Source organism: Endozoicomonas gorgoniicola, assembly GCF_025562715.2.
Classification (GTDB): domain Bacteria; phylum Pseudomonadota; class Gammaproteobacteria; order Pseudomonadales; family Endozoicomonadaceae; genus Endozoicomonas_A; species Endozoicomonas_A gorgoniicola.
In genome coordinates, this window is sequence record NZ_JAPFCC010000001.1 from 1,339,215 (window position 1) to 1,454,557 (window position 115,343).

Sequence of the window (115,343 nt, forward strand, 5' to 3'; positions counted from 1 at the left end):
TCTGGAGAATGCATCATAGTTGTCCGGGTTCCGACATTACCACTATTTTATCGAGAAGCTTTATAGAGCATCATTGTTTCTATTTTCAGGGGATTATACCTGCGGCGATGCGATAGTTCATGCACCGGTGAGAACAGTATTTATAATTAACACTGATAAACCCCCGGCTATGCCGGGGAGACTCTCATAGGTTTAACCGTAGCGACAGTAGCTAACCTTCAGTTTCCGACCAAGAAAATTGAAGGTAAAACCAATGAGAGACTACAAGAGTTTGGCTCATACGCGTTGGGATTGTAAGTACCATATTGTCTTTATCCCAAAGAGAAGACGAAAGGTAATCTATGGGAATTTGAGAAAGTTTCTCGGAGAAATATTTCATGAGCTTGCCAGAAGGAAAGGCTGCAAAATTCTCGAAGGGCATTTGATGTCTGATCATGTTCACATGTGCATCAGTATTCCACCCAAATATCCGGTATCTCATGTCGTTGGATATCTGAAAGGAAAGTGTGCAATAGAGATTGCGAAAAATTTCAAAGGCAAGCAGCGTAACTTTAACGGAGAGCATTTTTGGGCAAGAGGTTACTTTGTCTCAACAGTAGGACTTGATGAAGAAGTGGTTCGGGCATATATCCGAGATCAAGAAAAGAATGATGGAAATAGAGATCAGTATGATCTTGACTGGTAAGCGCCCTTGGGCGCAATAAAAGCCCTTAGAGGGCGTAATCTGATAAGCCTCCGGCTATGCCGGAGGTCAGTTAACTTTTTTAAAGACTGGGATTTAAAGATAAATCTGTCTGCCATGGGTAAGTGCGAATTAAGCTTGAGAAGGTGCTGGAGGGGGGTATGTATCCTGATTTAGAAAAACTGCTTAGCGACTTAAGCAAGATTAGCCCTTTAAAAGCACAGGGGGATCAGTTGCCCGGCGATGAGAACTGTATTTTTCAGCTGGAAAAAAGTGGTGAATACTACTTTCTGATGCAGTGTCCTTTTTTTGAAAATTCTGACAGAGTCGCTCCCCCGTTGCTTGATGGCTTTTTCATGTACGCCATTCTTGCGAGTTTTCCTCAGCAGGTCATGGTTGGGGCAGGTCATACAAACGAAAATTACAGGAAAGTGCAAAGAGTCAGGGGGCATGTCTCCATTACTCTTGGGGCGGATGCGTTATACGCTGGAGAGCTGGTTTTCAGCGGGCGAAGACTGGTCAGTTGGAATCATGTTTCAGGACATTTCCTTCCCACACCAGAGCAGCGCCACACTCAGCTGACGCCTAATGTTAAACGGCTGCTACCAGAGTACTTGTTTGTTGACCCTATTGCTGAAATGCACCGACGCAGGCATGAGCTTTTGCAAGAATTCATGGATGAAGAATGGTAATAAAATGGCACAGAGCCTGAAGCTTACTCATTCAATACCTGACAGTGTTTTTGTAGCTTAAGCTACGCCACCGATAAGAGTTTTGCTTTCACAAGTCTCAGCAGATTGCGTGTTTTCCAACATTGCAGTGGGAAGTAGCACGTAAGTTTTTATTTGAAAGCTGCCCTGAAGTGGGTTTGACTCGCAGTTTCAGGCTGGTCTGTGGTATTATTTCGCCTTTATTGACACCAAATTTTGTTGCCGGTCATCCAGGTCGGGTTTTGCCTCTGAAACCCCGATGACCGAATGAATCGGAACCGGAGTACCGACAGAAACGCAAAACTGTACCTTTTTTATCGTGATGCCGCTCTTGTTATAACGCTCTTGTTATAAATAGTTGGGTAAACACCGGGTTAAGCAGTTTTCATCTTTCGATCTCAGGGTTTCAAGTCTGCCGCACATAAGGCCTCTTTCACTCAATAGCTCTGAGCTGTCGGGTGAGCTGGGTTCGGAATGGATGCCAACAGGTGACAGGCAGGCGCAAGCAAAAGGACGACTGGGTTTCCATGACAGATATCGCTAAAGAGATTCTTCCGGTAAACATCGAAGACGAACTCAAGCAGTCCTACCTGGACTACGCCATGAGTGTTATCGTCGGGCGAGCCTTGCCTGATGTGCGTGACGGCCTTAAGCCCGTACACAGGCGCGTACTGTTCGCGATGAACGAACTGGGCAACGACTGGAACAAGCCCTACAAAAAATCCGCCCGTGTGGTGGGTGATGTAATTGGTAAATACCACCCACACGGTGACAGTGCGGTATACGACACCATCGTTCGTATGGCCCAGCCATTTTCCATGCGTTATATGCTGGTGGATGGTCAGGGTAACTTTGGTTCCGTTGACGGCGACTCCGCTGCGGCCATGCGTTATACGGAAATCCGTATGCAGAAGATCAGTCATGACATCATGGCCGATCTCGATAAGGAAACCGTTGATTACGTACCCAACTACGATGGCAGTGAGCAGATTCCTGCCGTTATGCCAACCCGTATTCCTAGCCTGCTGGTCAATGGTTCTGCGGGTATCGCCGTGGGTATGGCGACGAATATTCCACCTCACAACCTGACCGAAGTGATCAACGGCTGTCTGGCACTGATTGATGACGAAACGCTGTCTGTTGATGACCTGATGCACTACATCCCGGGTCCTGATTTTCCGACGGCAGCCATTATCAATGGTCGTGCCGGAATCCTGCAGGCTTACCGCACCGGACGTGGGCGGATTTATATCCGCGCCCGTGCGGATATTGAACATGATGAAAAGCGCAATAAAAGCACCATCATTATCACCGAAATTCCTTATCAGCTGAACAAAGCCCGACTGATCGAAAAAATTGCCGAGCTGGTAAAAGATAAGAAAATTGAAGGTATCAGTGAGCTTCGCGACGAGTCCGACAAGGACGGTATGCGCATTGTTATTGAGCTGCGCCGGGGCGAAAACGCTGATGTGGTTCTGAACAACCTGTACGCCCAGACTCAGCTGGAGTCCGTGTTTGGTATCAACACGGTGGCTCTGGTCGATGGTCAGCCTAAGATTCTGAACCTGAAAGAGCTGCTGGAAGCCTTTATTCGTCATCGTCGTGAAGTGGTCACCCGCCGAACTGTTTATGAACTGCGTAAGGCGCGAGAGCGGGGCCACCTGGTAGAAGGTCTGGCAGTTGCGTTGTCCAATATTGACCCGATGATCGAGCTGATCAAAGCCTCTCCGACGTCTGCTGAAGCCCAGGAAAAACTGATGGCGAAAGGCTGGGAGCCGGGTTATATGATGGAGATGGCAGCGCGTGCCGGTTCTGATGCCTGCCGTCCTGAAGACCTGCCGGAGCAGTTTGGCCTGCGTGATGGTCAGTACTACCTGTCTCCGGCCCAGGCCAAAGCTATCCTGGAGATGCGGCTGCATCGCCTGACCGGTCTGGAAATCGAAAAGCTGCTGGCTGAATATCGTGAGCTTATCGAAAAGATTGCAGAGCTGTTGCATATCCTTGCCAGTCCTGCCCGTTTGCTGGAAGTGATTCGCGAAGAGCTGGAGAAGGTGAAAGAAGAGTATGGCGATGAGCGTCGTACCGAAATCACCAGCTCCCGTCGCGACCTGACCGTTGAAGACCTGATTGATGAAGAAGACATGGTGGTGACCCTGTCTCACGGCGGTTACGCGAAAACAACGACACTGGATACCTATCAGGCTCAGCGTCGTGGTGGTCGGGGTAAATCAGCGGCTTCCGTGAAGGAAGAAGATTACGTTGAACATATGCTGGTGGCGAACACCCATACCCAGATTTTGTGTTTCTCCAGTAAGGGTAAGGTGTACTGGCTCAAGGTGTACCAGATTCCGGAAGCGGGTCGCACGTCCCGTGGTCGCCCGATTGTGAATATTCTGCCGCTGGAAGAAGGCGAGCGCATTACCGCTATGCTGCCAGTGGATGAATACACTGAGGGTCATTATGTCTTTATGGCAACGACCCGGGGAACGGTGAAAAAGACGCCGCTGGAACAGTTCTCCCGTCCACGCGGCAGTGGTCTGATCGCATTGGGTCTGGAAGAAGGTGATACGCTTGTTGGGGCTCAGATTACCGATGGTGAAAAGCAGGTTATGCTGCTGTCCAACGCGGGCAAAGCCATCCGTTTTGAAGAGACCGATGTGCGCCAGATGGGACGTACTGCCCGTGGTGTGCGTGGTATCAAGCTACAGGATGGGCAACGGGTGATCTCCCTGATTATTCCGGAGGAAGGCGCGCAGATTCTGACGGCCAGTGAAAATGGCTTTGGTAAGCGTACTTGTGTTGAAGACTTCCGAATCACCGGTCGTGGCGGTCAGGGAGTGATCTCCATGCAGTGTACGGACCGGAACGGTCATATTGTCGGTGCGATACAGGTGCAGGACGGTGAAGAGGTGATGCTGATCTCCGATCAGGGTACCCTGGTACGTACCCGTATTGATGAGATTTCTGTGATGAGCCGAAATACTCAGGGTGTTACCCTGATTAAGGTTCAGGAAGGTGAGAAGCTTGTGGGGGTTGCCAGGGTTGAAGAGCCTGAAGAAGGTGATGCCCCGGAAGCGGAAGCGGAAGAGCCAGGAGCTGAAGTGCAAAGTGCCGACGTGAAGACTGATGACAGTGCTACTGACACTGCCGACGTCAACGCTACTGAGCAGAATGACTGAAGGGTCTGATTGAATAAAACGCCAGCGCATCATGCTGGCGTTTTTGTCTGTCGCCGCAGGGGAGGTGGCGGATACCACAGCCTGAGAAGGCTGTCAGTCTGGAGAGTTAATGGTGAATAATATTATTGGTCCTATAGCTATGGATAAACCTGCAGCGATAGATAAACAAGTGTTCAACTTTTCTGCCGGCCCTGCGCCTATCCCGAGGGAGGTGCTGGAGCAGGCCCGGGAAGAACTTCTCGACTTCAAAGGGCTGGGTGCATCGGTGATGGAGATCAGTCATCGGGGTAAAGAGTTTACCAGGGTGGCAGAAGAGTCTGAGCAGGATCTGCGTGAACTGATGAATATTCCAGCCAATTACAAGGTGCTGTTTCTGCAGGGTGGCGCCCGTGGTCAGTTTGCGGCGGTCCCCCTGAACCTGAAAGGCAGTAAAAAAAGTGCGGATTATGTTAACAGTGGGTACTGGGCGCAGTCAGCCATTAAAGAAGCCCAGCGTTATCTGAATGTCAACATCATTGCTGATGGCAAACTGTCCGGGTTCCGGCAGATGCCTTCGCAGGAGCAGTGGCGCTTTAGCAGCGATGCTGCCTATGTCCATTACACGCCGAACGAAACCATTGGTGGTCTGGAATTTCCGTTTATTCCTGAGACCGGCGATGTGCCGCTGGTGGCGGATATGTCTTCAAACATTCTGTCGCGGCCCATTGATGTCAGTAAATTTGGTGTGATTTATGCAGGCGCGCAAAAAAACATTGGACCTGCTGGCCTGACCGTGGCGATTGTTCGTGACGACCTTCTGGAACAACGATCTTCAGCCTGTCCTGCGGTCTGGGATTATGCGACTCAGGCAGACAAGGACTCCATGTATAACACGCCCCCAACTTTTGCCTGGTATCTGGCCGGGCTGGTGTTTAAATGGCTGAAGCGACAGGGCGGGCTGGCAGAAATGGACAAGATTAATGAGCGTAAAGCGCGCAAGTTGTATGGTCAGATAGAAAGTACCGGGTTTTACCGCAATAATATTGATCCCTGCTGGTGCTCGCGTATGAATGTGCCGTTTACCCTGGCCGATCCGGAACTGGATTCTGTCTTTCTGGCAGAAGCTGGCAAAGAAGGTTTTATGTACCTTAAAGGGCATAGGGCTGTAGGCGGTATGAGAGCCAGTATCTATAATGCGGTTCCGGAAACTCATGTTGATGCGCTGGTTGGTTTTATGCAGGAATTTGAACGGCGTTATGGTTAACCCGGCGTGAATATTTAACCGACTTTCAGGTGGCAGTAACCGGATTGCCTGAAGGTCTTTGATTGCAGTATAAAGAGCTGAGAATAACTATGACAGATGACAAGCTGACCGGACTGCGCAAGAGTATTGATAAGCTTGATGGTGAAATCCTGAAGCTGATCAGTGACAGAGCCAGATGTGCTCAGGAAGTGGCGCAGGTTAAGCAGCAGGAAGACAGCGATGCTGTCTATTATCGCCCGGAGCGTGAAGCGCAGGTTCTGCGTCGTGTCATGGAACGTAACGACGGGCCTCTGGGCGACGAAGAAATGGCGCGCCTGTTTCGGGAAATTATGTCGGCCTGCCTGGCGTTGGAAGAGCCTGTTAAGGTAGCGTTTCTGGGGCCTGAGGGTACCTTTACGCAACAGGCGGCGGTTAAGCATTTTGGGCATTCGGCCGTTTGTGTCCCCATGTCAGCCATTGATGAGGTGTTTCGTGAGGTGACTGCCGGTGCAGTTAATTATGGTGTAGTACCGGTTGAAAATTCTACGGAAGGTGTCGTCAGTCATACGCTCGACAGTTTTATGGATTCCAACCTGAAAATCTGTGGTGAGGTGGTTCTGCGGATTCATCAGAATATGCTGGTGTCAGAGAATACCCGCCGGAATCATATTACCCGCATCTATTCTCATGCCCAGTCACTGGCTCAGTGTCGTAAGTGGCTGGATGCTCACTGGCCAATGGCTGAGCGTGTTGCCGTAAACTCGAATGCCGAAGCCGCCCGCAGAATCAAGGGTGAGTGGAATTCGGCGGCGATTGCAGGTGATATGGCCGCTGAAATGTACGGTCTGGAAAAGATTGCCGAGAAAATTGAGGATCAGCCTGACAACTCAACCCGATTCCTGATCATTGGCAATCAGGATGTGCAGATCAGTGGTGCTGATAAAACGTCTATCGTCGTCAGTATGCGTAACCAGCCAGGTGCCCTGCACGCTATTCTGGAAGTCTTTCAGGTACATAATATCGACCTGACCCGAATTGAGACGCGTCCTTCCCGCAGTGGTACCTGGAACTATGTATTCTTTATTGATTTTTCCGGGCATATTGATGACCCGGTGATCAAAATTGTGCTGGAAAGACTGGGAGAGCGAGCCAATGACCTGAATGTGCTTGGTTCTTATCCTAAGGGTGTGCTGTAAGAAACGTGAGCTGTAAAACAATTTAACAGGTGATTTATGGGATGTGATTTTGTCGAGCTGGCCGTTTCGGGTGTAAGGTCGCTGAGTCCTTATCAGCCTGGTAAGCCTGTAGAAGAACTGGCAAGAGAGCAGGGGCTTGACGTGGATGCCATTGTTAAGCTGGCCAGTAACGAGAACCCGCTGGGTCCGGCACCGTCTTCACTGGATGCTATTGGACGACATCTGTCAGAGCTGGCACGTTATCCGGATGGCAATCTGTTTAATTTGCGTGATGCGTTAAGTCAGAAACTGGCGATTCAGCCTGAGCAGATTACCTTCGGGAATGGTTCAAATGATGTGTTGGTGCTTCTGGCTCAGTCATGGCTGCAGCCAGGGGTGTCTGCCGTTTTTTCAGAGTATGCCTTTGTTGTTTATCCTATCGCTGTTACAGCGGCAGGTGCGGAGAGTATTGTGGTGCCTGCCAGAAACTGGGGGCATGATCTGGACGCCATGGCTGACGCTGTGCGGGACGATACCCGCATGATTTTTCTGGCGAATCCGAATAATCCAACCGGAACGGCGTTTACCCGGGATGAGCTGACAGGCTTCCTGAATAAGGTACGCAGTGATGTCATTGTGGTTCTGGATGAGGCGTATTTTGAGTATGTGCAGGACGAACGCTATCCGGATGGTGTCGCTTTGCTTAAGCAGTATCCAAATCTGGTGGTCACCCGGACGTTCTCCAAAGCCTATGGTCTGGCGGGAAGTCGGGTTGGTTACGCCGTTTCCAGTGTGGAGATGGCCGGTGTGCTTAATAAACTACGACAGCCGTTTAATGTAAATAATCTGGGTGAGTGCGCGGCGGTTGCAGTTCTGAATGACGATGAATACCTGCAGCGTTCCCGTGATGTGAATACGCAGGGGTTGCAAACGGTAGCGGCTGGCCTGCGGGCAATGGGTTTTGAATACATTCCTTCCATGGGGAATTTCATTACCTTTGATACGGGGGGCGATGCCAGGGTCTATTACCAGAAACTGTTGGAAAAAGGGGTGATTGTTCGCCCGGTTGCTAATTATGGGATGCCAGGACATTTGAGGGTATCCATTGGTCTGCCGGAAGAAAATGAGCGTTTCCTGCAGGCTTTGAAAGAAGTAAAAGAAGTGGTGTCGTAGTGAACGCTCAGAGATTGCAGATAAACAGAATCAGGGTGCTTGTGGTCGGCCTGGGGCTGATTGGTGGTTCTTTTGCCGCTGCGCTGAAAGAGAAAGGGATTTGTCATGAGGTTGCAGGCTATGACTGTAGCCGCGATTCTGTTGATATTGCCTTTGAAAATGGCCTGATTGACAGCCCCTGTTATGATTTGCCCGATGGGGTGGGTCGTGCTGATGTTGTTATGCTGGCGGTTCCCATGCTGGCTATGCCTGCGGTGCTTCAACAGCTTGTGGATGTGCCGCTGGCGGGCAAGGTGGTGACTGATGTGGGCAGTTGCAAAGGGTCACTGATTGAGTCTGCACGACAGTTGTTTGGTGAAGTGCCTGCCTGTCTGGTACCGGGACACCCTATCGCCGGTTCTGAAAAAAGCGGTGTAACAGCAGCCAGACCTGATCTTTTTAAAGGTCATAAAGTGATTCTGACACCGCTGTTGCACACCGACACTCATGCTACGGCATTGATTAAGTCGCTCTGGCAGGCCTGCGGCGCGCATGTTGACAGTATGGATATCGGGCATCACGATGAGGTGTTGGCGCTGACCAGTCACCTGCCTCATTTTCTGGCTTTCTCTCTGGTCGACACTCTGGCCGGTAATCGGGAAAACCAAGAGATATTTCGTTATGCGGCTGGAGGTTTTCGGGATTTTACCCGAATTGCCGGCAGTGACCCGACCATGTGGCATGATATTGCCCTGGGTAACCGGGACGCTGTTTTACAGGCGCTGGACCGTTTTACAGAAGGTCTTGAAGGGCTTCGAAACGCCATTATAAATAAAGACAGTCAACGCATGCTGGGTATTTTTGAACGGGCATCCACTGCCCGGCAACATTTTACCAGTATGTTGGAAAGAAGAGCCTATATGACCTCGTTGAATGACACTGAAACTATGAATGAAGTACAACAAACCTTTGTTGCCCAGCCGGGTGGCAAAGTGACCGGAGAACTGCGGGTTCCCGGTGATAAGTCTGTTTCCCACCGCTCCATCATGCTGGGCGCCCTGGCAGAGGGAGAAACGGTTGTTGATGGTTTTCTGGAAGGTGAAGATGCCATGGCAACGCTGCAGGCCTTCCGTGATATGGGTGTGGATATTGAAGGTCCACACGATGGCCGGGTCACTATTCACGGCGTGGGTATGCACGGGCTGCAACAGCCGCCGGGACCGCTCTATCTGGGTAATGCCGGTACGGCTATGCGCCTTATGGCAGGGCTGATGGCTGCGCAGTCTTTTGATGTCACCCTGACGGGCGATACGTCTTTATCCGGGCGTCCCATGAACCGGGTGGTTAAGCCTCTCACTGAAATGGGGGCGAGCATTGAAACCGCAGAGGGTGGGCGTCCACCGTTGGTGATTAAAGGTGGTCAGGCACTGAAAGGTATTCATTATGACTTACCGGTAGCCTCTGCCCAGGTTCAGTCCTGCCTGCTGCTGGCGGGTCTTTACGCTGAAGGGGAGACGTCTACGGTCGCTCCGGGAATTGTTCGTGATCATACAAATCGTATGTTGTCCGGGTTCGGGTATCCTGTGGCAGTAGATGGCGAGCGGGTGGCAGTACAGGGCGGACATAAACTGACAGCGACCCGAATTGACGTGCCTGCCGACATTTCATCTGCGGCGTTTTTTCTCGTAGCAGCCAGTATTGCGGAAGGTTCCGACCTGACCCTTCCTCATGTTGGCATCAATCCAACCCGAACCGGTGTGCTGGATATTCTGCGTCTCATGGGGGCTGACATAACCCTGTCCAACGAGAAACTGGTAGGCGGTGAACCTGTTGCAGATATTCGTGTGCGATACGCGCCTTTGAAAGGTATTAAAATTCCTGAACATCTTGTACCTCTGGCGATTGATGAGTTTCCGGTACTGTTTGTCGCGGCAGCCTGCGCTGAAGGTGAAACCATTCTGCATGGCGCTGAAGAGTTGCGGGTCAAGGAAAGTGACCGGATTCAGGCTATGGCTGATGGTTTGCAGGCACTGGGCATTGATGCAGAAGCCTTGCCTGATGGTATGATTGTCAAGGGCGGTAAGCCATTTGCGGCAGGTACGGTTGAGAGTCATGGAGATCATCGCATTGCCATGGCCTTTGCGGTGGCTTCATTGCGGTCGCAGGGCGCAATCCGCATTAAAGACTGTGCCAATGTTGCCACCTCATTCCCGAATTTTGTCAGGCTGGCCAGTCATGCCGGCCTGAAGTTATCTGTTGAAGGACAAGACGAGTGAGTAACTCTGAAAACCCTGAGTTGGGCTTACAGGCTTCTGATCAGAACTCTGACCATAACTCTGGCGATAGAGCAGCGTACAAGGCGAACGCCCCTGTGGTGACCATTGACGGTCCCAGCGGTTCAGGTAAAGGTACGGTCGCAGCCCTGCTTGCCAAGGAGCTGGGCTGGCACCTGCTTGATAGTGGCGCTCTGTACCGGCTGACAGCGCTTGCAGCAATCAATCATGGTGTTGATTTTGCTGACGAGTCTTCTCTTGAGGTGCTGGCTGGTCATCTTGATGTCCAGTTTGAGCCGGGGCAGGGTGAGGAAGGCATGACCATTATCCTTGAAGGTGAAACGGTAGGTGCTAATCTGCGAACTGAAGAAGTGGGTGCCAAAGCGTCGAAAGTGGCGGCTCTGCCAAAAGTTCGTGCTGCTCTGTTGAAGCGTCAGCGTGACTTTGCTCACGGAGCGGGGCTGGTGGCTGATGGTCGTGATATGGGAACGGTTGTGTTCCCTGCCGCAGACTTCAAGGTTTACCTGACAGCCAGTGCAGAAGAGCGGGCAAAGCGTCGACAAAACCAGTTGCAACTGAAAGGGATTGGTGCTAGTTTTGATCGGCTTTTAGCTGACATTCAGGCACGGGATGAACGTGATATGAACCGTAAGGTGGCTCCGCTCAAACCGGCCGAAGGCGCTCTGCAACTGGATAGCACCCGCCTGACTATTCAGGAAGTGTTTAGCCGCATACTTGATGGTATGCGACAGAAGGGTCTTATCTGAGGCCTTGCTGCCAGTCAGCTTTTAATCAGGCATTAGATAATAACAACAGGCTGTCTGGCAGTGTCAGACAGCCTGTTATTTTTCAAATACAGACATCCGGTTGTTGTCTGTATTAACCCCAAAGAGTCCGGAATTGGCTGAATGCCAGTGTTTCCAGCTCCGGACTGAATGAAACTAACCCACACTGACTGGCGGTGTGGCCGGCAGGCAGAACAACATCCTGGTACCAGGGTGCTCTGACTGCACTGTCGAACTGATAGGAATGACCATGAGCGAAAGCTTTGCTGATCTGTTTGAAGAAAGCCTGCAAGAAATCGAAATGAAGCCGGGCGCTATTGTTAGCGGCCAGGTAATCGATATCGACAACGACTGGGTGACCGTACACGCTGGTCTGAAGTCTGAAGGCGTTATCCCTAAAGCTCAGTTCCTGAACGAACAGGGCGAACTGACCATCGCTGTTGGCGATGAAGTTCAGGTTGCTCTGGACGCTGTTGAAGATGGTTTCGGTGAAACCCGTCTGTCTCGTGAAAAAGCCAAGCGTATGGAAGCTTGGGGCGAGCTGGAAAAAGCCTTCGAAGCTGAAGAAATTGTTAAAGGTGTTATCTCCGGTAAAGTCAAAGGCGGCTTCACTGTTGACGTTAATACTATCCGTGCGTTCCTGCCTGGTTCTCTGGTTGACGTTCGTCCAGTTCGTGACACTGCTCACCTGGAAGGCAAAGAGCTGGAATTCAAGGTAATCAAGCTGGATCAGAAGCGTAACAACGTTGTTGTTTCCCGTCGTTCCGTACTGGAAGCTGAAAACAGCGCTGAGCGTGAAGAACTGCTGGGTACTCTGCAGGAAGGTCTGGAAGTTAAAGGTATCGTTAAGAACCTGACCGACTACGGCGCGTTCGTAGATCTGGGTGGTGTTGACGGCCTGCTGCACATCACTGACATGGCCTGGAAGCGCATCAAGCATCCTAGCGAAATCGTTAATGTTGGTGACGAGATCAACGTTAAGGTTCTGAAGTTCGACCGTGAGCGCAACCGCGTATCTCTGGGTCTGAAGCAGCTGGGTGAAGATCCATGGGTAGCTATCACTAACCGCTTCCCGGAAGGCACCCGTGCTTCCGGTCGCGTAACCAACCTGACTGACTACGGCTGCTTCGTTGAGCTGGAAGAAGGTGTTGAAGGTCTGGTACACGTTTCCGAAATGGACTGGACCAACAAAAACATCCACCCATCCAAAGTGGTTGCTCTGGGTGACGAAGTTGAAGTTCAGGTTCTGGACATCGATGAAGAGCGTCGTCGTATCTCCCTGGGTATCAAGCAGTGCAAGACCAACCCATGGGAAGACTTCTCCGGTTCCTTCAACAAGGGCGACAAGCTGGCTGGTAAGATCAAGTCTATCACTGACTTCGGTATCTTCATCGGTCTGGACGGTGGCATCGACGGCCTGGTTCACCTGTCTGACATCTCCTGGAACGAAGCTGGCGAAGAAGCTGTACGTCAGTACCGTAAGGGCGACGAAGTTGAAGCTGTTATCCTGGCTATCGACGCTGAGCGTGAGCGTATCTCCCTGGGTATCAAGCAACTGTCTGAAGATCCGTTCAACGCCTTCGCTGGCCTGAACGAGAAGGGCTCCATCGTTAAGGGTGTGATCAAGGAAGTAACCGCTAAGGCTGCTACCGTTGAACTGGCCGAAGACGTACTGGCTACTCTGAAAGCTTCCGAAATCAGCCGTGACCGCGTTGAAGACGCAACCAACGTTCTGAAGGAAGGCGAAGAAGTAGAAGCTCGCATCATCAGCATCGATCGTAAGAACCGCAACATCAGCCTGTCCATCAAAGCGAAGGACGAAGCTGAAGACAAAGCGGCTATCAAGGAGCTGCGCAGCACTGCTCCTGAAGCTTCCGGTCCTACCACTATCGGTGACCTGATCAAAGCTCAGATGGAAAACAAGTAAGATCAAATGATCTGACTGTTAAGCCATTAAGCTTGAAAAAAACCGTAGGAGAAGTTCTGCGGTTTTTTTTTCGTCTGTCGAAAATTCAGGCTGCGATTTTCAGCAGGCTTATCAATAGCTTGCTTGATTTCTTGATTTGGGTTAGCTAGGGTAGGAATCGTCTGTACTGGCTTCGTGTCCTAACGCTGGTAAATCACAACAGAACTTTAAATGGTTGGTGTTTTTACATTTCAATGGCTAACGGGCTTTGAAATTCGATACCATCAGGGAGTGGCAGGGGAAAGGAACCATGGCAATAACCCGGTCTGAATTGATTGAACGGCTTGCAGAGCAGCAACAGCAGTTGTCTGTAAAAGATGTCGAGCTGGCCATCAAGGCAATAATAGAACAAATGTCACAGTCGCTGGCCAACGGAGAGCGCGTTGAAATACGTGGTTTTGGCAGCTTTTCACTTCATTATCGAGCACCGAGAATTGGCAGAAATCCAAAAACCGGAGAGTCGGTTTCTCTGGCAGGAAAATACGTCCCGCACTTCAAGCCTGGCAAGGAAATGCGTGACAGGGTGAATAATTCCGTTTAATCGTTTTTTCACTGGAATGACCGGAGTAAACTGGTCCATCCGGGGCTGGTCACTTAATCTGGAGTTTGTTGTTACTATGGTTTCAGTTCTGGGAGCTTGGCTGAAGCGCTTACTGGTATTATTTCTGCTGATTATTATGTTGGTCATACTGGTCAACTTTGTGATTAGCAATCCGCAGCGGGTTGATTTTCAACTGGCTGGTATGCAACTGCCTGAACTTAAGGCTTCAACGGCAGTCATCGCTGCATTCATTGTTGGTGGAGTCTGTGGCTTGCTGGCGTCAATGTTTGCGATTGGCAGGCTGCGTCTGGCGAATGCCAGTTTCCAGCGCAAACTGGGACGCCGCGATGCAGAATTGCAGAAGCTGAGAGCGAATGCCCTCAAGGGACTGAGTTAATGCCTGATGTTGCACTGCTGGCTCTTATTGTAGTAGCCATGCTGGCAGGTTATCTCTTGGGTCGAAGGGATCTTAGGAAAAAGAATCAATTCCAGTCATCCGGCCAGCCTCTTTCCAAAGAGTATTTTGTAGGGTTGAATTATCTGTTGAATGAACAAACGGATGAGGCAATTGAAACATTTATCAAAGCGCTGGATCTGAACAACGACACGGTTGATACCTATCTGGCACTGGGTAGTCTGTTTGCCCGACGCGGCGAGGTAGAAAAGTCCATTCGTGTGCATCAGGACCTACTTGCCAGGCCAAGCCTTACGTCTTCGCAATCCCTTCGGGTTCAGTTGGAACTGGCAAAAGATTTTATGCAGGCTGGTTTGCTGGATCGTGCTGAAGCCATGCTGGCTGACATGGCTAAAAATAATCATGAGTATCGGCCTGAGGCTTTGCAGCAGTTACTCAAAATCTATGAGCAGGAACGGGAGTGGTCCAAGGCTGTTGCCGTGGGTGAAGAGTTGCGCAAATCTGGTGAAGATCAGTATGGCGTGGTTCTGGCGCATTTCTACTGTGAGGGTGCGCAGATATGTCTGGATCGCAACGACCGGGTGTCTGCCAGAAAGGCCATCCGTCAGGCGTTCACGCGGGATAAAAACTGTGTCAGGGCTTCATTGCTGTTGGCCCGGATGGAATTTGATGATGCTCGTTACCGGGATTGTATTAAAGCGCTTGAAAAAGTCGCGCAGCAGAATAGCCAGTATGTTCCGCTGACTCTGGAGTTATTAGAGCAGGCTTATAACAGGCTGGGTAATGTTCGTGGCTTTTCTGCTTTTCTTGGGCGCTGCCTCAGTGATAGGCCTGGCGGGGCGGTCATCCTTGCCATGACAAAAGTTCTTGCCTGTGATCGGGGGGATGAACAGGCATTAAGGTTTCTGACTGATCAGCTGGGTAAAAATCCTTCACTGAAAGGTTTGAATGCCCTTATGACTCTGCAGCTGAGAAATCCTACTGTCGGAAGTCTGCAGAGTATTCGTCTGCTGAAAGAGATGACGGATAAAATGCTTGAACTGAAGCCGGTTTATCAATGTAACTCCTGCGGTTTTTCCGGAAAGGAAATGCACTGGATGTGTCCTGGGTGTCATTCGTGGGGAGCCATTGCACCGGTGCAGGGGATTGAAGGTGAGTGAGGTTTTGCATGGTTGATCAAATTAATCTAAACCTTTAAGTAAGAGCTTGCTTGCGAGCTCGTTTCTTTTTAAGGCGTTGAAGGAGCAAAGCCATGAGAAAGACAATTACCGCACTTCTTACTTCACTGTTTCTTTCCTTTTCAATTCCTGTTTTTGCTGAGCAATCGGTTAAATCCGGAAAAATTAATGTTAATGAAGCAACGGTTCAGCAGCTTAATGAGTCGCTGGTTGGTGTGGGTCCGAAAATAGCCAGAGAAATTGTTAACCATCGAGAGTCTCATGGTTCATTCCATTCAATGGAAGACCTTGATAAGGTGAAATACATAGGCTCAGCATTATTAGAGAAAAATAAAAATAAAATTGTATTTGATTAAATAAAGTTGTGATTCAATGTCAGGCGCCATGTTCATATCAATGAGCATGGCGTTTTTTTTAGTACTGAGTAAACAGCTTATGCCCGCAGGGTTATCACTTGCTTCTGGAAGCCCATGGCACCTGACATGGACGGTTGCCGGGCGATAGTTGAAGCGGTAAAAACCCATAAGGTCATGCTAAGTGTCTGTCACCTTCTGCGTTACACCGTTTATACCATGCGCCTGAAAAACTTATTGGACAGCGGCGTTGTTGGGGATGTCTGCGCTATTCAGCATCTTGAGCCCGTAGGCTATTGGCACCAGGTGCATTCCTTTGTCAGAGGGAACTGGGCTAATGAAGCAGCCAGTGCTCCCATGCTGATGAAAAAGAAGCAGGAAGATAACTCGTAACGATAGCTATCTTCCCTCAAATTAATAATCCCCAGCGGGTTATTATTGATTGAAACGGCGGTTATTGTTGGGACTCTGGTTGTTGTGGCTCTGGTTGTTGTTTTTGCGCCCACCGCTTCTTTCAGTGGCAAAATTAACCCTCATGTTACGGCCATCTAGTTCTTTACCGTCCATGCTGAGTGCTGAATCTGCGGATTCTTTTTCAGCAAATGTGACAAAAGCAAAACCGCGAGACCGACCGGTTTCGCGGTCAATAATCACACGGATTTCATCAATTTCACCAAATTGCTCGAAAGCAATCTGCAGGTCGTTTTCATTCGCGCTAAAAGGCAGGTTACCTACAAACAGTTTGTTCTGTTGCATGGTAAGAAGGTCTCCAATAATGACGTTTTTTAACTCGACCATTTGCCTTAGAAACATCGAACGTCAACAGGATTACGTCGTTCTGGGGCATCAGTAAGTCAGAGTGTTATTAAAATAACCCTGGCAGTCTTTTGCTCAGGACTAAATTGACCAGTATCCAGACAGGAGTCCGTTTACAGATCCAATAACGCACCATAGCAGGGCTCTAGTGAGTTGTACCCTAAACTGTTTGGGCATGACACCAGATTATAACCTGTAGTACTTATGTCAAGGGCGTAAGCAGGAGTTGGTTCGCAGTGTGTTGGAACCAACGGTGGTAATTTAACAAGTTACCTTATATTTTTTATTGTTTTTCAATGAATTACAGCCCGACCGGTTATTTTTTCAGCCTTTAGCGTAATTGCAGGAACTTCTGACGCAGGTCAATTAGTGTTTGCAGCGGCAGCCAACAAAATGCACCTGTTCATTTTTCAGTGTTAATTTCCCTTTTGCGATAAACAGCTCTAACAGTTGGTCAGCATTCAACCCTTCAGCAGAGCAGGTGTGAAAAAGATTGTCACTGCCAAAGTGGCGGGTAATGGCTGTCAGAATTTCCTCTTTGCTCACAGGCTGGTTGTACTCACGAATCAGATTAAGAACATTATGGCCGTGGATGGATTCTTGCATCTTGCGTTCCTGATAAAGTAGTCAATTAAACCGGTAAACATACCTCCGGCTTAAAAATAAAACATAAGTACTAATACTTGGTTTTGCCGGATGATCTATGCTCTGTTCTTTTCGGTCGCTTACTCGTGAGTCGGGAGTTGCTATGAGAATTGCCGGAAACTGGCTGTTATGCCAGCTGTGCAGGGTCATTGTATTGTCAGGGTGGGTCATGGTGCTTGCAGGGTGTGACAACTCGGTGTTACAAGACCACAATACTGGAGCAACTACTGAGGATCAGAGCATGAACCGCATCGATTCCACTCAACCTGTTGTGAAAGACTATCCGGATAACATCAGCCGCAGCGACCGCGTCAAGGGCGCTATTTTTGGCTATCTCGCCGGGGACGCGCTGGGCTTGGGTACTCACTGGTATTACGATCTCGGTGAGCTGCAGAAGGATTTTGGTCACTGGATTGACCGTTATCAGGATCCCAGGCCGGACGGTAGTCATAGTTTCGCCAATATCAGTCGCTATCGCCATGAGCAGGGCTTAAGGGCTGGCGATATTTCCCAGACCGGAGAGCTGTTTACCCTGTTGCTGGAATCGGTCGTTGCAACAGGGCAGTACAATGAAACAGATTTCCATGACCGGCTGGATGGCTTTTTCAGTAAGCTGTCTGGAGAGAGCTTTTCCGGCCGATACACGGAATCCATTATCAGGCATATGGTTAAGCAGCGGAATGGAGGTATCAGCTGGCAGGACCGTAAGCTGGCATCCAGTTCAGATACCAGCGATGGGGCGCAAATGGCAGTGGTTCTGGCTCTGCTTTATGAGGACCCGGAAACTCTGGCTATTGAAGCAGATAACATGATGCAGCCATTTTTCAGCAGCGACTTTGTTCGTGGTAACCAGGTGGTTTATGCCCTGACTCTTCAGGCTCTTATGAAAGGGGTGCAACTGGAAGACCTGCGTGATTATCTTTACAAACAGCTGAAGAACCCAATGATCCGCTCTTTAATCGGTGGTTATGACAATGTCCACACGGTGGTCAATGGCGCTATTGCCTGGCACCCCGAAGTAGTGCGAATTGAACCAGCGCTGCACGTCAGTCAGGTGTACGGTATGGATTGTCAGTTAACACACCTGTTGCCAGCTAGCTATTACCTGATGCACCGTTACCCAAATGACTTTGAACAAGGGGTGCTGTCTGCCATCAATGGCGGCGGTAATAATATGGCAAGAGCCGCGCTGACAGGAGCATTGTTAGGTGCAATGAATGGTATTCAGGGCATTCCCGAACGTTTTGTAAGGGACCTGAATTACACGGAACAGTACATGCGTCTGGCAGAGAAACTGGCATCGTTGCCCTGACACAACATGCTCTGGACAATTTGATACAACTTTCATTGACCTGTTGGATGGCAACCGATGAATCCCTCGTGTTATCTTTTAATGTATATATAAACAGTCCTTCAGGAACTTGACCGGGAATAGTGACCACAGCAGGGCAGGCTATTCCCGGTCCGGCTCCCAGCCGGGACCCTTGCGAGGCTATTTTTTAATAGACTGGGAATGTCTGAAAATTCGAGAAAAAAACGCGGTAGTACGGACCGTTCACAACCGGCAAGCATCAAAAAAAAATTTGTGAAGTCATCCATCCGTGATTCACTGAATGACGCCCTTGCATTGCGACTGCGGGAGGCAGGAATGCTGGTGCTGCTGGTGCTGGCGGGTTTCTTGTCTGCGGCGCTGATGACCTATGCGGCAGAAGATCCTGGCTGGAACTACGCAGGTTTTGACGGTGAAATTATCAATGCTACAGGACGTGTCGGTGCCTGGTTTGCTGATTTTCTGTTTTCTCTGTTTGGGCTCTTCGCGTGGATGGTCCCGCTGGTGTTGTTTGGCAAAGTAGCACTGATTGTCCGCTACCGATACGAAACCTGGCAGTGGAGTCTTAGTCTTTTCACGGTACGCTTTTTCGGAATGGTACTGGCACTATGTGCCGGGTCGGCTCTGGCCGGGTTGTACTTTCCTGAGATCAGCGGGTTGCCATCGTCTACGGGAGGCATCGTTGGTCATATTATCCTTCAGCAGTTTTTACCCGTGTTTAATGCGGTAGGCAGCAGCCTGCTGCTGTTAGCCGTGTTTATCACCGGATTAACGCTGTATACCGATATTTCCTGGTTCCGGGTGATTGACCTGATGGGGAGGCTGGTGATCTGGGCGTTGACGGCCTGTCTGACGGTTGGACGTCGCTGGACTACAGTTGCTTACCACCGCCTACAGAATGCACTGGATCAATGGCGGGATCGACGGGCAGAAGCCAGGGCGCGGAAGGCAAAGAAAAAAGAAGAAGCCAAAGTAGCGAACCGTGAAGATAAGGTTGCACCAGCCTTATTGCCTGTTATCGAGGCACCAGAGTCTGAAGTCAAAATAGAGTCAAAGCCCCACAATGTCACCGCAAGTAGCAGCGTTGAAAGCAGTCCCCGTAAGGAACGACAGGAAACTCTGTTTGAAGAGTTGCCGGAAGGTCGTTTTCCAGCGGTTGGTTTGCTCGACGAAGTGGCTAACTCAAACGGTGGTATCAGTCAGGATGACCTGAATGCAGTATCGCGTTTATTAGAGCTTAAACTCAAAGACTTTGGCGTTGACGCTGAAGTCGTGGCTGCCCATCCCGGTCCCGTGATTACCCGTTACGAGATTCAACCGGCACCGGGCACCAAAGCCAGCAAAATCAGTAATCTGGCAAAAGACCTGGCCCGGTCTCTGGCAGTGATCAGCGTCCGGGTGGTGGAAGTGATCCCCGGTAAATCTGTGATGGGTATTGAGATTCCCAACGATGACCGGGAGATTGTTTACTTTAGCGAAGTGGTTTCGGCAAAAGCCTTCGACCAGGCCAAGTCTCCCTTGTCCCTTGCCCTGGGTCACGATATAGGCGGTCAGCCTGTGGTGGTTAACCTTGCGAAAATGCCCCATTTGCTGGTGGCGGGTACCACCGGCTCGGGTAAATCGGTGGGTGTTAACGCCATGATTCTGTCCATGCTGTTTAAAGCAAGTCCTGAAGATGTGCGGCTGATCATGATTGACCCGAAAATGCTGGAACTGTCTATCTATGACGGCATTCCACACTTGCTGGCACCGGTTGTGACCGACATGAAAGAAGCAGCCAATTCCCTGCGCTGGTGTGTGGCTGAAATGGAGCGTCGTTATAAGCTGATGGCGGCTCTCGGGGTTCGTAATATTGCGGGCTACAACCAGAAGGTAAAAGAGGCTCGCGGTCAGGGGGAACCACTGCGCGACCCGTTCTTTGAGCCTTTGTCTCTGGGTGGCGAAGCGCCACCAGAACTGGATACCCTGCCATTTATCGTGGTGGTGGTGGATGAATTTGCCGACATGATGATGATTGTTGGTAAGAAGGTTGAAGAGCTGATTGCCCGGATTGCCCAGAAAGCCCGTGCAGCGGGTATTCACCTGATTCTTGCCACGCAGCGGCCTTCCGTTGATGTGATTACCGGTCTGATCAAGGCTAACGTACCGACCCGTATCAGTTTTCAGGTATCGAGTAAAATTGACTCTCGTACCATCATTGATCAGGGTGGGGCGGAGCAGTTGTTAGGGCATGGTGATATGCTCTATCTGCCTCCTGGAACCAGTGTACCGATCCGTGTTCATGGTGCCTTTGTCAGTGATGATGAAGTTCACCGGGTGGTGGCTGACTGGAAAAAACGTGGTGTGCCGGATTATATTGATGACATTCTTAACGGTGTCGAAGCCGGTTCATCTGGCGGTAGTGCTTTCAGCGCAGGGCTGGACGGAGACAGCGAACAGGACCCGTTATACGACGAAACCGTTGCTTTTGTGACGGAGAGTCGCAGGGTGTCCATCTCTTCGGTACAGCGTAAGTTTAAAATCGGTTATAACCGCTCCGCTAATATCATTGAAGCCATGGAGCAGGCGGGGGTGATCAGTCCGGCAGGGACCAATGGTGCCCGTGAAGTGATCGCTCCGCCGCCGGTAAAAAATTAATCGGTTGTTTTATTGTTTTTATTGTTGATGTTGCTGCCAGGTTCTATGTTTAAGCATTTAAAAGTCATTGCCCTGTTTTCTGCTGTTGCGTTGTCTGTAGGTTCTCCTGTTAACGTTGTGGCTGCTCCGGTCAAACCGGTTGTTGCTCCCCCTGTACAGAAGCATGATGCCAAAGCGGCTGAAAAGCTGATCCGTAAGCTGACTAAAATTCGTACGATTTCTGCGAAGTTCAAACAGGAGTCGATTGGCTCTGATGGCCGGATACGAACAGAGTCCGGCTCTATGCAGATCAAGCGTCCGGGCAAGTTTCGCTGGAATACCGCGTCGCCTTTTGAGCAGGAGATTGTCTCCCTCGACAAAAAAGTCTGGCTGGTCGATCGTGATCTGCAGCAGGTCATTATTCAGATTCAGGATGAGCGAATGTCCAACACACCGGCGCAGCTATTGAGCGGTAATGTTAAGGAATTTCTGAAAGATTATCAGATTGGTCTGTATCGTGATGATAAGCAGGAGCGATATACTCTGACACCCACAGGAGATTCAGACCTGTTTGAAAAACTGGATATTGTTTTTCGTGACGGTGTACTGAGCAGCATCGAGTTGCGGGACTCTCTGGGTGGTCGCCGTCGTGTAGAGCTGAGCGATGTCAATGTCAACGGGATGATCAGCGACAGTGATTTCAGGGTTAAGATCCCCAAAGGCTATGATGTAATCGATCAAACCAGTAACACTGAGCAATAAGTTACTATGGCATCACTTTTTGACACTCCCGGCACTCATGCCCGTTTTGAGCCACTGGCTGCCCGCATGAGACCTCGAAACCTGGATGAATACCTTGGGCAGGCACATATCCTTGCCCGTGGGAAACCTTTGCGGGAAGCCCTTGAGCAGGGGGCTGTTCATTCTATGGTGTTCTGGGGGCCGCCCGGTGTGGGAAAAACGACACTGGCTAAGTTGATTGCTGGTTTGTGTGATGCCCGCTTTGAAACGCTCTCGGCAGTCTTGTCGGGCGTAAAAGATATACGTGCAGCGGTGGATCGGGCAAGAGATGAACAGCTGATGCACAACCGTAAAACGATCCTGTTTGTGGACGAGGTACACCGCTTTAACAAGTCTCAGCAGGATGCATTCCTGCCACATATTGAAGACGGCACCATTATCTTTATTGGCGCGACCACAGAAAACCCTTCGTTTGAGTTGAATAACGCACTTCTCTCCCGTGCCAGGGTCTATGTACTGCGCTCGTTGCAGCAGGACGATCTAAGGCATGTTATTCAGCAGGCACTGAATGATGAACGAGGTCTGGCGGGGCGAACTATTACTCTGGAATCGGAAGCGGAGCAGGTGCTTATTCGTTATGCAGACGGTGATGCGCGACGGGTTCTGAATATTCTGGAAGTGGCTGCCGACCTGAGTGACGACGGTGTTATAAGGGCTGAAAGCGTCACCGATATTCTGGCAGACAGCGGGCGCAGGTTTGATAAAGGCGGAGAGGTGTTTTATGACCAGATCTCAGCGTTTCATAAATCGGTCAGGGGTTCCAATCCAGATGCGGCACTGTACTGGGCAGCAAGAATAGTAGACGGTGGTGCTGATCCTTTGTACATCATTCGTCGTCTGGTAGCGATTGCCAGTGAGGATATCGGCAATGCTGACCCAAGAGCCCTTGAGATCACTATGAACGCCTGGCAGGCTTTTGAACGACTGGGCGCTCCGGAAGGTCTTCTGGCTCTTGCTCATGCAACGGTTTACTGTGCCTGTGCGGCAAAAAGCAATGCTGTGTATCTGGCCTGGAAGGCTGCACTGGATGATGTGCGTGGCAACCCTTCCCATGAAGTCCCTCTGCATTTACGCAATGCGCCGACAAAGCTGATGGGAGAGCTGGGGTACGGTGCTGAATATCGTTATGCCCATGATGAAGTGGGTGCTTATGCGGCGGGTGAGTGTTACTTCCCGGACACTATGGAACCGAGGCAGTATTATCAGCCCAACGACCGTGGTCTTGAAATAAAAATCAGGGACAAGCTGGCTTTCCTGAAAGATTTGGACGCCAGTAGCTCCAGACAACGAAGGCAGTGAAACGGTAATTAATTTTATAAAAAGCCTCTGGCTTTCAGGCAAAGGTTGCAGAGCAGGCAGTCTGAAAGGCTGCTATATTTCCTCCCGCTAAGGGCTAACAACCTGCTATACCACAGTGCCACCCAGTAATAAGTAACAGCACTGTGAAGTATCTATGACCGCTCAAATTAAGACAGCCGTAGCGGTTTCTCACATGGAATGCGTTGCCCGATAATATCCGTTTTCAAGTTCCAGCCTCAGTTGAGGCAGATACTCAGCTATCGCTGGAGCTGGAAACTTGCGGCCTGATTAAGGAATTTCTGTTGCTCACCGTAAGGATGATGTCAGATAAACCTCAAAGCTTAAAAGTCTTAAAATGAAGCAATTCAATAAATCGACACTTAGGTTCTTCGCTGCATTCTTTTTTCTGATGCCATTTTGGGTGTTTGCCGTAAACACTCACAATGAGTACGTCTACAAGTTTACAACGCCTTCTGGAGGAGAAGAGACAGTAACGATGCAAATGCGTGACATTGATTCTAATACGGATCAAGCAAGACGGGTTGGGATTATAGTCTGGCCAGGGGATGGGTCTGATAGAACTGGTGTTTCAAGGGCTTACGGTTTAGCCGATTATAGGGACAGGCGACTAGCGGATTACGACAATTTATCTTGTCTCAGTATGGCGGAAAAATTTTTCGACCCCCAGCTATGGAATTTTCGCGTATTTTCACGTCTAAACCAATGGGCTAATTATTTACTCCCCTTGCCATTGAGTAACAGACTGTTTTCATATTTAGATCATCTGGCTAATTATCTTGGTTGGTCATTGTTGTACCCTTCTGACCCTGATTACCACATGAGTTTCGGCATACCTACATTTATTAACCCCGCCAACCTTCGGGAGCTTTGGCACACTAATGAATCCACCTGGGCTTCCCGATACAGGAATAGATCTTTCGGTACTTTGTCAAATGCCAGAGTGACCGGAGTCAGGGAAAGAACACCAACTGAAGTAACTTATAGTGTAGTGGCACCTCATTTCAGCGGAATCATTACGTTTGGAAGCATTACATTAAACCGAAGAGCAGAAGTCACCCATGCCAATTTTGGACGGTATGGAAGTGTTACGCTTATTTCCTCTTCTTATGATGTTCCAGATAATGAGCCTGATTTATCCTATTACAATTTTAACTCTTTCTATGGGCCCGTTTACGATGGGTACTATTCCTCCGAAGTGCCTTCTTCCGATGAGCAAACTTCCGAAGTGCCCTCTTCCGATGAGCAAACTTCCGATGAGCCCTCTTCCGAAGGGTACTATTACGATGAGTGCTGTTCTGCTGGAAATCTTAGGGCTGAGGAACCAGGAGGCTTACAAGAACCTTCCAGCTCAAGTGAACCGCTCTGCACCAACGTATGCAGATGCAGACACTGCCGCAATAGGCATTTCAGGCAATAAACTCAAACAAAGTCAACGATAAACTCACTACTCAGACATGTTGACCTCAAATGCCTTTGGCGCAAGAAAAACAGCTAACTGAAAAGTCTTAAAATGAAGAAATCCAATAAATTGATACTGAAGGTCTTTGTTGTATTCCTTTCCCTGATGCCATTTTGGGAGTTTGCCAAAGGTACTCACAATGAATACACCTACAAATTTATAACGCCTGACCGAGGTGAAGAGAAATTCCAGTTTAAAACATATGACCATCGTTTCTTTGATGATAGTCTTACTTTATCTGATGTTAGTATTTACATTTGTCCAGAGGGTGAGCCCGAAAGAAATAACATTCTTCGGACTTTTAGCGTTCAGAATGACGGCCCGCAAATAATGACAACGACTGATTTGGATCAGCTTGCTAATATTTTTCCCCCCCGGCCATGTAATGACAGTATATTCACACGTCTAAACCAATGGGCTAATTTTCTACCCTGGCCATTAAGTAACAGCATATTTTTATATTTAGACCAACAGGTTAGTAACCTTAATAGTTTATTGCCCCCATCCGGCCTGCAACGGTCTTTCAGAATACCTACATTTTTTAACCCCGCCAACATTGGAGCACTTGAAAGCATAGAGAATCCCGGAAATTTATCGACTGTCACAGTTACCGGAATCCGGCAACAAACACCAACTGAAACAACTTTTAGCGTCGAGGCACCTCATTTCAGATGGGGCCGAACGTATGGAAGCATTACGGTAAATCGACGCGCAGAAGTCACCCATGCCAATTTTGGATTGTATGGAAGTGTTACACTGATTTCCTCTTCTTATGATGTTCAAGATGAACAGCCTGAAGTAGACCCGGAAGGCTATGATTCTGATTACCCTGACCCTGATGACGGTGAAGGTTTAAGAACCGGTCCATGCGAATGTTGTGGCTGTCCTGTCCGCGGAAGACACCGCTCAGATTATCAATAAACTGACCTCAAAACCCAGTAACCTCTTTAATCTGGCGGCTGACTGTCTGGTACGCACCATTTTTTTGAGCGGGTCAGGTATTACCTTTATCCAACAGTTTGGTGCCAAAGACATTGATACCGATCAGCCCCAGTGGAGCAGTGAAAACAATGGCAAGTACTGCCAGCGCCAGAATCAGCTCACCTTCCGGTAAGCCTGCCGCCAGAGCCACACCGCCCAATGCTGCCTGCACGGTAGCTTTTGGGCAGTAGGCAATCACACAGAAAATCCGTTCCTGCACTGACAAGCTCGAGAACTGGGTAGCGATTAATACCCCGATGGAACGAAATACAAGACCGCCGGCAATGGCTAACAAACCCGTAAAACCTGCGTTCAGGGCGACTTCAATATTGACGGACATTCCGATCAGGACAAACAGAATAATCTGAGCAAAGAACCAGATTTTGCCAAACTGTCCGGACAGCTCAACCGCGCTGCTTTCTGCCCGTTCAAGTAACAGAAAGCCAACAGTCATAACACCCAGCAGGGCAGCGCTGTCAATCATTTCACCGACTTCCACCATCGCAACAGCGACGGTGAGCAGAATAAGCACTTTCTCTACGACGGCTATTTTGCTGCGATGGAACAGCCACGCCAGAAACAGGCCAATGATAATACCCGGCAGCAGTCCGGTAATAATGGAAACGGGGATAGCCAGTAGCGCTGAGCTAATACTGATGCTCTCTTCGGTGGTGGCCAGTCCCAGACAGATAGAGAAAAAGGTAATAGCAAACACGTCGTCTACCGAAGCACCTGCCAGCACAATAGTCGGTACGGCATTTTTCTGTCCATAGCCTTTTGACTGTAGCTCCAGCATGGAAGGAACCACCACAGCAGGGGAAACCGCTGCCAGCATAAAGCCGGTCAAGCCAGCCACTGCCCAGTCAAAACCGAACAGATAATTCAGGATCACCGTCAGTGCGCCACCTTCAAAAATACAGGGGATAAACGTCATCAGCAGGGCGGATAGTCCAGCCCGGTTAAGAGTGGAGCGACTGATGCCCAGACCGGCTTTAAGCAGAATAATGATCAGCGCCAGTGTCTTCAGAAAGCCTGAGCTTTCATGCAACGATGCAGGCAGTTGGTCACCCAGAAAATAGCCAATGGCAATGCCGACCAGAACCATGCCCAGAACGGCAGGTAGTTTGATGCACTGAGTCAGTCTGCCAGCCGCCCAGCCGCCAAACAGAATCAGAAAAAAGAGAATACCGAGATTCATAGGGTCTCCGTGGTGTCAGTCGAAGACCGGGAAGGTACAGCTACAATTATCCTGTGCCATCCCCGGTCGGGAATCAATACACAGGAGTCATCAGCTGCCAGAGCTTTGTGAGTCAGCTAAGGGAGCGGTTAAGAGGTGGAACTCCATCACCCTGGGTCATAAGACCCAAACCGGATGGATTCTATCATAGACAGGCCCATTATCAATTTTCGGAGACTCTTATCAGACTGACTGGATAAGAGTAAACCGCACCGGCAATGATCCGGGGTGTTTCTTGAAGGTGTGATGCATTCTTGTCTAAAAAGATGTCAGTAAACCTGACAATTTTGTCAGTACTGAAAGAAACTTATCCCTTATGCCCTGATCAGAAGTTGTATTCACTACTCAACTTAGCCATCACAGAGGTGTTTATGGGACCACTTTTTGATCCGGTATCTTTACCCCCACCACCGCTCTGTAGGCCTGTTCTTATGCCTGTTCTTACCCCTGTGAATACAAATAGCCAAAAAAGTGGTATGAAGCATCGTACCCTTGACAGAGCCGCAGAACATCGACATTCCGTCAGAGAGAAGCCACTGCCCGGTATCGAGACCTTTCTGAAACCCCTGAATACCCGGCAGCTGGTAACATTAACGCCCCGGGCTGAAACAGTGAAAGCGTCCGCTATGAAACCGAATGTTGTAGCAGGGGTTGAGTGGTACCAGAAAATGCCTGTTGAAGAGCGTTACCGTTTGCTCGTTGATGAACAACTGCTAAAGGATGAAAAGGGTACAGAAATGTTTGAAAACCGGGAGCCCGGATGCCTCAGGGGTGGTGCTTCCATGTATGAATTTATTACAGAAAGGCTACCAGCCATTGCTAATGTCGGAGAACTGATTAATACAGATTATCTGAAGCAGCTGCATCTGGAGCTGTTCAGCCCTATCCGCAAACGGTCTCGTTCATGTAAGGCGGGTAAAAAGCTTCAGTCTAAAGGTGAGTTTCGTAAAAAAAGAGTATTTTTCATGGTTAAAGCCAACTATACCCTTAAAGGGTTACAACAGGCGGAAGCGTTTTCTGGCTCCCTTTCAGAGCAAAAAAAAGATTTTTTTCACGTCAGTGAATATGCTAGTGGCAGTCCTATGGCCTCGAAAGTTGTTAAATGTCATAAGCCATGTGCCAGTAAACTTCGTGACTATCTTGATGATGATCGATATACCGTTGATTTCTCGCCGGTCAAACATAATCATGTTGAGGCTGCCCTGAAAAATGTTTTGTCTGACTATAAGGAAAAACTGGCTTCTGTGAGGGATGAAAAAACAATGTTTTCTCTCCTGTCTGAACTGGCTTCCAGAATTGATCAGATTCACCCGTTCGAAGATGGAAATATAAGGGTTGTAAGGGGGCTGATCGATTCAATCCTTATGTTCTATGGTTACTGCCCGATTGTCTGGAATGACCCAAATATTATTGATTTGTACGATTCACGCAAGCTTTCGGAAATCATGTCGTCTTCAGTCAGAAACACTAAGAGACTTATTACCAAACTTCAGTCTGGCGGCCGTCTGGGCAGAGGAAGGTACAGGAGTACGGAAGAAGACCGGGAACTCAGCAGAAACGCTTTTGAGCCAGTGAAGGACGAATTATCACCCCATAAAAAGCGTTCTCGAAGGGCTTAGGTCTGTTCTGGGACTTGTGCTTCAGCCTTTGGGCTAATCATTGCTCTACAGACGCCCCGCCCATATCGAATGTCACGCTGGCATGGTGTATTATCCCGCTTTAATGCTTGATTCTGGTCAGGGTTGAACTGTTTCAACCCTCTGGTTCCTCTGGAAAAAGCATAATTTCATTGAATATTGAAATTAGGATGAGAGATGTTAGATCCCAAGTACGTTCGTAGCAATCCTGAAGAAGTCGCTGCGATTCTGCGTAAAAAGCACTTCGAACTGGATGTGGAACGACTGAGCGCACTGGAAGAGCGTCGGAAGTCCCTGCAGGTTCGCACCGAGCAGCTGCAGAGTGAACGTAAGTCGGGTTCCAAGGAATTCGGCAAAATCAAGGCTCAGGGTGGCGACATTGCCGGGCTGAAAGCCAGAATGGACAGAATCGCTGTTGAAGTGAAAGAGTCCGAACACGAACTGGCGTCCCTACAGGTCGAAATTAACCAGCTGTTGCTGGAAGTGCCTAACCTGCCTCACGCATCGGTGCCGGAAGGTGAGGGCGAAGACGAGAACGTTGAAGTTCGCACCTGGGGTACGCCACGGACATTCGACTTTGACGTTAAGGATCATGTGGATCTGGGCGCACCTCTGGGACTGGATTTTGAAACCGGCACCAAACTGTCCGGGGCACGCTTTACCCTGATGCGTGGCCAGATTGCCCGTCTGCACCGTGCCATTGCCCAGTTCATGCTGGACGTTCAGACCACTGAACACGGTTATGAAGAAGTGAACACACCGGCACTGGTACACGATACGGCTTTGCTGGGTACCGGTCAGCTGCCAAAGTTCAGCGAAGACCTGTTCAGAACCGAAGTGCCTGAAGACGGACAGAAGCCGTTCTACCTGATTCCGACCTCTGAAGTGACACTGACCAATATTGTCAGTGATTCCATTGTCGATGTTGAGCAACTGCCCATGCAGTTCACGGCTCACACCCTGTGTTTCCGCAGTGAGGCAGGCAGTCATGGGCGTGATACCCGTGGCCTGATTCGTCAGCACCAGTTTGAAAAGGTGGAGATGGTGCAGGTCGTTCATCCGGATCACTCTTTCGAGGCTCTGGAAAAAATGACGGGTCACGCTGAAGCGATTCTGCAAAAGCTGGAATTGCCTTACCGGGTGGTGGCGCTGTGTGGTGGTGACCTGGGCTTTGGGGCAACCAAGACTTATGATCTGGAAGTATGGGTACCTGCTCAGGAGAAATACCGTGAGATTTCTTCTGTGAGTAACTGCCTGGACTTTCAGGCTCGCCGCATGAAAGCGCGTTTCCGCAACCCTGAAACCGGCAAACCTGAACTGCTGCACACGCTGAATGGTTCAGGTCTGGCGGTGGGTCGTACACTGGTGGCGGTTTTGGAAAACTACCAGAATGAAGACGGTTCTATTACGGTTCCTGAGGTTCTTCGTCCGTATCTTGGTGGCCAGGAAGTGCTGGCTGTCTGACAGCGATTAAACACCTGTCCGCTTCCATAAAAAAGCCTGAAGCCAAATTTGTTGCTTCAGGCTTTTTGCGTTATTGGTAAGGTTAATCCTGAACCGGCAGTTCAGCCGCTGGTTTCTCCTGAACAAGATTGTTCAGCCACCGCCTTGATACAATCCGGGCAAGAACCAGTATGGATTTAGTGACCTCTTCGCCCAGGCTGCAGATAAATACCAGATAAAGCGGCCAGCTCCACGAGTTAGCGGCAAAATACGCCAGGGGCAAGCCTACGCCCCACATGCCCACCACATTGATATAAACACTGGCTTTCACATCACCGCCGGAGCGTAACAAACCAATAATCCCGGTAAAGTTAATCACTCTGAGCATAAGAGCCAGGCCGGAGGCGATCATGACCTGTGAGGCGAGCAACAGGGTTGACTGGTTGAAATCGCCAAACAGGCTGACAATGTCATGGCGGAACACCACCATTAGCAGCCCGATACCCAGGGCTGCAATGGGAGCCAGTGACAGAACCAGCCAGCCATGGCGCCATGCCCGTTGAAACTGGCTGGCTCCAAGATCCTGACTGATGATGATCGAGCTGCCGACTCCAAAGCCGATGAACAGAGACATCAGAATGGCTTCTATGGATGAAATGGCACTCATCACTGCCAGCTCGTTAACACCCATATTGGCATAAATCAGGTTATAAAGAACGGTGCCAAAGGCCCAGAGGCCGTCCTGCAAAATGATGGGCAAAGAAATTTTGTAGTAACGAACCAGCTCTGCTTTCTTCAGTGCCTGACGGAGGTCGTCAGACGATGGCAGCAGAAATGCCCGTTTGTGATGGATATAGCTGACCAGCAGAATCGTTTGAAACAGGCGGGAAATAGTAGTAGCCCATGCCGAACCTGCAACGCCCAGTGCCGGGAAGCCCAGTTCGCCAAAGATAAGCACATAGTTCAGGGCAATATTAACCAGTATGGCAATGAACCCGATGCGGGTCGGAGTTTTGGCATCGTTCGCGGCTCGTAATGCCGATTCAAGAGGAACGACAATCGCCGTACAGATAATGGACGGTGCAGTGATCAGCAGATAATTGCTGGCAAGCTCAAGCAGTTCGGTGTCATTGCTGGCGAGCCCGAGTATCTGTTGTGGAAACAGCATGTAAACGGCAATGAATGGCAGGCTGACAATGAGTGATGTCAGTATCGCCTGACTAAGTGTACGACGAAGACCTCCTTTATCACCCGCACCAATAAACTGTGATGCCAAGACTGTCATGCCGCTGCCCAGGGCAGCAGTCAGGATCAGGTTAAAGAAAAATATCCGGTTGCCCAGACCCACTGCCGCAACAGACGTTTCCCCCAGTCGACCGACCATCATGATGTCAATCAGACCCAGCAGTGAAAACATCATGGCCTGAATGGATACAGGAATGGCAAGGTTCCAGAGTTTGCGGAAAAAGGCTTTGTTTTCAGCCGAATGCGATGTGAGTGCCTGAATCATGCAGATCCTTTGCAGGTTTGCCCTGAGCGATATAAATAGCGTTATTGGTTGTTGTATTTCAGCAATGAATCCGTAGGGCAGAATGCACACGGACATGGGTTGTCGGCAGGTATTATAAGAACTGGAGATGAATTTACAATCTGGTTGCTTGCCGCAAAATAAACGGTGTTATCCGTAGTTGGGTCGCCTGATGTGGACATCGAATCAGGGGTTATCGAGAAGCTGCGCTGGTATCATCCGGGGGGCAATGAGTGGGTTTTGAGGGTTAAAGGTGTCGAAAAAGGGGTCACCGGGATCGAAGGGAAAGCGCCCCTTTTTCGACGTGAACGACAGTTTGCATGGACTCTAATACCTCTTTGTTCCTGTTTCTGGTATCAATGCTCTCTGCATAACGCAGTGACCGCAGTCCGTTGCAAGCCAGGTTGCAAGGTTTAGCCTGGTTATCCGGTCCTGGATAATCGCCTGACGTTCACAAAATAAGACCGGGAGGCTGAAATAAAGTTGCAGCAATAGTCGGAGTCAGTGCGCTTTGTTAGGAATGCTGACATTTTTTTGCTGTCCTGTTAGTCAAACTGTGCATTTTATTCATTTCGTTGGAAATCCCGGTGGTTATATTCTCGGGAGTTGTTTGATGGCTGAACTATACTGCCTCCGGTTTTAAACGGGATGAATCCGAAATGATAATTAATAAGCGGTTGATGAAGTGGTGTTATTTCATATTGCCTTTGTTTATTGGATTTGTGATGGCAGCAGAAGCCGGCTCTTCCGGTTATTATGACACTGAAATCCAGATAGCAAAGTCACCTTATGAACTTACCAGAAAAATAAATCAACACCTCACACCCGATAGCCACAGACTCATTGAGATCGATACAGGTCAAAAGCAGATTTATTATTCTGGCTCAGGTTCTCTGGTTTTGAACAGACCTCTTAAACTTAATGCAGCAGAAGCCGGAATGCTGAAAACCGTTATCAGAACGAACGGACAAAGGCTGGATAGTACACTGATTCCGGCTGGACAGTTTTTGGGGAGCGGGCAATTTACCGGGTTTGAAGTACAGCTTTTCACAAATAAACAGTTGTTGCCTGCTGAGATCTTTCCCTTGCAGACTTCTCCCGGTTTAACGTTTTCTGTCAGACCGGGGTTTGAATACCCGTTTCTGATTATTGTGTCTGAAAAGGCAGTTAATCTGAGACACCTCCGGGTGGATGCCTCCAACCTGCCACCAACCCACGGGGGATGTTATCTGCCCGGCGTAAATTCTTATCCCGAAGGTTTTGAGGCAGTTCCGAAGTTGCTTAATCTCCAGAGCCCTCTGTGCCTGGTTTATAACAGAAGCGGCTTGCTGGCAAATGGCAAAGTACCAATGCTGGAGGCAGTAAAAGGAGGGCGACCTAGCAGGAGAATGATTAATCAGGCAAACAATCAAAAAAAAGAGGAAGGGGCTGTAGGTGGGGCTGGCAATGAACCGCCACCACCCCCTCCGGGCGGTAGCTCTGGTGCCACTGGTGGTGACGGGGGAGGAGGTGATGACCGCCCCTATAAAAAAGATTCTAAGCGGGATGATGCAAAAGACATTGACGATGAAGATGAAGATGAAGATGAAAAAGTTAAGGGACGTAAAAAAAATAAAAAAGGAAGGCGGGTGACAGCTGATCTCCAAAAATTGGAGGCTACTTTCTCTCATCTGAATAAGAACCTTCAAAGAACGTATAGAAAAGGTGACTCAAAAAGGCGGATCAGGGGTTTTAAAAATAGGGACACAGTTGATATTAACAGACAGCTGGCAAAGGCTACCGATGAGCAGTGGGATACCATTGTCCGAATGGAAGGTTTTGCTAACTGTCAGCAAGCCTTTGAATTATTTGTGCCAGAAAAATTTTCAGAGCAATTTGGCGGTAAGAGCTCAAAAAAACCTTCTCCGGATGAGCCGGAAGACTCTGAAGAAAGTACCGATGAAGGTGCTGTCATTCCATAAACTTAACGTAACAGTCACGGAGTAATGAATGTGAAGATACACAGGTTCTCAACAACACTCATCTTTTTTTCGCTGTTTATTTCATTTCTGACTGTTTTGCCAGCGCACGGACAAGGCGATGAATACGAAATGCAGCCCATAAAAAACGAAGAAGAAGGGGGGTGTCCTGAGAATCCGGGTGGTGATAACACACAGAGCAACGTAGTCAGAAACCGCTATCTGTATTGGCTTACCTTTTCTGTCCCCCATAGAGGTCGCACACAAACCACAGAAAGAGACGTCACTGTTCTTATAGAACTCCCGGAGCAAGAGCCTGAAGGGATTACAGACATCACCGGTCAGCCCTCTTGCTCCCATCATGTAACGCGGGATGAGTCTCTCTATTCACCCAGACAAATGGCTGTTACTTACCAGCCTTCAGGGGCTTGTACGACGGCGATTGCCCGGACTTATACAGGTTATCAACTGGAGCGAGCCTCTGAGAGCCGATGGCATCCGGCACCGATACAACTGAGTCGGGAGTCTATAGAAATATTTATCATGGTGGCTCGCTCATTAAGGGAGCATGTACACAGTCTGATCGGGCAAAGAAACTGGGTACAGGAATTAGCCCGGTACACATACCGCCTGGGGGATTGCCGAAGAGGTCATTGTGACTGCCTTTTTAGTAGCTTCTCAATTGGAGGTATGGGTGGAGTGTTGTGTGGCATTGGATACAGGCTTAACCTTATACACGGTGCTTTGGGGTGGTTAACCTGGTCGTCTTTTCCTCCACTGGGCTGCATGCTGGGCTGTTTAGGGGCCAGATGTGGGCGATGGTGTGAGTCAAGGACGGCGAGGCTTGCTATCACCATCAGACATCAATCACCGACTACCGGCAGTCGTCCAGAAAGCGGTGTTGATGTCGATACTCAGAGTCGACTCAGGAGAGTCATTTCCAGTATATACAGAATCGGTTCATGGCCTTTTCTTATTTCACTTGATTCAACATCTTCTGATGAGGGTCAAGACATACAGACGGTACTGGTGGTTGAAATAACAACGCCAGAGAACACCACCCATTCTATCTTTGATTTGAGGAGATATTACGATTTGTCAGAAATCGGAAGCTCTGATTTTTCGGTATTTTTTGACACGGGTGATGATATTGGCAGGATTAACCCCGGCTACTTCCAACCAAGCGGCTACTACCAACCAATCAGGTTAGAAGATTCGGACGATTCAGATGAACCTCGCGGATCAAACCAGCCTCGCGGATCAAACCAGCCACGCGGATCAGACGAGCCACGCGGATCAAACGAGCCATGTGGATCAAACGAGTCATGCGGATCAAACGAGTCATGCGGATCAAATGAATTCAGCGAATGAAGGGAGCTTCAGCAAAACGTCTCCCTGATTCGCAGATACTGATCATTCCACCTGTGAACATGCATCTTTGATAAGGACGGAAGCGGGGAACGCGGCAGGGTTCCCCGGTAATAAAAGACAATGAATCAGGACAGGGCATCCTGAAGTCGATCCAGAGCAGCCTCCAGAGCCATTTCGCTGGTGGCATAGGACAGGCGCATACAGCCTTCAGCACCGAACGCAGAACCCGGCACCAGTGCAACACCTTTCTCCAGCAGCATTTCTGCCAGATCCGTATCTTTTTTGATATCGAGGTTCTTCATGGCTTCACTGAAATCCGGGAAAGCATAGAATGTGCCGTCGCTTTCAATAGCGGTCACACCGGGCAGTTCGTTCAGGCGGCCAACGACATAGTCATGGCGTTTTTTGAAGGCAGTCAGCATGACCTTTACACAATCCTGAGGACCGTCCAGGGCTTCCGTTGCTGCAGCCTGGGCGATAGAGCATGGATTGGAGGTGCTTTGAGACTGAATCTTTTTCATGTTTTTTATCAGCCAGGCGGGGCCGCCACAGTAGCCGATACGCCAGCCGGTCATGGAGTAAGCCTTGGACACGCCGTTCAGTACAATGGTCCTGTCGTACAGATCAGGGCATGCCATCAGGATGTTGCAGAATGGCTCATCGCTCCAGAGAATGTGTTCGTACATATCGTCAGTAGCGACCAGTACTTCCGGATATTTCCTCAGTACATCGCCAAGGGCTTCCAGCTCCTGACGGGTGTAGGCAGTACCGCTGGGGTTGGACGGGCTGTTTAGCACCACAAGCCGGGTTTTATCGGTAATGGCAGCGTCGAGCTGTTCCGGAGTCAGCTTGAAGCGGTTTTCCAGCGTCGCTTTTACAATAACAGGCTTGCCTTCTGCAATGGTCACCATGTCAGGGTAAGACACCCAGTATGGAGCAGGAATAACTACCTCGTCGCCGGAATTGATCAGTGCCAGCGCAAGGTTGAAGAAACTCTGCTTGCCACCGCAGGAGACCAGAATCTGTTCTGGTGTATAGCTGATATCGTTGTCGCGCTTGAATTTATTGATAATGGCCTGTTTCAGTTCAGGGGTGCCGTCGACTGCGGTGTACTTGGTTTTACCTTCAGCGATAGCTTTCAGGGCAGCGTTTTTAATATGCACAGGTGTGTCAAAGTCAGGCTCGCCGGCACCTAGTCCGATGATGTCCTTGCCGGCTGCTCTTAATTCGGCAGCACGTGCCGTCACCGCAAGAGTAGGGGATGGCTTGACCATTTGAACGCGTTGGGAAGGTTGACCAGTCACGATGTTCCTCGTTTATCGTTCTTTATATCGATGTCGAATGACGTTGTAGCTTTATTATATGGCCTTTATAGCTTCTTATGTGCTACTGACGATACGCATGATACACAACCCGCGCAGGGGATGCTACGGACTTATTAGTTATTAAGTGGTGGTCGTATATCAGCGATTACAGCAGAAGCGGTGGCTATTGACAGCTTAACCCGGGTGGTTAGTTCATAGCCTGTATTCTATATTCCGGTTGTGGTTCCACTTCTGCCGGTTCTCAATATGACTGCTCCATTCAAGTTACTCTGTTTTTTTATCCTGTTTTCCGCGTCGGGAATAACGTTTGCGGGTTCGGCCGGTAACAATGATTCAGACCCTTCTAAAAAATATTTCTTTTTTTGGGCTGTATATAAACAGAGCCCACTTGATGAATATAATAAGAGAACGACCATGTGGCTTTTCCCTCTTGCCAAGAGTACCCGGCAGTTTCTATCAGGCGCTTCATCCTGGTCATCAACCCCGGAGAACAGTCAATATGCATCCCCCCTGAAGTCTTCGACCACAGGTGACTGGCAACGAGCCTTTTGGTGGACGGTGTTGATTGTTAAGGTCACCCTTGAAGATCTTCTTTTTCGTGTACCGGCTACTTTAAACATTGTGGCATCAATAACGGACTCGCGATTTCAGTGGCATGTTGATGGCACTGATAATCTCCATGAACCCACAGCACTGACTGTTGGTGACCATGAAAACAAAAAGATTATTAAAGTTACGAATGTGGGTATGTTTACAGGTGACAATAATTCGAAGTTCGCTAAAGCGAAAATCTGGCATGAGATGAATGCACTACCCGACAGCTATAAGCCTGTAACCAACAATATAATAAAGCTTTATATGTTAAGAGCACTTAGCCCGGATATTTCATAAAAAGAGGCAAGTTCCGCCCAATCACTTGATATAATTGGGTCGACCAAAAAAATGCTTCGGAAGAAGCAAACCGGAACTTGCCATGAACAAATTTACACAAGAACAGCTTCGTTTTCACCCCTCCAACGGAAAAACTATCCGGGCAGACTTCAATGGCGGAGAATTATCCTCTGATTTTGGCGCCCTGATGCTACGTGAAACAATGCTTCACAGCGGTATCATATCCAGGCTGACTGACGGCATTGACGATAAACGTCATCAATCCTACATCGACCACACCCTGCAAGAACTCATTGCCCAAAGAGTTCTGCAAATGGCCTGTGGTTATGAAGATGCAAACGACAGCAACCATCTGCGTAAAGACCCAATCTTTAAGCTTGCCAATGGAAGAAACCCACTGGACGATGATAACCATCTGGCTTCCGCTCCAACGTATACAAGGCTTGGTCAGTCCATGACCAAACGGGATATTTATAATATGACCAAAGCACTGGCTGATCACTTCATCAGCAGTTATGAATACCCGCCATTAGCCATCATTATCGACCTGGATCATACGCCTGCTATCACCCATGGCGGCCAGCAGATGAACCTGTTCAACGCCAAATATCAAGACTACTGTTACTTGCCCTTAATGATCTTTGAGGGGCTCAGCGGCAAGCTGATCACTTCGATCCTGCGTCCTGGAAAAACACCCACAGGCCGAGAGAATGCAGCTATTCTCCAGCGCCTCATTAAGCTGATCCGTACAAGATGGCCGAAAACCCATTTACTGGTTCGTGGGGATAGCCACTTTGCCCAACCAGAGTTAATGCAGGTTGTTCAGGATGACCCTCACTCCGACTACGTGCTGGGAAAAGGCGCAGGACACAAGACGGCCTTGCGACCTAAAGCCAAAGAGTTGCTGGATGAAGCGCGGAAAGCTCTCGACGTTAAAACCGGGCTGGCAAAACTGAACAACATGCCAGAGCCTGAGCGACTCAGGCTCTACGGAGAAACGGACTATCAGGCAAAAAGCTGGAAAGGGCTGGACACCCGGATAATCTATAAGGCAGAGGTCAACCAGAAAGGCGACAATCCCCGCTTTATTGTGACTTCGATGATGGAGGCTTCCCCCGAGGAAATATATGAAGACCTTTATTGTCCCAGAGGGCAGGATGAGAACTTCATTAAGCATCTGAAAAGTGATTTGTCCGGTGATCGCTTGTCAGATCAAGGCTTTCTGGCAAATCACCTGAGAATGTTTTACGCCTGCGCTGCTTATGTTCTTCACTATGAGCTGAGAACCAAGGCACTGAAAGGTACGGAGCTGGAAAAGGCACAGCCATCAACCGTGATCACAAAACTTTGTAAGGTCGCGGTTAAAGTGGTTGAGTATAAAGACCGAATCAAACTTCACTTGCCCCGCAGCTGTCCAATAAAAGGGCTTTTGCAGCATATAACCGAAGTCTTTTATTCAATGCCGCTGCCTCGACCGGGATAGTCAGCTTCATAAACTCAATCAGAATAAAATAGCGACCAACAGAAAGAGTGTTGGGGAATTCTGTTGTCCTGAAAAAGCAGGTGCTGATCAAAAAACATCCGAATTAATGGTGAGTTCGGGTTGTAATACCTTTTTCATGGACAGTAGAGCAACAGACCTCCGAAAAAATCAGAATGGGATGTTTTTTCCGGAACTTGTTGCTCATTTATGAAATATTCGGGTTAGCAGGGGCGGAGGTGGAGGTGGAGGTGGGGACAGGGGCAGAGGCAGAGACAGGGACAGAGATGATCCTGGCTATCATAATCCAATGAAGGAATCTCTGTCAGGTTGTCAAAGCAGCCAGGTTCCAGATACCGAAGATCCCAGAAATATGGCAAGCACCCTGAAGAGAAGGCGTTTGAGTTCTGCCGGAGATCTTCACGAAAGAAAGAGAAATCAGAACAGTCAGAACAGTCAGAGCGGTGCAATGGTTCCCGTGGAACGGGGCAATAAAATTGTTTTTTTGGAACAGAACGATCTCTGGTTTTTACAGGAAGCAATACGGTTGAATGCTCAGATGATTGCGCAGGACGCTGAAAATGCCGTGTTAAGTCAAAAAATAAATGAATGGCGTGAGCAATATCAGATTCCATACCCATACAGCGTTAGATCAAGTGAAGAAGGCATTGATGATCAGAGCGAGACACGGGGTCAGTCGCATTTCTTTTTATATCAACACTACAAGGCTCTTTATGAACAGATGCAACAAGTCAGACAAGCCTTGGAAAATGACTTGCTCAGAGTGGAGGACCAAGTCGAGGGGATTGAATCGTTTATAATGCAGCTCGAAGTCTCAGAAGCTGAATTGCCCGAAGTGCAGGACCAATGTGATTTCTAATTAGGTGTTCTAACCTGATTGAGTGTTTAAGTCCGACAGCCTGCGTGGATATGTTAAAGTAGAAACCACCAACTACTTGCGGTTTGATGCGGGCAGTATTTCCCCGGCATTTTTTCGGTTTGCCTGTTTTATCAATCGAAAAAAGGCTGGCATGGGCAAAAGCCCGGAGCATTTATGTGTCTGGAATTGGATAGTGTCGGGTTTATATGGGAAAAGAATTTAAAGTTTCAGCCGGGTTCAAACCGGCGGGTGACCAGCCTGAGGCGATAGAAAAGCTGGTGGCAGGGGTTCAGTCAGGACTGGCGTGCCAGACTTTGCTGGGAGTAACCGGGTCGGGCAAAACCTTTACCGTGGCGAACGTGATCGAGAAGATCCAGAGACCCACCATCATTATGGCTCATAACAAGACACTGGCTGCGCAGCTGTATGGCGAGTTCAAAGAGTTCTTTCCGGACAACGCCGTTGAGTATTTTGTTTCCTACTACGATTACTACCAGCCGGAAGCCTATGTACCCAGCTCCGATACCTTTATTGAGAAAGATGCATCGGTGAATGAACACATCGAACAGATGCGCCTGTCAGCCACCAAAGCGTTGATGGAACGCGAAGATGCGATCATTGTGGCGACGGTATCAGCGATTTACGGTTTGGGTGATCCGCAGTCGTACAAAAAAATGATGATGCATCTGGATCGTGGCGATCAGATTGATCAGCGACAAGTGTTGCGTAATCTGGCGGAGCTGCAATATACCCGTAACGATACAGAACTGAGACGCGCCACATACCGGGTGCGTGGTGATGTGATTGATATTTTTCCAGCGGAATCGGAAAAGGAAGCGGTTCGACTGGAGCTGTTTGATGATGAACTGGAAGCGATCAGTCTGTTTGATCCATTGACGGGGGAAGTACTGCAGAAACTGCCCAGAGTCACCATCTATCCGAAAACCCACTATGTGACACCCAGGCAGACCATTATTGATGCTACGGATGCGATTAAGGCGGAGATGAAAGAACGTCTTCAGGTATTACGCGACAATAACAAGCTGGTTGAAGCGCAGAGACTGGAGCAGCGAACCCGCTATGATGTTGAGATGATGCTGGAGCTGGGTTACTGCACCGGCATAGAAAACTACTCACGACACCTGACTAAAACACCACCCGGGACACCACCACCGACTCTGTTTGACTACATTCCAGATAACGCTTTGCTGGTGATTGATGAATCCCATGTCACGGTTCCGCAGATCGGGGCGATGTACAAAGGCGATCGTTCCCGCAAAGAGACCCTGGTGGAATTTGGCTTCCGTCTGCCATCGGCCCTGGACAACCGGCCACTAAGGTTTGAAGAGTGGGAAGACAGACGACCACAGACTGTTTTTGTATCAGCGACACCCGGCAAGTATGAAGAAGAGCATCAGGATCAGATTGTTGATCAGGTAGTTCGGCCAACGGGTCTGGTTGACCCGGTCATAGAGGTTCGTCCGGCAACCACCCAGGTGGATGATCTGCTGTCTGAGATTAACCTTACCGTTGATAAAGGCGAGCGGGTTCTGGTGACCACGCTGACAAAACGTATGGCGGAAGACCTGACCGAATACCTGGGTGAACACGGGGTTCGGGTGCGTTATCTGCACTCAGACATTGATACGGTTGAGCGGGTCGAGATTATCCGGGATCTGCGTATTGGCGCATTTGATGTGCTGGTGGGCATTAACCTGTTGCGGGAAGGTCTGGATATGCCGGAAGTGTCGCTGGTGACGATACTGGATGCTGATAAAGAAGGTTTCCTGCGCTCTGATCGCTCTTTGATCCAGACCATTGGGCGGGCGGCACGAAATGTGAACGGGCGAGCCATTCTTTACGCCGACAAGGTGACAGGTTCGATGGACCGGGCGATTAAGGAAACTGAACGTCGTCGTACGAAACAGATGGCTCATAATGAGCAACATGGCATTGTGCCAAAGTCCGTGCAGAAATCGGTGGCAGATATTCTTGAAGGGGCAGTGACACCGGGTAAGAAGAGGGGAGCCAGAACCCGTAAGGTGGCAGAGCCTGAGGCGGTTTATGAGGTGGCTCTTACACCGGAAGCCATGACGAAAAAGATCAGCGAGTTGGAAAGCCAGATGATGGAACATGCCCGTAATCTGGAATTTGAAGAAGCCGCTTCCGTAAGGGACCAGATCAGCCATCTGCGGGATAAGGCATTGAAATAAAAGCAATGAATCAACATTTTCCAGTACTCAGGGGTTGCTATTTTCATTCCTGTTGATAATATACACCCAACTTCAGGCGGTTAGCTCAGTTGGTTAGAGCGCCACGTTGACATCGTGGAGGTCACCAGTTCGAATCTGGTATCGCCTACCAATAACTCTTTGAGTTATATAGAAAAAAGCTCGCTCTTAGCGGGCTTTTGTCGTTTAGGTCGGAAAATAATCGGAAAATAATCGGAAAATTATTTCAGATATCCAATCCTGACAGTGTTAATCCAGCCTCTACCTCTTCGTATTTTATCTCGTGTCCTTCCTGATAATCGGTCGTCATCTTGCCGCTTGAATGCCCCATAAGCACCTGAACGTAGTCATGTGAAAAACCAGCTCGGTGTTCATATATCCATGAACTGAAATGGTCACCAGCTTGCCAATTCTCTAAAATACCAATCCCGCCTCTAATGTTAGAGGCATGCGATATTTTGTTATGCTCGAATCCCGTCGTCCGCTGCGAAAAGAAATCCGCCTTGTTGAGCGTGGATTTGAAACGGTGGCGGCGTATCCAAAAGTGAACTTCTTCAAACGTCATATTTCCTGTGAAATCCGTAATATTCATGAAGTCGCCAGCTTTATTGACAAGCTAAGTACCAAACCGCAATTTGCGTTGGTTCATGGTCAGCCGCTGGACTCTTTACCCATGAATCAGATGGTGAGACGCTTGTACCACGGCAGAGATAATCATCCGGCCACCCTTGGAGACCGGATGCAGTCTCTGCTCATACTGGATATTGACGGCTTACCGATCCGGCCTGTAGACATGAACCGTGAACCCCGGTTGGCTATTAATCAGGCTCTGGAAAAACTCGGGTCACCTTTTGCGCAGACCAGCTGTTACTGCCAGCTGACATCCAGCCAGCAACCTTATGCTGATCACCTTTATGCCCGTTTGTTTTTTGTGCTTGATTCAGAAGTGTCTTTACAGACTATCAAACGGTGGGCAGAAACCCGAAAGACCGATTGCCGCCTTGATCCGGCCTTGTACAGTCCGGCACAGCTTATCTATACGGCACCACCTCTGTTTTTGGGGGCAAGCGATCCCCTGATCAGACGCAGCGGTTTAGTGCTGTCGGAAAAAAAACACGTTGCCGACGGACATAATACGCTCTGTCTCCAGAGTTTCTGTTAATAAGCCCCGGCCATCCCAGAGCTATGGCGGTAAAGGACTGGATTACAGTAATGTCTGTTTTACCGACACACCAAGAGGTCGGGAGTGGCTGGATAAAATAGGAGACCATGCTGGAGGTGGTGGTTTCTACCCGGTGATACTCAGACTGATTGCCAGTGCCGCAAGGCTCAGGGGTTCAAAAAACAACTGGCAGGAACTTAAAGAGATTATCAGGCAACGGGTCTGGCAGGTGGGATCATCGGCTCGTGAGTACCGCTATCTGGCTCAAATCACCAGTGATGCTTCGCTGGACAGTTCGATTGCGGGTGCCATGAGAAAATTTGCCCGGTTTTGACCGGATACTCCATAAACAAGAGGTGGTAACATGACAGAACAAAAAGCCCGGCGAGTATTTATTGTCAGTCGCCATCCGGCCAGTGTTGACTGGATTAAACGACAGGGCTTCGAACAGGCAGAGGTCATTGATCACCTGAAGCCGGGCGTGTTGCAGCAGGGAGACCTGGTGGTGGGTACCCTGCCTTTACATATTGCCAGAGATATTAATGAACAGGGCGTGCGTTTAATTCACTTCAGTCTGGATGTTCCCCACAATATGCGTGGCAGAGAAATCAGTGCAGAAATGCTTGAAGAAATGAACCCGAGACTGGAGGAGCTGCACGTTATTTCCGGAAGAAAACCCGGTACAGAAAGCCTGGCAGAACCCGGAGACAGAGATGAGTGACAGGACAAAAATAGACGGAAATTATCATCATTTAACTGTTTTTTTATACAGTGTCTGGCAAGCCCCTTTGCAACCTCTTGATATTGAAGTATTATTTTGGCGGTAGAGTTCCGGAACCTCCCTGACTTTGAAGGGATTAAGACACCCAGCCGCTTGCCATCCAAAGCGATGAGATGTTCCGGAACCTCCCTGACTTTGAAGGGATTAAGACAAACCCTCTAAGCCGAAGCTCAGAGGGTGACGTTCCGGAACCTCCCTGACTTTGAAGGGATTAAGACGTTAACTACTTCGCACATTTTGGCTCTCCACCGTTCCGGAACCTCCCTGACTTTGAAGGGATTAAGACCTGGCACGCTGTTGGTGGAATTTATGTTCGAGTTCCGGAACCTCCCTGACTTTGAAGGGATTAAGACTCAAGGTGTTCCTCGATATAATCTTCTTCAATGTTCCGGAACCTCCCTGACTTTGAAGGGATTAAGACCCAATATGGAATGGGTTTCCCCAGCGGCTGCCGTTCCGGAACCTCCCTGACTTTGAAGGGATTAAGACCAATGTCCCAGGACGCTGGCGCAGTGACAGTTGTTCCGGAACCTCCCTGACTTTGAAGGGATTAAGACGGATCGACAAAGGCCAAAGAACCTTCGTCAAAGTTCCGGAACCTCCCTGACTTTGAAGGGATTAAGACGATGGTCTGGATTCAATTCATCTTTGAATGTAAGTTCCGGAACCTCCCTGACTTTGAAGGGATTAAGACTCATAATTGAACTCCTTTTCTGTTTGAAAGAAGTTCCGGAACCTCCCTGACTTTGAAGGGATTAAGACTGGGAGAATTTGGCATCCTTCGGTATGTCCCCCGTTCCGGAACCTCCCTGACTTTGAAGGGATTAAGACAGGACTGCTTGAGTCTATCCAGAACGTAACCGAGTTCCGGAACCTCCCTGACTTTGAAGGGATTAAGACGATTCTACTAGCTCAATCTGCTCTGGTTGGTGTTCCGGAACCTCCCTGACTTTGAAGGGATTAAGACGCATTCCCTTGCCAGCGTATTTCAGGGCGTTACGTGTTCCGGAACCTCCCTGACTTTGAAGGGATTAAGACGGTCAACTATTGAATCCCTCAGCATCTTTCTGAGTTCCGGAGCCTCCCTGACTTTGAAGGGATTAAGACCGCCTAGCTCTTCCCCAGTTTCAACGTTTTTAAGTTCCGGAACCTCCCTGACTTTGAAGGGATTAAGACTTCTCACAGTAATCACCCACCTGTTAATTTCTGTTCCGGAACCTCCCTGACTTTGAAGGGATTAATACTCCGTGGCTAGGCTGACAGCGGGCGACGGGCGACGGGCGACGGGCGACGAACACTTCCAAGATTTATACAAGCTTGCCAACCCACCCCACCTCCACCCATGAACACTAAACTGTCTAACAAGTCAGTCAGGAGTTCATCGCATGTCAGCTAAACCGTGGGTTATCTGTTACGACATCAGTGACAACAAATCCCGTCAGCGGGCTTTGTACCTTCTTCGCAAAATTTGCGACAGTCGGCAGAAGTCTGTGTTTGAATGCTGGCTCACCGAGTCTCAACAACTGGAAATTTTCTGGCAATTATCGCCGCTGCTGGGTGAATCAGACTCACTGTTTTTTGTTCCGGTCAGCCGCTCCCGTGAAATTATACGGCTTGGGCAGTCTGATTCGGTGTTGTTTAATGATTTCCTGCTGGTGGCCTGACGATGGCACATCTTATCATTAACGAAAGAGTGCAATCCCTTGAGTGTCAGGCTCAGGCTTTGCTGATTCGCAAGGAGCAGCAGCCTCCGCTAACAATTCCATTACGCAGGCTCGATACGCTGGTGTTGCTCCATTCGGTCAGTATCCCAAGTCGCCTGATCAGCACTGCCCAGGAGATGGGTATTGCACTGGTTTACATCAATACCCATCGCCTTTCCAGAAGCTTTACCATTGCGCCACCGGGGTCAAACCTTGCACAACGCAAGCTGAGGCAGCTTTTATTGCTGAACCAGACGCATCAGAGAACAGAGCTGGTGCGTTACTGGATAAACGTAAAAATGAATCGAATGCTCAAGGCTGTTAATGGTTGTATGCAGTGTCGGCCTGAATTGCGCAAACCACTGTTTGATGCCTATCAACAGATTATGACGTGCAGGCAGGCACTGGATAATCAGCAGACCATTGACCAGCTCAGAGGGCTGGAAGGCAGAGCTCAACATAGCTGGTTCAGAGCATTTCGTTGTCTCGTGCCTTCGAGTCTTGGCTTTCAGAAACGTCAGCGCCGCCCTGCTAAAGACCCGGTTAATGCACTGTTGTCGTTGACTTATACAAGAGTCTATTTGCTGGCATGGGAAGTCATCTTAGCCTCAGGGCTTGACCCTTCTGTTGGCTTCTATCATAAGTCCACGCCTTCCCGTCAGGCTTTGGCCTGCGATGTGATGGAGCCGGTCAGGCCGCTGGCGGAACTGTTTGTTATGCAGCGGTTTAATCAGCGAATGGTTCGTGCCCACGACTTTGTGTTATCCGGACAGGGTTGTTTTTTGAAACCGGAAGCTCTGCAACGATTTCAGTCGGAGTTTGAGCAGGAATCCCGAAGCTGGAAAAGGCTTCTGCGGATTTATGCCAACACCCTGATAAATAGAATGGAGGCAGTAGAGTACCATGGCGGCTGAACAGGACTGGTTGATTTGTTATGACATTAAAGATGCCAGGCGACTGGCCAGGGTACACCGGCTTATGAGGCAGGAAGCTTTATCTTTGCAGCGATCCGTTTTTTTTGGCCGTTTTCAACGGAATGTTCTGAACGATCTGGTTGAAGCTATCGAGCCACTGATTGATCCCGACCATGATGATGTCAGATTATTTCCCCAGCAGGCGCAGTCAGCAATCAAGTGGTGCGGTTGCCCACCGCTGCCAGAGGGTATTGAGTTCAGTGCCAGCCCCAAAGTCATTGTCTGGAATGACTCTCATGAAGAGGAATAGCACAGCACAATGGACACGCTATACATTAATCATAAAAATGCTTGCCTCACCATCCATCAGGGGCGGCTGGTTGTCGGGCAGGCTGATGCATCCCAAACATTTTCCCTTGAGTTGCTGAAACGAGTCGTTATCGGAACCACCGTTGATTTGAACTCTTCGGTGATACACTGCCTGGTGGCAAAGGGGGTCAGCCTGCATTTCCAAAGCAGTCGTCTCAACACTACTCCCGTTAGCGTGATAGCTGAACCCGTTGCCAATGTCTGCCGACGACAGGGACAGTATTGCTGTATCGCCAATAAAGAACTCTCTTTTCGTCTGGCAAGGGCTTTGGTTCGTTACAAACTCACCCGTCAGTCTTTGTGGCTCAAGTCCATAAACCAGGCAGAGCTCTCAGAAAAAATGTCTGCGATATTAACGAGCCTGAATCAGATAAGCCCGGATAAAGGTCTTTTGCTGAATCTGGAAGGGCAGGGGGCCAAACAAGTATACCGGGCAATGCAGTTAATACTGCCAGCTTCCCTTGAATTCACCGGACGCAATCGCCGTCCCCCTCTCGACCCTGTCAATGCACTGCTCTCACTCGGGGCCACTGGTTTGTATCAGCAGGCTATTCTGTCGCTTTGCAGCCGGGGGCTGGACTGTTATGCCGGTGTTTTTCACACTCCATGCCATGGGCGAGCCTCTTTAGCCTGCGATCTGACCGACTGTTTCAGACCGGAACTGGAGGCGTTTGTTGTTGACCTGTTTATCCGGAACATTATTAATAAGTCTCATTTTTCCTGGCGGAAAAAGGTTGAGTGTGTTCTGAATCGTGAAGGACAGAGAATCTGGTACCCCCTCTGGTACCGGTTTTCAAAACAGGTGGAAAAGAAGATGGGGGTTACTGCTCTGAAGTGGGCTTTGGGGGCTGAAGGTTGGGTGGGAAGCCCCCACTAGAGTCGGCCTGCCGATTTAGTAGAGGTAATATGTCACTTTCAGTATCCCAAGCCATGTTGATCAATCCTCAAATCGTTTCAACATGTCAGCATGACTGATAGTGGTGCCATCAAAGGCAGTAAGCCGCTCGCGGGCTACAGCTTCAAGGCGCAGGTCTTCCAGTTCATTCATCAGGGACTCAAATTTTTCTACGCTCAACAATACGGCGGCAGGCTCGTTGTTTCGCATCACAACATATTTGTCGTTTTCACGGTTGCAAATTTTATCTAGATACTCTTTGAAACCACGCACAAGTCTTGTCACTGGGAGCGCCTGGTCTGCAGAATCTAATAAGGCTGCCATAAGTGTTACCTCGTCTTAATCATATTATTATCTGATAATAGTATGATAATTATCTGATATCCACTATGTGACACCCTCGATTGGGTGGGGATGTAAGGCGAGGGCTTATGACGAAGATGCTAATATATCCAGCCGGTTGCTTCCGGCAGTGGTTGAGAAAGGGATTATGTTGCTACCTGAACAATTCAGAATGTAATCCGGTTCTTTCGAAGACTATCTTCGTACCATCAATCCTATACATCAGCAGCCAATCAGGTTCTATGTGGCACTCTCTGTATTTGTTAAGGCTTCCGGTTAAAGTATGGTCACGATTCTTTGCGGGTAAGGATTTCTGGTTAATCAGCAACTTCAATACCTCAACCAGCTTATCCATGTCTTTGTTCTGCTTCTTTACTTTCTTGTAGTCTTTTTTGAATTTTGACGACTGTACTGGCTTTAACATTATTCGTCATCCAGGTCCCTTAACATATCTTCAAGGGTGTCGAACTCTTTTAAGCCTATGCCTGCATTGGAATCAGCAAGTGCCTTTATTGTCTCATCGTTAGGTATGCGGACATCGAAGGGCATTCCCTGACACAACCCTACCTGCTTATAGAATAAAGTGATTGCCTGTGTGGTATTGAGTCCTAGCTGTCTGAATACCTCTTCAGCCTGTCTTTTTACATCGGGCTCAATTCTTGCCTTGACTACCTCACTTTTGCTCATTTTAAGTACCTATTGCATACCATGTAGTGTTGTTTTGTATGATGCAATGTCATTGTAGACCATTTGGTACACAGCACAATATAGATCGGGTAAGGGCTAGTTTTTCGGTTCCGGAACTTCTCTTCAAAGTCAGGGAAGCTCCGGAACTCTACCGCAAAAAATAATACTTCAATATCAATAGGTTGCAAAGGGGCTTGCCAGACACTGTTGTTTTGTACAGTTAAATAGACGTATAAAACGTTAATTTTTCCTTCCTCCACTGGTGCTGGCTGGCAGAGCGCATCGACAGCATCAGCTGTCGGGCAGATCTCCTGTATTTACCCAATAGAACTCTCTTTTCGTCTGGCAAGGGCTTTGGTTCGTTACAAACTCAGCCGTCAGTCTTTGTGGCTCAAGTCCATAAATCAGGCAGAGCTCTCAGAAAAAATGTCTGCGATATTAACGAGTCTGAATCAGATAAGCCCGGATAAAGGTCTTTTGCTGAATCTGGAAGGGCAGGGGGGCAAACAAGTATACCGGGCAATGCAGTTAATACTGCCAGCTTCCCTTGAATTTACCGGACGCAATCGCCGTCCCCCTCTTGACCCTGTCAATGCACTGCTCTCACTCGGTGCCACTGGCTTGTATCAGCAGGCTATTCTGTCGCTTTGCAGCCGGGGGCTGGACTGTTATGCCGGTGTTTTTCATGCTCCCTTCCATGGGCGAGCCTCTTTAGCCTGCGATCTGACCGACTGTTTCAGACCGGAACTGGAGGCTTTTGTTGTTGATCTGTTTATCCGGAACATTATTAACAAGTCTCATTTTTCCTGGCGGAAAAAGGTTGAGTGTGTTCTGAACCGTGACGGGCAGAGAATCTGGTATCCCCTGTGGTACCGGTTTTCAAAACAGGTGGAAAAGAAGATGGGGTTTACTGCTCTGAAGTGGGCTTTGGGGGCTGAAGGTTGGGTGAGGTCTTAGGGATATCCAAGCTTGAGTATGACTTGGTTACTACCATAATGCTCTCAATGTGCCACAGCTTGAGCAAATACCACTTTGTGGTATATTTACTACTACAAAGTAGGATAGTATGGAATTTGTAGAAACCAGCGTATTTACCAAAATTATTACCCAGCTCATGTCTGATGATGATTATCGAGTCATGCAGGAGACCATGATCGCCCAGCCTGACATTGGTAGCGTTATCAAAGGTACTGGGGGGTTACGGAAGTTTCGCTGGAAGCTGGGTAGCTCCGGCAAACGGGGAGGCGTTCGCACCATCTATTACTGGCAGGTCAGTGAAGATACCTTCTACATGTTGTACGCCTATACCAAAAACCGGCAAACAGACTTAACCAGTGCCGAGAAAAAAGTACTGTCAGAACTAGCGAGGGAGTTGTGCAATGAGTGACCATGAATTTAACTTTGATGAATTAGTGGAGAGCGTAAGGGAAGCAATCGACATTAATAAAGGCATTAAGAAGCCTTCACGGACATTCCAGTATGAAGAGATTGATGTAGCCAGTATCAGAAAAGCAACGCACCTCTCTCAGGAGAAGTTTGCTGCACTCATTGGGGTGAGCATTAAGACAGTTCAGAGTTGGGAGCAGAAGGTGAGAAAACCGCTTGGGCCAGCCAGATCACTACTGATTATGTTTCGCAATAACCCAGTCCAGGCAATGAACTTACTTCACCAGTAATACTATATATCGGTTAAGGGTCGTTTTCCGAAAACAAAAGCAAGGTTTTTTCTTAATCCCTTCAAAGTCAGGGAAGCTCCGGAACAGATATTTACGACTCAAAGACGTTTTGTGAAATGTCTTAATCTCTTCAAAGTCAGGGAAGTTCCGGAACTGTCCTCTCTGCGAAGACAGCGACTTGCCATTGTCTTAATCCCTTCAAAGTCAGGGAAGCTCCGGAACAAATTACCTTGCACTATACGACCAACCCCTGAGTCTTAATCCCTTCAAAGTCAGGGAAGCTCCGGAACAAGTTTGATCCGTTTTGGTGTCCAGCTTGCGAGTCTTAATCCCTTCAAAGTCAGGGAAGCTCCGGAACATCTGGAGCGCAGTGTCGAAAACAAGATGCGTGAGTCTTAATCCCTTCAAAGTCAGGGAAGCTCCGGAACGCAAAGCTACAGGTGGCTGATGTTCAGCCTAAGTCTTAATCCCTTCAAAGTCAGGGAAGCTCCGGAACTCGTAAGTTGCTGGATAGCGACTCAATGAATACGTCTTAATCCCTTCAAAGTCAGGGAAGCTCCGGAACTCAAAAAAAGTGTGTTAAGCTCCTTGAGCATTGTCTTAATCCCTTCAAAGTCAGGGAAGCTCCGGAACTCCATCAATGACACAGCTAAGCAGTTTATCGTCTTAATCCCTTCAAAGTCAGGGAAGCTCCGGAACTTTGATGATGCGCCGAATAACCAAGTAACCCTAGTCTTAATCCCTTCAAAGTCAGGGAAGCTCCGGAACTCTACCGCCAAAATAATACTTCAATATCAATAGCTTGCAAAGGGGCTTGCCAGATACTGTTATTTTGTACAGTTAAATAGACGTATAAAACGTTAATTTTTCCTTCCTCCACGGGTGCTGGCTGACCAGAGCGCATCGACAGCATCAGCTGCCGGACAGATCTCCTGTATTTACCCAATGATTGATAATATCGCGGAACTGTTTGATCTCATTGTATTGCAAGACATCAATGTCATAGCTTTTAGCCCGGGAGACCACTTTTATCTTTCTTCCCTTCTGGTTTTCGTAGTCCATCGGCGCGGCACTGACCAGCATTCGTTCACAGAACAATCCTCCGGCATGGCTACCAATGCTGTCCAGTTTATGAATAATATCCGCATCTTTCTGCTTGTCCTTTTGCATCTGGCTGGTTTTGCATTCCACCAACAACAGGCGGTTGTTATGCACGATCACCAGGTCCAGTTCATTCCGCACATCGTCCTTGCGATGCTTGCCATCGTGAATGTCCAGCCCTGCTGCAACATGCTCAGCATCGGAATCCCGGGCAATATGCCAGACATACTCTTCCAGCCAGCGACCTTTGATATAACGGGCGGCCTCAGCATTGGAAAAGTAGAGTGTTTCAGGACGCTCTTCTGACCACTCAAAAATACCTTCTTCCTTCAGTTTTTTCAGGATGCGTTTGCCGTGATAGCCAACGTAATTGAGTGTCTGAAGATGTTCATTGGGTTTTAGTCCACCATTTTTGTCCAGAGCGTTCGCGGCGGCTTTATTGAGTTGAGGAAGGATACCGCCACCCTGTTCCTGCATCAGGTCTTGGATGTGCTCTACCAACCATTTTGTCAGGGCTTTGCGTTCATTGGCCTTATCGCACCAGGGCTCTTTATCGCTGTCAGGCTGGCGGGCAATACGGTCCTGTGCGTCAAGGTAACCGGCAATTGTAAAAGTAGAAGAAATCGGGATAGAAGGTGTTTTTGCCGGTTCAACCACTTCCAGCACATCATGGTCAGTATCGGCATAGAGGATTTGCTCTACGCCTTCCTGTCGAAATACATCGACAAAAGCCAGTGTCATCAGCTTATTGCCCCCGGTGGCGTTCAGTATCAGGCGATAATCACTCCATTGGTCTTTTAGGTCAATCAACAGGTTCAGTGCATAATCAGTGATCCGGTTAACGCCATGACTGGGCAGGTCTTGCTTCAGTACAATGTGTTCCGGGCGGTAATCGCCGTGCTTTTGAAGCCACTGTTTCAGGGCGTCTCCCCGGGCTTTCATTTCTCCGGAAACCGCTACGACCACTACGTCCGGCCTGACGGTCATAACCGGCAGGATATTGGCGGCATTCTGCTGGGTGGCGATACACACCATAACGGTGCCGCAGTCTGTTGTATTCATTATTATTGTTCCTGCATGGTTGTCAGATGGTACTGCCCAAACCCGAATGAACTGTTCTTGCCAAGGTGCAGATATTGCCCAAGCATTAGCCAGGGTGCCAGCCGGGGATGGAGATTCTCAAGCTCAATGGTGCCGGTCAGCCCGCCCAGTTTCATGGATTGCTGTTGTCGGCTGGAATAACGCTCCACGGTTTGCCATTGCAGGTCGCTCTTTAGGGTGACCGCTTCAAACCAGTGGGCGAACTGATGCCAGTCAGGCAGCTCCAGTCCCAGATATAATTCACCCGCCAGACGGATTCGGCGCAACAGGGCTTTTGCCAGTACTTCCGGTGTCAGAGCTTCCGGTTTCAGAAACTGTTTTTGCTGTTGCAGCCGCAGGGGGGTGAGGAAGTGCAGCTGGCACCGTTTAAACCCGGAGCCTGACAGTAAATTTAACCGGGGCGAGTGTGGCTGAAAGCGGCAGTCCTGTGTTGAGAATACAGTTATACGATCATCGTTGTTTACTAATGTAACATCCAACAGCTGGCCTGATACCCGTTGCCTGCCCAAACCTGTCGCCAGTGCCTGCTGCCAGGCTTGCACGACAACCGGTAAGTCATCCAGTTCGTTACCCATTAATACCATGGCAAACTGTAATTGCTGCCCGGCTTCAATCCGGGTTTGTCGTGGTGGCTCGATCACATAAGGCGGCGGGTTTTCCGGAAAGCGCCCATTCGCGGGGCGTTCCGGATCAAACAGCCGTTTATAGGCGCACTGTGGCGGGCAGGGGGCTTCACCATGGGCTGCACAGGCTATCTGTTTTAATGCCCTGCCAAATACACTGCGCATTAGCGATCCGGAGAAAGCCGGTAAGATCAGTGCTTTGTTCATACGAACCCGGAAGCGGTAGCGGGCAACGGGAAGGTTTTGCATCAATTGGCTTTCTCCAGCAGAGTCCGGATTTTAACCATAAGCTCTTTTCCCTTGCCTTTTTTAGGTCCGGGACCGTGGTGGCTGAGGATCTTTTTAGCCAGCTCCACCAGACTTTCCAGCTCATCCTTTGCCCAGGGATTTCCTTCAGCCTGTTTAACGATACTGTTTAATTGTTTTTTACAATCTCCGCCCGCTTCTTTGTGGTTGCGCTCAATATCCTTCTGCAACTGTTTTTCCAATTCGTAGAGTGCCAGTCCTGCTTCGCTCAGGCTGGATTTTTTCCGGGACTCTTCTTCCTGTTTTTGTTGTTCGGTCAAAGTCTCGGCAAAGTCTTTTTCAGCCGTTTCTTTTCGCTGCATGGCTCCATAACCCACCGATGTTTTGGAGCCCGCCCCGAGCCATTCCAGTGCTGTTTCCAACTCGGCCATCACGGTATCCATAACTTCTGCCATGGCGGCTGTGCGTGAAGAAATGGCAAACAGAAACCGGGCTTCACGGGTCACCAGAAAGGACACCGGCACCGGACTATGCCAGTCCGCCGGAATGGTTTCAGGGTTGTCAGCAGGGTGATCTGAACCGCCTTTTTCATACCACTTACCCATGTGGGGCGTCATGATATCCGCCCCGAGCTTTGGCCTGTCGACAGGAATGACATCGTGGAATATCAATGCGCCTGCCTGATTTTTTTTAATCAGATCGTCCTCGTTTTGATGAGCAGGTTCTTTAGACTCACTGCCAAACCACAGGTGCAGGGTCTCCGGATCAGTGCCTTGCTGTTCCATCCAGCTGCGCAGTAAACCTTTAACGGAAGCACCTTGCAGGTAGGGCGTGCCCAGAGTCGGGTGCCAGAGGAAACCATTTTCTACCGGATGAGGGTTGCCCATACCCGTGACAAAATGCCAGTCGAGTTCATAGACATGGTATTGGCCTTGCAGATGGTCGATCAGTCGAACCTGTCGCTCAGCAAATCGTTCAATTGCTGTGCTATCACCACATAAACCGGAGACGCTGTTAATCCACTCGGCTTTTCGGCTTTTATTGCTATTCTTTTCGGCGTAATCCACCGTCCATTTCTCGGGATAAGAGAAAAACCGTTCAAACCATAAGCCTTTGTGAAACGCCGAATCGGGTTTGTCGCAATGGTCATCCTGATAAAGAGGCAGTGCAAACATGGTCAGTCACTCCCTTTGATTTCAGCTCTGGCAAACTGCTTGACCCATACCATCAAAGCCTGGGTTTCAGCCTGTGCCTGACGGTATACGTGCATATCCGAGGACATAATACCTTCAAGCACATCCTGTCCGGTGTAACAGCCCTCCTCTCTGCCGTGCCATTCACTGATCAGGTCATAGAGGTGCTGCCAGGCAATACCTTCAGGTTTCCCGGAGTCACATTTACTTTTGGCAAACGCCAGTGTTTGCCCGAGGCCGTTCATTTGCACCATGGCAGGCAGCGAGTTGGCATAAGCCTTAAAGCGTTTGGCGGCATCCTGATTCTTATGACCGGCCATCTCTTTCACCTTCCGGTAACAAAAAGCGGCTCGCTTTTGCTGCATGGTCTGGGGTGTGTCGGTCATATTGCTGCTTTGTGTTTTGTCACTGCGACGGTGATTGACAGCTTTGACTTCCAGGCTCATATTATGCGTTTTCCTGAACCTGATTCACTTTGAACCATCCCATGCCGGTGGTTTCATTGCCGCCCACCTGCAAATAAGGAGTTGCGAACAGCTGTTCTGTAACCGCTGTTTTTCCTTCAGCGGCGCTCATTTTACTGTTACGGCTTTTTTGGACGACAATCATCGTATACATGATGGTGTCGGGTGCCAGGGACTCTTCATACCAGAGCGCACCGTTTCTGACAGTTTTCGTATCGCTGTCGATGGCTATGTGCGCATTCACGGGAATGGCTGCCCGACAGAGATGGCGGAAGTTGTCGTCGCTGATAACCCCCAGTTTTTCTTCAAGTTCCTTGTGATGGTCTTCTGGCAAAATGGACTTCAGCAGTGCCAGCCCGGATTCAGAAATGCGGTCTTTAACAGAAAAGGCGTACTCTTCCAGATACAGGGTCGTTTTTCCCAGCAATTTACCCGGCAAAGCCTCACCTTCTCCAACTTCATCATTGAAAACGACATTATTCCTGCCAGCACGATGCAGGTCTCTTTCCAGCCGTTTCAGCAGGGCAGGGCAGCAAACCCAACGATAGTGTCCGGTGAGGGAGCGCACGGGCAGCAGCAGTAACCGGGCATCAGTGACCTGGAGGCTGCCTGCGTAGTCGCTGCCGTTATTGTCTTTCGGGTCTGGTCCAAACAGGGTTTTTATATCCAGTCCTTCAATAGTCTGTGCTTTCGCACGCATGGCACCTTTCATGCCGGAACCGGCGACAAAAGGCCAGTCGTTATGTTTTTCCCGTTGAACCGGCAGGTCAACGACTCCTTCGGATTCGCTGGCTCCCGCATGAATACTGGTTTCCGCCATCAGGGTCAGGAAAAGAGTTTCTGTAGTCATTGTTATGAGTCCTTATTTTTTCCAGAGTCCACAGGCTATTAGCCCATAGCCCCAATCAGTTTGCTGGCCGATGGTTTTGCCATGCAGGCTCATCAGGTCTGTCAGTGAATGGTTCAGTGGCTTAACGAAATAACAGCTGCCTGCCGGTACGTAGCTTTTCATGTCTCCGGGCTGGCCTTTTTTTAAGTCCCAGCCGCCCCGGCGGACCGGTTTGCCTGCCATAACGCAGTGAAGCTCCATATCCAGACCGTGGATTGAGCCATGCCAGAGCTTTACATTTTCTTTCTCTACAGGATTGAAGCCCGGCAAAGGTGCATTGCGGGTATCACCGAAGTCGGCATCGGTGAGTAGCATGAGCATTAGCCCCTGTTCATTGCCGCTGACTTTGGGACATTCCGGAAGGGCAGTTTGTTCAACCGGCTCAATACTGACCCTGGCCATGCGGCCTTCTGCGCCAAAGCGGATAAAAGGTGATGCTTCTATATCCTCCTGCAACCGCCTGGCAACAGATTCAGGCAGCCCTTCCAGCTCCATGCTGACTGCAACATCTTCCTTCAAACGGAGGTGACTGGTCTGGTATAGCATTCCCTGTTCTACGGTGCCGGTATTGGCGTTCCGGGCAATACCCAGCCGTGGTTCCGGTAAATACAGGCCATCACGGCGGGTCATTCCAGAGGAATTGTGTTCCGGCTTTTTACCCTTCAGAATGTCCTGCATTAATGACTGGCTCAGGTACTGATTGTCAGGGACTTTTGCTCCCGGACAAACACGCTCCAGCTCAGGCAGCTGCACCCGCCCCAGATCGCACTCAACCGGCTTGCCGGGAACCAACCTGACGTATTCCGTCTGAGCCGCTTCTCTCTTTTCCAGTACTTTTTTTTCCAACAAGAGTGCTGGCCAGGGATACAACGGTTGATCCTTACAAAATAGTTGCAGTGCACCAAACGACAACTCACCTGTACTACTGCTATCACCCAGCAGTTTATTGATGCTGATTTCCCCGAAATATGCTTCGCCCCGGCGAAAAGCCTGCCAGTCGGTATTCAGGCACTCCCCGATACGGGTACGGATAGCCCCCGACAACAGTACGCACTGGCGGTGGGAACAGGCTTTCCAGCCGGTCAGCGCCTGCCGCACCATGGGGGCGGGACTCCCGGAAGAACCAGGTATCCACCGGAGTAAAGATTAAACGCCACCGCTGGCTCATAGTCGCTGCCCCTCTTTATCCTGTCCTTTGGTCACCAGAAAACGCATCAGCTTCAGGGCGTCTGCGGACAACCCTTTGCGAAGCCTGACTTCTGGTTTTTCATCTTCGGTGATCCGGTAGTAACGTTTGCACTGCTCAATTAACTGCTCTGCCAGTAGGCTGGCGTCGGTCTGGTTTTTTGCCTCGAAGCCAGTCTGCAAATACATTGATTTCAGGAGGGAGATTACAGCTTCTGCTTCTACTAGAAGATCATTCTCCTGTTCCAGCCCGAGCGAGTTAAACAGTTGCTCAGCCTTTTGGAAAAAGCCCCAGGCAAAGCCGTTAATATCCTGCTTCTCTTGCTGAAGAGTCTGGCAGATATCGTCCGCCAGCTGGTCAATCACCAGCTTGTCACCCTGAACGGCTTTATCCCACGGGCAGCTCCATTCCAGATGTTTGCCCCCGGGTTTCCAGACCCGGATAGCCAGGGAATCTCGACCGCAGTAATCTTTAGCGATGTCGTCCAGCAGGGTGTGGGAATCCGACAGCCCCTGCATCAGGGGCGACTTGATATGGCAATACTCAATAGCGCCCGACAATGTGCTGGTGGCTATTCCTTTGCCGTGTTGCCTGAAGGAGTCAGCATACTCATTACGCAGAGCCAGAGCGCAGTTCATGGCGTCTTCCATGGGTAACAGAGCCAGCACATCGTCACCACCGGCGTATACCAGAAAGCCGCTGTTTTCACTGACAATACCCGGAACCTTTTCAGTAAACGTATTCAGTGCCTGACTGATGGGTTCCTGTTTTTTGGGATCACTCATTTGGCTCCCCAGAGAATCACCGTCCATGCGCAAAATGGCGTAGAACGGACTGGGACGGGTTTTGGTGATGCCCTGAACTTTTTTCAGGTATTGTTGTGCATCATCCACCTGCTGTTGCCAGTCGGGTTCCTGTTGTGCTTTGGTTTGCAGAATAAAATCGAACAGGTATTGCCCGTCCATGCGCACCCACTGTCGTTTTTCCGGGTCACGACCGGCAGCATCACGGACACAGCGGGGTATTTCAGCATGGTGGCTGTTGTTGGCTTCAAAGCCAGACAAGGCATCATGAAGACTCCAGATCTGATCCCAGTGTTCCGGCGTTTCAGCACTGCGAATGGTGTCGGCGAGCCAGTGCGCTGCTGCCAGATAACCCACTGAAGGCACATTAACGGGTACTCTCCAGCCGTGGGCAACCCAGTTGTCGGGCATTGCCACCTGTAACCGGGGAAAAACATAGGGGAAGCGTCGTTTAACAAAAGCAATGGCACAAAGCTCTTCACCCTGTCGCAGGTCAACCTTACCTACTTTTTTTCGAAGTGCTTTCCAGAAGGTTCTTTCACCCTGACCAGCACGGCCGGGGCGTTCGGCTCCGGACAGTTCCTGCCAGCCGTCCATCATCATGCATTTTACGCCCGGTTCTACCGGAGGATGCCAGGTACGCCAGTTCTTGCGGCGATCCAGAAGGTTGGATGCTGTTTCATCATCGCTCAGGCACCAGCTTATTTCCCAGAAACCTTCTATCTGGCGTTCCCAGATTTTACGGGTTTCAGCCAGATCGATATCCAGGGCTTGCAGGTCTTGTTTCCAGACCGCCTCCGCCAGTGCCTGCCACGCAGCCCGAATGGCTGCCTCGACCACTTCAGGTTTAAAGTCGGCGGGGACTTTGGTGCTTATGGCGGTGAAACGATTGGGAATGGCTCCCTGCTCAGGGGGTTGCTGTCCTGAGACTTCACCCTCCAGCCACTCAAGATACCCCCGCGCAGGAATCGGGAATTTGATGTCCCCGTTCTGCTTTTTTATGGCATTCATGGCGATACCGGACAGCCACGACAACAGGAATGAGCCTGCCCAGAAATCACGGGTACGACGGGCCTGGGCAACAAATCCCTGAACCGGGCCGAGGGTGATGTGGAAATGCTTATTCGCCATAAATCACCTCCCGCTGTTCAAAGCGATCCATAAATTTGCGGATGACTGACCAGTCGACTGTGGACTGAACTTTTGTGTTCTTCCGGTTGCAGGTGACTTTCACGGTTTGTTTGCTATGGAGAAACTCTGCCTGCAACAGGGTTTGCACCAGCAGGGCAGAGCCATTTTCAAATTGATGAATGTGGCAAAACAGAGGTGTGGCTCGCCGACCGCTGTCGGTATTAATGTCCACTTTGTTGGTTCTGGCTTTACTCAAGTAGTAATTATGAGGCAACCCAAAGACGGTTCTTTCCGGTAAAGAATCGGGTGGATGGCTGTTCGCCACACTGTAAGCCCAACGATGGTCTTCAGTGAAGTTTTGTTCCGCCTTTTTGCCTAAAATACGACCATCCTTTCCCCAGCTTCTGTATAACTGCAATTCGTCATTTAACCTGAGAAGAAGTTGAAAGGCATCACTTCCGACAGAGGAAATGTCGATTCTGGAAAGGCTGGAGAATGCAGAGTATGGTGGCTCAGGTCTTGCCAGCTCTGCATTTTTTAGCAAATGCATCACCAACGAGCCGTATTCTTCACGATTTTGGGGGGCGGAATAGGAGCCACCGGTTAAATGGTGGATTGACAGACTGCCAAGCCCTTTTCTTGACCGGGCACCGAGGCCGCCAAACAACCCCAGGCACAACAAGGCTTCTTCTAATTGCTGGTGCTGAGTTTCTGTCATGGTCTGGTTTGGGTAACAGCTGACCGTAAAACTCCCGCCGCTGGCAAGGTATTGCATCTTTTCATTGCGCTTGGTGATACCTTGCCCCAACAGATAATCAATGCCTGTCAGAATCTCTCTGCCCTTTTCACTTTTATCATTGTGTACACGAAGCCGGAATGCTGCCTGACAGCCTTTGTTTTCACTTTTGTTATCACTGCCGCCAGCGGCATAACCAAAGAGTTCGCCTTCTTCTTTATGTAGCTCTTTGAGTGTTTCGTTGTGATCTCCGGTATAGAGCCGCCCCCAGGCAAGGGCTCGCCACCAGAATCGTAAAGCACCCTTGACGGACGGTGGGCGTATTTTGTCGGCACATTGATCACTCGACGCTTCCCCAAGAAACATGGGCGTCGAAATGCGATAACCCGCTTCCAGTGCAGGCAGGCGTTTGTTTTTTATCATAAATTCAGGCACCGTTTTATAGTTGTTCGTTACGGCTTATGAAATGATGGTGATGTCTTCAGCTTTCAAAAGTAGCTGATGGTTGCCACTGTTGTCATTGACGCGCTGCGGTAAATAAGCCTCTGCCAGCTTTTTACCCAGCTCGTGCCTGAAGAGCTTCATCAATTCATTGCGACGCTGACTGTAGAATGTGTCGCGCATTCGACCATGGGAAAGGCTTTTTATGGTTCTCGGATTGACCTCCTGATCCAGCAAACGCCCCTCCAGTACTGACCAGTCCTGACAATAATCTACGCCTTTTATTTCACACAAACTGCGCAGGTAAGGCCGACCGATAGCAGCACTTGGCGTATTTTTGGTCGGCAGCGTAAATCCAGCTTCGTCACCGCTATCTTTCAGATCCCGGGCAAACATCAGTATAAGGGCAAGTTCCAACTCACTTATTGATATAGAGCAACCGGACAATTCAAGTCTTCGGTTGTCAACATCAATCACCATTGAAAGGGGGGCATCGGCTTTGCCCATAATCCGTACTGTTTCACTGAAACACGTCTTGCCTTCCAGAAAGCGATCCGGCAAATCCTCACGCATACGCACAAAGGGAATATTGGCGAGTGTTACCTCGGCTTCTGATGCATCACAGCGTTCACCATTGCGGTTAATTACCATGCGACTGACAGGTGTTGGGTAATAAAAATCCGGACAGCTTTCGTAACCTTCGGAAACCAGGACGTGGGACAGCTGATCCTGCCTGCGGCCATAGAGTGACAGCGCATAACCGGTGTAATAACTCATGGTTTTTCGCCCACCCGCCAGAGATACATGCAAACGAGTTTCAGGTTCTGCAGTAAACTCCTGAATCAGTGTTGTGATGGTATCTGCTGTTGCCTCATTGTCTGTCAGTGTTTTTATATCATTGAGCGGTTTTCCGTCCTGATCTTGAATAATATGAATTCGATCCTGGTTGAATATTGCGGGATTAAGTCCATAGTCCTGACAAAACTGGTAGAAGTGTCCTGAATCTCGGTTCAGCAATCCCTCAGAAGCCCGTTTAGCTCCTTCGACGGTTGTTACCATATGAATTTCACCGGGTATGAACGGATCAGGCTGATGGATCAGTGCATACAGTGTTTCGGTGAGGATTTGCGGAGACATGCCCGAGGCAACGAACAGAATATTATTAAATGCTTTTTCTTCTGACATCTCACTCTCCCGGTTGATTCCTTCAACATTATGATTGTTTTGGAAAGGCGGGGGGTATTTTACAAGCTTGTGAGGTTGTTGTAGCGATACTTGTAAAAATATTCTGAATTAAACCAGAAAGCGCATCAGGCACTTTAACTGGGTGATCAGATTTTAGGCCGCCTTTTTTTGGGCATGTGTCGAATAATATGATCCATCAGCGCATCAGTATTGTAGTTATATGCGGCACTGTAATAGACCGGCTTAGGAATACGCTGGCTGGTGCTTTCCAGCAGGCGTTGTTGAATACTGAGCATCTGATTTTCCAGAAAATCAACCAGTCGTGGCTCTGGTCGGCCAGTGGAATGGTTCCAGTAACGGCCTTTCATTGCCATGTCAGCCTGATTAACAGCGACAATAACTCTGTCGCCGGAAATTGATTCCAGTACAACTCTTTCGAGCAGATCAAAGGCTGTACCCAAATCACGACTGCCCCCGTCAAGGATTACCAGTGCCATGTCTATGAAACCATAATCCTCATTGTTACAGGTACAGGTGCTCAACAGCTGTGAGGTGATATTTTTTGCATGATGGCGATCGGCTTCTATTCCATCTCCAAGCCCGGCGGAATCATGAAACCGCAGGTATTCATGCAGTCGTGACGAACTGATTTTCTGGGTTTCCGGATCGACACCGGTGCCGACTTTGGCAACTTCCGAGCCAAAGAGTGCATTCAGGGTAGAGCTTTTACCCGTACCAGTTGCTCCAACCAGCATCACATCCAGTGGGTACAACAACCCACGGCTGGCAATAATTGACTGTATATCACTGAAGCGGTAAGTATTCATATTTTGAGTCCCTGTCTGAATAGTTCTTGTTGCAGGCGGTTACCTGCAACTGCTTTCGTTCTGTTTCATTTCAAGCCAGAAAGTTGTCATCCAAAGATTCCACCTATGAAGCTCGTTACGCCACCAATAAAGCCACCAACAACACCACCAATGGCAGAGCCAATCGCCTTTCCTGCTGAGCCAGCAACCAGTTCACCTATTTTGCCTCCAATATCTGCACCTTCTGACGCTGCTCTGGTGACAGACTCCCAAAGTGACTGCTGGATTTCTTCTCTATGCTTCTCCAGGTTTTCATCGCGCTCCCACATTTTCTTATCATTATTAAGGTCGCCAATGTAGGGAGCTCGTTTCTCGGGCTTTGTATGGCGCAACATAAACGCCAGGAGCTTGGACAGATTCCAGGGCAGCTGTTCATCATCCTCATCTTTGTAGCCAGCCGCATAATAAATGGGCTCAATATCAACGCCGGTTGCCTCACGAATGCGGTTTCGGGTTGAAATAACTTTGTCGTTCAAAAAATCAATCAGAGGCGTTTCAGGCTCATTGGCCTCATAATTCCAGTGACGCCCTTTCATGGCTACGTCAGCTTGGTTGATGGCAACCAGCAGGCGGGATTTGTCATTACCAAGGCTGGGGATAATTACCTCATTGATTAGCTGGAATGACGTTCCCAGATCACGGCTGCTGCCATCCAGGATTACCAGCACCAGGTCAATCAGCGCATTACCTTCAGCGTCTTTTTCATAGAGCTTCTGAGTAATGTTTTTGGCATGCCGACGATCAGCTTCTGGTAGTGGGGCAAACCTGATATTTTGTAGTTGTTTGCTAAAATACGGCGTATGCCGTATTTATCATAGAGCGATATGAAAATGTGCTCCACACCAGTTCACTGCCCTAAATGTGGCGGTAATGACGTTAAAAGCTTTGGCTACAGTGCTCATAATGTTCCTCGCTACTTTTGCTGTAATGCTGAATGTGAAACCAAGTCCTTTATGCTTGAGTACCGGTACAAAGCTTATGAGCCAGGCGTTAAAGAAAAAGTCGTCGATATGGCAATTAATGGTGGCGGCATCAGGGATACAAGCAGGGTTTTGGGAATCAATAAAAAAACAGTAATAAACACATTAAAAAAAAGAGAAAGGCTTAGTTCAAGTTAATCCAAATATTCAGAAAATGGATCTTGGAACGGGTGCTGTGATTCACGTAGGCCGCGCCTGCCAAGAGGCCGAGATAGATGAACAGTGGTCGTATGTGTTTGAAAAAAGTAACCAGCGTTGGCTTTGGCATGCAGTTGATCATGCGACCAATACTGTTTTGGCTTACGTTTTTGGGAAACGAAAGGATGAGGTTTTCAAAAAACTAAAAGAGCTTCTTGAACCATTTGGTATCAAGAAATTTTATACTGATGATTGGGGAGCCTATGAACGTAATCTCGACGAAAGCAGACACATCATCGGAAAAGAAAATACTCAGAAAGTTGAACGTAAAAACCTGAATTTTAGAACTTGGATTAAGCGTCTGGCCAGAAAGACAATATGCTTTTCAAAGTTAGAACAAATGCACGATATTGTTATTGCCTGAATTCGTATCATAAGTGCATAACCTCTGTAACCAGAGGATTGTTTCAGAACCTTTGAAGTGAATCAGAACTCAGGGGTATTCTGTAAAGCAACCAAACCATACAGAGGAAGCCAAGGATGGCCTATACACACCTGAGCTCTGAAGAGAGATATTATATCGAAACTGAACTCAAAAATGGGACTTCACAAAACAAAATTGCTAAAAAGCTTGGCCGTTCACAGCCTACCGTGTCGCGAGAAGTAAACCGCAATAAAGGGCAAAGAGGGTACAGGCACCAACAGGCTAATCGCACAGCTCGGCAGCGGCACAAAGATAAGCCAAAAGCTATTAAGCTGACAGACGACATTAAACAACGTATTTCAAACGATATCCGTTCAGATTGGAGTCCTGAACAAGTGGCTGGAAGGCTTGAAAAGGACGGTGTAATCAAGCTGCATCATGAGACGATTTATCAATTTGTAGCGGATGATAAACGGCGCGGAGGCTCGCTCTATAAGCACTTGAGGCACCAGAAAAAAACTTATCGAAAGCGATACGGTTCAGCTCATAACCGAACCGGTATACCAAATCGGGTTGGCATTGAAGAACGCCCCGAAGTGGTCAACAACAGAGAGCGAGTTGGTGACTGGGAAGCTGATACTGTAATAGGTAAAAATCATAAAGGAGCCATCGCTACATTAGATGAACGAAAAACCAAGCTTCGCCTTGCTGTCCCTCTACCAGGCAAGAAGGCAAAAGCGGTTAAACAGGGAATAATTGACGTACTCAAGCCTCTGAAAAGGTTTGTAAAGACAATAACATACGACAATGGAAAGGAGTTTGTTCAGCATGAATCAATTGCCAAAGCTTTAAAATGTGACAGCTACTTTGCTGCCCCCTACCATTCTTGGGAAAGAGGCCAGAATGAGAATGCTAATGGTTTGCTAAGGCAGTATTTCCCCAAGTCGATGGAGCTTAATGGCGTGACAGAAAAAGATGTCATCATTGCAGTGGATAAGCTGAACAACAGGCCAAGAAAGTGCCTGGGCTACAAGACTCCTTATGAGGCATTTAAAGAGTCAACTGGAATAGATGCAAGAAAAGTCATGGGTTATGCACTTATGACTTGAATTCAGGTTGGCCTGTTGATCAACAAAATCGAATTTGGCATTGACATCCATGAAATATAACAGGTTTGCCCCACTACCCAGCTTCTTTGCCGTCACCCAGTCCAGGCGTGTCAAAAATTACTATGTTATTCATTTCATAACGGGTAATGTCCATCGTTTCCGGATCTGCACTCTGGCCAACCCTGGCCTTGTCGGTATTAAACAGTGCATTGATCGTGGAAGACTTGCCACTGCCGGTTGCGCCTGTAATCAGGATGTTGACTTTGGTTTCTTTCAATTTGGCAAGATTCCGCATAACCTGAAGTTTGTCCTGGTCACGGATGCTGTTGTCGTTCTGGATCAGAGCAGCAAAATTATCTGTAAAATGTGTCATGGCCTTTCTCCCAAAAAATAGCTGAATCAGCTAAGAACATTGTTATCGCATTAGTCCGTCAAACAGTTGATCTAAATCAATGATGTTAATTAACACTGATAAACCCCCGGCTATGCCGGGGAGACTCTCATAGGTTTAACCGTAGCGACAGTAGCTAACCTTCAGTTTCCGACCAAGAAAATTGAAGGTAAAACCAATGAGAGACTACAAGAGTTTGGCTCATACGCGTTGGGATTGTAAGTACCATATTGTCTTTATCCCAAAGAGAAGACGAAAGGTAATCTATGGGAATTTGAGAAAGTTTCTCGGAGAAATATTTCATGAGCTTGCCAGAAGGAAAGGCTGCAAAATTCTCGAAGGGCATTTGATGTCTGATCATGTTCACATGTGCATCAGTATTCCACCCAAATATCCGGTATCTCATGTCGTTGGATATCTGAAAGGAAAGTGTGCAATAGAGATTGCGAAAAATTTCAAAGGCAAGCAGCGTAACTTTAACGGAGAGCATTTTTGGGCAAGAGGTTACTTTGTCTCAACAGTAGGACTTGATGAAGAAGTGGTTCGGGCATATATCCGAGAGGCTCTTCCTCAATTTGAGTGGGTGATTTATTATATTCTGAAGCACTCAATGCAAGGATGCACCGATGCGTGATAAGCAACTCTATTCTCAAATACTGGGTATTGAGTCTCCTTGGTTCGTTTCTGAAGTTGAATTGTCATTACAGGATCAACAGGTTCGGGTATTCATTGAACACAATGGTAAAAAGGCCTGCAAATGCAGTGTTTGCGATAAGCCCTGCTCTGGCTACGACCACATCACTCAGAAGTGGCGTCATCTGGATACCTGTCAGTTTCAGACTATTCTAGTTGCCAGGGTTCCACGGACCCAGTGCCCTGAGCATAAGGTGTTAGCCATCAATGTGCCCTGGGCTGAATCTGACTCTCGATATACAGCTCTGTTTGAAGCCCTTGTTATTGACTGGCTAAAGGAGGCAACTACGAAGGCAGTTGCACGACAAATGAAGCTTGGTTGGAATGCCATAGACGGTATTCAGCAGCGTGCAGTGAAGAGAGGACTGGCTCGTCGTGATGCTAAGCCACCAAAACGAATCGCTGTTGATGAAACCTCATTTCAAAAGCATCATGAATACGTCACAGTGGTCACTGACCACGACCAAGGCGTTGTTATTCACGTTTCTGATGACCGTAAAAGTGACAGTCTCAACGAGTACTTTGACACACTGCCCTATGACCATAAAGAGGGGATCGAATGCGTGACGATGGACATGTCCAAGGCTTACATCAAGTCAGTCAGTGAGAATGTTCCAGACGCAGATCAGAAGATTGCATTTGATAAGTTTCACGTTGCTCAGTCTCTGGGTAAAGCTGTCAACAAGGTTCGGATAGAAGAGAACAAAGCCCTTGTAAACCAAGGTGTAGAGCTGCTTAAGGGGACTCGCTACGACTGGCTGACTAACCCTGAAAACATGTCTGAAGAGCAGTGGGATAACTTCGAACCACTGAGAAACTCGACACTTAAAACAGCTCGCGCCTGGGCCATCCGGCAAATGGCAATGAGCTTATGGAATTACAAGTCCAGAGCTTGGGCAATCAAGGCCTGGAAGAGGTGGCTATGCTGGGCGCAGAGATGTCGGCTTGAGCCCATAAAAGAAGTTGCCAGAACGGTCAAAGAGCACTTGTGGGGTATCATCAACGCTATTGTCCTTGAGGCTAATAACGGTCGAGCAGAGGGAGTGAACAGCAAGATTCAGAGTTTGAAGAATCGGGCTTGTGGCTTTCGAAACCGTGAAAGATATAAGACAGCGATCTACTTTCATCTTGGAGGCTTGGACTTGTACCCCACTGGCGTACATCGTTGAAAACTACCCACTTAAAACAGGGAAGAACCATCCGAGATCAAGAAAAGAATGATGGAAATAGAGATCAGTATGATCTTGACTGGTAAGCGCCCTTGGGCGCAATAAAAGCCCTTAGAGGGCGTAATCTGATAAGCCTCCGGCTATGCCGGAGGTCAGTTAACTCTATAGATATCCTTTGAACCGGAAGGGTTTGACAAGCTTGTGGAAGGGGTTTCGCAGAAAGTGGCTATAAAGGTGCTCAGGTTTAGAGTTCTTAAAACATTAACGTTCGGTAAATATTTAGCGTCGGCGCAGCCAAACCCGCCAGGCATACAATGCAAACTTGCCTGAACCCGTTAAGTCATTGGTTCTGAATTCTATTATGCCGCTTTTGCCAATAAACTATCCGAACGTTCGCTTTTATTCGGCAATTTCAGCTCTAATTCTGCTATATCGGTTCCAGCAGCCATGAATTCGAAACTGCGGAATAATCCAAAACAGCGCGCTTCTAATCAATCCGGCTCTGATACTATCGGGATGCTCCAGGCATCAGGGCTTACACACCAAGAGGATGATTCTCAATAGCAGGTATTATTTGAGCTGTAAGTCCGGAAAAGACTGTCAATATGAGATTTTCACCCAATTGCTTTTATTTTGAACACTTCGTATTGCTGCTCCAAGCTATTGGTAAATGGCTTGTACGACAGAGTTTCTCTGCCGTTGATGTGTATCAATAACATTTGATACTGCATAGATTAGGCTTGAATAAAGATTACCTGTTCAGGTTTATCTGGCGAGATTGCCAATCGTTTTGAGTACTATTGAACTGCTCTTTCCGGTAGAGAACTTACAACTCATGAAGTATCACGTTATACGCTTGACTCCGGGCGAAGATTTATTGTCTTCTTTGGAAAATTACCTGCGCGATCAAAAAATTGAAGCTGGTTGCATCCTTTCGGTCGTTGGTAGCCTTCAGCATGCCACTATCCGGCTAGCCAATCGGGGAGTTCCATCTTCTTTTATCGGGAAATTTGAAATTGTTTCGCTCTCAGGAACGGTTGGAATTTATGGCTCTCACCTTCACATCTCTTTCTCAGATAAAACTGGGAAAACTCTGGGCGGTCATTTATTAGAAGGCTGTAAAATTTATACGACAGCAGAACTTGTTATCGGTCATATGCCTGATCTGACTTTTGTCAGGGAAGACTGTCCTCTTTCTGGGTATCCCGAATTAGTGGTTAAAACCTCTTCTCTTCACTCCTGAGGCAAAGAAATGTTCTCTAAAGTAAATACCCAGACCCTGATTCTGGTACCAATGGCTGTGGCTATTAATATGGCACTGGGGCAGGTTGCTTCCAGTTTACAGTTACCCATTTTTCTGGACTCTCTCGGTACAATACTGACCGCTATTTTGGGTGGCCCATTGCTAGCTATGATCACAGGAGGGCTGACAAACCTGATGTGGGGCTTGCTTGGGGCACCTACTGTGATTTTCTTTACGCCAGTTGCGATGATGATTGGCTTAACGGCTGGACTACTGGCTCAACGCGGCGGTTTCCGTAACCCGGTAAGAGCCGCTATCAGTGGTGTTTTGATTTCTATTGCTCTCGCGTTTATTGCGGTGCCAATCCGGACTTACGTATTTGGTGGTGTTACAGGGAGTGGTATTGATTTTCTGACGGGGTATCTCATGATGACAGGCCGGGAACTATTCAGTGCCGTTTTGGTTTCTGTTATTACTGGAAATATTGCTGATAAAGTTATCAGTGCCGTGGTGGTTTCCCTGATTATCCAACGCCTGCCTGAGCGTCTTATCTGTAGTTTTTCGGGATACACCCTTTTAAAACCAAATGCCTGATACTGCTATGCACCCATTCACTTGCCTGACTTTATTTCTATGGGTTGTAGTGTCTACATTTACCCTGCCTCTCATGGGGCAGGTTATTCTAATGTCGCTGTTAACTCTTATCCTGCTGCAACGTTCCAGGCGCAATGTCCGTCTGCTCAAGCTAGCCTTGTGGCTGACCTTACCGATGATGTTTTCTTTGCTACTGTTTCATGGCTGGATTATCCCCGGTAACTCTCTATTTTCAGCGGCAGATTATTCAGGAATCATTCAGGGAGGAAAAATAGGAATCAGGGTTTCACTGTTAATTGCTGGGGGGCTGTTGTTTGTTGATTTGACACCAGCCTCACGTTTGATGGCAGCGATGGGGCAAGCTGGTTATTCGACCAGAGCGGCTTATCTTCTGGTTAGTCCGCTGTTGTTGGTTGCCCGTATTAACAGTCTGATCAAGTCTGTCAGAAAAGCACAGAAGGCCCGGGGGCATAACCCGGGCGGAACGATTTTAGCCAGATTGTCGTCTTCGCTCGGTTTGATTTTTCCTGTTATTACTTGTGCTTTGTCCGATATACATCAGCGAGCAGTGGCACTGGATAGTCGGGGGTTTAGATATTCAGGGCAAAGAACCGTTTGTTTTCCCTGTGCAGATCGTCCGGCTGAGAGGGCAGGGCGTTATGTTCTGCTTACCTTTGCAGTCACCCAACTCTTTATACGATTTGTTTTAATCCGGTTTATCTAAACACTATGCTTCTGCACTGCAAGTCACTGTCTTATAGCTGTCCTTTTGAACAGCGACAGCTTATCAATCGTATTGATCTTTCTCTGAATCAAGGGGAGCATGTTTTTATTCATAGCCATGATCTGCCGACGCTTTCTGCGTTAGCCGTTATTTTATCCGGGTTAGGGCAACAGCATTTAAATGGAACAATCAGCGGCACTGTTCAATGGAAAAACCGGGCGAGCCCTGAGCCAGGCAGTGTAGCTCTGCTTCAGGGTGGACCTTCAGAGCAGTTGAGTGGCTGTTGTTTTTCTGTTCGGGATGAATTGGTTTTTGGTGCTGAAAACATAGGGCTGCCAGCACCGGAGATTTTACGCTCGATGGACTCGTTAGTGGATACTTTTGAGCTGAGAGAGTTGCTGGATCAGGATCCGTTTTCCTTATCCGGTGGTGAGCAACAGAGGCTGTTACTCGCCTCTGTTCTGATGATGAAGCCTGAATTACTGATACTGCAGGAACCATTTAGCCAGTTATCTCCGGGAGCCATCAAAAGGCTTGCAGGCTGGTTACGTCTTCAGAAAAATATGACCGTTGTTTATCTCAGTTCTAATGCAGAAATTTATAGTGCCTGGGTCAATAAACGATTCAGTCTCGAAGAAGGGATATTGACAGAAAGCACAATAGAAGCAGAGGCTGGCGCTTTTAAAAAAACGAGTGCTTTGAAGCCAAACGCTAAAGATTCAGACAGTAAGCCTTTGCTTGAGGTTGATAAACTCAGCTTCCACTATCCCGAGCAGCCTGCTTTACTGGAAGACCTATCATTTTCTATAAAGAAAGGCGAAGTGGTTGCTATTTGTGGAGAAAATGGCTCAGGTAAATCGACTTTGCTTAACCTGATTCAGGGTCACCTGCAACCCAACAGTGGTGATATAAAGTTTCAGGGCAGGTCGATTTGCAACGACCAGCCCTGGGAAAGAGCTCATGATATTGGTTTTGTTTTTCAGCAGCCGGAGCAGCAGATTTTTTCCGCCACCATCAGGGAGGAGCTTGCTTACGGGCCAGAAAAAACAGGAAAAAGAAAGGAAGACATAAAAGCTCTGGTAAAAAAGGTTGGAGGTTTTCTGAAGCTTGATAAATGTCTGGATAAAAATCCTCTGGATGGAGATTACCAGCAACGCAAAGTGATCAATCTCGGTTCTGTTATTACAATGGAGCCAAGCCTGCTTCTTTTGGACGAACCATCGGCAGGTATTGGTGAAGAGCAACGGGAACAGTTAGTTGAATATATCCTTGAGTTACAAAGCTCAGGCTGTACTTTCCTGATCGTCAGTCATGATCCGGTATTTATTCAGGCTTGTAGTCAAAGACGGATTTATTTGTCCGAATAAGAGGTAGTTGAAGCCTCTTTGTACACTGAAGCACACGGCCTAATTCCTTACAGTCATCGCAATGGCTTGAGAAAAGTTCGATTATGGTGGCGACAGTCACCTTGATGTTTAAACAACCAAGAGGCTGTTTGGAAATTATATAAGCCAACTAACCATAACTGTTTATTGGGTACGCTCGGCATGAGCATGAACTTACAGAGTGAAAGCCCTCCTGTAGAGGACCGGAATCGGATCATGAGTTGAATAAGCCCATCGATAATAATCAGTGGCAGGGTAACCGAAAACACGGTCATGAATATTTCTTCTTTGTCTTTAACCAGGTTTAAGCCTATGACAGCAAAAACGGCGTTAATTGATTACCCAGTGCTGCTAAACACTTCAATCATCTGATTGGGTGAAAGTCTCATATTGACTCTCTTTTCAGGGTCTACAGCCCAATAAGTATGCAGTAGCAACAAATTTCCCTGCCCAGCAAGGGTAACGGCCAAACACCGCTATGATGTTTACTGATAAAACGACACCATATTAGTGAGAGGCCGCCCCGATGGAAGTATGTCAGCCACTGACTGAAGTCGCCAATTCTTCCTGTCATGCAATTCAGCAGCTTGATCATAAACTGGCAGCTCTGCGCGAACAGTACGACCCCATTCAACACTTTGAAGACTATGAAGGTGAAGTTCACAAGCTTTTTGCTCAGGCAGAGCGAGGTGTTCTGGAAGAAGACTTATCCGGACTTGATGTTGACACCCCGGTCATTGAAGTCAACGGCACCTGTTACCATCGAGTATTGCGAAGTTCAGAAACCTATCAGACTGTTGCCGGTTCTATCAAAGTTCCACGAACGCTCTACCGCAACGGTCAGGATCGCTGCATCGTCCCGCTGGAACTCCGGGCGGGTATTGTCGAGGGATACTGGACACCAAGGGCGGCAAAGCAAGCTGTCTGGATGGTCGCTCAAATGCCACCGGGCGACGTGAAGAACCTGCTTGATCTGATGGGCAATATGTCGCCTTCGGAAAGTTCTCTGGCTCGACTCCCGAAGAAGTTTAACAATCAATGGGAGCCAAACAGGGAAGCCTTTGAGGGTATCCTCTGGGAAAGCGTTAAAGTTCCAGAAAAGGCGGTGACTGTGGCAGCGTCCCTCGACGGTGTTATGCTGCCAATGAAAGACGGCAAGCGTAAGGAAAAACGCGAACAAAATAAAAGTGACGGTAAGCGAACCCGTGGTCCAGCCGGTTGCCAGGAGGCCAGTTGTGGAACATTGTCGTTTTACGATATTCAGGGTGAGCGCCTGTCAACTGTCAGAATCGGGCGTATGCCCGAAAGTAAAAAAGTAACTTTGAAGAACTCACTCTCTGAACTCCTGGATGAAGCCCTTCGGCAAAAGCCTGACCTGACTCTGGTCAAAGTGGCAGACGGAGCGAAAGACAACTGGACTTTCCTTGCCAATGAACTCCCGGAAGGCCATGAGATCGTAGACTTTTACCATGCTGCAGAACACCTGAAGAAGGCATTTGATCTGTCCTATGGAGAAAACAGTGCTAAATCCAAAGAAAAATTCACCACCTATCGCCACATTCTAAAGGAAGAGTCTGAAGGGGTTGAGAGAGTGATCAAGGCACTGGTCTACCAGTACAAGCGACATCCTCGACGATCAAAGCTGAAAACAGAGCTGGAATATTTCAGGAACAATCGCGCTCGTATGCAATACGCTGAACACTTGTCACAGAATCTGCCGATAGGTTCGGGAGTCATTGAGGCTGCTTGCAAAACCTTGGTTACGCAGCGTATGAAGTGCTCGGGCATGCGTTGGCGACTTCCGGGAGGTCAAGGGATTCTGACTCTTAGGTCATTAATCCAGAGCAAGCTGTTCGACAATGGTTGGAAGCTGCTGGCAGTGACTTATTGCTGTAAGGTTACGAAAACAGGAGTAAATAATGTCATCCCGTTCCCTTCGCAGAAGACAGAATGATAGTACCAGTCAATATGAGACTTTCACCCATCTGATTTACACTACCCCTGAAAGTCTGTTGTACCCGTCATTCACCACCCTATTCAGGAATAAATTTCTTGGTACGTTGAGCCCAAAATAAAAATGATCGTCGATTGCCTCTCCGATATTCCAACCATGTGTTTCTCCGTCCCGTTAACCGACAGCACATGAATCCCATCAAAGCACAGGAAAACCCATCTGCCCGTTGGGTTCTGGGCTGGTTTCTTCTTCATGTCCGGGAACGTTCGGCTCTGCCTTTTCAGTTCATAGCGGATTCGATGCTGAATTGCAGCATAGACCATAAGGCAGAGTGTCATCACCATTAACAGGGCCTCAATACGCTCAGGTTTTTTGAGATACAGTGAAGACACCAGAAAATCAGGGCTCTTCAGGAAGCGAAAACCTCTCTCAACCTGCTGCTGGGATTTATACGTCCTCAGTAGTTCGCCAGCGTCAAGCCGGGCTGTATCTGTATCGTTGGTTGCCAGAACAAAACAACCCAACGATGCTTCTGCATCACGACGAGTCTGTACAGCAACCGCGCAGGAGCCTGTCACATAATATTCATAGTGGTCGGGAACTGTCCCATCAGCAGGACGGCCTTTGGTTTTATAGCAGGGACTCTCGATGATCTCAGGTTCAGCCTGGCAGTATACGGACTGTTTTTGCCATAGCTTGAAAGCTTCCATGGCATCCGATTCGCAACAGAATGGCTTCTTGCCCAATTTCTCAAGTTCCTTGAATTCCTTCAGGGACTTTTTCTGCATACGCCTTGTCAGTGTCTTCTGTTCTGTTTTCTGGCTTTGATTATTTCGAAACAGTACCCAACGTTGTACGACACCTGCATAGTCAGACAGAGTCTCTACAGATTCGTAATGCTCAAACCCTTCAACCTCAACCATTGAGCGCAATGGCGCACTTTGAACCAGTTCTTTGGCTGCACCAATGTTGAGAGGAACTCTGGAGATAAACAACTGATCCTGCTGACTCAGTTCCTGAACGGTTTCAGCCACATACAATGCGGCATCACCGATGAAGTAACGGGCATTCAGTGCCGCTTTGAAGCTCTTTATATGCTCAGAAACCACTTGTTTGAAACTGGTCTTGTCCGTCACATTACCGCTGGCTGCTTTCATAAACATCGGAATGCCTGCCCGGTTTTCGGTCAGCAGGAGCAATATGGCCTGGTTCAGGTCAGGACGATGATCTCGGCTGTAGCCCTTGCAAAGCCTGATGCAATTGAGGTCTTCGTCACTGACTTCCTCCTCGCTGTTATAACGGCCATCGACGTGAAATCCTGTGCCATCAAGGTTGAGTGCATCACATGGCAATTTGAGATGCGTAGCCACCTTGATAGCCAGCTCAAAATAGACTTTACTGACACCCAGTTCAAACAGTTCATCCAGTGCTCTTCCAAGAACTTTGTCGTTTATGTGTTCGGGCTCAATCCCCTCTCTGATCAGTTTATCGAGGGGTTTATTGGAGAAGAACTGAGGGAACATGTGGAGAGACTGCCCCGTAAAGCCGAGGCCATTGATAATCATCGCGACAACGGCCTCACCGTGGGAGATGTTCCATTCGTCAGATACTTTGGGCGCGCGCCTGTCGATATGGTCGGCAATGCCCAGCTCTTTGCACATTCCAGCCACTAGACCGAGATGATCCATGACCTGAGAGCGGTATTGAATAGGAGGCATAACAAGGCTTCTTGATATTTGCTTATCTGATAATAGATAGCAGGTATTAGGAAAATGTCATGCTGGGTGGTGAATGTCGGTTGTACCAATTCATGCTGAATATTTGCTCTTCAGTGCTTTGTCAGCCCGCTCCAGGCTTTTCAGATAGCGGATGTCCTCCAGAATACTGACATAGCTTTCATGAGTGCAGGCAATTTCTTCGATAACTCGCTTTTCAATGGTCAGGTGCTTTTGCTGGTCATAAAGGTCCCATACCTCCTTCCCGCTGGCAAATTGAATGTCAGGGGTATACTTGCCGAAAATGGTATTTTTGGGCTTGGGGTACAGGAAGTTGGTGGCATTGTTGCAAAAACCAACAACCAGTTGAGACAAGTCAAGCGAGCGAAACTGTTGTTGAAACTCAAAGGCTTCAGCGTTATCCAGGATTCTATGCTTTCTGAACAGATCCAGTAGCACAGGCCAGTCCGAATGAGTGATGCCAACGCCGCAAAGCAGAGGCGATATTCTATCGTCTCCTCTGGACTGAACATCATGAAAAATATCGAGGAGGTAGCGGTAAACGGAGTAGACCAGGTCTGACTCTGACGGGTAATTCCAGAGCCAGAAAGAGTCTACCTTTATGGAGAAATCATCGAAGGCATCGTGCAGGTCGGTTGCCGCTGATGCATTCAAAAAGCACCCTCCCAGGAACAAATTGTCCTTACGCCAGGGGTTGTACGCCAGCCCTTTATTCTGGCGTAAGTCTTCAGGAACATAGTATTCAAGGTCGAAAAAAACAACGCGATTTTTATTACTGCTCACAATGGGCCTGCTATTGTCTGTTTGTTTGCAAGGCTGACCGTTCTGTAGGGTGGCTAAGTGCTTACTTTTGAACCGAATCAAAAAAATCCCTTGGCGTTACCTCTAAAGCTCGTGCCAGCTGATAAATTTTTTGGTTCCGCTGCAAAGTTTTTGATAGATCATAAGAGCCCATCCTCCAGGCACAATTAGTCTGCCAGAGAATAAAAGTATTCCCAGTCATTGGTTGATTCGGTTTTGTCGTACTGCCCCTTATGGATCATATGACACTGCTCCACGCCCTTCAGGGTTCTCCAGGCGGTCTTGAAACTTTGGAATCCCAGCATCGGCTTCGTGCGTCGTTTGACTCCCCGGTGATCCTGTTCCACCAAGTTGTTCAGGTATTTGATCTGGCGGATCTCAATGCCGGGTTCACCGGCCTTCTTGTCCCGCTTCTTGGTGAGCAGGAAGTCCACGGTATCACCCTCCGTATCGACAGCTCTGTAGAGATAAACCCACTCGCCCGTAGGTCTCGTCCATCCGCCAGGAAGTACCGGAGACTTTGCGGCGCTTGCGATGCTCTGCCTCAAGTTGTACCGCAGATACCAGCGGACGGTTTGGAGGATGAGATCTTTGGGATAGTGACGACCGGAGAAGTCCATGATGGAAAGCTCAACTAAACTGCAATGACTGACTACAGGGTAGCACCTCCAGAAATCAATGTCTGTTTGCAACGGAACCGTCTGGAAGCCCTCATGCTGGATCAGCTCAGTTATCCGCTTAGATCAGGTTAGACCCAGTATCCTCAAATCAAATATAATTTGAAAACCATGCGCAACAGTCTAACTTTACCGAAACACTATTCAAACAGTAAGTCATCGAACAAGGGCTATTAAAGTGGCTGCGATTAAGGAACCATCCGTTTTTTCCGTATCAATATTATTCCCTTCCTCCTTCTGTTTTATTCTCTCTGTCCTGCTTGTTTTGTTTTTAACATCTTCCCAGGCGGTCGCCTATTATGTTTATTTGCAAGATGCTGTTTATTTCCGGGCTGACAACAATAATCGAAAAATATACATGTACAGTGTGGAACATGAGTCAAAATGGGCGACCGAAGAATTCCCGGCTGACCAAGTCCCAACCTCACTGGCTTCTCTGATCCATTTCCTCACTCGCCCATTGGCTAATTCACTCCAACGAGGATTATCTTCCACGAACCGGAGTCGGATCTCCCCACTAGCTCGGCTTTATCAACCCCATTCACAGGAAAGTACGGTCATTATGGACTTCCAAGACTCCAATATTGAAAGCGGGATAGCGTTTTCAGTCTACGGAATGGATAACGAAGGTAGGCGATTATCCTTCGGCTTTGCAACTATGCATCGACATATGTTGAACATCACAAATCTTGCACAACACTACAATGGAGTCAATGAAATAAGTAATGTGCCGACATTTAATATTTTCAGCGTCATGGCTAGAGGAGATGTCATGAGGCGGATTGTGAGACTTATTCAAAATCCAAATGATAACAGTATAAGCTCATACACTCTATCAATCCCCCGACACTTACCGGTCGATCTACAAAATTATTACGACTCACTTACGGAAACCTCCTACGGCACCAGTTTGGTGCGTGGTACGCACCTGAATTATCATGAGTTCAACATGAGAGGGATAGGATCAAGACTTCCTCAACAGGAATCTGTTTTGCTAACAATCAGCCTTTTGAATCCCACTGAGATTGCTGCATATCGAAGCCAAAACCCGCCAGAGGTGACCGACTGCCACTGCGATACAAGTGCCGAAAAAAATGCGAGTTTTTGAGAATGGAAGCTGCAATCCCAGTAGATCTATGCATGGGAACCCAATTACCAGCCCTGTTTAACGAGAGCTGTTATGGCTATGTTATTCACATCAATGTGCCTGAAAACAGAACAGTAAAAAGATTGGCTCACACTCATATTTTTATTCACAATAGTGACCAGAATCGACAGGTATTCAATCTGATACAGCACATTCCTTTCAGTCGGCCGGGATTGATTCCCCCCGGCTGGCCTGAAGATCAGAATCACTGATACTCTTTTACCAGTAATTCCCCAAATATTATTTCTAACCTGATAGAGTGAAAGAAGAAATGTAAAGAACTTTGTCGTTTATTTATGAGGAATTGCTTTAAATGTACCATAGTAATTAAAATTTTCAGATAATTTTTCAGGTGAGTTAATTTTACTCATCTACACTGGACAGACAATTTATTTATTCAATATCACTTATTAAACGGTGGTTTCACAAACGGAGCCATAATGAAGTGGAGAAAAAATAATATATGTTAATTCCATCGCGTTTTATCCAAACGGCAAAAGGTAAAAATAAAAGTATTTTATCTTTTATTTTGGCTAACATCCTGTCCTCTCTTACCAACGCTGAAATGACACCGGGTTATCTGTTATTCACTCAGCCACTAATAAACATACCCTCACTTAAATCGACGATCCCCTCCAGTAAAAACATTCTTGATAGTGCTTTCCACGTCAATGGAAAAAAAAAGAACCCTCTGGATATAAACAATGACTTATTCAGTCCTCACCCTAAACAGACGCATTTTTTTGTGTACCCACTGACAAGAAGCCAGGCAAGAGGCTCAGTTAACAACAATGATCCACAAAGTCAGGGGGCTGTAGCCTTAGATCCGGGGGCCCCCAATACTGAGGTCATAGCACTTCAGCCCAATGATTTCTCTGAAGAGAATGCGATGAGCGATCTTGAGCGTTTGGGTTTACTCGCTGGTACTGGAAATCTTTCAGGAGCGATAGCTGAACTAACCTCTGATGAGATTACTCACCATATGCCCCCGGAACAAAAAGCCTTTTTATTGTACTGGACCCTGTTTTCCCGCATTCTGAACAGGGACGGGCGGGAAGCGGCCATTGCGTTCATCCGGAATTTCAGTGATGGCAGAACTTCCGGCGGTACGCAAGGGCAGAGCACCAACAATGAAGATTATTTTTCAGCCCTGCAGCGAGGGCAATTACCGGAAGGTCAGCCAGTATTCGAGACAGCCCTCCTTTTGGAACACTTCTCAGAAAATAATATGATGCGTTTTCTCCAAAGAGGAACTGCTCTCATTCCTCTATTGACGGCTACAATGAGAGATGGCAGCCTGCCACAGGCTGAAGACAGAGAGTTTTGGTTTACTTTGTATTGGACTGAGTTCGCTATGTTATTCAATAACTCATGTCCAGATGACGCTTTTCTTTATCTTGAGCGCTTCCATAACGTAATTTTCCCCTCTGACTCAGCCCCGCTACGAAGCCAATATGGCATCTATTACACACCTTCCCGTCAGTGGCTGGAACCTGTCAGCAGGGAACTTGAACGCTGGGCTCTTGAGCAACGAGAAGAGCTGCATGGCCTTGAAGTTTTTTCGGGCAATGCTTCATTGTCGTTTTTTTTGCATAGTCTTGGTATTCCCATGCTGGCCACTGACCCCGGAACCAGTCATACTCACGTCACCCACAACCATGTAAATAATAATTTATTTTTTAATGTGGCCAGGGAGGGAGCTCCTGAAGCGGTTACTAATCATCCTGAAACCAATTTTCTGGTAATGAGCTGGCCCACTGTGGGTAGTGACAGGCTATTACGGGAACAAGAAATCATCAGGAACGCTGTAATGAACAATTTAATACGCCCCGGGCCTTTCGACAGAATTTTGCAACGCATGGATGAGGCGCATCCGGCACTCGCTGCGGTTCTCCGCTGGCAGCGGAGGGGGCCGATTTTATTTATTGGGCAGCGTGGCGATTCAGACGACACTGATATGCAACTTTTTTTCGAATATCTCAAAAAGTACTACAATGGAACTGATTATGAGAAGGAATACAAGTCAGGTGTCGGTCTTAATGACTTTCCGACACTCTACTTTCCAATTCCAAAGTGAAAAGCCCTATTCGACAGGGGCGTATTGGTAGTAGTACATGGTTTCAGTGAGTTTGATGAGTAGGGTTCGCTTTATTCTCTGGAAATCATCAGCTTGCTGATATAAATAAAGAACTTTGTCGTTTATTTATGAGGAATTGCTACTCTTTTACCGCACTATTAAAAAAGCCGGCAGACAATATTGTCTGCCGGCTTTTTCAACATGAAGACATCAATCACAGCTAATCCCGCAGTTTTAATTTGACCCGCTAATCCCAAGGGTTACAGAGGCGCAAAAAATCAATGCGCTCGCAGACTTTAGCGTCTATTTTTGATAGCTAAACGACAGCAATTTGTTATTTAGAACCATGCCTGAGCGCAAACCACGAAAACATCTGTGCCTCGACAGTATGATCCAGCTAATCTGTGACAGTTTTGCCAAGATTCCAGATCACCGTCCTAACCAGTACCAGGACAAGATTTCGTTGCTGGACACACTGATGTACGCTTTTGCCATGATGCACCTGAAGTATCCGAGTTTACTGGAGTTTGACCGGGAACGGGAAACGGAAGAACTCAGGTTCAACCTGAATCACCTGTACCGTGTCAAAGGCAAGATACCTTGCGACACTTAAATGTGCACTACCCTTGACCCAGTAGACCCCAAGGCCATGAGAGAGCCTTTCAGGCAGCTCTTTGCTGAAGTGCAACGGGGCGGCATGCTCAAAGACTATCGCTTCTCATGTCCGGACCTGAAGGATCACTATCTGCTGGCCATTGACGGAACCGGGCTCTACTACTCAGGCGAGTGCTTTTTTTCAATGATCGAGCTTGCGTACTAAAAAATCTCGTTCCACAGAAAGCTGACCGATCTGCCGGTAAAGGTTATCGACTTCATCCTGATGACTTTTGGACTTATTGCCAGACTTGCTGTCAAACAGCTCGGGTGCACGTTCCAGCAGTTCCCTTTTCCAGGTGCTCACCATGGTGGGATGAACCTGAAAGCGTGCTGCCAGCTCAGAAGTAGTCTGGTCTCCCTTGATGGCAGCAAGAGCAACTTTGGCCTTGAAGCTTGAACTTTATTGTTTACGTTTTTTGATCATGCTCACGTTGTCCTTCTTGTTATGAATCAGAGCTTACACTCCTGTCTGATTTTTTGGGACCATTTCAGCTAGACTAACTTTTTATCCATATATTCATTGGAATATCAGGTGGCTAAAATTGAAGCTTCTCAGGTTGATCTTGCTGCAGACTCTGTTTTTTTTACTGGCAATCACAGCTCTGAATTTGCAGGCTAGTGAACTTGAATTCATGTTTGAAAATAAGAATAACGGTCGACTCACCAAGATCAGAGTGAAGAAAGTTGAGAAACAAGGTTGGTATTTTTTAGTGGTAAATTCAGAGACCGAATGGGAAGGAGGAGGTCTCACATATACTGAAATACCATTAAACTCTTATGGAATCACTGGTGAAGGACAGGAGAACAGACCCCAGGCGTTTTCTCTTCTGACACTCGACTTGCTCATTCAGTTGTCTCAATCGGATCGACTTCGTGCCGGTCCTGTATTGATGCCGTTTGGCTCTTTTGTTGATGGCACTGTAAACAGTAATGGCTTGCTGAATCGTATTACTGTCTGTCCAGGTCCGTATAATAATAATGTTGATGAAGGCTCGGGCATTAAGCGATTTACTATTTGGGGACATTTGAATCTGGGGCCGAATGAAGCGCAACATGGTGAAAATTCGGTCATGGTTAAAGCCATAGCTGTATATAATGCAGACAATGGTCAGCTTACGAGGTTTGAAATTAGCACTCCATTTGGAGGGGCAGGAGGGCGAGTGGATTTTGTTGGCAGGCTGCACTTAACTGCCAACGGTGAGCAGGCTCTTGGTGTGTTGGATGGGGTATGGGGTCCAGAGTCAGGCTCTGACAGCGATGATGATGAAGATACTGAGGATGAAGAAGACGCAAAAGATAATCAACCGGATAATAGTATAACTTTGCCGGGTAATATTCCAACAAATGATCAGAGCCGGGTTGTTAATTTGCCGGACAGAACGCCAGCTGATCAATTAGAACCAATGACAGATGCACTTGGCAGTGTAAGCCCGGGAGGAGCCGGAGTGGACAGTAAAAGTGACACTGAAGGTAAATAGCCCTGCAAAAAAAAAGGAAAGGTTTGTATTCGGTTATTGCTGAATTCTGAGGCATGGAAGCCAGCACCAGGGTGAAAAATGGAAAAGTTAATAGCTCTTCTTTCAGCAGCTGGGCACGAATTATGATTTGTATTCACCAGCCGGCATGACTTACAACTCAATGCGAAACGCTAATGAAAGCCCGGCCAGATGTTGCTTAAGGGCAGATTTATGACTGGCCGACATGGGTAACGCCTGAATCAGTTCAGGCCACTTCTCTCTTGCCGCAATCATCGCTTCTTCAAGATGTATTTTGACAGCAGGCCAGGGCGCACCTATTCGGGTTGACCAATACTGGAAGGTCTCCATGGTGATATTCTTCCAGACTTTTTCTTTACCCATGTTCAAAGCGTTGCCGGTTTCACCCTTAACATAAGGCAGTGTTGTAACAATATCGTATGCAGGTGATAGCCGTGGGTGGATACGATCCGGATAAATCATGCTCCAGTTTTTCAGGTGGGCATCGCTGTTTGCCAGCAGGATATTTGCCAGTAGCCGTCTTGCCATTTGTTGCAGGTCGGCAAGTCCGTTCTGACTAAATTGATAGATGACTCGTCCTATCTGCTCATAGTTGGCATGGTTGTATTTCTTGTGGGCATAGAATTCGAATATCTGGGCAAAGTCTTCTGTATGAATTCGTACCTGGTTCTGTTCTCCACGGTCAAAACGACGAATGCCGTAAGCTACAGTGTCATCCGGCAGTACAATGTCAGGCAGGTTATCTAATTGCTCCAGTGGTATTAGCTGAATTTCCGGAATATCGACACCAATGCTTTCAGCCAGTCTCATGGCGGTGTATTCGTTTTCCGGTATATTGCGATGTACTGTTGAAGGCGTTTTGATGATCCAGCTGTCTGAGCCGATGCGGGTGCTTATATTGAAACGCCCGTCTTTCCGAATACTGGAAAACTTCATCTGTACCCCGGCAAGGGAAAACTTTGAATTCTGAACGTTTACATCTATCTGAACAGGCTGGACCTGCTCCCGGCCAGTCAATGCCCAATTGGGTATTTCTCCTGCTCTGAGAGGCATTGCTTCCAATGCGCCCGGCAGGTTGCTTCCTGTCCATGGCAGTAACGGAAATTCATTTTCACTATGTGTTTTCAGGGCGCTGGACAGCCACTCCCTTAAGGCACCTTCCGGAAGCAGGTTTGAAAGTACCGGAGGTACGCGTTGGGTGTGGCTTTGCCTGCTGGCAAGATAGTCTTCTTTCAAGAGCTGGGTCAGGGTAAAGACTGGTCGCACCGCTGTTGCCATTTGGCGGAAGTCAGGATCAAAGGTGAGAATATTCCGTCCGCCAGAGTAATGAACCAGAATGCCTATACGCTGACCATGAAGAATCAGCTCCAGTGCTTCTGTGTACTCCGGGCGTATTTGCTGAGCCATTAATCAGTCCTCCAAGTCGTCCATGAACGCCTGCCATGAAGATTCTTTTTTTTCAGTTGACTCAAAGTAGCTTTCAACTGGATCAGGAGAAACCGTTTCACTGCTCCGAACCTGTTGCCTTGGAACGATCTGTAACTCCAGGTCCAGCCCTTCCAGTATTCTGAGCAATGTCGAAATCCGAAGGTCACTGCCCGTCTCGGCTCGCTGATACTGCTGTTGTGACATACCGATTTTGAGGCGCATGTCCTTTTGCCCTAAACCCTTCGCCTTCCGATGATGCTGAAGGGCTTGTGCCAGTTCTTCCTGAGTTTTCATGAGAAGCAGCCTAAAAAACAATTTATAAATTGTATTGTAGCCTATTTACATTAAATAAGTTGTTTTATTGGCAACTTACACTTTATTAGTTGTAAGCAATGAGTCTTACAACTCTTTATTGTAAATAGAGAGTGAGACAAGGCTGTGGGCTATTCGCACACTGCCGATTTTATCGGTATGAGCAGAACAAAAAAGAGTGGCTGCAATCGACAGCACTGTCACTGCAACCAATATTAAAGCGCCTTACGACAGTGACCTCCCTGGCACTTCTGTTAAAGAGATGTGTCGCTTGCCTATGTACGGGACAAAACATTTAACAGCTCCTGAAATGCAATCTCCTGAATTCAGGCTCATTTGTTTTCAGTGTTTAGTATATTTAACAAACTAATTATATCCTCAGGTAACTGTATAGTTATCACTAATATATTATTTGATCTTAATAATTCAATAGCAATCCTAAACGCATGAAGTGCAGGACGAGGAAAGTTATCAAGGTGAGGGGTTATATCATTTGAATCAGTATGTTTCTGACAAAATCTTGAGTTGTATAGCCGATCACCAACTAGTGGATTATTCAAATGCCTTGAAAAGTGAGCTCTAATTTGGTGTCTTCTTCCTGTTTCAAGATGTGCATGTATAAAAGTACAACACTCAAATCTTTTAATCACGTCAAAATGTGTAATGCCTACAAGCTGTGCTTTTGGTTTATACCTGGGAGTATCAACTTTACATGAAATTGTGCCGCAATCATCATCAATGATTCCTTCACAAATAGCTCCGTAAAACCTAATAAAACGATGGTTATATATTTTCCAGATTAAGTCTATTTGAGAAGCTAAGTTCCGGGCAACAATGACTAAACCTGTTGTATCTCTATCTAATCTATGTACGATCCCGGCTCTAGGCAAGAAAGCTAATTCCGGATATTCATGTAACAACCAATTCATTAGAGTTGGAGCCAAAGAACCACCCCATGGGTGTACTAATAGGCCACAAGGTTTTGATACAACTATAATATCTGTATCTCTATATATGGTTGTAAGATCTCCAGCTATTGGAAGCATCTGTCTCTCTGTAAATAACGAACTGTAGCTGCCAATAATTCTTGAAACAATGGGGTTTGAATATAATTGAAATATTTTTTGTATAACATGCTCGCTTTCTGGTATATCTGAATCCCCAAAGAAATAAAGTATAAGCTGTCTTTCACTACCTAATGTATGCCTGTTATCAATTTCATGGTATAAGAAATCCATATATAATGAATCAAGATAACTACCATGCAATTCAAATATACTTGAGTTAATTTGTTCGCCACAGTCAAAAATATTTAGTAGGTGGTTCAGTGAAACTAGTGCAGTTGTAGAAATACGACTATTGCTTATGAGCAAAATTTCACTCATTTGCCCAATAAGTAATAATGGGTATGCCCAGTTTATTTTTACAGCCTGGAGGGGGTGACAATAAAACAAAGCAAGCATAAATAATAATGTTCGCATATTTGTACAACTAAGCTATATAATTTATCGAAGACTATTATATACCAAACACAGCTAAAGAAATCCTCAGCAGCCCCATAACAGAGATGCCTGAAAAAATAATCCTGTAGCCTGCAAATAATCAAACTTATTCTTAACGACCATATCAAGGTTTATTGCTGATATAGGTGCTGAACGCGGATAAGTAACATGCGGCACAGCCCACCCTTCGGGAACTTTGATGCATTTCCCCAGTCTATTACTGATGAAACTCTTTGAATACTATCCTTCTCTGCTTATTACAGTCTTTTCAAAGAATTCGTTTCATACACTGTCCCCCGGAGCGAGGCTATAAATAAGGATTAATGCGAAAGGTAGTTCCATGAATTCGGCAAGAGACATTCCATCATCAAGTCAGCCACAATTATACCAGAATCAAAGAGAGATTTTGGACGCAGTGGCAACGATACCTGAGGTCCCTCCGAGTACCCTGTTAGAAGGGGATGAGCCGCAAAATGAGCCTGTAAACATTCCACTATCCGCAAGGGTAGTGGAATCAACAGGTGGATTGTTACCAAATTTTTCAGGTGGTACTTGTCCCAATGTGACGGAAGCAGATATTGAATCAGCATTTAATAGCGTTTCAGCATCACTAAGGGAATTACAATCTACACAATCGGAATCAGAAGCAGGCTCTACAATTCACTCATTTGAAAACCTTCAGCAGAGCCAGCAGCCACAATCAGCCCCGGAAATAACGGAGTCCGGTACTTCCGCATTCGTTGTATCAATGGGAGAGTCGTCAGGCGACGTTCCATGCGGCTCTCACCAACCTGTCAATGAGAGCCCGGTCGACTGGCAATCGCAACAAGCCAGCTCGTACTGGCTAAATCGTATTGAACAATTATCCCGTCAAATAGAGACTCTTCGTCCTGATGTTTTAACCATGGCAACTGAAATCGCTAAGTATGAGTATCATCTCCAGTCGGCATTGAGTCGCAATCAAAACTTAGAGTCACAAAACAATACTCTGACCCGTTCATTAAATGAACATACAGATTATATCGCGAATATAAGAGACGCTTTTCAAGTACAGAGTCAACAATTGTCAATAATGACAGCAGAGGTTGATCAACTGAGAATGGAAGCCCAGTCGTTACAGGAACAGCAAAACACTGAAAAAGAACAGCTGAGGTCTGACCTTAATAAAGCACAAGACGCCGAAAATAAGCAGAAAGAAAAAAATACCGAGTTAGATAGACAAATAAATCAGTTAAAGGACGAAAAGAAAAAGATTGAAGAATCATTTAAAAATATGAAACAAGAAGTTATTGACCAACAAGTTAAGGTTTTACAATGTGAAAAAAAACTGACTGATTTAAGAGAGAGTCTTGATGCATCAGGCAAAGAGCTTTCAGATAAAGAGCAGCAAATGACTCAGTTAAAATCATCAGAATTAATAATGAAGAATCAGCTAGATGAATTGTCGTCTTCATATAAGAGTGTGGAAAGTCAACTTGAGGAAACAAAAAGTCTATTGGTAGAAAAAACGGATGAGTTGGCTCAACTAATGAGTCAAGAAGAACAATCAAAAAAGACTTTGGAAGATAAGGTTGAACAACTACGTGTAGAACTCAGCGAAAAAGAGACAGCCTCAATGGCTGAGAGTAACAAACTGACCCGGACTATTAATCTGTTAAGAGAGAGCCTTGATGCATCAGGCAAAGAGCTTTCAGATAAAGAGCAGCAAGTGACTCAGTTGAAATCATCAGAATCAATAATGAAGAACCAGCTAGATGAATTGTCGTCTTCATATAAGAGTGTGGGAAGTCAACTTGAGGAAACAAAAAGTCTATTGGTAGAGAAAACGGATGAGTTAGCTCAACTAATGAGTCAAGAAGAACAATCAAAAAAGACTTTAGAGGATAAGCTTGAACAACTACGTGCAGAACTCAACGAAAAAGAGACAGCTTCAATGGCTGAGAGAAACAAACTGACCCGGAAAATTAATCTGTTAAATTTAAAGCAAAAATTGTGGTTTTCTAAGCAGAAAGAACAGTCTGATAACACCAATGAGCTGCTTTTAAATAAAGACCTGGAAGTTAAAAAACTGGAATCAATGTTGTCTGACCTGGAACAGGAACTGGTCGAATCTGCTTCCATCTGTGAAAATATAAAAGGTCAACTTGAGGAAACAAAAAGTCTATTGGTAGAAAAAACGGATGAGTTGGCTCAACTAATGAGTCAAGAAGAACAATCAAAAAAGACTTTGGAAGATAAGGTTGAACAACTACGTGTAGAACTCAGTGAAAAAGAGACAGCCTCAATGGCTGAGAGAAACAAACTGACCCGGACTATTAATCTGTTAAGAGAGAGCCTTGATGCATCAGGCAAAGAGCTTTCAGATAAAGAACAGCAAGTGACTCAGTTGAAATCATCAGAATCAATAATGAAGAACCAGCTAGATGAATTGTCGTCTTCATATAAGAGTGTGGAAAGTCAACTTGAGGAAACAAAAAGTCTATTGGTAGAGAAAACGGATGAGTTAGCTCAACTAATGAGTCAAGAAGAACAATCAAAAAAAACTTTGGAAGATAAGGTTGAACAACTACGTGCAGAACTCAACGAAAAAGAGACAGCCTCAATGGCTGAGAGAAACAAACTGACCCGGAAAATTAATCTGTTAAATTTAAAGCAAAAATTGTGGTTTTCTAAGCAGAAAGAACAGTCTGATAACACCAATGAGCTGCTTTTAAATAAAGATTTGGAAGTTAAAAAACTGGAATCAATGTTGTCTGACCTGGAACAGGAACTGGTCGAATCCGCTTCCATCTGTGAAAATATAAAAGGTCAACTTGAGGAAACAAAAAGTCTATTGGTAGAAAAAACGGATGAGTTGGCTCAACTAATGAGTCAAGAAGAACAATCAAAAAAGACTTTGGAAGATAAGCTTGAACAACTACGTGTAGAACTCAACGAAAAAGAGACAGCCTCAATGGCTGAGATAAACAAACTGAACCAGACTATTAATCAACTAAATTTAAAGCAAGACTTGTGGTTTTCCAAGCAGAAAGAACAGTCTGATAAAACCAATGAGCTGCTTTTAAATAAAGACCTGGAAGTTAAAAAACTGGAATCAATGTTGTCTGACCTGAAACAGGAACTGGTCGAATCCGCTTCCACCTGTGAAAATATAAAAAGTCAGCTGGATGAAACAAAAGGCTTGTTAGAAAGGACACAAGAAAAGCTTAATGGTTCAGAACAACTTGCCAAACAGCTTAAATCGGATAAAACAAGCTTGAATGAAAATATAAATCAGAAAAATAATGATCTTAAAACAGCAGAGACAGAAATTGAAAAATTGAAATCCTCTGAACAGGAACAGATGCTTGAAGTACAAAAACTAACCGTGGAAACGAAAGGGAAAGATCAGGAAATTCTAATTTTAAAAGACCGGTTGCTCCAGGAAAGAGAATCATCAGAACAGGCGTCATCATACTCTAATACTTTGCTTGAGGAAAATCAGCGGTTAGAAGCGAAACTTGAAAAAGAGGTAGGGGAGAAAGCTTCTTTAGAACAAGAACTTGAGCAAAAGCGTACAGAGGTTAGTCATTTAAACGCTGAATTATCTGAACAGCAAGCATCTATTCTGGCCTTACGGGAACAGCTGAACAAGCAGCCTGCCCAAACACTCTTTTTCGAACCCTTGTCAGCGTCACCTGAGCATCTGATTGAGTCGGTCAGTGGGGAATGCAGTAGTGAACCAGCGAGCTCCGGAACTGTTTCGCCCCTGCCTGCCGAACCGGTGTCTGTTCAGGTTGACGTATCGCCGGTGATCACTGATGAACCTGTTGCCAGCACCTCTGAGACAGTCCTGTTGCCTGAGGCGCCACAAAACTTAGCGGAACTTTTCAAACGGTCTGAACAACTGGGAATTCCACAAGCTTATGTTGCTCTGGGTTACCCGATCTGTAAACAGAAAAATGGAGATCCCGTAATAATCAGGAGTAAGAAAGATCTGGGTAGTCCTTCTAAATTCGACCCTGCCGAGGAGAACGAAATTCTTAATCAAATAGCCAGAGACTTTTGTGACGGCGATCGGGAACTTGTCAACAATTACTGGTTCCACAGCAATTCCCGCTGATCATTTAGCCCCTTGCAAGACTAAGCCGGCAGCATGAACAAAAAAAATGCTTTCGCAGACTAAAGAGGCTAAAATGAAAAGTTCCTGTACCGGTCGTCGTTGAGTCAATTATGACCACTGCTCTCCAGAAATACAGTAAGCACCTTTGTGTCAAAAACCTTATCCTTCAGGCTTGCAAATGCTTTGATACCATTCCGGACTACCGTCCTAACCACTGTTCCAATGGTATTCCTTTTTCTAATTTTGCAAAGTCTGCTTTTGCCATGATGCATCAGAAATATGATTCTCTTCTGTCGTTTGATACGGATCAGGCCGATCCTGTTATTCGCCATAATCTTGAAACCATGTATCACGTGAAAGACGGAAAAGTACCTTGTGACACCCATATGAGAGAGATTCTTGATCCAATAGCGCCAGAGGAGTTCCGCAAGCCATTCAAAAAACTCTTCTCTTTGGTTCAGCGAAATAAACTTCTCAAGGCTTTTGAGTTCAAGTGTGGAGATTTAAAAGACTGTTACCTGATGCCTGTTGATGGAACTGGCCTATTTTATTCCGGAGAATGCCGTTGCAATGAATGTTGTGTAAAGAACAAGGGGAAGCGCAACGAATCCTATTACCACAACTTAATGGGTGGATGTATAGTTCACCCAGAGCAAAAAACAGTTATTCCCTTTGCACCGGAAGCTATCGTTCTTCAGGATGGTGCCACCAAAAATGATTGTGAAAAAAATGCAATAAAACGCTATTTGGCACACGTCAAACGAGAGCACCCTCATCTTAATTTAGCGATTCTCCTAGACGGCCTCTACGCTGATAACCCCACCATTGAGCTGATCAGGAGCTATGGCTGGCATTACATTATTGTTGCCAAAGACGGGAATCATAAATCGCTTATTGAGGCCATGAATGCGCTGTGCGATCAGGGTAACCTCAATTATCATGAGATAACCAATAAAGAAAAAGGCACTAAACACTGGTTCCGCTACGCCAATAACGTACCACTTAATGCATCCGATTTTGCTGAAAATGTAAATGTTCTTGATTACGTTGAAACTGATAAAGAAGGTAATCGCCATACTTGGTGCTGGGTTACTGATATTGAGTTAACAGAAGAAACCGTTGAAGAAATTATGATAGGAGGACGGTGTCGCTGGCATATAGAAAACCAAACGTTTAATACCCTGAAAAACCAAGGCTACAACATTGAGCATAACTATGGTCATGGAAAGTACCATCTGGCTACGAATCTGGCTTATTTGACCTTTTTGGCATTTATGGTTGATCAAATTCAGGAAATGACCAGCCCGGAGTTTCAAAAAGCCTTAAAAGAACGATCGAAAGGTGTTCGTACTTACCTATGGAAGTTAATCACACGTATTTTCCTGTCCTGGTTTCTTGAAGGGTGGGATGAGTTATTTGAAGCGATTAACAAGGGTATAAAGCCGGGTAGGGTTAAAATTAACACTTCGTAGGATGTTGCTGTAGTCAAGGTTTCAGGGGCAACAGTATATTCAGTGATGCACTTAGGGTGCAGGGTGTTGGTTGCCGTTGATTTTTTGAAACGATGAAATAATTTTGAACGACTATCGACGTGTTATCATCGGGAACTGCTGCTGGTTCCAGGCTTCCTTTCTTGAAGATTTTTATAATCATGCCCCGGTCACTTCCTGGCACTCGCTGTCCCACGCCAGTTTCTGCCGCAAAATGGAGGGGGTGCGTAGCATCGGTGTCGATAAAGCTAACCCGGGGGGAGAGGCCAAAAATTTATACAGCGATGAAGAGATCGGTCAATTAACAGACTGGCGAAATGAACAGAATGAAGATGAAGCACTTAAAGCGTTCACCCCGGAATGCTGGCAGCCATGGGAGTGGCTTAGCACACTTGCAAAAGCGCACCGGGACAGTAGTGGGAATAAATTAATGCAGTTGGCTGGCTTATGGGCAGATTTTTCATTCGTTATGGCCAACAACGCATCCAGCAAAACGGCTAAATCCCGTGTCAGGCAGAATAAAGTACTGTTTGACTGGCGCAAATTGAGTGATACATCAGACGCGATGTCAATGCATTCAGAAGGTCAGGGTGAGACGATGCAGAACACGGTTAAGCGAAAAATTCCCAGAGGAAAAACGGTATCTTCCAAAAAACGAAGGTAGGGTAACATCTGGCGCTAATGAATGACGTAGAACAGGAGGTTGTCAGTGCAAAATTCGGCTTTTAATTTAAATTCTGCACCTGTTCTCCCTCAGGAGCTAATATCGCGAAAACGACCTCATGAGGAGAACGATTCTGAAATCCGGTGCGTTCTGGGTGAATCTCTTCGATCTGTATCAGAGACAGAACCACTGACACATATAGGTTCAGCTTCGTATTCTCTGCCGGAAGCAGAGCCTGCGCCCAAGCGTTCCCGAAGAGTGGCGATCACAAAACCGGGCCTTGAAGAGCGCGGGGGCTGCTGTTTTGTACTCACTGATCTGGATAAGTGTACTGATTTTATCCCCCCTCCTACCCCTGAAATACGGGAGACCATTGACCATTATCAGAAACACAACCTTGAGGTTAAAACCGGAGCCGTTCATAATCGGGGCGTTTTTTTAAGAGGTGGTGCTGAACCAGTAAAAAAAGGGCAGGTAGTTGCTATTTATCGGGGTATACCCATTAATATCCGGGAATTAACAAAAGTGGAATTGCGGTTGTGCGGTTACCCAAAAGATGAGCCACTTAAAAAGTTGGTGTGGACTGATGCAGAAGGGACGCCAACATTATTACAACGGCCTGCCAGTTATCAGGCACACAGCCCATATATTTATTATCGTGACCAGCAAAAACAAAAAGTCCTGATAGGGATCGATGCTATCGACTCCAGTGATGCAATCAGTCACATAAACTCTCAACAAGAATGCGATAATATTGAATTTTTAGTGCATCGTGAAAACCCACGTCCTATGGACGTGGTCATGAATGGTTGGCTCCGCCTGCCATGAACTACCCATGCTACTCCTTATCTCTGAGTTGTCCCCACAACTACTAGAGATAGGAAGTAGCATGAGTAGATTTGAAAAGTTAACGCATGTCATTTGGCATTGCCAATATCATATAGTTTGGGTGCCCAAATACAGGTTTCGAGTCCTGACCGGAGCCGTGAAAGCCGAGGTTCATAACAGTATTCAAGTATTTTGTAGTCAGCTTGGATGTACGGTAGTGGAACTGAACATCCAGAGTGACCATGTGCATTTGCTGGTAAAAGTGCCGCCGAAAGTTTCGATATCGACGCTCCTGGGAACGTTGAAGGGGCGAACAGCTTTGAGGCTGTTCACGAGATTTCCGTACCTCAAGAAGAAACCATACTGGGGCAATCACTTTTGGTCAAAAGGCTACTGTGTCGATACTGTCGGTGTAGATGCAGAAATGATCCGTAAGTATGTGAAGTACCAAGAAAAGAAAGAACGTCTCCAACAGGAGATAGACTTCAGGAAATAACCTGCAATCTTGGGACAACTCTCACCAGCCTTCTCTGAAGGCTGGCGGTTTCAGCCCCCTTTTAGGGGGCATAAAGCAAAACCACGTTCTAAGAACGTGGATCATTTACTTGTGCCTTAATCCGGCACTGATTCAATCAAGTACCTCGAGTAAAACAGTTCTCCGCAGAAAACCAACCGAACAGGATTATTGCTTTCTGGCGGTTGCCTGTAAAGATATTCAGCCGGGGAGTGAACTGTTTTTAAACTATGGCACTATGTTATCGAAAAAGGGACATTTTTGGGCTCCCGATCAATATTTTGATTCAACACTTTGCCCAAAGGCTGTCTCTATTGATTTCTCGGAAGATAGTTTAACGGCGTCTATCACTGCTTCTGACAACAGCGAGCATCAGGATAAACTAAAATGCCTCAGGGATTTTATTGATAAAAAATTAACAGAGTGGAAGGCTTCCAAGCTGATCTATGCTCTCAACAAAAACCATCAAAACCCTTTTTCCGGTGGTCAAAGTTGGACACCAGGCGATGTTCGATATTTATTTGAACGTCTGAATATTCCGAATATGAATAAATTTCACTATCTCAGCTATCTTTATCATTGCATTGATAACGATGGCAGACTTGATAACAGCGGTGTGAATTATTTTTACGCATTTATTGAAAACGATGTTGACGTAGCACCTCCTGTTAATAGCCCTGTTTACATAGAAGATGTGATCGAATGGTTAAAGCAAGCCATTAATTCCTGTCATAATCCAGAATCAGAAGAGACGCTGAAGGTCTTGAAGAATGAATTACAACTTCTGGAGATGCAGGAATACCGAAAAATGGATGAAGGTGAGGAAAAAAAACAGTGTCTGCAAAAGGAGCGTAAAAGAGTTCTCGACTATATCCAACAATTTAAGGTAGATTCATGTTTGAAGAGAGCTCCGGGACAAAATTACATTTTTAAAATGAGCAGCTTTTTTCTGTCGCCCTCTGAATTATGGCCCGATCTGTTTCGGGACGTATCAGTATGGAGCACAGCTCATATTCGATGTCTGGCTCTGCTTGAGGACCCGACTGCAAAGGTAGACCCACTTGACCGGGTAGACTGTTTTCGTTTTGATACCCCCGAATATACTCAGGCATTACATGAGGCTTTACAGCGCAAACAAAAGGAGGGTGAAACGCTTGAATCTATTCGAACGTCCATTGGTACGGATGGTTTGTTCGCATCAATACACCGTTTTCGGAATAACGCTGAAAAAAACTATCGAATTCCCTTGGTTGAAGGTATACCAGACGAACTCCAGGGGTCATCCCGCTGGTTAGATTTAACCATTGATCACTGGCGCTTGCTTGGGTTTGAAGAAACCGGCAGCCCTCCCCTGAGAATGAATATTGAGCGACTGTCCAGCTTTAAAAACGGATTCAGGAAAGCCACAGAAGCAATCTGTGGATGTAATGCCAAGCTACGCGACCTCTGGATCAATGACCCTTGTATAAAAGATGGAATAAAGAAGGATAGGTCGGCAACCCGGTTTTTGTTGAAACACCTGATAAATAAGTCTGGTGCAAAAGTTAGTGTTACCGACGAATCTCAACAATGGCGACCAATAGATACATTGCGAGTCTGCAAGCCTGACTCAGATGACTACCGCGCGGCAATGAAAACGTTTCTTGAGGAAGCTATTGCCAACGGACTGAACCGGTATGAAATCGTGGCACAGTTAAGTTCTGATATAAGCTGGTCAAAGATTAAGCAAGAGACAATACAAAACTATTCTATTGGTTTGCCTGCTGCTCTAGATGGGTACGAGAGATGGACTCCCCTGGCTGTATCGGGCTTGTTGGAACATTTTAACCTGTCGCTACCAGAGAATTCCAACCGGGAAGGTGAGTTTAAATCTCTTTTGGAAAGGCAACTTCTTGTAAAAGAAGTGGTCAAACCTGGTCCACTGCTTAAACAAATGACGGCTTTCCTGGAGAGAAACCCTGAAATCTCTGAAGACCTGATTAGCACTTTGCATATCAACCCCGAGAGACTTAAAAACCTTTCCAGTCGGACTGTTCGATATATTTTTGTGTCACTGGGAATTAATCCCGACCAGACAGCCGTTAAGGATTCTCCCAGAAACCAAAAATTTGATAAAATTTACGCCATAACGAACAAGCATCCCGAGTGGTCGAAAGAAGTCATGAGGCTAATAGAATATTACAAGATTCGTGAAAGTGATCAGGCTGTTGCTGAAAAATTAAACCAGGGAACTTATGCCCCCGTCCCTTTACCTCCGGGCTGTCAGGCAGAAAAATGGACTGCTGACATTCTGGTGGATTTTATTCGCACCTGTAAACAAACCCGGAAAGCGTCTGTATCAAAGGAACCCCCTGAGTTCTGATTCACTTCAAAGGTTCTGAAACAGTCCTCTGGTTAAAGAGGTTATGCACTTATGATACGAATTCAGGAGAACCTCATAACAAAATTATTTGTGAATTTATCGAGAGATTATATTTCCAACGATTCAGAGATGCTCCCTGGAATTCTGTGACTGGTGTTGATGTGGCTTAGCGGATATTGCCATTCCCACCCAAACGGCGTAATGCCGTCATGGATGGAAACGATCGCCAGGTTCACTCAATTACCGCCAGACTCCCCAGTCACCAGTTGTGCCGGGCTCTTCGCCCCGGGTCCACCATTGGGCTGTCCAGGTTTTGCCAGCGTGGCTGACCACATCGCCCTGGGTATAAGCCTTGGTGGCACTCCACGACGCGACACCGAAATCATTGCCGCCGGAATTATCATCATCACCGCCACCACCAGAGTCGTCCGACCCGGAAGGCTGCACAACAAAGGAATACACTTCATCATCACTGACACCATTGCTGCTCAGAGCCAGCTGGAAGGTTAGCTCATGACGGGCGTTGGGCAGGGTGGAGGTATCAATCATCAGCTGTTGATTGGTGCCGGTGGTGGTCTGCACCGTGATTCCGCTGGTTTGCTGCCACTGAACATCGACCTGATGACCATTACTGTCAGATGGCGTAAGCACCACAAAATCGCCATGGACTACACTGGCATTTTCCAGAGGTTTAAGCACCTTCGGCGTAATCACAGCCTGCAGGGCAATGGCATCGGTAATGCTGAATTGCCCGGAGAATCCGGCATCCCTGGAGTTAAAGTAGTTACCGTGCAAGTCATTGCGGAAATACATGTAATGACTCATTTCATCATGCCAGCGCCCAATAAAGACATCACCATTGTAATTGGCCTCATACCAGCCGTTCACTTCGGACGCTAGCAGACGATCCCAGTCGTCTTTGTTGCTGTCACTAATAGCGACCGAGAACGACGCATGGCGCTCGGCATTCTGATTAAGCACGGTATAGTTCACCACCTTGCCCACCGTGGCTGAGTCAAGGCTGATATTTTGTGGAATAAAGGCGTTGCCCTGCACCAGGTAAGGCTGTTTGGGTTCAGGGTCCGGGGTGTTGTTGTCATTGACAATCGCAATATCGCTGCAATTATAAAAGCCTTCACCCGCCGAATCATCCCGCTGCCAGCGCGTATAAAGAATGGCATTGCCGGAACGACTTTCAGGAATGGTCACATCCATCCGGTACTTTCCAGCTACCACCGGCACATTGCCCACTTCCTGAATCAGTTCAAGGTCGCCCCAGGCCAGTTTTTTAGACAGGTCCGCATTGGGTTTGGTCAGATAAAACTGCCAGAACGACGGGTTGTGGGGAGCCGTGGCATTAAACACAAATTCAAAGGTGCCCGCTTTTACTTCGGTCCGGGTCCAGCCGGTATGAGCTGCGCCCATGCCCGCTTTCTTATCATCATTGGCATAACAGAGTGTACCGTCTGGAATGGCGCTGCGTACCGCCTGCATATTGTTGTAGTCATTAATATTCTTAGCGTACTCATTACGCTGAACAAACGGGTAGCTTCCGGATATCGCTTTCGCCTGGGCGCAGGCCGGGTTCGGCGGCGTGCCACTCCAGATGCCCCCCTGGTCATAGCAGACCGCCTGTCGGGCCGGAGGAAATTCACTCCAGCCATGGGCGCGGGCGGTGCTGATAAAAAACGGTGTCTGCAAGGCAGCCACCACCGATAGAGTCATAGACAGTGCGAGTGTTTTTTTCATTATTATTTTTACCGAGCGCTGAAAGGGCTTGTTAATTCTGCTTCGATAGATAGAGAAAAACAACCGCTGGTTTGGCAACATGCTCTACAGCGATTTCAGTAGCGGTGCTGTCTGATCTTTGGCCAGCTTCGTTACTATTTGGTCTTGGCAGGGGCAGACCAACCTCTATTTTGTCAACGCATAGTTCACCTTCAATTATGGAAATGTATGTGTCATGGAAGAGCGGTTATTTCTGGCCAGCCATTCTGTTCTGCTCAGTTGGTAGCTTCTCAGCTCTTTGTAAAGTGGGTGTTTGGCGTCTTCCAGGCGAAGCTGGGTAATAGAGGCAACAAGCATGTGTTTTTTACCTTTTACGTTAATTTCACAGGCAAAGGCAAGACCACCTTCATTACCAAGATAGTGGCAATCTGTAATATTGAACTTTTGCCCTTTTTTGAGCTTTATAACGCTATTGTCTGATCGAAACTGTTGAATCATGGCTTTACCCGGTGTTGCAACGATGGGCAGAGATGGTTTTAGCCTTTCGATCAAATCCAGAACATAGTCTTCTTCAGTCATGAAAGTATCCTCTTACAGCATTTAGGGGATGTTAGCCCAATGCATAACACAGGGCTGATTGATGGCAGTGGATATTATCGCGATAAAATCATTCATTGAAATCCAGCAGGTTCAACTCCTGCCCGGCAAAGACTAACCATCAGCCGGTGATATGCCAAGATTTTTTCGGACACCTCTGGCAATCAACAGGAAACAGAACAACCCAAAAAACGGGACTTTGAGCCCGCAACCCGGCGATGGGCTCCCATAATACAAAACCATTGCCTTATATCAATGCCGAACTACAGAATGAGCCGCACAATTCTCCCGCCAAAACTTTCCAACAGCAGGCAAAAAAAGTGCCTGATTAATGGATCACAGCCCGTGATTAACAGGGAAAAAAGGAAGGAAACTCTCCCATGCTGTACCAACGAGACAATGGCTGGAAAGCCCTGAACCCCGAACAGAAAGAAAACATCACCGTCTTCTGTGAAGGCTACAAGCAGTATCTGGATGCCGGAAAAACTGAAAGGAAGTGCGTCACCGAAGCCATTCGTCTGGCCGAAGCCCGTGGATTCATCAGCGCTGACAGCAAAACGACACTGGTGCCTGGTGATCGGGTCTGGTTCAACAACCGGGAAAAAAACGTAGTTCTGGCAGTAATCGGCCAGCAGGATATCGCCAAAGGTGCCAACTTTGTCGTGTCCCATATTGACTCCCCCCGACTGGATATCAAGCAGCAGCCCTTGTACGAAGACACTGAACTGGCGCTGATGAAAACCCACTACTACGGCGGCATCAAAAAATACCAGTGGGCTTCCCGCCCCCTGGCGCTTCACGGTCTGGTTGTGCTTAAAAATGGCCAGAAGGTGGATATCACCATTGGCGAACAGGACAGTGATCCGGTATTCACTATTCCCGACCTGCTTCCCCACCTTGACCATAAGGTTCAAAGGGACAGAAAGGCGTCAGAGGTGCTAAAAGGTGAAGAGATGCATATTCTGGTGGGTTCCGAGCCCACCACCATCAATGACGAAACTATCAAGGATCGCGTCAAATACAACATCCTGCAAAAGCTGAATGAGGCCTACGGCATTGTTGAAGAGGACTTTATTTCCGCCGAATTGCAGCTGGTACCGGCTGGCAAAGCCAGAGATGTGGGCATCGACCGCAGTCTGGTAGGCGCCTATGGTCATGACGACCGTATCTGTGCCTACACGTCCCTGAAAGCCATTCTGGACATCGACCATACACCACAAACCACCGCCATCTGCTTCCTGGTGGATAAGGAAGAAACCGGCTCAACAGGCAGCACAGGGCTTCAGTCCCGCTATCTGGAGTACTTCATGGATGAGCTGATCACTAAAATTCGCCATCAGGATTACAGCGCCAGAGTACTTCGGCAGTGCCTTTGGAATTCACGAGCTTTGTCGTCTGATGTCAATGCCGGCATTAACCCTCTGTTCAAGTCAGTTCATGATGAGCAGAACGCGTCCAAACTGGGGTACGGTCTGGTACTGACCAAATACACCGGCTCCAGAGGTAAATCCATGACCAACGACGCTGACGCGGAATATATAGCCCAGCTAAGGCAACTGTTCGACAGCGCAGGCATCAAGTGGCAGGTGGGTATGCTGGGCAAAGTTGACGAAGGTGGTGGCGGCACCGTGGCTAAATTCCTGGCCCACTACGGCATTCGCACCATTGACGCCGGCCCCGCCCTGCTGTCCATGCACTCGCCGCTGGAAGTGGCATCCAAGTTTGATATTTATGAAACTTACCGGGCGTACCAGGCTTTTTACGGCTAAAACCCGGGGCAAAGGAAGTCAGTGAAATGGCTTCCTCTGATGCTGAAGGGCTTGTGGCAGTTCTTCCTGAGTTTTCATGAAAAGCTACCTGGAAAACAATCCATAAGTTGTTTTATTAGCAATTTACATTTTATTCGTAGTAAGTAATGAATCTTACAACTTTTCTATTGTAAACAAAGAGTGAGACAGGGCTATGGGGAGAAAGCATCGCAACCAATGCCTGGAGTAAGGGGGAAGCTTCAAGTTATTCACATTATCTGTGGAATTCTATGTGGAAAAGTTGGTAGACATCGACCCTGACAGGGTTTCTGAATTGTCAACCCTGTAGCGGATCTGCTGAAATTCATAGCAAACAGCGAGGAACCGAAATAATCACGTCGGACATAGCCTTAAACTCATTCAGGTCTTGAATGACTTTGAGTTTGACAGAACCATAAAGTCAGTCCATATTGTATGTACAAAAGGCACACATTTCTGGCATGAAGATATTTAACTGGAATAATGAAAAAAATGCCTGGCTGAAGGCTAATCGAGGCATTTCATTTGAAGAGATTGTTTTTCACATTGAACTGGGTGGTGAACTCGATGTTACCCACCACCCAAACCAGACCAAGTATCCAGGACAAAAAATATCGATTGTTCAGGTTGAAGATTATATATATCTGGTACCATTTGTAGAATCAGATGAAGAGGTATTCCTCAAAACCATCATTCCTAGCCGAAAGGCCACTAAACGGTATCTGGGAGGTACCCAATGAAGCTCACCAAACAAGAATTGCAGGAAGAACAAGAGATTCTTGATGCTTTCGAGGCTAACCAGCTTGATTCCATAAATGATCTGGAAACCACCAGGCAAAAGCATCAGCAGGCAGCAGCCAACACATTCAAAAAAGATGCCCGCCTGAATATTCGCATCAGCAGCCGAACCCTTCGGGCGTTACAAAAAATGGCACTACAGGAGGGCATACCTTATCAAACCATGATCGCAGGCGTGCTGTACAAGTTCGCAGAAGGCCAGTTAGTTAGCAGCGACAATTGAAGTGGTTATAGTTCTCCGGACACACAAACACGGGTAATTCCAAACGCAAACAAGCAGTACAGAGCTGCAGGAGGCCCTTAGGCGGTCTGGCAGTCATCAGGAAAAAGGTCTGTAGTCGTATTTTTTTGGGGAAAGTAAATTGCTTCCAAACGACATTAAAAAGGCAATATTTGAAGCAGCTGTTTTAATGCTCTTTGAAACTTTTTTACATCAGCCTCGGTTTATCTCTTATTCCTGGATAGATACACGAAAGAAGTCTTCTGGTTTTCTTGAGAACAAACGGCTTTTCAGGCTAATAAAAACAAGCACTTACGATACCCCTTGAGAATAAGAAAATCACATCGCCAGCTATACGTACGACTACATACATTTATTTTGATAGCCTTTGCCTGATAATTGCAATTCTGAATTTATCATATGACTGACGTTTAAACTGCTACTGCCAATAGAGAATGCCTGCTTATGTCCACAGACTCCGCGCTTACAGAAAAACTCAACATTGCTCGCAAAGAGCTGCTGGACATGGGGTTACGAGCCAACCCCCTGTTAAACTATCGGGCAGGAGCAAAGTCACTGGCGGTGGTTGAGGAAGATACTGAACAGGTGTTTGATATTCTGGTAAACCAGAAGAAATCTATGCGATTTCTGCCATTACCGGATGTTTATCAGCAACAGGAAAATCAGAAAGTTGAGTATGTAAAGCCCAAAGGCAATAAAGACAGCTCTGCTTTGCAAACAGACATTTTGCCGGGCTCTCCTGATGTGGAAGAGCAAGAACACGGTAAGGGCAACCGTTCAGATAACGATCCAAAACCGCAAAAGCCATTACCTGTTTTAGCTGAATATTTGCAGGAACAGGGTAAAGAAAGGCTGACAGACACCTATCTGCAAACGGCTCTGATGCCCGAAAAACTGGATATGTCTCTGCTCAGGATAGAAAACGAATCCCACACTTTGCTACAGGAGCAGGGTGTTGAAGTTTTGTATTTGGCATTAGGCTTTTTGACCTGGTATGAAGACCCCAACTCTCCTACACCGCGATCTGCACCTTTGGTGCTGGTTCCGGTAGAGCTGCGACGAACGTCGGCAAGGGAAGTGTTTTCGATTGTCTGGACAGAAGCGGACCTGGGACCCAACCTGGCATTAGCCGCAAAACTTAAAGGCGAGTTCAGGATCGATTTGCCAGAGTTTGATGAAGATCTCGATATTACCTCTTATTTCAGGCAGGTTCAGAAGGTTATTCATTCTCAGCCACGATGGGAATTGAAAGCAAACGATATCGCTCTGGGGCTGTTTTCATTTGGTAAGTTCCAGATGTATACGGATCTTGATCCAGACAGGTGGCCTGCTGACAAATCTCTTATTAGCCATCCTGTACTATCCGGATTACTGGGGCGTGGGTTTGCCAGTGATGAGGAACTTATTCGGGATATCGAGTCTCACGACTATTTGAAGGAACCTGAACAGCTCCAGTTTGTGAAAGATGCCGACTCCAGTCAGACGGCAGCCGTTCTCTCAATTATGGAAGGCGCAAACCTGGTCATTCAGGGACCACCGGGAACCGGTAAATCCCAGACCATTACGAATATCATTTCTGAAGGGTTGGCACGTGGCAAAAAGATTCTGTTTGTTGCCCAGAAAATGGCGGCACTGGATGTTGTAAAGCAGCGACTGGATGAGTCTCATCTTGGAGACTCTGTATTGGAATTACACAGTCACAAGAGTACGAAAAAAGCGGTGCTCGACTCTCTCAGGCAAACTCTTGAACAGGGGCGACCCAAGGCTCCGGATAGAAAGCAAGAGTATTCAAGACTGAAAGACGTTCGGGGAAAGTTAAATGCCTATGTCGATGCCGTCAGTGAGCCCATACTTAACTCTGAAGAAAATTATATACAGGCTCTGGGTAAGCACCTGAGGCTGAAAGGTGGGCAGCAGAGTCAGGTTCTGCCTGAAGTCAGTTTTTCAATTATGCAGGACTGGGATCGTGAAACCCTGGCACGGACGACAATAGTCGTAGAATCAGTTGCTGCTCACATCGCAGAAAAGGGACTGCCTTCTGAAAATCCATTTGCTGCTTCAACCCGTACTTCTCTGTCGCCACTGGAACAACAGCAAATTACGGAGCTGGCAACAGCCTGCCTGAATGAGTTGGAAGGTATCAGAACTCAGAGCCAGCAGCTGGCGGAAGAGATGGGATTGCCAGAAGCAACAACGTTAAGCCAGGTCACGGTACTTCATCGAGCGGCTACGCGAGCGCTCGATGCACCTAAGTTGCAAGGTATCCAGCTGAATACTGATGACTGGCAACAGCGTCGGGATTCAATTCGAAAGCTGGTTACTGCTGGTTGCAGTATGAAAAGCATCAGAGAAAAACATCAGGATCGATTTATTCCACAGGCTTTTGATGCAGATATCCTGTCTATACGACAGGGGTTTGCCGGGCGTGTAGATAAGTGGTGGAGAATGCTCTCGGGTGATTACCGCAGAGCAAAAGCGGCTTACCGGACTTTGTGCAGAAACTCTCTGGAAGGCACTCCAACTGAGTGGCTGGATCATACTAATGACTTGTTGGAGTATCAGGAACAGCACCAGCACTATACCGGGCTGAGTAACCTGGGCGAAACACTGTTTCAGGCACAGTGGCAGCAGCAGAATTCTGACTGGGAAGTGCTTGGAACCCTGTCGGAGTGGCTCATTAGCCTCTACGAAGAAATAGGTCAGGGCGATGTGCCTGAAGGAATAACCCGTTTTCTGGAAGGTTGTTCTCAGGGGGATAATCCGCTATTTAACGGCTGGCAACAGAAACTGGACGAACTGTCCGGGCTGGTGAGTGAGTTGATTCCTAACCTTCAGCGACTGTCAGAGAAAATTGACCTTTACGCCGACCATCCGTTACTACAAAGCGAAAATTATGACCTTTCTGAAATGGTCGATGTGCTTACGCTCTGGCAACAGGCAGACAAACTCTATGATATTGCCCGTTATAACCAGTTGCACAAAGAGTTGTGTGACCTGAACCTGACTGACCTGGCGGAATGGAGTTCAAGCTGGGATAAGGCTCCTGAAGATTTGAAAGTCACTCTGCTGACCAGTTACTACGGCGGTTTGGTAAACACAGCTTATAACAGCCACGATGCTATTCGACAGTTTGACCGCCTGACTCATGAGCGTCTGTTGAAAGAGTTTATGACTATTGACCAGTCGTTATTTGATTTCGCCAAAGAAAAGCTGGTCAGCGACATTTATAAGCAGCTACCCAATAAAAATGCGCCGGGAGAGATGGGAGTGGTTCGTCGTGAAATGAATAAAAAACGGCGACATATTGCTATCCGGCGATTGATATCAGAAGCAGGCGGGGTTATACAGCAGATCAAGCCTGTATTTATGATGAGTCCTATGTCAGTGGCAACTTACTTACCACAGGGGCAGATTGAATTCGATCTGGTGATTTTTGACGAGGCCAGCCAGATTACAGCACCTGACGCTCTTGGTGCCATCGCCCGGGCAAAGCAAGTGGTCGTAGTGGGTGATAGCAGACAGATGCCTCCTACCAATTTCTTTGGCCGCGCTGTTGAGCTGGATGAAGAAGAAGCTGATCAGAGCCTGACTGCGGATGTTGAAAGTATTCTTGGTCTTATGTCGTCCAAAGGGGTTCCTGAAACAATGTTGCGCTGGCACTACCGTAGCCGCCACCACTCATTGATCGCTGTATCAAATGCAGAGTTTTACAACAATCGCCTCATGGTCTTTCCAAGCCCTGGTATTCATCCCCATGCCACAGGCTTAAAAATGAATCATTTGCCTGATACCGCTTATGACCGTGGCGGAAGCCGTACAAACAAACTTGAAGCCTTGCATATTGCCGAAGCTGTGATGGAGCATGCCCAAAATAAACCTCACTTATCGTTGGGTGTCGTGGCTTTCAGCACGGCTCAGCGAGAAGCTATTATGCTGGAGGTTGAACGTTTACGGCGGGAACGCCCTGATACGGACTCTTTCTTTACTCATCACAACGGTGATGAATTCTTTATCAAAAATCTGGAAAACGTTCAGGGTGATGAACGGGATGTTATATACATTAGCGTTGGTTATGGGCGCACAGCTTCCGGAAACGTCAGCCAGAGCTTTGGCCCTTTAAACTCTAAAGGTGGTGAGCGTCGTCTTAATGTATTGATCACTCGTGCTCGCATGGCCATGGAAGTATTCTGTAACTTTACTGCCGACGACCTGCGCACAAAAGCTGATTCCCCGGCAGGGCTTAAGTCGTTTAAAGCGTTTCTGAAATACGCAGAAACCGGAGAACTGGCACAGTCCCATGAAACCGGTAAAGAACATGACTCACCCTTTGAAACAGAAGTCCACGATGCCATTGAAGCACTGGGCTATCAGGTTGAACCCCAGGTAGGTTGTAACGGTTTCTATATCGATCTGGCGGTAATAGATCAGGATAAGCCTGGGCGTTACATTCTCGCCGTAGAGTGTGATGGTGCCACTTACCATAGCTCTGCATCAGCCAGAGACCGGGATCGTATCAGGCAGGCCGTTCTTGAAGGTTTAGGCTGGCGCTTCCACCGAATCTGGAGTACAGACTGGTTCAGGAACGCAGCTGGCGAGATTGAACGACTAAAAAAGGCTATTGAGCAATCGATCGCTTACTACCAAACCTTTGATTCATCCGGGGGTTTGAGTGCAAAGCCAATGAAAAAGAAAACCGTTGCAGAGAAGCCTAAAGTTGAGATTGTACGAGAGATGCCTTCTGAGCAGGAGCAGGCAGGCTTACCTGGTTACAAGCTTGTGGACATAGACTCCCTTAAAATTTCCGGCTTTGATAGTTTCGATAAAATTCCAGCCCCGCGCCTGACTCAGGCTATCAAAAAAGTGGTGGCTACAGAGGGGCCTGTTCACTTGCAGGTGCTTTCTAATCGTCTGACGAACGCGGCAGGTTTTTCCAGAGCTGGCGCGAAAATCAAACGCTTGATTGACAGGCACATCTCTAACCTTGAACACGAAGGTGAGCTGAAATGCACTGGTCACTTTATTTCACCGGCAACACTCCAGAAGCCAATGCTTCGAGACTGGAGCCAGCTTGACAGAAGTTTGAGAAAAATTGATTTTGTCAGTGATTCAGAGCTTGAACAAGCTGTTGAGCACACAGTCCGTGATGCATTTTCCATTAACCCGGATGACTGTATCTCTGCCAGCCTGTCTATGATCGGATTCAAGCGGGCGACCGGACCTGCTAAGGCAAGAATGGATGATGTTGTTGCAGGAATGCTGAATCGTAATGCGCTTGTTCAGGAGAATGGGCGTTTGAGGCTATTGTGATTCGTTACTGTTAGTACTCCGGCACGCTCTGCCCAAAGGATTAAGGGGGGGCGGGGGTGCGCCTTTCTTCATTGCCAGTCATCCGCCCTCATGTCATTACTGTGGTAGTGACATGAAGTGGTTGACCGAATCATGGCAATGGATGAACGGGATCAATGGGCATTAGGGAAAGTGATTCAGCTTATCGAACTCGAACAGCATTACTAAACCTGTGGAAAAAACTGCGATGTAAAATTCAGATAGCCTTGTTTGCCACCAAGGTTATGCCAACGGTCAACGGATTTGATAATCCTTTTCAGGCACTTCTGCAGCTCTTCCGAGGTTTTTATAAAATTCTCCGGATTGAACTGATAAGCAAAATGATCGGTGATCGCTATAACAGCTTCCAGATCAACCCTTCCCAATCGCCATTCACAGACAGTAACAAGATTTTCCATTATCCTCTGCTCAACGTTTGAGAGGTGCATGTTTCTCGGGGCTCTCTTCGCATATTCTGCCCGATAGTGTTCGATGGTGGCTTCGAGTGAACGTTTTACTTCCGTATCCTGCAGGGCAGGGTTATGGCGGAAGTAATTCATGATGGGAAACTCAAGGTTCTGAAGCACGTCTTCGTATTCTTCGGTGATATCCACGACTCAAACCTCATATATAACGTAGAGATAATAGCTCATGGCAACCACAGGCATCTTGCAATTCAAATCGCTGATTCCTCAAGGTTCCAGAACGGCTGTGACGATTGTCAGTCATCACTCAAATGGCACCAGTCTGGTAGGGTTGCGGATTGTTTCAACTCTTCTGAATAGCTGGCCATTGATTGTCCACTGACCACCCCCTGTTAAATTTGGAAAATCAGAAGAGGCGACAACTATGCTGACACAGGGGGGGGGAATTATCTCAGGCAATCAATGGTTTACAAGTGTCGGCAAATTTTACGGACAGTAAGGAAAAGTCTCGACAATGTTCATGAGATCGACGTGATGTTATTTCCATGAACCATTTGATAGGCTATTCTTATGTTCATGAGATCGACGTTTTGTTATTTTCATGAACAAACAGGTGCATCAAAATGGACTGCTTTGTGGGCAGGATAGAAGAAATTGAGACATTGCTGCACTCATTCAATGCCCATAAAGGAACATTGAATGTGGTCAAAGGTCGCCGCCGTATCGGTAAAAGCACTTTGATTAAGGAGTTGCCAGCTCGTGACTCCAGGGTGACTCTGTGCTACCTGACATCCTCTCCCCCCAAAAAGACGGTGACTGATGAGCAAGAAAGAGCCGCTTACGCTGAACAGGTAAAACGAGAGTTCAATCTACCCTACAACCCGCCGTCTGAGTCATGGGCTGCGCTTATCTATTTTGTAGTCAGTCAGTGCAATCGCTCTCATACCATACTGGCTATTGATGAAGTTAACTGGTTAGCCCGAAAGTCTCCGACACCGATTGAGCATGTTCTGTGGGAAGTATGGGAACGTGAGTGCGCCCATAAGGCCAATTTTATGATGATTCTATCCGGTTCGCTGGCTTCATGGATGGAGAAAAACATCATAGCGAGTGAAGGCTTTGTCGGGCGTATCTCTGTCAATATGGTATTGCGTGAGTTACCACTGAATAACGTGCGTGAATTGTTTGGCTCAACGCACAAAAAGCTTCCAAACCGTGACATCATAAAGCTGCTTTGCGCCTTTGGCGGAGTCCCGCTATACCTCAATCACATTGACCCAAACCTTACGGCTGAGGATAACTTATTGAAGCTTGCCTATAAGAGTAATGGCGCTTTTAATAATGAGTTTAATCAGATGTTTAACGAATTATTTTCTAATGAAAATAAGACGTATCGCGCCATATTGGAAGCTGTCGGTACCAGTGCGTCTGCTTTGACGGCAAGAGAGGTGGCTGAAAAGATTGAAAAACACTACACAGGACGTGTAAACCAGGCATTGTCAGACTTATGTGAAGTAGGCTTTCTTAAACAAGAGCATGCATGGAATACCAGAACGACAAAACCCGGAAGAGCTGCAAAATTCAAAATTGCTGATAACTATACAGCGTTTTTCTTTCGCTCGATCTCAAAGCAGAATGAAATAGCGAAAAGAACCGGGCGGGAAACTGTTCCAGATAATCTGGCCGGTATTTTAGGGCTACAGTTTGAGAACCTGGTTTACAACAATGCCTACTACCTTTTGGAGAAGTTAAACATCACAGACCCTGTATTTGTCGGAGGCTACTTCCAGACTCAAACCCAGCGTCAGAAAGGCTGTCAGATCGACCTGCTGATTCAGACCAGGCACCGACTGTATGTTTGTGAGTGCAAGATGCTGGCTGGAAAAGTTCAGAAAACTATCATTCAGGAAGTTAAACAAAAAGTGGCAAGGTTAGCTCGTGATAAGACTATGACGGTATGTCCTGTTCTGATCCATGCGAACGGTGTAGTGGACTCCGTTGTTAAGGAAAATTATTTCAACCACATCATCGATATGTCAGACGCTCTCCGACCCTGATGCCTGTTTTATTTTGCTCAAGGGTATAAATATGTTTTATTTCGTGCGGTTAAGCTAATAACTTTGATTGCTATTATTGATAGTTCTGAAGAAAAAGCCCGCTATTAGGGAAGTAGCAGATAAAAATATCCCATCGTCATCCCCGCGAAGGCGGGGATCCACTACCGTGGTAGATTCCCGCCTTCGCGGGAATGACGGAGGCGCTGGTATGTTATTGAGTGCCACTTCCCTTAGCAGGCTTTTGTCGTTTTCAGGAATAGCTTTGTGTGGAACACCCGGCAAAAGAGTACTTATGCTTTGCCGGGTGATCAGGTTGGAGAGATAAAAGGCGAGCATGAAAGCGGATTCTAGCTGTCTTCCGGCTCTGACTCTTCTTCTGTTTCTGTGGCGTCTTCTTCTTCAGATTCTGTTTCTGCAGCTTCCTCTGTTGACTCACCTTCCTGTGAAGATTTCATTTCAGCTTCGATGACAGGAAATATTTCTTTATCCAGAAAAATTTCCAGGTCTTTCATGATGACTTCTTTAATAGAATCTATATCAAGAGCGGCATCGTCCTCCTCAATGCTTCCGGCAGACACTATCTGAACGAGTTCTCTGACAATGCCTGTTAAATCTGAAGATAACTTATCTTTTAGCTTTGGAAGAATTAAGCCCAGTTGGATCTTGAATGCAATATCTTCTGACACGGTTTAAAATTCCCACGCTGGTTTATCAGGACTCTAAATATAGCAGTGAGAGAATGAAGGGGGCCGGAGTATTGGTCAGCAGGCGTACAAAATCGCTGGCTCAAACCGGACGCTTTGAGCTGCTGGAAAATAATACACTGGCAAGGCTGTGTCTCTGAAATAGCGAAATGCCCCATGATGGTTATGGGGCATGTGATTCCGGATCTTATGGTGAATGTGACGTACACAGCCTGCAGTTGCCCAGCAGGGGATCAATATTCTGGTTGCCGGCGAGTCTGTCGATCATCTTGTTCAAATCGGTTTGCACTGTAATTCCCCCAATCCTCTCCGGAGTGTGGACTACCCACTGATGGTCGCTGTTTCTTTCGGCAAACTGGAATTGAAAGGCCAGATTGCCGGGCATACCTAATCGCAAGTCTGAAACAATGAGTTTATTGTCCTCAACCCGGTAACGGAGAAAGCCATGAGTGAACGCCTGAAAGTCTTTCAGGCGTTCGGGTATTTCTGCTAAAGGCCAGTGGCCCCGCTGTTGTGGGATAAAGCGAACTTCCCTTTTATTGTCGAGCAGTGATGCCGAACCTTCCCAGTAGGTGTCACCGTCCAGTACCACGATGCGCCAGAGTATTGTGTTTAAGGGGGCTGGCGTTATAAAGAGTTTGTCTTGTGGAATGCCAAGGGCTGTAAGGCTTTCAATGGCGCGTTGTTCTATGATCTGTTTTGCAATCAGGCTCCAGCCCAGATAGGCGGTTGATACGATCAGTGCTATTGAGCAGAGCCGCGCTGCCTGTCTGTGTTTTATCAGACTGAAACCAATGGCGATCAGCAGGGGCAGGGTGTAAAGCGGATCAATAATAAATATGCTGGATAAGGAATAATACCCGGGAATGGGCCATGTCAGCTGGGTGCCGTAGCTGGTGAAATAATCGAGTAATGGATGAGTAATAAGGACTGTGGCAATCAGCATCCACAGGCGTGTAAAAGTCCAGCCCGGTAATGGTTTGAACTTGTTAATCAACCAGGACAGTAGTAAGGAGAAAGGGAGCAGAGTTAACAGTGAGTGCGAGAAGCCACGGTGTTTGATCATGTTACTGACGTCATCACCGTAGCTGATAACAACATCCAGATCGGGCAGGGTACCCAGAAGAGCGCCAGCCAGCAATACTTTGCCATTGCATCGTTTGCCTGCTATGGCTCCGGCAACCGCTGCCCCAAGGGCTGCCTGTGTAATTGAATCCACAGAATACCTCTTACGTTGGTTATGTTGGGAAAGAGTAGCTTATTCAGGCTCTTGATAACCATATTTACGATGGGTTCAGATGGTATTGGCGGCTGATGCATGGCTTACTTTGCCAGAACGGGTGACAAAGTGAGCCATACAGGGCGGGTTACTCCTCTGCCCAGGGGAGTTCAGGCAGGGTATCGAGGTATTGGCCGTAACGGTTTTCATCAAAGCTCATGCCGTCTTCAACCACATGGGTCATCTCCTGTCCCAGTGCGCAGGCGATGTACTCCAGTGCTTCCTGTTCTGAAAAGCCGGTCATGCGCAGACGCATCATGGTTTCTTTTACTTTTATCGGGTTGCCTTCATTCAGTTGATTGCGAGCAACGTCGATCAGCATGTCACCGGTGAAAAGGGTTTGATTATCAGTCATGTTCATTACTGCTTGAATAGATTCAGCGAGTATAACAATTCAGAGTGATAAATGATTCATTGCGCTGTGCGCTGTGCGCTGTCCGCTGCTGGCTGCTGGTTGTGGGGCTGTTCAGACTCTTTCGAATAAGTGCCTGACCTGTTCAGTTCGTGCAAATCGTTTTACGCCATGCTGACTGTCGAACAGAATCACAAAGTTGCTGTCATTCACTTCAATCACTCTGCCGACTCCAAAAATGCTGTGTCGAATCCTTGCGTCAGGTTGCCAGGGTTCATTGTCTGAGATCATGCCTGTCTGGTTCAGGGAAGACAGTACCGCCTGTCTGGCAGGATGAGACCGGGCTTTGTGGTAAGACTGCTTTTTTTGTTGACTCAGAATGTCTTTACGAGACGGTATTCTGGCAATGGTTTCTGCCAGCTCTGGACGTACCGCTTCCAGATAAAGGCGGCTTTGTCGGGTCAGCCCGGCCTGTTCCATGGCTTTTATCAGAGAGGCGTTATCGTTTTCATGCAGATGTCGACTGAAGGTCTGAGCCGCAGGTAGCGCCATCTCTGCCAGAAAACGACTGGGGGTGACTTTTTTATCCTGCGCCCAGTTTGACGACAGAGTATTAGTATCACCCGGGCAGGTGAACAGGTGTAATGTCTTTCTGGCTCTGGTCATGGCAACGTACAGCAGTCGTCGTTCAGCCTCAAGGTCGTTGGCTGCTGGTCCGGCAAGCTCGTCTTCACGGACAAAGGGCCAGTACTTGCCGGTCAGCCCCGGAATAAAGACGACAGGCCACTCCAGTCCTTTGGCCCGGTGGCTGGAACTGAGGGTAATCAGCTGATTGTCTGAACGACTGCGGGATCGTTCCCGGTTTTTCTGTTTCAACGCAACAATATGTTGATAGCACTCGGATGGAGACGCATTAAACTGCCTGATATAGGCAAGCAGCCCGTCAATCGCCAGCAGTTGTTCTTCTGTACGCTGGTCATTAAGGCTCATGGATTGCAGGCTTTCGCGTAATTCTGTCTGAATAATGTAGTTGTTCAGCAGTCTGGCTGTTGTTTCACTGTCGCCACTTTTTTCCAGATAGCTCCAGACTTTTCCGCGAATAGCCAGTTTCTTGCGCTGATAGTCCGAAATGCCGGTGATCCGCTCCGAATAAAGGGACAGTGCTTTACCATAACCGTCTTCAAGTCTTTTCAGGTTGTCGACCAGTTGTTCTGTAAGGTGGGTTTTCAGTCCGATATGGGGCAGGGTCAATAATCGCTGCAGACGCTTCTGTCGCTGATCAATGCTCATAAATTGGAACTGTCCGCTGTTTAGCTCCAGTGCTGCCATTAATGCGTCGATCTCGGGGCGCTCAAACAGTGAAGGACCGTCGTGGCGGTACGGTATTCCCCGTTCGAGCAGGCTCAGTTCGATGGGAACCGCCTGCGCCCAGACTCTGACCAGTATCGCCAGGGCTTCCGGCGCAGGTTGTTGCAGGTGACTGATCAGCGCTTTAATAAGGCTGCCGGTTTCATCCTGGCTCTGTGTCACTTCAATGTTTGAGGGGGCGTTATCATGATGGGCCTGACAGATAACGTTTTTACGGGCTCGGTTTCTGGCGATCAGATGGCTGGCCGCCATGGCAATGCTGTGACCATAGCGGAAGGTGTGAGGCAGGGTCAGCTGCTCAACGTCTGCCTGCTGCCCAAAGTCGTTTTCAAAATGGCGAAGGATATTGTTAATGTTCGCTCCGGCGAACTCGTAGATAGTCTGATCAGGATCACCCACAGCGACCACCCGGGCTCTGTCTCCGGCAATGATCTGGGTAAAGCGGTGCTGCAGGGTTGAGGTGTCCTGATACTCATCGACAATAATGTAGTCCATCTTGTTAGTAACACGCGGCAGAATGTCCGGGTGTTGTTCAATCAGACAGACAGGGTCGTACAGCATGTCGGTGAAGGTGATGCGGCGATGCTGATGTCGCCACTGCTCAAACGCGTAGAATATCTGCTGAAAAAAACGGAATTCGTCAGGGTAGTCGTTATCCCTGAAGTATTGTTCTGGTGTCGTCAGAAAGGCTTTGACCGAATCAATAAACTGGATAACGCTTTCGATGTATTTTGCGGTATCGCTCTTCAGGCGGTCTTTCATACTGCCGGGGGCAAACTGGAATATCAGGTCCTTGATCAGCAGCTCGGTCTCTTTGTCTCCCATCGGCTGGCGTTCGCAGGGTGTTCTGAGCCCCCAGTTTTCGAGGGATCTTAAAAGGCGCAGGCCGGTTGAGTGGTAGGTTCTTACTTCGGGTAAGAGTGTTTCGGCTGGCAGTGACTGTCTGATCAGTTTGTTCAGTTTGTCGCTGAAATCCAGCTGGGCCGATTTGTTGAACATCATTACCATCATTCGCCGCGCATCTGCGCCGGATGTCAGCAGATTTTTAATCAGATGTGCCAGAGTGGTGGTTTTGCCAGAGCCTGCAACGGCGATGCACAGGGCGTGACCATTCTGGTGGCTGGCAACCGTATGCTGATGAGACGTCAGTTCCATAGAGAGTGATAACGATTGAAAGAGAGACTGGGGTAAAAAAGTAAAAACTGAATAGCCTGCTTATCGTAACAGAATCTTAATGCCAGCGTTACAGTATCGTCTGGCAATTAATAAAAATGAAACGCAATAAAAATAAATTAAAAATACTTTTTTGCTATAAAAAGCAACTTGCTACGACAATTCTTCTCCGAAGCAGTTGGAATGTCATAGTATTAGTTTTATTGACTGAGATTGCCTGATACTGCATGTCACGCTCAGTGGCATCAGTTAAAAGCAGTACGGAGCAGGGAGGCTCAGAAATGAAACAGCACCACTACCTGTTAGAAGACCTCAGGGCGGCAGAAAATGCCGTTATTACGCTGGAGAATGCCGGCATCCCCCCCAGGCAGATTCATGTTTTCCATAATGACCATCTGGCCATGCAGAAGCGCAATATGAATGATGCCAGCTTTATCAGTGAGCTGGATATTCTTCATGCGGGTGAGCGTGGCTTGCTGATAGGTATGTTTGCTGCCGGGCTGGTGGCCTTTATAGTCTGGGAGCTGATGGCTGGTCATGAAATAGTGACGATGGTCAGTGTTTTTGCTGGTCTCGTAGCGATGGGTTTTTGTACCTGGCTGGGCGGGATGATCGGTGCCAGTAGTGATAACTATCGGATTCAGCCCTATCACGACCATATCGCAAAGGGGGGGAGTGTCATTATTGTTGATGTCAATCTGGGTAAAGAGTTGTTTGTTCTGGATACAATGGCCACCATTCATCCTGAAGCCCTGCACAAGGGGTTGAGCTCCTCAATTGATAATCCTGTGGCTGGTTCGCTCTTCCTGCGAAAGCGTGCAGAGTGGTGATCGGAACTGTTAGACTCGCATCCTGTAATCGAAGAGGTTTACCTGGTGCTTGTGACCATTTCCCGATATTCATTTCCCTATGAAGCCTGGCTGGCAAGAGGTTTGCTCGACAGTCAGGATATACCTGCGTTTGTTTTTGATGAGCATCTGATCACAATGAACTGGCTTTACTCCAATGCTATTGGAGGTGTTCGGTTGCTGGTGCCAGAAGTTTGTGCGGACAGTGCGAAAGAGTTGCTGGCGTTGGAGAGTGCTGTAGAGGACGGTGAGGAGTATTACCGTTGCCAGCAGTGTGGAAGCTGCGATACAGAAATACAGTTGTCTGGTAAACGCCGGGCCTTTCTGGTGTTTATGTTGATACAGTTTCCACTGTTTCCAGTCAGGGAGTTTTACTATTGTCGGACATGCGGTTGTAAAAGCGATCCGGTGTCGCGCATTCCCGGTTGTTATCCTGTTCCACCATTGCAGGACTGATTCTGGTTGTTTGCCGCCTGTTTTGCTGAACGTTCAAACTTATTGAACGAGCTGTCAGATCATTCGGAAAGTACTTTCTGTTCAATTTTGTTCTTCTGAGTATAATGCGCAGCCAGTTTCTGGCTTCCTTCAAGGTGTTTTTCCCCATGCAAGTTCTTATGAGCCTGGTTGGTATGGTCGCGATACTCGGTATTGCGTACCTGCTTTCCGATAACCGTAAAGCGATTAACCTTCGTACCGTTGGTGGTGCCTTTGCCATACAGGCGCTTCTGGGTGCTTTCGTACTCTATATCCCAATTGGTCAGACTGTCCTGTCTGGCATGACGAGTGGCGTACAGAAAGTATTGAACTATGCCAGCGATGGTATTGGTTTTGTATTTGGTGATCTGGCGAACTTCAAAGTTGGCTTTATCTTTGCCATAAACGTTCTGCCGGTGATTATCTTTGTGGCAGCTCTGGTGGCGGTTCTTTACCACCTGGGTATTATGCAGAAGGTGATTGGTGTTATCGGCGGTGGTTTGCAGAAACTGTTGGGCACTAGTCGTACAGAATCCCTGTCCGCAGCAGCCAATATCTTTGTAGGTCAAACAGAAGCACCGTTGCTGATTCGTCCTTATATTGCCAAAATGACTCAGTCTGAACTGTTTGCCGTTATGGTCGGTGGTCTGGCTTCTGTTGCCGGTGCGGTTATGGCGGGTATTGCCAGCATGGGGGTAGACCTCCAGTACCTGATTGCAGCCAGTTTTATGGCGGCACCGGGTGGTTTGCTGATGGCGAAAATCATCAAGCCTGAAACCGAAGTGCCTCATGATTCCGCTGAAGCACTGGAAGAGACCGATGAAGAAAAGCCTGCCAACGTGTTTGATGCAGCTGCAGGCGGTGCAGCTTCTGGTCTGAAACTGGCAGCGGTGATTGGTGCTATGCTGCTGGCTTTCATCTCTCTGATCTCCATGGCTAACGGCATCATGGGCTGGGTTGGTGGCTTTGTTGGCCAGCCGGACCTGAGCGTTGAAATGATTCTGGGTTACCTCTTCTCACCACTGGCGTTCATTATTGGTGTACCCTGGTCTGAAGCTTTGGATGCAGGTTCTTTCCTGGGTCAGAAAATCGTTCTGAACGAGTTTGTAGCGTTTTCTAACTTTGCTACTTACGTCGATCCTGAAGCAGCTCTGGCAGCCGGTGTTCGAGTGTTCTCTGAGCATACTCAGGCGGTCATGACTTTTGCGCTGTGTGGTTTTGCCAACCTGTCTTCTATCGCTATTCTGCTGGGTGGTCTGGGTTCCATGGCACCAGACCGTCGTGGCGACATTGCCCGGTTTGGTTTGAAGGCTGTAGCAGCGGGTACGTTGTCTAACCTGATGAGTGCTACAATTGCAGGGCTCTTTATCGCCCTGTAACCAGAGGTTGACTCTGTATCAAAAAAGGCCGCTTTATGCGGCTTTTTTTGTTTGCCCGGCGAAGCGGGCAAACCCGTCAGGCTGAAAGAAGCCATAGGAAGTCAGAGGTACACAGCGCAAGCGAACCTGATTCGGCA

General features: G+C 47.6%; 102 protein-coding genes, 1 tRNA gene, 2 pseudogenes, 2 CRISPR repeat arrays and 1 riboswitch (1 of these 108 only partly in view). Of the genes and pseudogenes, 69 read left to right on the forward strand and 36 right to left on the reverse strand.

From position 1 onward, the window contains the following. Positions 1–14: the 5' portion of a bifunctional 2-polyprenyl-6-hydroxyphenol methylase/3-demethylubiquinol 3-O-methyltransferase UbiG gene (ubiG, locus tag NX722_RS06155; RefSeq protein WP_262568618.1), read on the reverse strand. Its footprint begins 745 nt before the window's first position; 14 of the gene's 759 nt are visible here — the first part of the coding sequence; the start codon lies at positions 12–14; the stop codon falls past the left edge of the window. A 239-nt stretch (positions 15–253) separates the two neighbouring features. Here ubiG and tnpA (NX722_RS06160) point away from each other — a divergent pair, with 239 nt between their 5' ends. The 14 genes from tnpA (NX722_RS06160) (at position 254) to NX722_RS06225 (ending at position 16,024) form a co-directional block, all read left to right on the forward strand. Next, the gene (gene tnpA / locus NX722_RS06160) at positions 254–685 is read left to right on the forward strand and encodes an IS200/IS605 family transposase (protein ID WP_262563698.1); all 432 of its coding nucleotides are present in this window, start codon (positions 254–256) and stop codon (positions 683–685) included. A 158-nt stretch (positions 686–843) separates the two neighbouring features. Further along, positions 844–1,374 (forward strand): hypothetical protein, encoded by a 531-nt coding sequence (locus NX722_RS06165; RefSeq protein ID WP_262567215.1) that lies wholly within the window; start codon positions 844–846, stop codon positions 1,372–1,374. Between the two features lie 545 nt (positions 1,375–1,919). After that, positions 1,920–4,571 carry a DNA gyrase subunit A gene (gyrA, locus tag NX722_RS06170; RefSeq protein WP_262567216.1) on the forward strand — a complete coding sequence of 884 codons (2,652 nt, stop codon included), beginning with the start codon at positions 1,920–1,922 and terminating at the stop codon, positions 4,569–4,571. 109 nt (positions 4,572–4,680) lie between these two features. Further along, positions 4,681–5,814, forward strand: a complete 1,134-nt coding sequence (gene serC, locus NX722_RS06175) for a 3-phosphoserine/phosphohydroxythreonine transaminase (protein WP_262567217.1) — start codon at positions 4,681–4,683, stop codon at positions 5,812–5,814. An 89-nt stretch (positions 5,815–5,903) separates the two neighbouring features. Beyond that, complete coding sequence (gene pheA, locus NX722_RS06180) at positions 5,904–6,989, forward strand: prephenate dehydratase (RefSeq protein ID WP_262567218.1); 1,086 nt, start codon at positions 5,904–5,906, stop codon at positions 6,987–6,989. A 36-nt stretch (positions 6,990–7,025) separates the two neighbouring features. Continuing rightward, positions 7,026–8,141, forward strand: a complete 1,116-nt coding sequence (gene hisC, locus NX722_RS06185) for a histidinol-phosphate transaminase (protein WP_262567219.1) — start codon at positions 7,026–7,028, stop codon at positions 8,139–8,141. Continuing rightward, the gene (locus tag NX722_RS06190) at positions 8,141–10,396 is read left to right on the forward strand and encodes a bifunctional prephenate dehydrogenase/3-phosphoshikimate 1-carboxyvinyltransferase (protein ID WP_262567220.1); all 2,256 of its coding nucleotides are present in this window, start codon (positions 8,141–8,143) and stop codon (positions 10,394–10,396) included. The genes hisC and NX722_RS06190 overlap by 1 nt, the downstream gene beginning before the upstream one ends. 95 nt (positions 10,397–10,491) lie before the next feature. Further along, positions 10,492–11,160, forward strand: coding sequence for a (d)CMP kinase (cmk, locus tag NX722_RS06195; RefSeq protein ID WP_262568619.1), 669 nt, complete (start codon positions 10,492–10,494; stop codon positions 11,158–11,160). 268 nt (positions 11,161–11,428) lie between these two features. Beyond that, positions 11,429–13,105, forward strand: a complete 1,677-nt coding sequence (gene rpsA / locus NX722_RS06200) for a 30S ribosomal protein S1 (protein WP_262567221.1) — start codon at positions 11,429–11,431, stop codon at positions 13,103–13,105. A gap of 295 nt (positions 13,106–13,400) precedes the next feature. Continuing rightward, positions 13,401–13,685: an integration host factor subunit beta gene (ihfB, locus tag NX722_RS06205; RefSeq protein ID WP_034873481.1), complete on the forward strand. Its 285-nt coding sequence runs from the start codon at positions 13,401–13,403 to the stop codon at positions 13,683–13,685. 76 nt (positions 13,686–13,761) lie between these two features. Then, positions 13,762–14,082: a LapA family protein gene (locus tag NX722_RS06210; protein WP_262567222.1), complete on the forward strand. Its 321-nt coding sequence runs from the start codon at positions 13,762–13,764 to the stop codon at positions 14,080–14,082. Further along, a complete protein-coding gene (gene lapB, locus NX722_RS06215; protein ID WP_262567223.1) occupies positions 14,082–15,260 on the forward strand; it encodes a lipopolysaccharide assembly protein LapB in 1,179 nt (392 codons plus the stop codon). The genes NX722_RS06210 and lapB overlap by 1 nt, the downstream gene beginning before the upstream one ends. A 92-nt stretch (positions 15,261–15,352) precedes the next feature. Beyond that, entirely contained in the window at positions 15,353–15,634 is a 282-nt protein-coding gene (locus tag NX722_RS06220) for a ComEA family DNA-binding protein (protein WP_262567224.1), read from the forward strand. A 114-nt stretch (positions 15,635–15,748) separates the two neighbouring features. Next, complete coding sequence (locus tag NX722_RS06225) at positions 15,749–16,024, forward strand: Gfo/Idh/MocA family oxidoreductase (RefSeq protein ID WP_262567225.1); 276 nt, start codon at positions 15,749–15,751, stop codon at positions 16,022–16,024. Positions 16,025–16,066: 42 nt separating this feature from the next. On the opposite strand, the gene NX722_RS06230 is transcribed toward NX722_RS06225, so the two are convergent. After that, positions 16,067–16,429: an RNA recognition motif domain-containing protein gene (locus NX722_RS06230; RefSeq protein WP_262567226.1), complete on the reverse strand. Its 363-nt coding sequence runs from the start codon at positions 16,427–16,429 to the stop codon at positions 16,067–16,069. Between the two features lie 384 nt (positions 16,430–16,813). Beyond that, positions 16,814–17,053, reverse strand: coding sequence for a YecH family metal-binding protein (locus NX722_RS06235; RefSeq protein ID WP_262567227.1), 240 nt, complete (start codon positions 17,051–17,053; stop codon positions 16,814–16,816). A gap of 280 nt (positions 17,054–17,333) precedes the next feature. On the opposite strand from NX722_RS06235, the gene NX722_RS06240 reads away from it, so the two are divergent. From NX722_RS06240 to NX722_RS06265, 6 genes are all read left to right on the forward strand, one after another. Then, positions 17,334–18,404 (forward strand): ADP-ribosylglycohydrolase family protein, encoded by a 1,071-nt coding sequence (locus NX722_RS06240; RefSeq protein ID WP_262567228.1) that lies wholly within the window; start codon positions 17,334–17,336, stop codon positions 18,402–18,404. Between the two features lie 201 nt (positions 18,405–18,605). Beyond that, positions 18,606–21,059 carry a DNA translocase FtsK gene (locus tag NX722_RS06245; RefSeq protein ID WP_407647961.1) on the forward strand — a complete coding sequence of 818 codons (2,454 nt, stop codon included), beginning with the start codon at positions 18,606–18,608 and terminating at the stop codon, positions 21,057–21,059. 45 nt (positions 21,060–21,104) lie between these two features. Beyond that, positions 21,105–21,800, forward strand: coding sequence for an outer membrane lipoprotein chaperone LolA (gene lolA, locus NX722_RS06250; protein ID WP_262567229.1), 696 nt, complete (start codon positions 21,105–21,107; stop codon positions 21,798–21,800). Between the two features lie 6 nt (positions 21,801–21,806). Continuing rightward, the gene (locus NX722_RS06255) at positions 21,807–23,138 is read left to right on the forward strand and encodes a replication-associated recombination protein A (protein WP_262567230.1); all 1,332 of its coding nucleotides are present in this window, start codon (positions 21,807–21,809) and stop codon (positions 23,136–23,138) included. Positions 23,139–24,217: 1,079 nt separating this feature from the next. Next, positions 24,218–24,598, forward strand: a complete 381-nt coding sequence (locus NX722_RS06260) for a hypothetical protein (RefSeq protein WP_262567231.1) — start codon at positions 24,218–24,220, stop codon at positions 24,596–24,598. Between the two features lie 71 nt (positions 24,599–24,669). Then, positions 24,670–25,539: a DUF1828 domain-containing protein gene (locus tag NX722_RS06265; RefSeq protein WP_262567232.1), complete on the forward strand. Its 870-nt coding sequence runs from the start codon at positions 24,670–24,672 to the stop codon at positions 25,537–25,539. Between the two features lie 73 nt (positions 25,540–25,612). Here NX722_RS06265 and NX722_RS06270 read toward each other — a convergent pair whose 3' ends face one another. After that, positions 25,613–26,797: a cation:proton antiporter gene (locus tag NX722_RS06270; RefSeq protein WP_262567234.1), complete on the reverse strand. Its 1,185-nt coding sequence runs from the start codon at positions 26,795–26,797 to the stop codon at positions 25,613–25,615. Between the two features lie 74 nt (positions 26,798–26,871). Further along, positions 26,872–26,957: riboswitch (Fluoride riboswitch) on the reverse strand. Positions 26,958–27,312: 355 nt separating this feature from the next. Here NX722_RS06270 and NX722_RS06275 point away from each other — a divergent pair. Together NX722_RS06275 and serS are read left to right on the forward strand one after the other, a co-directional pair. Beyond that, entirely contained in the window at positions 27,313–28,455 is a 1,143-nt protein-coding gene (locus tag NX722_RS06275) for a Fic family protein (protein WP_262567235.1), read from the forward strand. Between the two features lie 195 nt (positions 28,456–28,650). Continuing rightward, complete coding sequence (gene serS / locus NX722_RS06280; RefSeq protein ID WP_262567236.1) at positions 28,651–29,937, forward strand: serine--tRNA ligase; 1,287 nt, start codon at positions 28,651–28,653, stop codon at positions 29,935–29,937. Positions 29,938–30,019: 82 nt separating this feature from the next. Here serS and NX722_RS06285 read toward each other — a convergent pair whose 3' ends face one another. Further along, positions 30,020–31,426 carry an MATE family efflux transporter gene (locus tag NX722_RS06285; RefSeq protein WP_265442338.1) on the reverse strand — a complete coding sequence of 469 codons (1,407 nt, stop codon included), beginning with the start codon at positions 31,424–31,426 and terminating at the stop codon, positions 30,020–30,022. Between the two features lie 917 nt (positions 31,427–32,343). Here NX722_RS06285 and NX722_RS06290 point away from each other — a divergent pair. Next, on the forward strand, positions 32,344–33,405 hold the full coding sequence (locus NX722_RS06290; RefSeq protein ID WP_265442339.1) for a hypothetical protein: 1,062 nt from the start codon (positions 32,344–32,346) through the stop codon (positions 33,403–33,405). 30 nt (positions 33,406–33,435) lie between these two features. After that, positions 33,436–34,773 (forward strand): hypothetical protein, encoded by a 1,338-nt coding sequence (locus NX722_RS06295; RefSeq protein ID WP_262567239.1) that lies wholly within the window; start codon positions 33,436–33,438, stop codon positions 34,771–34,773. Between the two features lie 125 nt (positions 34,774–34,898). On the opposite strand, the gene NX722_RS06300 is transcribed toward NX722_RS06295, so the two are convergent. Then, positions 34,899–36,047 carry a pyridoxal phosphate-dependent aminotransferase gene (locus tag NX722_RS06300; RefSeq protein WP_262568621.1) on the reverse strand — a complete coding sequence of 383 codons (1,149 nt, stop codon included), beginning with the start codon at positions 36,045–36,047 and terminating at the stop codon, positions 34,899–34,901. Positions 36,048–36,512: 465 nt separating this feature from the next. Here NX722_RS06300 and NX722_RS06305 point away from each other — a divergent pair, with 465 nt between their 5' ends. The 12 genes from NX722_RS06305 to cas1 (NX722_RS06360) all read left to right on the forward strand — a co-directional run bounded on the left by NX722_RS06305 (position 36,513) and on the right by cas1 (NX722_RS06360) (position 47,386). Further along, positions 36,513–36,989, forward strand: coding sequence for a hypothetical protein (locus NX722_RS06305; protein WP_262567240.1), 477 nt, complete (start codon positions 36,513–36,515; stop codon positions 36,987–36,989). Between the two features lie 82 nt (positions 36,990–37,071). Continuing rightward, on the forward strand, positions 37,072–38,472 hold the full coding sequence (locus tag NX722_RS06310; RefSeq protein ID WP_262563762.1) for an IS1380 family transposase: 1,401 nt from the start codon (positions 37,072–37,074) through the stop codon (positions 38,470–38,472). A gap of 307 nt (positions 38,473–38,779) precedes the next feature. Beyond that, positions 38,780–39,349, forward strand: a complete 570-nt coding sequence (locus NX722_RS06315) for a hypothetical protein (RefSeq protein ID WP_262567241.1) — start codon at positions 38,780–38,782, stop codon at positions 39,347–39,349. 206 nt (positions 39,350–39,555) lie between these two features. Then, complete coding sequence (gene uvrB / locus NX722_RS06320; RefSeq protein WP_262567242.1) at positions 39,556–41,562, forward strand: excinuclease ABC subunit UvrB; 2,007 nt, start codon at positions 39,556–39,558, stop codon at positions 41,560–41,562. Between the two features lie 74 nt (positions 41,563–41,636). After that, positions 41,637–41,713: transfer RNA gene (locus NX722_RS06325), tRNA-Val, on the forward strand. 315 nt (positions 41,714–42,028) lie between these two features. Further along, a complete protein-coding gene (locus tag NX722_RS06330; RefSeq protein ID WP_262567243.1) occupies positions 42,029–42,742 on the forward strand; it encodes a hypothetical protein in 714 nt (237 codons plus the stop codon). After that, positions 42,699–43,076: a hypothetical protein gene (locus NX722_RS06335; protein ID WP_262567244.1), complete on the forward strand. Its 378-nt coding sequence runs from the start codon at positions 42,699–42,701 to the stop codon at positions 43,074–43,076. Before NX722_RS06330 ends, NX722_RS06335 begins: the two co-directional genes overlap by 44 nt. A gap of 30 nt (positions 43,077–43,106) precedes the next feature. Next, a complete protein-coding gene (gene csx16 / locus NX722_RS06340; RefSeq protein ID WP_262567245.1) occupies positions 43,107–43,463 on the forward strand; it encodes a CRISPR-associated protein Csx16 in 357 nt (118 codons plus the stop codon). A 107-nt stretch (positions 43,464–43,570) separates the two neighbouring features. Then, positions 43,571–44,767: a CRISPR direct-repeat array (repeat unit 36 nt; unit sequence GTTCCGGAACCTCCCTGACTTTGAAGGGATTAAGAC). Positions 44,768–44,908: 141 nt separating this feature from the next. Further along, entirely contained in the window at positions 44,909–45,187 is a 279-nt protein-coding gene (gene cas2 / locus NX722_RS06345; RefSeq protein ID WP_262567246.1) for a CRISPR-associated endonuclease Cas2, read from the forward strand. A 2-nt stretch (positions 45,188–45,189) separates the two neighbouring features. Further along, positions 45,190–46,140: a CRISPR-associated endonuclease Cas1 gene (gene cas1 / locus NX722_RS06350; RefSeq protein ID WP_262567247.1), complete on the forward strand. Its 951-nt coding sequence runs from the start codon at positions 45,190–45,192 to the stop codon at positions 46,138–46,140. Then, entirely contained in the window at positions 46,130–46,450 is a 321-nt protein-coding gene (gene cas2, locus NX722_RS06355; protein WP_262567248.1) for a CRISPR-associated endonuclease Cas2, read from the forward strand. The genes cas1 (NX722_RS06350) and cas2 (NX722_RS06355) overlap by 11 nt, the downstream gene beginning before the upstream one ends. A 9-nt stretch (positions 46,451–46,459) precedes the next feature. Next, a complete protein-coding gene (cas1, locus tag NX722_RS06360; RefSeq protein ID WP_262567249.1) occupies positions 46,460–47,386 on the forward strand; it encodes a CRISPR-associated endonuclease Cas1 in 927 nt (308 codons plus the stop codon). Between the two features lie 60 nt (positions 47,387–47,446). Here the strand turns inward: cas1 (NX722_RS06360) and NX722_RS06365 are convergent, their stop codons facing one another. The 3 genes from NX722_RS06365 to NX722_RS06375 all read right to left on the reverse strand — a co-directional run bounded on the left by NX722_RS06365 (position 47,447) and on the right by NX722_RS06375 (position 48,433). Beyond that, positions 47,447–47,728, reverse strand: coding sequence for a type II toxin-antitoxin system Phd/YefM family antitoxin (locus NX722_RS06365; RefSeq protein ID WP_262567250.1), 282 nt, complete (start codon positions 47,726–47,728; stop codon positions 47,447–47,449). A gap of 172 nt (positions 47,729–47,900) precedes the next feature. Beyond that, positions 47,901–48,170 (reverse strand): type II toxin-antitoxin system YafQ family toxin, encoded by a 270-nt coding sequence (locus NX722_RS06370; RefSeq protein WP_262567251.1) that lies wholly within the window; start codon positions 48,168–48,170, stop codon positions 47,901–47,903. After that, a complete protein-coding gene (locus NX722_RS06375; RefSeq protein WP_262567252.1) occupies positions 48,170–48,433 on the reverse strand; it encodes a type II toxin-antitoxin system RelB/DinJ family antitoxin in 264 nt (87 codons plus the stop codon). The genes NX722_RS06370 and NX722_RS06375 overlap by 1 nt, the downstream gene beginning before the upstream one ends. A 243-nt stretch (positions 48,434–48,676) precedes the next feature. On the opposite strand from NX722_RS06375, the gene cas1 (NX722_RS06380) reads away from it, so the two are divergent. The 3 genes from cas1 (NX722_RS06380) (at position 48,677) to nadS (ending at position 50,109) form a co-directional block, all read left to right on the forward strand. After that, positions 48,677–49,390 carry a CRISPR-associated endonuclease Cas1 gene (cas1, locus tag NX722_RS06380; protein ID WP_262568622.1) on the forward strand — a complete coding sequence of 238 codons (714 nt, stop codon included), beginning with the start codon at positions 48,677–48,679 and terminating at the stop codon, positions 49,388–49,390. A gap of 109 nt (positions 49,391–49,499) precedes the next feature. Then, positions 49,500–49,820 carry a type II toxin-antitoxin system RelE/ParE family toxin gene (locus NX722_RS06385; RefSeq protein ID WP_262567253.1) on the forward strand — a complete coding sequence of 107 codons (321 nt, stop codon included), beginning with the start codon at positions 49,500–49,502 and terminating at the stop codon, positions 49,818–49,820. After that, entirely contained in the window at positions 49,813–50,109 is a 297-nt protein-coding gene (gene nadS / locus NX722_RS06390; RefSeq protein ID WP_262567254.1) for a NadS family protein, read from the forward strand. The genes NX722_RS06385 and nadS overlap by 8 nt, the downstream gene beginning before the upstream one ends. A gap of 49 nt (positions 50,110–50,158) precedes the next feature. Then, a CRISPR array of direct repeats spans positions 50,159–50,878; the repeat unit is 37 nt; unit sequence GTCTTAATCCCTTCAAAGTCAGGGAAGCTCCGGAACT. Between the two features lie 143 nt (positions 50,879–51,021). On the opposite strand, the gene NX722_RS06395 is transcribed toward nadS, so the two are convergent. The 12 genes from NX722_RS06395 to NX722_RS06445 form a co-directional block, all read right to left on the reverse strand. Then, positions 51,022–52,272, reverse strand: a complete 1,251-nt coding sequence (locus NX722_RS06395) for a Card1-like endonuclease domain-containing protein (RefSeq protein ID WP_262567255.1) — start codon at positions 52,270–52,272, stop codon at positions 51,022–51,024. Between the two features lie 2 nt (positions 52,273–52,274). After that, positions 52,275–53,183, reverse strand: a complete 909-nt coding sequence (gene cas6, locus NX722_RS06400) for a CRISPR system precrRNA processing endoribonuclease RAMP protein Cas6 (protein ID WP_262567256.1) — start codon at positions 53,181–53,183, stop codon at positions 52,275–52,277. Continuing rightward, entirely contained in the window at positions 53,183–54,355 is a 1,173-nt protein-coding gene (gene cmr6, locus NX722_RS06405; protein WP_262567257.1) for a type III-B CRISPR module RAMP protein Cmr6, read from the reverse strand. The genes cas6 and cmr6 overlap by 1 nt, the downstream gene beginning before the upstream one ends. 2 nt (positions 54,356–54,357) lie before the next feature. Beyond that, positions 54,358–54,819, reverse strand: coding sequence for a type III-B CRISPR module-associated protein Cmr5 (cmr5, locus tag NX722_RS06410; protein WP_262567258.1), 462 nt, complete (start codon positions 54,817–54,819; stop codon positions 54,358–54,360). A 1-nt stretch (position 54,820) separates the two neighbouring features. Next, complete coding sequence (gene cmr4, locus NX722_RS06415; protein ID WP_262567259.1) at positions 54,821–55,687, reverse strand: type III-B CRISPR module RAMP protein Cmr4; 867 nt, start codon at positions 55,685–55,687, stop codon at positions 54,821–54,823. A 12-nt stretch (positions 55,688–55,699) separates the two neighbouring features. Next, complete coding sequence (locus tag NX722_RS06420; protein ID WP_407647962.1) at positions 55,700–56,770, reverse strand: type III-B CRISPR module-associated Cmr3 family protein; 1,071 nt, start codon at positions 56,768–56,770, stop codon at positions 55,700–55,702. Beyond that, the gene (locus NX722_RS28795) at positions 56,670–56,894 is read right to left on the reverse strand and encodes a type III-B CRISPR module-associated Cmr3 family protein (protein WP_407647963.1); all 225 of its coding nucleotides are present in this window, start codon (positions 56,892–56,894) and stop codon (positions 56,670–56,672) included. The genes NX722_RS06420 and NX722_RS28795 overlap by 101 nt, the downstream gene beginning before the upstream one ends. Further along, positions 56,891–58,846, reverse strand: a complete 1,956-nt coding sequence (cas10, locus tag NX722_RS06425) for a type III-B CRISPR-associated protein Cas10/Cmr2 (RefSeq protein WP_262567261.1) — start codon at positions 58,844–58,846, stop codon at positions 56,891–56,893. Before cas10 ends, NX722_RS28795 begins: the two co-directional genes overlap by 4 nt. Then, positions 58,836–60,005 (reverse strand): type III-B CRISPR module RAMP protein Cmr1, encoded by a 1,170-nt coding sequence (gene cmr1 / locus NX722_RS06430; RefSeq protein WP_262567262.1) that lies wholly within the window; start codon positions 60,003–60,005, stop codon positions 58,836–58,838. The genes cas10 and cmr1 overlap by 11 nt, the downstream gene beginning before the upstream one ends. A gap of 36 nt (positions 60,006–60,041) precedes the next feature. Continuing rightward, positions 60,042–61,208 (reverse strand): CRISPR-associated ring nuclease Csm6, encoded by a 1,167-nt coding sequence (gene csm6 / locus NX722_RS06435; RefSeq protein WP_262567263.1) that lies wholly within the window; start codon positions 61,206–61,208, stop codon positions 60,042–60,044. A 146-nt stretch (positions 61,209–61,354) separates the two neighbouring features. Beyond that, complete coding sequence (locus NX722_RS06440) at positions 61,355–62,035, reverse strand: GTPase family protein (RefSeq protein WP_262567264.1); 681 nt, start codon at positions 62,033–62,035, stop codon at positions 61,355–61,357. An 86-nt stretch (positions 62,036–62,121) separates the two neighbouring features. Further along, a complete protein-coding gene (locus NX722_RS06445; protein ID WP_262567265.1) occupies positions 62,122–62,742 on the reverse strand; it encodes a GTPase family protein in 621 nt (206 codons plus the stop codon). Positions 62,743–62,904: 162 nt separating this feature from the next. Here NX722_RS06445 and NX722_RS06450 point away from each other — a divergent pair, with 162 nt between their 5' ends. From NX722_RS06450 to NX722_RS06460, 3 genes are all read left to right on the forward strand, one after another. Continuing rightward, positions 62,905–63,192 carry an IS1-like element transposase gene (locus tag NX722_RS06450; protein ID WP_265442340.1) on the forward strand — a complete coding sequence of 96 codons (288 nt, stop codon included), beginning with the start codon at positions 62,905–62,907 and terminating at the stop codon, positions 63,190–63,192. 16 nt (positions 63,193–63,208) lie between these two features. Beyond that, positions 63,209–63,616, forward strand: coding sequence for an IS1 family transposase (locus tag NX722_RS06455; RefSeq protein ID WP_262567267.1), 408 nt, complete (start codon positions 63,209–63,211; stop codon positions 63,614–63,616). A 116-nt stretch (positions 63,617–63,732) separates the two neighbouring features. Then, complete coding sequence (locus tag NX722_RS06460) at positions 63,733–64,725, forward strand: IS30 family transposase (RefSeq protein ID WP_262563592.1); 993 nt, start codon at positions 63,733–63,735, stop codon at positions 64,723–64,725. Between the two features lie 73 nt (positions 64,726–64,798). On the opposite strand, the gene NX722_RS06465 is transcribed toward NX722_RS06460, so the two are convergent. After that, positions 64,799–65,098 (reverse strand): ATPase, T2SS/T4P/T4SS family, encoded by a 300-nt coding sequence (locus tag NX722_RS06465; RefSeq protein ID WP_262567268.1) that lies wholly within the window; start codon positions 65,096–65,098, stop codon positions 64,799–64,801. A gap of 196 nt (positions 65,099–65,294) precedes the next feature. Between NX722_RS06465 and tnpA (NX722_RS06470) the strand changes: the two genes are divergently transcribed. The 7 genes from tnpA (NX722_RS06470) to NX722_RS06500 all read left to right on the forward strand — a co-directional run bounded on the left by tnpA (NX722_RS06470) (position 65,295) and on the right by NX722_RS06500 (position 72,878). After that, a complete protein-coding gene (tnpA, locus tag NX722_RS06470) occupies positions 65,295–65,750 on the forward strand; it encodes an IS200/IS605 family transposase (protein ID WP_262567269.1) in 456 nt (151 codons plus the stop codon). Further along, positions 65,743–66,978, forward strand: a complete 1,236-nt coding sequence (locus NX722_RS06475; protein ID WP_262563604.1) for an ISL3 family transposase — start codon at positions 65,743–65,745, stop codon at positions 66,976–66,978. Before tnpA (NX722_RS06470) ends, NX722_RS06475 begins: the two co-directional genes overlap by 8 nt. Positions 66,979–67,768: 790 nt before the next feature. Next, on the forward strand, positions 67,769–68,221 hold the full coding sequence (locus NX722_RS06480; RefSeq protein WP_262567270.1) for a PPC domain-containing DNA-binding protein: 453 nt from the start codon (positions 67,769–67,771) through the stop codon (positions 68,219–68,221). Positions 68,222–68,230: 9 nt separating this feature from the next. Further along, positions 68,231–68,815 (forward strand): hypothetical protein, encoded by a 585-nt coding sequence (locus tag NX722_RS06485; protein ID WP_262567271.1) that lies wholly within the window; start codon positions 68,231–68,233, stop codon positions 68,813–68,815. Positions 68,816–68,822: 7 nt separating this feature from the next. Then, complete coding sequence (locus tag NX722_RS06490) at positions 68,823–69,539, forward strand: energy-coupling factor transporter transmembrane component T (protein WP_262567272.1); 717 nt, start codon at positions 68,823–68,825, stop codon at positions 69,537–69,539. 5 nt (positions 69,540–69,544) lie between these two features. Next, positions 69,545–70,906, forward strand: coding sequence for an ATP-binding cassette domain-containing protein (locus tag NX722_RS06495; protein ID WP_262567273.1), 1,362 nt, complete (start codon positions 69,545–69,547; stop codon positions 70,904–70,906). Between the two features lie 544 nt (positions 70,907–71,450). After that, on the forward strand, positions 71,451–72,878 hold the full coding sequence (locus tag NX722_RS06500; RefSeq protein WP_262567274.1) for a hypothetical protein: 1,428 nt from the start codon (positions 71,451–71,453) through the stop codon (positions 72,876–72,878). An 83-nt stretch (positions 72,879–72,961) separates the two neighbouring features. Here NX722_RS06500 and NX722_RS06505 read toward each other — a convergent pair whose 3' ends face one another. The 3 genes and pseudogenes from NX722_RS06505 to NX722_RS06515 form a co-directional block, all read right to left on the reverse strand. Further along, positions 72,962–74,596: an IS1634 family transposase gene (locus NX722_RS06505; RefSeq protein WP_262563709.1), complete on the reverse strand. Its 1,635-nt coding sequence runs from the start codon at positions 74,594–74,596 to the stop codon at positions 72,962–72,964. 90 nt (positions 74,597–74,686) lie between these two features. Further along, complete coding sequence (locus NX722_RS06510) at positions 74,687–75,397, reverse strand: hypothetical protein (protein WP_262567275.1); 711 nt, start codon at positions 75,395–75,397, stop codon at positions 74,687–74,689. A gap of 185 nt (positions 75,398–75,582) precedes the next feature. Continuing rightward, positions 75,583–76,035, reverse strand: a pseudogene (locus tag NX722_RS06515) (IS6 family transposase). A 235-nt stretch (positions 76,036–76,270) separates the two neighbouring features. Between NX722_RS06515 and NX722_RS06520 the strand changes: the two are divergent. From NX722_RS06520 to NX722_RS06540, 5 genes are all read left to right on the forward strand, one after another. Beyond that, a complete protein-coding gene (locus NX722_RS06520) occupies positions 76,271–77,200 on the forward strand; it encodes a hypothetical protein (RefSeq protein WP_262567276.1) in 930 nt (309 codons plus the stop codon). 32 nt (positions 77,201–77,232) lie between these two features. Continuing rightward, the gene (locus NX722_RS06525; protein WP_262567277.1) at positions 77,233–77,451 is read left to right on the forward strand and encodes a hypothetical protein; all 219 of its coding nucleotides are present in this window, start codon (positions 77,233–77,235) and stop codon (positions 77,449–77,451) included. 251 nt (positions 77,452–77,702) lie between these two features. Next, positions 77,703–79,316, forward strand: a complete 1,614-nt coding sequence (locus tag NX722_RS06530; protein WP_262567278.1) for a hypothetical protein — start codon at positions 77,703–77,705, stop codon at positions 79,314–79,316. A 346-nt stretch (positions 79,317–79,662) separates the two neighbouring features. After that, complete coding sequence (locus tag NX722_RS06535) at positions 79,663–79,929, forward strand: hypothetical protein (RefSeq protein WP_262567279.1); 267 nt, start codon at positions 79,663–79,665, stop codon at positions 79,927–79,929. Between the two features lie 36 nt (positions 79,930–79,965). Then, positions 79,966–80,136, forward strand: coding sequence for a hypothetical protein (locus NX722_RS06540; protein ID WP_262567280.1), 171 nt, complete (start codon positions 79,966–79,968; stop codon positions 80,134–80,136). On the opposite strand, the pseudogene NX722_RS06545 reads toward NX722_RS06540, so the two are convergent. Further along, positions 80,113–80,352 (reverse strand): annotated as a pseudogene (locus NX722_RS06545) (transposase); the annotation flags it as partial. The gene NX722_RS06540 and the pseudogene NX722_RS06545 overlap by 24 nt on opposite strands. A 163-nt stretch (positions 80,353–80,515) precedes the next feature. Between NX722_RS06545 and NX722_RS06550 the strand changes: the two are divergent. Further along, positions 80,516–81,451 carry a hypothetical protein gene (locus NX722_RS06550; RefSeq protein ID WP_262567281.1) on the forward strand — a complete coding sequence of 312 codons (936 nt, stop codon included), beginning with the start codon at positions 80,516–80,518 and terminating at the stop codon, positions 81,449–81,451. Between the two features lie 150 nt (positions 81,452–81,601). Here NX722_RS06550 and NX722_RS06555 read toward each other — a convergent pair whose 3' ends face one another. From NX722_RS06555 to NX722_RS06565, 3 genes are all read right to left on the reverse strand, one after another. Continuing rightward, positions 81,602–82,876, reverse strand: a complete 1,275-nt coding sequence (locus tag NX722_RS06555) for a type II toxin-antitoxin system HipA family toxin (protein WP_262567282.1) — start codon at positions 82,874–82,876, stop codon at positions 81,602–81,604. Positions 82,877–82,879: 3 nt separating this feature from the next. Continuing rightward, on the reverse strand, positions 82,880–83,191 hold the full coding sequence (locus NX722_RS06560; protein ID WP_262567283.1) for a helix-turn-helix domain-containing protein: 312 nt from the start codon (positions 83,189–83,191) through the stop codon (positions 82,880–82,882). Positions 83,192–83,541: 350 nt separating this feature from the next. After that, a complete protein-coding gene (locus tag NX722_RS06565) occupies positions 83,542–84,690 on the reverse strand; it encodes an RluA family pseudouridine synthase (protein WP_262567284.1) in 1,149 nt (382 codons plus the stop codon). A 361-nt stretch (positions 84,691–85,051) separates the two neighbouring features. Between NX722_RS06565 and NX722_RS06570 the strand changes: the two genes are divergently transcribed. The 6 genes from NX722_RS06570 to NX722_RS06595 all read left to right on the forward strand — a co-directional run bounded on the left by NX722_RS06570 (position 85,052) and on the right by NX722_RS06595 (position 94,671). Then, positions 85,052–88,813 (forward strand): hypothetical protein, encoded by a 3,762-nt coding sequence (locus NX722_RS06570; protein WP_262567285.1) that lies wholly within the window; start codon positions 85,052–85,054, stop codon positions 88,811–88,813. Positions 88,814–88,923: 110 nt separating this feature from the next. Further along, positions 88,924–90,285 carry a transposase gene (locus tag NX722_RS06575; protein ID WP_262567286.1) on the forward strand — a complete coding sequence of 454 codons (1,362 nt, stop codon included), beginning with the start codon at positions 88,924–88,926 and terminating at the stop codon, positions 90,283–90,285. A gap of 103 nt (positions 90,286–90,388) precedes the next feature. Beyond that, complete coding sequence (locus NX722_RS06580; protein ID WP_262567287.1) at positions 90,389–90,967, forward strand: hypothetical protein; 579 nt, start codon at positions 90,389–90,391, stop codon at positions 90,965–90,967. A 258-nt stretch (positions 90,968–91,225) separates the two neighbouring features. Then, on the forward strand, positions 91,226–91,795 hold the full coding sequence (locus tag NX722_RS06585) for a hypothetical protein (RefSeq protein ID WP_262567288.1): 570 nt from the start codon (positions 91,226–91,228) through the stop codon (positions 91,793–91,795). Positions 91,796–91,856: 61 nt separating this feature from the next. Beyond that, entirely contained in the window at positions 91,857–92,291 is a 435-nt protein-coding gene (gene tnpA, locus NX722_RS06590; protein WP_262564606.1) for an IS200/IS605 family transposase, read from the forward strand. Between the two features lie 256 nt (positions 92,292–92,547). Beyond that, positions 92,548–94,671, forward strand: coding sequence for a hypothetical protein (locus NX722_RS06595; protein ID WP_262567289.1), 2,124 nt, complete (start codon positions 92,548–92,550; stop codon positions 94,669–94,671). Between the two features lie 240 nt (positions 94,672–94,911). On the opposite strand, the gene NX722_RS28680 is transcribed toward NX722_RS06595, so the two are convergent. Together NX722_RS28680 and NX722_RS06610 are read right to left on the reverse strand one after the other, a co-directional pair. Continuing rightward, positions 94,912–96,420: a lytic polysaccharide monooxygenase gene (locus NX722_RS28680; RefSeq protein WP_322740915.1), complete on the reverse strand. Its 1,509-nt coding sequence runs from the start codon at positions 96,418–96,420 to the stop codon at positions 94,912–94,914. Between the two features lie 195 nt (positions 96,421–96,615). After that, entirely contained in the window at positions 96,616–96,978 is a 363-nt protein-coding gene (locus tag NX722_RS06610) for a hypothetical protein (protein ID WP_262567290.1), read from the reverse strand. 398 nt (positions 96,979–97,376) lie between these two features. Here NX722_RS06610 and NX722_RS06615 point away from each other — a divergent pair, with 398 nt between their 5' ends. From NX722_RS06615 to NX722_RS06630, 4 genes are all read left to right on the forward strand, one after another. After that, positions 97,377–98,765, forward strand: a complete 1,389-nt coding sequence (locus tag NX722_RS06615) for an aminopeptidase (protein ID WP_262567291.1) — start codon at positions 97,377–97,379, stop codon at positions 98,763–98,765. A 479-nt stretch (positions 98,766–99,244) separates the two neighbouring features. After that, positions 99,245–99,523: a BrnT family toxin gene (locus NX722_RS06620; protein WP_262567292.1), complete on the forward strand. Its 279-nt coding sequence runs from the start codon at positions 99,245–99,247 to the stop codon at positions 99,521–99,523. Next, positions 99,520–99,804, forward strand: a complete 285-nt coding sequence (locus NX722_RS06625; RefSeq protein WP_262567293.1) for an antitoxin — start codon at positions 99,520–99,522, stop codon at positions 99,802–99,804. Before NX722_RS06620 ends, NX722_RS06625 begins: the two co-directional genes overlap by 4 nt. A gap of 462 nt (positions 99,805–100,266) precedes the next feature. Then, on the forward strand, positions 100,267–105,129 hold the full coding sequence (locus NX722_RS06630) for a DUF3320 domain-containing protein (protein WP_262567294.1): 4,863 nt from the start codon (positions 100,267–100,269) through the stop codon (positions 105,127–105,129). Between the two features lie 203 nt (positions 105,130–105,332). Here NX722_RS06630 and NX722_RS06635 read toward each other — a convergent pair whose 3' ends face one another. Next, entirely contained in the window at positions 105,333–105,761 is a 429-nt protein-coding gene (locus tag NX722_RS06635) for a hypothetical protein (RefSeq protein WP_262567295.1), read from the reverse strand. Positions 105,762–106,195: 434 nt separating this feature from the next. On the opposite strand from NX722_RS06635, the gene NX722_RS06640 reads away from it, so the two are divergent. Continuing rightward, entirely contained in the window at positions 106,196–107,629 is a 1,434-nt protein-coding gene (locus NX722_RS06640; RefSeq protein WP_262567296.1) for an AAA family ATPase, read from the forward strand. 347 nt (positions 107,630–107,976) lie between these two features. Here NX722_RS06640 and NX722_RS06645 read toward each other — a convergent pair whose 3' ends face one another. From NX722_RS06645 to NX722_RS06660, 4 genes are all read right to left on the reverse strand, one after another. After that, positions 107,977–108,315: a hypothetical protein gene (locus NX722_RS06645; protein ID WP_262567297.1), complete on the reverse strand. Its 339-nt coding sequence runs from the start codon at positions 108,313–108,315 to the stop codon at positions 107,977–107,979. A gap of 205 nt (positions 108,316–108,520) precedes the next feature. Further along, positions 108,521–109,552 (reverse strand): metal-dependent hydrolase, encoded by a 1,032-nt coding sequence (locus tag NX722_RS06650; protein ID WP_262567298.1) that lies wholly within the window; start codon positions 109,550–109,552, stop codon positions 108,521–108,523. A gap of 148 nt (positions 109,553–109,700) precedes the next feature. Continuing rightward, on the reverse strand, positions 109,701–109,967 hold the full coding sequence (locus NX722_RS06655; protein WP_262567299.1) for a hypothetical protein: 267 nt from the start codon (positions 109,965–109,967) through the stop codon (positions 109,701–109,703). Positions 109,968–110,078: 111 nt separating this feature from the next. After that, entirely contained in the window at positions 110,079–112,487 is a 2,409-nt protein-coding gene (locus NX722_RS06660) for an ATP-dependent helicase (RefSeq protein WP_262567300.1), read from the reverse strand. Positions 112,488–112,786: 299 nt separating this feature from the next. Between NX722_RS06660 and NX722_RS06665 the strand changes: the two genes are divergently transcribed. The 3 genes from NX722_RS06665 (at position 112,787) to NX722_RS06675 (ending at position 115,206) form a co-directional block, all read left to right on the forward strand. Beyond that, on the forward strand, positions 112,787–113,335 hold the full coding sequence (locus NX722_RS06665; RefSeq protein WP_262567301.1) for a hypothetical protein: 549 nt from the start codon (positions 112,787–112,789) through the stop codon (positions 113,333–113,335). Positions 113,336–113,380: 45 nt separating this feature from the next. Beyond that, positions 113,381–113,809 carry a DUF2007 domain-containing protein gene (locus NX722_RS06670; RefSeq protein WP_262567302.1) on the forward strand — a complete coding sequence of 143 codons (429 nt, stop codon included), beginning with the start codon at positions 113,381–113,383 and terminating at the stop codon, positions 113,807–113,809. A gap of 146 nt (positions 113,810–113,955) precedes the next feature. Further along, a complete protein-coding gene (locus tag NX722_RS06675; RefSeq protein WP_262567303.1) occupies positions 113,956–115,206 on the forward strand; it encodes a NupC/NupG family nucleoside CNT transporter in 1,251 nt (416 codons plus the stop codon). Positions 115,207–115,343: the final 137 nt, after the last annotated feature.

What these genes read in the sequence shown, in the direction of transcription:
- NX722_RS06575 (WP_262567286.1), top strand. Translation starts at nt 88,924, where the DNA reads ATGACCACTGCTCTCCAGAAATACAGTAAGCACCTTTGTGTCAAAAAC.
- NX722_RS06665 (WP_262567301.1), top strand. Translation starts at nt 112,787, where the DNA reads ATGAAACAGCACCACTACCTGTTAGAAGACCTCAGGGCGGCAGAAAAT.
- NX722_RS06455 (WP_262567267.1), top strand. Translation starts at nt 63,209, where the DNA reads ATGGATCTTGGAACGGGTGCTGTGATTCACGTAGGCCGCGCCTGCCAA.
- csx16 (WP_262567245.1), top strand. Translation starts at nt 43,107, where the DNA reads ATGACAGAACAAAAAGCCCGGCGAGTATTTATTGTCAGTCGCCATCCG.
- NX722_RS06630 (WP_262567294.1), top strand. Translation starts at nt 100,267, where the DNA reads ATGTCCACAGACTCCGCGCTTACAGAAAAACTCAACATTGCTCGCAAA.
- NX722_RS06495 (WP_262567273.1), top strand. Translation starts at nt 69,545, where the DNA reads ATGCTTCTGCACTGCAAGTCACTGTCTTATAGCTGTCCTTTTGAACAG.
- NX722_RS06615 (WP_262567291.1), top strand. Translation starts at nt 97,377, where the DNA reads ATGCTGTACCAACGAGACAATGGCTGGAAAGCCCTGAACCCCGAACAG.
- NX722_RS06270 (WP_262567234.1), bottom strand. Translation starts at nt 26,797, where the DNA reads ATGAATCTCGGTATTCTCTTTTTTCTGATTCTGTTTGGCGGCTGGGCG.
- NX722_RS06225 (WP_262567225.1), top strand. Translation starts at nt 15,749, where the DNA reads ATGGCACCTGACATGGACGGTTGCCGGGCGATAGTTGAAGCGGTAAAA.
- NX722_RS06260 (WP_262567231.1), top strand. Translation starts at nt 24,218, where the DNA reads ATGCCAATTTTGGACGGTATGGAAGTGTTACGCTTATTTCCTCTTCTT.
- gyrA (WP_262567216.1), top strand. Translation starts at nt 1,920, where the DNA reads ATGACAGATATCGCTAAAGAGATTCTTCCGGTAAACATCGAAGACGAA.
- cas2 (WP_262567246.1), top strand. Translation starts at nt 44,909, where the DNA reads ATGTCAGCTAAACCGTGGGTTATCTGTTACGACATCAGTGACAACAAA.
- NX722_RS06660 (WP_262567300.1), bottom strand. Translation starts at nt 112,487, where the DNA reads ATGGAACTGACGTCTCATCAGCATACGGTTGCCAGCCACCAGAATGGT.
- csm6 (WP_262567263.1), bottom strand. Translation starts at nt 61,208, where the DNA reads ATGTCAGAAGAAAAAGCATTTAATAATATTCTGTTCGTTGCCTCGGGC.
- NX722_RS06490 (WP_262567272.1), top strand. Translation starts at nt 68,823, where the DNA reads ATGCACCCATTCACTTGCCTGACTTTATTTCTATGGGTTGTAGTGTCT.
- NX722_RS06300 (WP_262568621.1), bottom strand. Translation starts at nt 36,047, where the DNA reads ATGGTCAAGCCATCCCCTACTCTTGCGGTGACGGCACGTGCTGCCGAA.
- NX722_RS06675 (WP_262567303.1), top strand. Translation starts at nt 113,956, where the DNA reads ATGCAAGTTCTTATGAGCCTGGTTGGTATGGTCGCGATACTCGGTATT.
- cas1 (WP_262567247.1), top strand. Translation starts at nt 45,190, where the DNA reads ATGGCACATCTTATCATTAACGAAAGAGTGCAATCCCTTGAGTGTCAG.
- NX722_RS06570 (WP_262567285.1), top strand. Translation starts at nt 85,052, where the DNA reads ATGAATTCGGCAAGAGACATTCCATCATCAAGTCAGCCACAATTATAC.
- NX722_RS06235 (WP_262567227.1), bottom strand. Translation starts at nt 17,053, where the DNA reads ATGCAAGAATCCATCCACGGCCATAATGTTCTTAATCTGATTCGTGAG.
- cmr1 (WP_262567262.1), bottom strand. Translation starts at nt 60,005, where the DNA reads ATGATAAAAAACAAACGCCTGCCTGCACTGGAAGCGGGTTATCGCATT.
- NX722_RS06475 (WP_262563604.1), top strand. Translation starts at nt 65,743, where the DNA reads ATGCGTGATAAGCAACTCTATTCTCAAATACTGGGTATTGAGTCTCCT.
- cmr5 (WP_262567258.1), bottom strand. Translation starts at nt 54,819, where the DNA reads ATGAGCCTGGAAGTCAAAGCTGTCAATCACCGTCGCAGTGACAAAACA.
- cmr4 (WP_262567259.1), bottom strand. Translation starts at nt 55,687, where the DNA reads ATGACTACAGAAACTCTTTTCCTGACCCTGATGGCGGAAACCAGTATT.
- NX722_RS28795 (WP_407647963.1), bottom strand. Translation starts at nt 56,894, where the DNA reads ATGAGCCAGCGGTGGCGTTTAATCTTTACTCCGGTGGATACCTGGTTC.
- NX722_RS06560 (WP_262567283.1), bottom strand. Translation starts at nt 83,191, where the DNA reads ATGAAAACTCAGGAAGAACTGGCACAAGCCCTTCAGCATCATCGGAAG.
- NX722_RS06505 (WP_262563709.1), bottom strand. Translation starts at nt 74,596, where the DNA reads ATGCCTCCTATTCAATACCGCTCTCAGGTCATGGATCATCTCGGTCTA.
- NX722_RS06450 (WP_265442340.1), top strand. Translation starts at nt 62,905, where the DNA reads ATGTGCTCCACACCAGTTCACTGCCCTAAATGTGGCGGTAATGACGTT.
- NX722_RS06395 (WP_262567255.1), bottom strand. Translation starts at nt 52,272, where the DNA reads ATGAATACAACAGACTGCGGCACCGTTATGGTGTGTATCGCCACCCAG.
- NX722_RS06240 (WP_262567228.1), top strand. Translation starts at nt 17,334, where the DNA reads ATGAACCGCATCGATTCCACTCAACCTGTTGTGAAAGACTATCCGGAT.
- cas1 (WP_262567249.1), top strand. Translation starts at nt 46,460, where the DNA reads ATGGACACGCTATACATTAATCATAAAAATGCTTGCCTCACCATCCAT.
- cas10 (WP_262567261.1), bottom strand. Translation starts at nt 58,846, where the DNA reads ATGGCGAATAAGCATTTCCACATCACCCTCGGCCCGGTTCAGGGATTT.
- NX722_RS06245 (WP_407647961.1), top strand. Translation starts at nt 18,606, where the DNA reads ATGTCTGAAAATTCGAGAAAAAAACGCGGTAGTACGGACCGTTCACAA.
- tnpA (WP_262564606.1), top strand. Translation starts at nt 91,857, where the DNA reads ATGAGTAGATTTGAAAAGTTAACGCATGTCATTTGGCATTGCCAATAT.
- NX722_RS06500 (WP_262567274.1), top strand. Translation starts at nt 71,451, where the DNA reads ATGGAAGTATGTCAGCCACTGACTGAAGTCGCCAATTCTTCCTGTCAT.
- rpsA (WP_262567221.1), top strand. Translation starts at nt 11,429, where the DNA reads ATGAGCGAAAGCTTTGCTGATCTGTTTGAAGAAAGCCTGCAAGAAATC.
- nadS (WP_262567254.1), top strand. Translation starts at nt 49,813, where the DNA reads ATGAGTGACCATGAATTTAACTTTGATGAATTAGTGGAGAGCGTAAGG.
- uvrB (WP_262567242.1), top strand. Translation starts at nt 39,556, where the DNA reads ATGGGAAAAGAATTTAAAGTTTCAGCCGGGTTCAAACCGGCGGGTGAC.
- NX722_RS06440 (WP_262567264.1), bottom strand. Translation starts at nt 62,035, where the DNA reads ATGAATACTTACCGCTTCAGTGATATACAGTCAATTATTGCCAGCCGT.
- serC (WP_262567217.1), top strand. Translation starts at nt 4,681, where the DNA reads ATGGTGAATAATATTATTGGTCCTATAGCTATGGATAAACCTGCAGCG.
- NX722_RS06595 (WP_262567289.1), top strand. Translation starts at nt 92,548, where the DNA reads ATGTTATCGAAAAAGGGACATTTTTGGGCTCCCGATCAATATTTTGAT.
- NX722_RS06255 (WP_262567230.1), top strand. Translation starts at nt 21,807, where the DNA reads ATGGCATCACTTTTTGACACTCCCGGCACTCATGCCCGTTTTGAGCCA.
- NX722_RS06365 (WP_262567250.1), bottom strand. Translation starts at nt 47,728, where the DNA reads ATGGCAGCCTTATTAGATTCTGCAGACCAGGCGCTCCCAGTGACAAGA.
- NX722_RS06315 (WP_262567241.1), top strand. Translation starts at nt 38,780, where the DNA reads ATGAAGGAATCTCTGTCAGGTTGTCAAAGCAGCCAGGTTCCAGATACC.
- lapB (WP_262567223.1), top strand. Translation starts at nt 14,082, where the DNA reads ATGCCTGATGTTGCACTGCTGGCTCTTATTGTAGTAGCCATGCTGGCA.
- NX722_RS06460 (WP_262563592.1), top strand. Translation starts at nt 63,733, where the DNA reads ATGGCCTATACACACCTGAGCTCTGAAGAGAGATATTATATCGAAACT.
- NX722_RS06385 (WP_262567253.1), top strand. Translation starts at nt 49,500, where the DNA reads ATGGAATTTGTAGAAACCAGCGTATTTACCAAAATTATTACCCAGCTC.
- NX722_RS06305 (WP_262567240.1), top strand. Translation starts at nt 36,513, where the DNA reads ATGTGGCTTTTCCCTCTTGCCAAGAGTACCCGGCAGTTTCTATCAGGC.
- NX722_RS06610 (WP_262567290.1), bottom strand. Translation starts at nt 96,978, where the DNA reads ATGACTGAAGAAGACTATGTTCTGGATTTGATCGAAAGGCTAAAACCA.
- NX722_RS06285 (WP_265442338.1), bottom strand. Translation starts at nt 31,426, where the DNA reads ATGATTCAGGCACTCACATCGCATTCGGCTGAAAACAAAGCCTTTTTC.
- NX722_RS06530 (WP_262567278.1), top strand. Translation starts at nt 77,703, where the DNA reads ATGTTAATTCCATCGCGTTTTATCCAAACGGCAAAAGGTAAAAATAAA.
- NX722_RS06620 (WP_262567292.1), top strand. Translation starts at nt 99,245, where the DNA reads ATGAAGATATTTAACTGGAATAATGAAAAAAATGCCTGGCTGAAGGCT.
- NX722_RS06555 (WP_262567282.1), bottom strand. Translation starts at nt 82,876, where the DNA reads ATGGCTCAGCAAATACGCCCGGAGTACACAGAAGCACTGGAGCTGATT.
- NX722_RS06165 (WP_262567215.1), top strand. Translation starts at nt 844, where the DNA reads ATGTATCCTGATTTAGAAAAACTGCTTAGCGACTTAAGCAAGATTAGC.
- serS (WP_262567236.1), top strand. Translation starts at nt 28,651, where the DNA reads ATGTTAGATCCCAAGTACGTTCGTAGCAATCCTGAAGAAGTCGCTGCG.
- lolA (WP_262567229.1), top strand. Translation starts at nt 21,105, where the DNA reads ATGTTTAAGCATTTAAAAGTCATTGCCCTGTTTTCTGCTGTTGCGTTG.
- NX722_RS06525 (WP_262567277.1), top strand. Translation starts at nt 77,233, where the DNA reads ATGGGAACCCAATTACCAGCCCTGTTTAACGAGAGCTGTTATGGCTAT.
- NX722_RS06565 (WP_262567284.1), bottom strand. Translation starts at nt 84,690, where the DNA reads ATGCGAACATTATTATTTATGCTTGCTTTGTTTTATTGTCACCCCCTC.
- cas6 (WP_262567256.1), bottom strand. Translation starts at nt 53,183, where the DNA reads ATGCAAAACCTTCCCGTTGCCCGCTACCGCTTCCGGGTTCGTATGAAC.
- NX722_RS06655 (WP_262567299.1), bottom strand. Translation starts at nt 109,967, where the DNA reads ATGACTGATAATCAAACCCTTTTCACCGGTGACATGCTGATCGACGTT.
- NX722_RS06625 (WP_262567293.1), top strand. Translation starts at nt 99,520, where the DNA reads ATGAAGCTCACCAAACAAGAATTGCAGGAAGAACAAGAGATTCTTGAT.
- NX722_RS06535 (WP_262567279.1), top strand. Translation starts at nt 79,663, where the DNA reads ATGCCTGAGCGCAAACCACGAAAACATCTGTGCCTCGACAGTATGATC.
- NX722_RS06210 (WP_262567222.1), top strand. Translation starts at nt 13,762, where the DNA reads ATGGTTTCAGTTCTGGGAGCTTGGCTGAAGCGCTTACTGGTATTATTT.
- NX722_RS06370 (WP_262567251.1), bottom strand. Translation starts at nt 48,170, where the DNA reads ATGTTAAAGCCAGTACAGTCGTCAAAATTCAAAAAAGACTACAAGAAA.
- NX722_RS06220 (WP_262567224.1), top strand. Translation starts at nt 15,353, where the DNA reads ATGAGAAAGACAATTACCGCACTTCTTACTTCACTGTTTCTTTCCTTT.
- NX722_RS28680 (WP_322740915.1), bottom strand. Translation starts at nt 96,420, where the DNA reads ATGAAAAAAACACTCGCACTGTCTATGACTCTATCGGTGGTGGCTGCC.
- NX722_RS06640 (WP_262567296.1), top strand. Translation starts at nt 106,196, where the DNA reads ATGGACTGCTTTGTGGGCAGGATAGAAGAAATTGAGACATTGCTGCAC.
- NX722_RS06265 (WP_262567232.1), top strand. Translation starts at nt 24,670, where the DNA reads ATGAAGAAATCCAATAAATTGATACTGAAGGTCTTTGTTGTATTCCTT.
- cas2 (WP_262567248.1), top strand. Translation starts at nt 46,130, where the DNA reads ATGGCGGCTGAACAGGACTGGTTGATTTGTTATGACATTAAAGATGCC.
- NX722_RS06275 (WP_262567235.1), top strand. Translation starts at nt 27,313, where the DNA reads ATGAAGCATCGTACCCTTGACAGAGCCGCAGAACATCGACATTCCGTC.
- tnpA (WP_262563698.1), top strand. Translation starts at nt 254, where the DNA reads ATGAGAGACTACAAGAGTTTGGCTCATACGCGTTGGGATTGTAAGTAC.
- NX722_RS06230 (WP_262567226.1), bottom strand. Translation starts at nt 16,429, where the DNA reads ATGGTCGAGTTAAAAAACGTCATTATTGGAGACCTTCTTACCATGCAA.
- NX722_RS06310 (WP_262563762.1), top strand. Translation starts at nt 37,072, where the DNA reads ATGAACAAATTTACACAAGAACAGCTTCGTTTTCACCCCTCCAACGGA.
- NX722_RS06465 (WP_262567268.1), bottom strand. Translation starts at nt 65,098, where the DNA reads ATGACACATTTTACAGATAATTTTGCTGCTCTGATCCAGAACGACAAC.
- NX722_RS06485 (WP_262567271.1), top strand. Translation starts at nt 68,231, where the DNA reads ATGTTCTCTAAAGTAAATACCCAGACCCTGATTCTGGTACCAATGGCT.
- NX722_RS06540 (WP_262567280.1), top strand. Translation starts at nt 79,966, where the DNA reads ATGAGAGAGCCTTTCAGGCAGCTCTTTGCTGAAGTGCAACGGGGCGGC.
- tnpA (WP_262567269.1), top strand. Translation starts at nt 65,295, where the DNA reads ATGAGAGACTACAAGAGTTTGGCTCATACGCGTTGGGATTGTAAGTAC.
- NX722_RS06330 (WP_262567243.1), top strand. Translation starts at nt 42,029, where the DNA reads ATGCGATATTTTGTTATGCTCGAATCCCGTCGTCCGCTGCGAAAAGAA.
- pheA (WP_262567218.1), top strand. Translation starts at nt 5,904, where the DNA reads ATGACAGATGACAAGCTGACCGGACTGCGCAAGAGTATTGATAAGCTT.
- hisC (WP_262567219.1), top strand. Translation starts at nt 7,026, where the DNA reads ATGGGATGTGATTTTGTCGAGCTGGCCGTTTCGGGTGTAAGGTCGCTG.
- NX722_RS06375 (WP_262567252.1), bottom strand. Translation starts at nt 48,433, where the DNA reads ATGAGCAAAAGTGAGGTAGTCAAGGCAAGAATTGAGCCCGATGTAAAA.
- cmr6 (WP_262567257.1), bottom strand. Translation starts at nt 54,355, where the DNA reads ATGTTTGCACTGCCTCTTTATCAGGATGACCATTGCGACAAACCCGAT.